Genomic DNA, 83,769 nt, shown 5'->3' on the forward strand with positions numbered 1-83,769 from the left:
TGGCATTCCCTTCACAGCACTAAAGCGGCGACCTCCGCTTTAGTGTGACCGTAAGCCCCATGCTCGCTAAGGCGCAACTCTCTGCTTTAGGGTGGAGGGGTGAACGCAGGCGCATCGACGAAGCGGCCCGGCGGCCGTAGCACCCGCGTGCGTGCCGCCGTGCACAGCGCCGCGGTCGCGCTGGTGGGTGAGCGCGGCGCCGACCAGGTAACCCTCCCCGCTGTGGCTGAGCGCGCGGGGGTCAACTCCAGCACTCTCTACCGGCGTTGGGGGACGGTCGCCGCGCTCCTGGCCGACGTCGCCAAGCACCGCGGCGACGCCGGCGCGCCCCCGCTCGTCGGTGACCTGCGCACCGACCTGGAGAATCAGGCGGTCTGGACGCTGGCGGAGCTCTCCCGGCCCGGTGGCATCGCGTTCTTCCGCGCCGAGGTCGCGCCCGACGTCGACGAGCGGCACGACGGACTGCGTGAATGCCTGCGCAGGGTCAGCGAGCGCTTCCGCCCCGTCCTCGACGCGGCGCGCGAGCGCGGCGACGCGCCCCCATCCATGGAGCGGGTTTTGGATCGGATCGTTGCGCCGCTCTACTTCCGGGTGGTCTTCTCGATCCCCGGTACGGATGAGGCGTACGTCCGCGGCCTTGTCGCGGAGCTGCTCGGGAAGCTCCAACGCGCGTCGTGAACTTCGCTCGGCTCTTCACTCCAGCGGAACCCGCCCGGAGCCGCACACATCTCGGACCCCGGAGGAAGAGGTTACAGAACACCGGCAGGACAGCCCGATGACCCCATGCCGTTTCAGAACCTCTCGTCATCCGCCTGAGCCGGGCGGAACCGGCAGAGCACACCACGGAGACGGGACCGGTAAGCCGGCCCAAGGTTAAAACTCAAGCTCAGGGCAGCGACCACCAGTTGACCCACAGGTCGGAGTCATCGGTGATGACGAACGCGTAGGGCCGCTGTGTGGCGTTCGGATTGTCCTGCATGGTGAGGGCCTCGCCGGGGCGCTCGATGACGCGTCCGGGTGGGGTGTTCTGGGCGGCCCAGTGCCACGCCTTGCCGTCCCACCAGTTGACGTACAGCTTCGAGTCGTCGGCGATGACGAAGGCATAGGGACGGGTGAAGGCGTTCGGGTCGTCCTTCATCGTGACCACGCCGACGGCGTCGAGGATGAGCCGCCCGCTGGGCGCGCCTTGGTCGCTCCAGTTCCACTTGGAGCCGTCCCACCAGTTGACGTACAGCTTGGAGTCGTAGCCCTGGACGAAGGCATAGGGCCGTTCCGCTGCGTTCGGGTCGTTCTGGGCGCTGATGACGCCCGCGCCCTTCTTGACCGGCTGCCCGGCGGGTGCGCCCTGGTCGCTCCAGTTCCACTTGGAGCCGTCCCACCAGTTGACCCAGACGTTGGAGTCGTCGGTGATGACGAAGGCGTAGGGGCGAGTGAAGGAGCTGGGGTCGTTCTTCATCGTGGTGACGCCGATGGGCCGGGAGATGGTGTGGTTGGGCGGGGCGCCTTGGTCGCTCCAGTTCCACTTGGAGCCGTCCCACCAGTTGACCCACAGGCGGAAGTCGTCGGTGATGACGAAGGCGTACGGGCGCTGTGCCGCGCTCGGATTGTCCCGGGCCGAGATGACGCCGACGCCCTCACGGATCAGGCGCCCGGCGGGTGCGCCCTGGTCGCTCCAGTTCCACTTGGAGCCGTCCCACCAGTTGACGTGCAGCTTCGAGTCGTCGGTGATGACGAAGACGTACGGCCGCTGCTGCGCGTCGGCGTCGTTTTGCATGGTGACGGCGCCGACCTTCTCGATGACCGTGCGCCCGGTCGGCGTGCCCTGGTCGCTCCAGTGCCACGCCTTGCCGTCCCACCAGTTGACGTGCAGACGCGAGTCATAGCCACGCACGAAGACGTACGGCCGCTGCATGGCCTGCGGGTCGTCCTTCATGGTGACGGCGCCCATCGTGGCCCGGACACCGACTGTGGTGGTGGGCTTTTCCTGGTCGTTCCACTTCCATGAACCCATCGCGTTCCCTCTCCGGCCCCGCCCCGGAATCACGGGCAGGGGCATGCTGAAGTGAGACGTGCTCTCGAGGCCCTGGCGCCACAGGAGGCGGGCACCAGGGTGCGGGGACGGGGCCGGCCGGAGTCCCACGACGTACCGTGCGCGCACACTCTGGCACCGTCTGGCCGTCCTGTCATCGCCACAGAAGCGAAGAAAGCGATCCACTGGCCTGTTTCGGACATGTCGGCTGACAGCGCCGTATTACCGGCAGCAGGCTTCATGTGCCGGTCAGCCTGCAATCCGAGGATGGAAGGACGCCGGCGATCAAGTGACGGGGGCGGAGGCCCTGAAGGTCGAATGGCCAAGTATCAACGCGCCTGACCTCCCGCCATTGCTATGGCGCAGGGCGTCGCCCCCGAGTACCTGGACGCTGACCGCATCTCTGGCGTAGCCGTCACGGAAGCGCGGCCAGAACCAACAGAACTGCTCAGTCACAGCTGGGCCACCCCACGCTTGCGTCTGACTCGCACCACAAATCGAACACATGGTGCGCCACGAACATTGAGCCTTTTCCAACCTGCCCAGGGTGACGGGGAGTTGTATGGGCCTGCGGAAGGGCGAAGCTCCTGGTAGACGAATTGTCGACCAAGATCAACCGTCGTTCCAGGAGCTCCGCGTGCTTGTCTACCGGTCGGCCATCGACCTGTCCACCGCGCACCTGCGCCATCTGAGCCGGGTGCTGGCCACGCGGCGCCGGGAGATCGGCAGTCGGTGGCGGCGGCTGAGGCGTAGCCGGAGCGGACGGTGGCGTCCACCACCTCGGGCGCTCGCGATGTTCGGCTGCTCGGTGGTCCTCGTCGCGACTCCCCGGAGCCAGGCCCTGCTCTCCCTGGCCCATCTGCGGTGTGGCGATACGTATGCGCAGCTCGTGGCCGGATTCGGCATCGGGGTCGCCACCGTGTACCGCTACATACGCGAAGCGATCGACGTCCTGGCCGCGCTCGCGCCCACGCTCAACGACGCCATGGTGACGGCCCGTTCGAAGGCATACGTGTTCCTCGACGGCACCGTGCTGCCGATCGACCGGATCGCCGCCGATCGGCCCTACTACTCCGGCAAGAAGCGGCACCACGGCATGAACGTCCAGGTGCTGACCGATCCGTCCGGCCGACTGCTGTGGGCTTCGCCCGCACTGCCCGGCGCGACAACATGACCTGACAGCGGCACGCGACCACGGCATCATCGACGCCCTGACCGACGCCGGCCTCAAGTGCTGGGCCGATTAGGCATATCAGGGCGCGGCCCGCAACGTCCGCGTTCCGTTCAAGGGGCACCGTCTCAAGCGGTGGCAACGACGCCACAACACCACCCACGCCAAGATCCGCCGCGTCGGCGAGCAGGCCATGGCCACGCTCAAGAACTGGCGGCTCCTGCGCAAGCTGCGCTGCAGCACCCATCGCATCACCGCGATCGTCAAGGCCGTGCTCGCTCTTCATCTCACGGCCGCGTCAGGATGAAAACACCTCACCCTATGCCGTTCAGGCAATTGCCTGAACGGTGACGGAACATCGCCTCCGGTCGGGCTCGCGGCCCTGATTGCCCTCGCTGCCACCGCCACGCAGTCGTCTTCAGCACAAACCCGCGTGTAGAAGGCTCCCCGAACCGGCATCCACCGGTCAGGTTCCCGCCCAAGCACCCGCAAGAATCGGCGAACCCGCGCTCTTCCGTCTTCGACCTACTCCAGCTCGGCGACGAGGTACTGGTCAAGCGCCCTATGAGGGGCGGCGGCGGGCGAAATGCCGAGCTCGTGGGTGAAGTACTCGCAGAACCGCTTGGAGTTCCTCGGCGAGAGTTGCTGCGCGGTGGTGAGTGCACCTGTACGGAAAGGGCCGACACGCCCTCGATCAGGTGGTTATTCGGTTCTTGCTCATGGTCACTCGTTCTGACTGGCAACTCTGATGTGACCAGCGTCTAGTCCAGGAGAAACGTTGAGAAGAAGTATCGCCGCCGCCGCTGCTCTTGTCGCTCTCGGCTTTGCCGCCGTCCCGTCCGCCGCGGACTCGCGAGAGCTCTGGAACACCCACGAGAAGTGTGTGCAGAAGGACTGGGACGGTCGTCGCATCCCCACGCGTACCGGCAACTCGGACCTGGGTTGGATCCATCTCTCCAGACCGCACAACATCACGTCGTGCAGGCTCATCAATGTCGCCCTCGACGGCAGACCTGACAAGAAGTCCGATCAGCAGCGCAACCTCGAGTATTGGGGCTCGGCCCTTCATAATGGGCGCCAGGTCGACTTCGTGGTCAAAGTGCGCTACGCCAAGAAGACCGACGACGGCCGCTACACCGCCCCCGGCGCGAAGGGGAAGATCGGTGTGATCACCGCCTACTGCAGAGGGGTGCAGAAGTGCCCGTCATGGGTCAACCGCTAGCAGCTGTCTCCCCAGACTCGCTGTTCCGTACGCAGTGCGCCGTCGCGGATGCGCTGTGGCACTACACCACCACCCCGGTCGCCAAGCCGTACTACGTGCGCGGGTGCATCCCCGACCTGGACGAGCCCCGGGTGACAGTTGCGCTGTGGACCGGTCCCGCTGCGCGCGAGAAGAAGAACCTCTTCCTATCCATCCCGCTGGTGTCCGACGGTGTGCCCCTCTCGGCGACGCACGTCACCTTGGGGCTGCTGCGGCTGGGCCGGGGAACGCATATGTTCGGCTTCACCGGCCACCGGTTCGACGGCAAGCGCGTCCTAAACGGCAGCGCGCTGGTCAAGGGGGTCGCGGCGGGCCCACCCTTTGGCGAGAGCAGTGAACGTCAGGGGCCCAGGGGCTTCTACTTCGAGCGGCCCGGACGGTTGACGAAATACTGAGTACTGAGCCGACCCGGAGCCCGTGTCCGCCGTGCGGCGCTGCTTTGCGATGCTCGCCACGGGAAGGACCACCGCGTTGGAGGCCGACGCCCGCTGACAACGGCGATGACCGGTGACACGGTCATCGCTGGCAGGCCCGGTGGGTGGGTGGCGGGAGCGTCACGCCACCCACCGGACACGACCCTAGCCGCGGCCGGCATGGTCCACGGCAACCTCACCCTCCTCCAAGCCACCGCCGTCATCGACCGCTGGGGCGCCACCCACTACGGCACCCTCTCGGGTCTGTCGGCCCCGCCCGCCACCGTCGCGGCAGCGATCGCCCCGTGGGCCGGGGCCAGCCTGGCCCAGACGCTTGGCGGATACCGCACTTGTTCGTCGCGCTATCCGTAGCCCCGTGCGCCCCCGCGATGCTGGCGACCTCGGATCGGCGGGCACAGCTCGACCGAATCTGGCAACCCACCGGGCGGCGCCGCAGTTGGCGCGAGACGATAGGTCGGTGCTGTCCCGGGGTCGGGGGCTGACTCATGACTCGAGTGACCAAAGTGTCTGACTGTCACGCTGTCGACTCCTGGCCAGGGATGGTGCGTTGTCGGTGCCGGACCGGCGGAGCGTGTCCCCATAGGGGCCTGCCGGTTTTCGCGGCTTCCTCACGATCCTGACCGCTCGACGCAGTCCGGTACCGGCAACGCGATATGCCATATGCCAGCGGACCGGGAGAGGAGCAGACAGCTTCAGACTGAACACGGCCAGCACGCTGATTATGTCGAATGCGTCGCGGCACACCTTCCCCTTGCTGCCCTACAGAACCGCGGATCGGCCGCTGAGCCGGATACGTGCGTTCTGCTGCAGTGCCCCGCAGTTAGGGAGCCGTGGAGTGTACCGAGGTGCCTTCCACCTGCTCAGACGCCGATGGGTAAGACCCCGCGTATAGGGGTCGTCGTGACTCTCGAAGAGCCGTTCGGTGGTGACCGCCTTGATGGCGGCGCGGGTCGCGGAAGCAAGGTGCTCGGCGGAGGCGGCGTGGGCGTCGGGCCCGGACGGCGAACCGGCCCGCAGGAGTCGGTCGAGTGTGTCGTTGTGCTGCACGTACTGGTCTGCGAGCAGCAGCAGCCGTTCAACCGGCGTGGGTGGGGCGGCCACATCGAACAGCAGGTCATCGCTGGACGGTGTAGTCATGCACGGCGCCGGGCGGCCGGGGCACGCAGCGGTGCCGGAACGGGTGTGCTCGCAGCAGCGGGATGCCGCGGTACCTCCAGCGCGGTGCGGGCGGCGACCAGGGCTCGGCCGGCGTCATCGAGGTGGACTCGCAGACGGCTGTGATGGTCGAGCGAGTCGAGTTTTTGCTGGAGCGTGTCCTGCGCTGTGGTGGTGAGGGTGATGAGCGGGGCGAGGGCCTGGGTGTAGTGGGCGATGGCCTGCCCGAGGTGGCCGGCGCTCGCACCGAGGGTCTTGGCGGGCGGTAGGCCGGTGACGTTGTGGGCGAGCTGGTACTCGGCGTCGGCGGCCAGGCTGGCAGTCAGGTGGCACAGCAGGCCGATGTGCCGTGTCGTGTTGAACAGTCCGGTGCCGTCCACGGTGATGTGGTGGTCGCGGATGTCCGCTGTTACGGCGTTCACGGCTTGGCGCGGGGACATGTCGTCGAGGTCGGCGGATTCGTAGGTGTGCAGGTCGTCTCCAGGCATGCGGTTCAAGGGGCTTGCCACAGGAAGCGGGCGACGTGGTCGTTGCCGTGGCCGACGCGGGGGCGGGAGGGGGTGTGCCATCCGGCCCGGGGCGGGCGGCTGGCGATCAGGTGCCAGCCCGCGCCGCGCAGGGACGCGCCGCTCTCGCCGTCCTGGGTGAAGGTGATCAGGCGCCGGTATCCGAGGGCTTTGGCCGCACGCCACGACGCGCCGTACAACAGGGAGTTGGCGTTGCGCGTGCCGTCGCTGGCTGTGCGGGTGACTTCGAGAGTGGCTCCGTCGTCGAGGTGGCGGGCCACGGGCCGGCCGACGATGGCCACGGCCCGCAGCGTGCCCATATCGTCGGCGGCGCCGACGGCGAAGATCTGCCCTGCGGGCGGCGGGTGGTGGCGGTGCCAGGCGCGCACGAAGTCCTTCGCCTGGCGGGAGCGGACCGGCACCAGGTGCAGATGGGCCTCGCTCACACGGCTTTCCCGAAGTCGGACTGTGTCGGCGCGTGCTTGGCCACGGCGCGGGCGGTGATCGCCTTCGACGCGCGGGCGGATGCCGCGGGCAACTCCTGCGCCCCTGGCTCTCGGTACCATGGCCGCAGGTCGAGCATGGCGGCGCGCATGCCGGTGGCGAAGCAGAGCGCGGTGCCCTTGGGCAGGGCGCGGATCGCGTCGGCGGGCAGGATCCGCTCCTGGCGCATGCTGACCGAGGTCGACTTCCCGGACTCCGAGTGCGAGGTGGACGTGGTTTCCACGTCGTGGTCGCCGATCAGGCGGCTGAGCTTGTCGGCGAAGTCGGGGTCGTCGATGCCGGAGCCGATGACCTTGACGGTCGAGGCGGACCACATGGCATCCATGCCCGCGTCCCCCAGACCTTCTGACCCTGCCGGTAGGACTGCAGGTGACCGCCCGAGGACCGAGCTGCCTCTGACCTGCGCAAAGCAGCGAAACACCGGCTATGTGGTGGAACTTCGTCGGCCGCAGGCACCAGGACATCGTCGACGCCAGAGAAGCATGGCAGAGCGCCTCCGACCGGTTCGGCCGAGTCGACGGCTATGACGGAGAGCGCATCCCCGCGCCCGCCCTTCCCAACGCCACCATCGCCCCGCGCTCCAATCCGGCCCGTCCGAAAGGCACACGATGACCCAGCAAGCTCCCGCTCCGACCGTCCGGCGAGTGGACCCCCGGCACCGTTACGAAATCCTGGTCGACGGTACGACCGCGGGCCTCACGGCTTACCGCGACCGTGACGGCCAACGCGTCTTCTTCCACACCGAGGTCGACGACGCCTTCGCAGGGCAGGGCCTGGCCTCGGTCCTCGTACAGCAGGCACTGACCGACGTTCGAGCGTCGGGCCTGCGGATCGTGCCGGTCTGCCCGTACGTGGCCAAGTTCCTGAAGAAGCATGAGGAGTTCGCCGACATCACCGACCCGGTCACTCCCGAGATCCAGCAGTGGCTGAAGACCGTGCTGTCGCGCTGAGCCACCGCCCGCCGGAGTGACGCTCCGGCGGGCGCATCGCTCACCGTCACTCCTCGAAAGGCGCGGCGAGCAGCAGATCCTCCACGGTGGGCACCGGGAAATCGGGGATGTGGCGGCGGCCGACCTCGGCGAAGGGATGCATGAGTACCGACATGGGCTTGGTGCGGCACAGCGCCATCATGTTGGCGAGCGCGTCCTGCTTGAAGCCCTCCCTGGGGAAGGCGGTGAGTATTTCCTCGAGAATGTCGGACGGGATTTCCTGAAGATCGTTCCCGGCGAAATCCAGTCCGGATCCGACGGAGATCATGGCGATCTCCGGCCTCTTCCGATTCGCGATGCCGACATTGGTGTGCAGGGCGATCGCATCCCAGACGACCGCCACTCGATCGGCGGACATGTCCTGTTCCCGCAGGAACCGCTGTGCGGCGTCGGCGCCGTCGACTTCGAAGCGTTCAGTTGGGGTCTGGTACGCCTTGACCAGCCCGAGGTCATGCAGGGCCGCGGCGACGAAGGCGAGTTCGGAGTCGTATTGAACGCCGCGTCGATCGAACAGCAGTGAGCTGAAGACGTACGTCCGCATGACATGGTTGAAGAGCGTCTCGGAGGACACGCTTCGAACGAACGCAGCCGATTTCTGGGACAGTTCGCTGTTGGGGATACGAACTCCGGCCACGGTTGTGGGCAGGGTGATGTCTTCTGCCCTAATGCCGTTGATCTCGTCGAACATGTGAATAGCCTTCTCGTCGGCGGCTGATGCCACGAGCTTATGGATGGCACCGTCGAGCCAACAGCGGCGAAAATGCCGATAAGCCCCGGATTCTCGCCAGCGGGGATTTCACCGCCTGACCGCCCCCGTCCGTCCGGCCGCCCCAGCCCGGCGTGTGGGTGGACGGTGTCGCCGCGGGGAAGACCACCGGCTTCGCCGGGGAGGCGGACGCGGCGGATGCCCCGGAGCTGCGGGACCGCGTCCCCGTCAAACGCATCGCGCTGGTGGCAGCCTGACGCACAAGACCTCCGACCGCCGTGACCTCAGTCGTCAATGATCTCTAGCGGCGTACCTTGAACCTCAGGTGCAGCACCCTGTCGCCCTGGATGACCACGTGCGGATCCTCCAGCAGATGCTGCCCGTCGATGCCGCCGAAGTAGCGTCGGCCCGATCCGAACACCACCGGGACCACGTCCATCGCTACCTCGTCCACGAGACCGGCCGCGAGGATTTGGGCGCCCGCGTCGCCGGCGTTCACAGCGACGATCCGGTCCCCGGCGAGTTCCTTGGCCCTGCCGATCGCGGCCGTCGCGCCTTCGACGAAATGGTAGGAAGCCTCGGGGTGCCATCCCTCGGGCTTGGGCCGGTGGGACACCACGACCACGTGATCGCCCGCGGGTGGTCTGCCCTCCCAGCCGTTCACCTGGTCGAAGAGGTTGCGGCCCATCACGATCGTGCCGATCGACTCCCACGTCGACCGGACGTAGTCCGCCGACGCCCGCGAGACCTTGATGCCGCCTCCGGTTCCGGAATGGTCGTACTCCTTGTCCCCGCCTGTAATGATCGGGACGTCCCCGCTGAAGTACCACTCGTGCAGGGGCCCGACCTCGCCCTTTTCGTCGGCGATGAAGCCGTCCACCGACACCACGCTGTGCAGGATCACAGTGCCCACGTGCCCTCCTCGGACTCTCTTTGCGGGTTCGCCGTAATCCTTTCGCACCGAGAGGATCCGGGCATGTAAGAAATCAATCGGCGGGCATCGGGCCGCTGTCCTGCGGGCCTCGCCGCTCGGTGGGAAATCGACGCAGCAGGGCCAGGTACTCCGTCGGGGTGTGGCCGGTGAAGTCCTTGAACTCCCTGCTGAAGTGGGCATGGTCGAAGTAGCCCGCCGTCTGGGCGAGCGCCGACCAGTCGACCGGGCCCAGGGCGTCCACGGACACGATCAGCCGCGCAAAGCGGTAGATCCGCCCCATCCGTTTGGGGGTGACGCCGACATGAGCCTTGAAGAGGTTGGCCAGATGATTGCCACTGACCCGGGCGGCATCGGCCAGCGCACCGACCGGGATCGTGCCGTGCGAGGTCTCCAGGCGCCCGCCTGTGTGCTGGACCAGGCCGAGGCCGCGCGCCGGGGCCTCGGCGAGTCTCGACCGCAGCTCCTCCTCCAGTACCCGCAACGTCTCGGCGGCCGACGCCGCGCCGCCGACCCGGTTTCGGATCCGGTCCGCGGAGCGTGGCCAGACGGCATCCACCGGCGCCCACCGGTCACGCAGCTCGGCCGCCGGCATGCCGATGAACGGCGACATCCCCCAGGGTTTGAAGTGCACCCCGACGAGCCGCACACGCGTGGGGTACTCGAAGGCAAAGCGCCTGGTCCATACGCCCATGAACCACCCGTCCGTGAACACCACCGGTGGCACCGAACGGTCGGAGTCCCACAGCCGGACCGGTCCGTCCAGGTGCAGGAACAGATGGGCCGACGGCATCGGCGGAACGTTCATCAGCCGATGTCGCGGCACCCCGGTCAGACAGTAGATGTCGTCGATGAAACGGTCGAGCGGCGGAGCGGGCACCCGGCCGACGTATTGCATGGTCCCAGTGTGGCCGCCCGAGCGTTCAGTTCGCCAGGGTGGTGTCGCTGGCCCCGCCAAGCGATCGAGCCCGCCGTGCCGCGGCTCACCGGGCGCATGGACCGCGAAGGCATCGCCACCGGCGCGCCGACCCCTGCCACCTGGCTCCCGGTGCCAAGACGCTGCTCAGTCTGTTCGACGCGGAGCACGGACTCGGCGGGATCAGCGGGTACGACGTCGCCGTGCCGACGGACGAGAACCCCGAGCGGGCCGCCGCGCTCGCGCGGCTCGCGTCGGCCTGCCTCCGCACCCGGTTCGGCCTGGGCGCCAATGAGCCATCTCGTGGCCGGCCGACCGGCTCTCCGGCAAGCCGGCCACCTCCAACGGCTGGAAGATGCCGATCCAGCCCTGATCCCCGTCGCTACTGGCGGGAGGCGCGGCCGAGCTGGTGGAGGTCTTCCAGCGCGTCGCGCAGGACGGTGTGCTGGTGCCATTTGATCCAGGTGCCGAGGGCGCGGCCGGTGGTGTGCAGGGCCTGGAGCTGCCTCTGGGTGAAGCCGTTCAGCGGGCGGGCGTGATGGGAGGAGATGACGCCGTGGACGGTGTTCTGGTCGTCGACCAGCGGGACGCTGTGGCAGGCGCGGCTACCGGCCGTGAGGATCACCCGCCGCGTGTCGTCGTCGAAGCCGGCCGACGAGGCCACCTCCTTGACGGTGACCTGGTGACTGGCGGAGGCGGCCCGGGCGCATGAGGTGTTCCCGTCGACGAACGCGAAGTAGTCGGTGAACTGCCGGGAAAGACCGGCGTGTTTCGTCATGCGCAGGACACCGCCCTCGACCAACTGCACGTTTCCCATGTCCGTGCCGGTGACGGACAGGACGCGTCGCAGGGCGGCGCCGAGTACCTCGCCCTGGTTGGCCGCGTCGAGCGTGCCGGACTCGAGCGCGGCCAGGTCGGGTATCGGATGCTGGGCCCGGCCGCTGAACCACCTCTGGGCTCCCGGTGCCGGTCCTGGTGTGCTGGCCACCGCGGCGGCCAGCTGGTGCAGTTTGATGTTGGCCCGCTGGGACGCCTGGCGCAGCAGCGTGAACGCCGCCTCGGCGTTCGCCAGTCGATACCGTTCGACCAGGACACCCTCGGCCAGGGCGATCCGCGTGCGCGCACGCGCCTGGACCTCCAGCTCGGACACCTGCTCGCGCAGCGCGTCGGCGGTGGCCCTCAGCTGTTCCGACTCGTCACCGGGGGAGGGGAACCGCTGGGACGAGGACCGATCGTCGAATGATGGCGCAGATGGCATATTCGCCATGTGTCCCACCGCGGTGACCTTAACCCGGCGTGTTCGCGGTGTGATGACCGTCATGAAGCTCGCGCCCGGTGAGAACCTGTTCGTCAGCTCACGTGACACTTGAGCGAGAGGTGGCGCTTGAGCGGGTAGGCGGGGGGAGAAGGCGAAGGACGAGGACGGCTCCGGGTCACCTCGTGACGCGACACATGGAGGGCACATGGCGAGGTACGAGTTCACGAGGGAAGCGGGCCATCAACTCGAGGTCCCCCTGGCGAGCGAGCCGGGCAAGGCGGCGGCCCAGCTCAAGGGGCGTCTTGAGGGCATGGGCCTGACACACGATCATTTCCGGGTCAGCGTCGAGGGATTCAGGGTCGTCGTCGCCGGAGACGCCGTCCTGCAGGAGCAGAAGGAGAAGATCCTGCTCGCTCTGGGGAACGTCGCGGGCATCGCGGAGGTGGAGGACCGGGTGGCGGCCGGGCAGGAAGGGCTTCTTCCGCGTTTCGTCACCGTCCAGGAAGGCGACACACTCAGCGACGTGGCCCTGAGGGCCTACAACGACCCCACCGCGGGCAAGCGGATCCTGAACGCGAACCAGCCCGTCCTGACCGACGAGAACGCGCTGTATCCCGGTCTGGTCCTACGTGCCCCGGAGTAGGACCGGACCGGGCTGCGGCTGTCCCCGGCTGCCCGGCGTCAGGACCCTGCCGTCCCGAATCCCTCACTCGGGCCGCCGATGGGCAGCCTGGCAAGCAGCGCACGTCGACTGGCCCTGACGTGCTCGCGCATCACTTGCCCGACGCTGTCGCCGTCCTGCGAGGAAGTCATGCCGGCTTTCCAGTGAGGGCGCCCGCCACCACGCGGGCCGTCTCTCGCCCGAGGTCCGACACGGAGGGCTCGGTCGACGGCAGACACCGCCCCGCGCCGGGATCGTAGACACAGCCCAGTACCCCGGCGTGGTCCGTGGCGGGCTCGGACAGTTCGGAGTCCCAGCCGTGTGAGAGCAGGGCTTCGTGCAGTTCACGCGAGGAATCGCCGGGCACGATCGTGTCCGCGGTGCCGTGCACGAGCCGTACGGGCACCGGTGCCGCCGCCGGGCCGATCGCGTGGAGGGGAACGGTGCCCGTGGTGCGTGCCGGGAAGCGGTAGCCGCCCGCGATGCCGATCACCGCGGTCGGCCTCCAGCCCTCGAAGAGCTCCGGCTGGAGGGCTGCGACCATCGCTGCGCCTGCCCCCGCCGACCACCCGGCGAGGATCAACTGCCCGTCTTCGCCGCTGAGGTCCCGGACGTAGTCGCGCCCGAACCGCAAGGAGTCGGTGAGATGCGCCCGGCCCTCGTCGGCCTGGTCCGAACGCCAGTCGGGGACAAGGACGGTGAGGCCCAACCGGGCGATCTCTTGAGCGAGCGGCGCCATCACGTCCCGCTCGTCGGGCCCCATGCCGTGCCACAGCAGCACACACCGACCGTCCTGCTGCTCCGAGGCGTAGATATCGACGAGTTTGCTGTCGCTGCCGGTGGCGTACCGCGCCGTCCGGGTCGTGATCCTCAAGTCTGTTCTCCAGTTCACGCGGGGTGAGTCGGCTCAGACATGCAGGGTAGGCCGGTAGACGAGTTCTTGGATGTGGCCGTCGAGCGTCCGGCGCTCGATCAGCTCGAGGTCGAAGTCGGCCGCACCCTGGAAGATCGGGTCGAGGCCTGTCCGCCCGGTGATCACAGGGAAGAGCGTGACCTGGACGCGGTCGACCAGACCGGCGGCCATCAGTGCCCGGTTCATCGACAGGCTGCCGTGCGAGCGCAACGGCACCTCGGACTCCTTCTTGAGCAGAGCGACTACGTCGACGGCATCGCCGTTCGCGATGTTCGCGTCCGGCCAGTCCAGGGCCCCTTCCAGCGTGGTCGACACTACTGTCGCGGGCAGGCTCCTCATCCGTGTGACCCATGGGTCGAGCACCTCGAACTCCTTGGTGCCCGAGGCCAGCATCCGCGCGAACGCCCGATAGGTGTTGGCCCCGAAGACCATCCGCTGCTCCTCGCCGTAGAGGGCGAGGCGGTGGTCGAGGAGCTCGGGGCCCTGCTTGCCCCAGTAGCCGGTCCAGTCGCCGCCGGCGGCGCCGAAGCCGTCGAGGCTGGAGAAGACGTCGAAGGTGTAGGTGGCGGTCATGGTGCTCTCCTCGAGTGCGGTTGACGGTGTGCTGTCGTGAATAGAGACCGGCGAACACGGCGAGACTCATCGCACCCGCTGTCAGCGGCCGGTGGAGCCGTCGATCTGTTCGCGGATGATGTCCGCGGGGCCCGCGTGCCGGCCGGTCTCCTCGATCATGTGCACCAGGGCCCAGCGCATCGACGGTGCCGGACCCCGGCGCGGGGGTCGCGGGGGCCTTGTCCCCGATCGAGTTCCGCAGGCAGTCGAGGAAGCCCCGCAGGGTGGCCTTCTCGTCGGCACCGCTCGACGGAGGGCCGGTGTCCCGCACCCGAGCGCGGGGTCGCTCCGCTTCGGCCGCTCGTTGGACGAGCGGGATCGGCGGCGCCGACAGCCAACCGGCGGAGCTGCTCGCCCTGTTCGGCGCGCAGGGCGAGCACGCGCACCTGGGACCGTCCGGGCAGTGACGGGCTCGGTCGCTGCCACCGCGCGGGCCGACGATCCCCCTCGGGAGCGCGACAGCGTCCCTTGTGGGTTCGACCACCGAGGGCGGCTAGGGGAGGGGTGCCTGACCGGTGGGCGGCCGGTTGCTGCCGCTGGGCGCACGGCTCAGGTCGACCACACAGAAGAGGTTGCCGTCCGGGTCGGCGAGAACGACGAAGTCGGGGTCCGGGGGATACAGGTCCCATTCGACGGCTCGTGCACCCAGTGCGACCAGCCGCCGGACCTCGGTGTGTTGTTCCTCCGTGGTGTCGGTGAACAGGTCCAGGTGGAGCCGCGGCCGGGGCTCCACCCGCGACGTGCTGTGCTGCAGGCCGAGGGCCCGGCCGGAGCCGTCGGCGTGGTCGAGCGTTCGCCAGGCCTCGCTCTTCCACTCCTCGGTGGCGACCAGGTCCAGCGCTTGCGTCCAGAAGGCGACCGCGCGCGGCATGTCGCTTACGCCGATGACGGGAACTCCGAGTCTGAGCATGTGCGGGAGCCTAGGCCCCCGCCAGGCCAGTCGGCGCGCCAAGCCGTGCAGACGCGGCGCGAGTTGGATGCCCAGGGCCCGGTCCGCACCGCGCCAGACCTCGCCGAGCAGGTCGTAGGCCCGGTTGAGGCGTTGACAGCGTGTGTTGGGGCGGGTTTTGCCCTCCGTGATGAGCGCGAGGCGCAGTGAGTCGATCTCGTCGGGCGATGGGGCCTCGGACAGCAGCCGCAGCCAGCCGTTCTCGGTCGTGTGCGCCCCTCATGATGCAATGGGGCCCAGGAGCTCACTGTGGACGATCTCTCCGTGGCAGGGGCCGGAGAGATGGTGATTGCCTCCGTACGGATCGCCGCGCCCACATGTTTCGATCGACATCAGCAGCACCGCGCCGACCTGGCGGTACTGCGCCGAGGGGACGGATACAGGTATGCATGCCACCGGAACGCCCGCCCCGGGGCGGGCCCACCGAGAGGACACACGATGAGCGCCACGGTCGTTCGAGCGATCCTCGAGCACATCCCGGCCGACCGGGTACTCACCGACCCGGACAGCGTCGAGGCCTTCCGCGGTGACCAAGCTGCATGGGCGCCCAGCGGCCGCCCCGCGGCCGTCGTCCGCGCGAGGTGCACCCAAGACGTCGCCGACACGGTGCGCGCCTGTATCCGTCACCGCACCCCGGTCGTCGCCCGCGGAGCGGGCACCGGCCTTTCCGGGGGCGCCAACTCGGGCGAGGGACACGTGGTCGTGGCGCTCGACGGTATGGACGAGATCGTCGAGGTGAACCCTCTGGAGCGTCTCGCGGTCGTGCAGCCCGGGGTCGTCAACGACCATCTGCGGGCGGCGGTGGCCGAGCACGGGCTCTGGTATCCGCCCGACCCGGCGAGCTCACCCTGGTCGACCATCGGCGGCAACGTGGCCACCAACGCAGGCGGGGTCTGCTGCGTCAAGTACGGCGTCACCGGTGACTACGTCCTCGCCCTGGAGATGGTCAACGGACTCGGTGAAATAGTGCGGCTCGGCAGGCGCACCGCGAAAGGCGTCGCGGGCTACGACCTGACGGGACTCGTCGTCGGCTCGGAAGGGACGCTCGGCATCGTCACGGAGGTGACCGTCCGCCTGCGGCCCATGCCGCCGGCCTCGGTCACGGTCGCAGGCCACTTCGGCTCCGTCGTCGACGCCGGAGCCGCCGTACGCGCCGTGGCCGACGCGGGGCTGACCCCGTCGGCGCTGGAGCTGATCGACCGGCACTGCCTGCGTGCCGTCGACGCCTGGAAGAACATGGGCCTCTCGCTCGACGCCGATGTGGTGCTCCTCGGCCGGATCGACGAGCCGGGCGAGACCGGCGAGACCCAGGCCGAGCGCATGGTCGATTGTTTCCGCGGGGCCGGTGCCTCCTGGGCCGAGCGGTCCACGGACGAGCACGAGGCCGACGCCCTGTTCGCGGCCCGGCGGCTCGCCTATCCCGCCCTCGAACGTCTGGGTCCGGTCCTGACCGAGGATATCTGTGTGCCCAAGGAGCACATCCCGGAGATGCTCGGCCGCATCGAGAAGACCGCTTCCCGGCACGACATCCTCATCGCCAACATCGCGCACGCGGGCGACGGCAACCTGCACCCGCTGCTGATCACCCAGCCCGGCGACGACGCCGCACGCACCAGGGCCCAGGCGGCCTTCGCCGAGATCATCGCCGACGCCATCGCGCTGGGCGGCACGGTCTCCGGCGAGCACGGGGTGGGCCTGCTCAAACGCCCGGGCCTCGCCGCGGAGATCACGCCGGAGGCCATGGCCATGCAGCGCGCCGTGAAGCAGGCTCTGGACCCGCACGGCGTGCTGAACCCCGGCAAGGTGCTGTCCTGAGCGTTGACGGTGCGGTGGAATGAGGGTTCTCTCTCGCTGCGGATGAGGTGCGGGGGAGTCCTGCACCAGGAGGGGAGAGATCACACTCATGCCAAGTGAGCGAGGACTCGGTGTGGCCGTCGTCGGCACCGGGAAGATGGGCGCCGACCATGTACGCCGTCTCCATGACGTCATCAGCGGAGCGCGGGTGACAGCCGTCGTCGACATCGAGGCGGACCGGGCGAAGTCCCTCGCCGCCACGATCGACGGGTGCACGGCCTACACCGAAACGGCGTCCGCCCTCGCGTCGCAAGAGGTGGATGCCGTACTCATCGCCTCGCCCGGTCCCGCGCACGAGTCGGCCCTGATCGAAGTCCTCGGCCGAGACCTGCCGGTGCTGTGCGAGAAGCCGATGACTCCGGACACGGCGTCCGCCCTGCGGATCCTGGAGGCGGAGCAGCGGCTCGGGCGTCGGCGCATCCAAGTGGGCTTCATGCGGCGCTACGACGCCGAGTACGTCAAGCTCAAAAGGCTCATCGAGAGCGGTGGGCTGGGCGCGGCCCTGATGCTGCACCAACGGCATCGCAACCTGGCGATGCCGCCGGCCTTCACCGACGAGATGCTCATCACCAGTTCGGTCTCCCACGAGGTGGACGCGACGCGCTGGCTGCTCGATCAGGAGATCACGGCTGTCACCGTGCACAGACCGACGGCGTCGTCGCTCGCCCCGACCGGCATGAACGACCCGCAGTTCGTCCTCTTCGAGACCACGTCGGGGGCGCTCGTCGACGTGGAGATCTTCGGGCACTGCGGTTACGGCTACCAGGTGCAGGCCGAGGCGGTCTGCGAGCGTGGCACCGTACGCATCGGGGACGAACAAGGGCTCCGGATCAGTGCCGACGGCCGCTGGGGAGGCGACGTCCCCCCGGACTACGTCGAGCGTTTCGAGGACGCCTACGACCGCGAGGTGCAGGCCTGGGTGGATGCCACCCGCAGGGGTGAGATCACCGGACCGAGCGCCTGGGACGGCTACGCGGCGGCGGCCGTGTGCGAGGCGGGCGTGGTGTCCCAACGGGAAGGCGGGCGCACCGAGGTCGAGATGGTCGAGCGACCCGCGTTCTACGCGTAGGGCGCATGGGGTGGGGGAAGCGGGCGCCACCCGCTTCCCCCACCCCATGCGCTCTGCCGTCCCTACGGGCGGACCGTGAGCACCAGCTTCCCCGTGACGCGCCCCGTCTCGCCCTCCGCGTGCGCCTTGGCGGCCTCGGCGAGCGCGTACGTGCCCGAGACGTGGACCCGGAGTTGTCCGGACTCCACGAGCTCCGCGATTGCGGCCATGCCCGCCTGGTCGTGCTCCACCAGCATGTCGGTGGCCCGAACGTTCAACTCGGCCGCGCGCGCGGTCACTTCATCGAAGTCGCCCGGCAGGATCGACACCAGGATGCCGCCAGGACGCAGCACCTCCAGGGAACGCAGCCGGTCGTCGCCGCCCAGCGGGTCGAGGACCACGTCGATGTCGCCGGCCTCCCGCACGAAGTCGGCGGTGCGGTAGTCGATGACCTCGTCAGCGCCGAGTCCGCGTACGAAGTCGTGCTTGGCGGCGGAGGCCGTGCCGATGACGTACGCTCCGCGCGCCTTGGCGATCTGCACCGCGACATGGCCCACGCCACCGGCCGCCGCGTGCACCAGCACCCGCTGACCGGCCTCGACCTCGGCGTTGTCGACGAGGGCCTGCCAGGCGGTCAGCGCCACCAGCGGAAGCGCGCCCGCCTCGACGTGGTTCAGCCCGGCGGGCCTGGGCACGAAGGCGCGGGTGGGACCGGTCACGTACTCGGCGTGCGAACCGGCCCCGTAGGGGTAGGGCAGCATCCCGAACACCACGTCGCCCGGCTTGAACAGCGAGACGCCGATACCGACCGCCTCGACGACGCCCGACACGTCCCACCCGAGCGTGAACGGCGGCTTGCCGAGGAAGGCGCCGAACCTGCGGTGCTTCCAGTCGGTCGGGTTCACGCCCGCCGCGTGCACGGCGACGAGGATCTGGCCGACGCCGGGCTTCGGGCGCGCGACCTCGACCTCCTCCAGTACGTCGGGGTCGCCCAGGGTGTCCTGGCTGATCGCCTTCATGGTCGGCTCGGTCGGCTCGGTCGGCTCGGTCGGCTCGGTCGGTTCTGCGGGCTGAGAAGCGGTGTCGGTGGTCATGGACCCAGCCTGCGGTAAGGGCCTGACCTCGGCAATGGCAAGATTGCCATTAAGCGATAGGATCGTGCCATGGCCTCGATGGAATTCCTGCCCGGCCGCCCGCACCGCGTGGTCGTCCTCGCGCTCGACGGCGTGTACCCCTTCGAACTCGGCATCCCGAACCGCGTCTTCCCGTTGGTCCCAGAGGCGTACGAGGTGGTGACCTGCTCGGCGACCGACGACCGCACGGTGGCCACCGACGCCGACTTCACCATCACGGTCGGGCATGGCCCCGAGGCGCTGGAGAGCGCGGACACGGTGGTCCTGCCGCCTTACGACCTGCGACACGTCACCGCCGATCTTTCGGAGCCGGTGCGCGCCGCGCTCGCCCGGATCAGACCCGGCACGCGACTCGTCTCCATCTGCACGGGGGCCTTCACGCTCGCCGCCGCCGGTCTGCTGGACGGGCGGCCCGCGACGACGCACTGGGCGCTCGCGGACCACTTCCGGCGGATGTTTCCGCACGTCCCCCTGGACCCCGGCGTGCTGTTCGTCGACGACGGTGACGTGCTGACCTCCGCGGGCGCCGCCTCCGGGGTCGACGTGTGCCTGCACGTGGTGCGCTCCGACCACGGCAGCGCGGTCGCCAACCGGGTCGCCCGGCACTGTGTCGTGCCGCCGTGGCGGGAGGGTGGCCAGGCCCAGTACATCGAGCAGCCGATCCCGGACGAGGGTGTCACCGGCACCGCCGCCACCCGCGCCTGGGCCCTGGAGCGCCTAGACCGGCCGCTCGCCCTGCGGGAGTTGGCCGCGCACGCCCGGATGAGCCCACGTACCTTCGCGCGCCGCTTCCAGGAGGAGACGGGTGTGAGCCCCGGCCGGTGGCTGATCCAGCAGCGGGTGCACCGGGCGCGGCATCTGCTGGAGTCCAGTGATCTGTCGGTCGACCGGGTCGCGGCGGAGGTCGGATTCGCCACCGGGACGTCACTGCGGCAGCACTTGCAGGCGGCTATCGGGGTGTCGCCGCAGATGTATCGGAGGACGTTCCAGGCGGGGGCGGCGGTCGGCGGTACCTAGGGGTCACTGTCGAGGGTCGGGAGGGGTCCGGCAGTACATGTATCGGCCAGCTTTCCCGAGTGGGGGTGCACTGGAATGGTTACCGCACGCAAAGGTGCGTGCACAAAGAGTAAGGATCGATCATGGGTAACCGTCAGTCCCCCCAGGACAAGAGCCGCGCCCGCCGCGAGCAGGAGCGCAACAAGCAGAAGCCCCAGCGGCCGGACGAGCAGGCGGACGTCGAGAGGGGCGAGCGGAACCAGCGCCCCGAGCCCGGTGCCAAGCCGGCCGGTGACATGGACTTCTAGGCCTGACGGGCCTGACGGCGGCGCCTCACCACCTCTGACGGGGCGGTGGGGCGCCGCAGTCGTTCCCAGCGACGTACGAGACGCATGAAAGAAGACGCACGCATGAAGCGGAGCGGGCCAAGGGCCGTTCGCTCAGTCCATGATTCCGACGTCGTGGAAGAACCGGTAGCGGTCCGGGTCGTCGGGCAGGAACCAGTGGAAGCCCTCCAGGAGGAAGACGGCGATCAGGTTCACCGCGACCACCAGGGCGATGAAGCCGAGGACGATCCTGCCCGCAGCCCCGTACACCCCCGATGTGGGCACCGTGGTGTCGGCCGTCGCGTGGGCGAAGGCCATCACGATGCCGATCGCCACCACCGAGGCCATGAAGAGAATCCAGGCCCACACATACATGTGCAGGCCGAGCACCGGCGCCCCGTAGCCCTCGTCACCCGGCAGGATGTGCAGCATGGTCTGCCGCCAGGAGGCGAACGCTCCGCACATCACCGCGACCAGGGCAAGACCCCAGCCCATCATGTAGTCGCGGCCCGTGACCGTGCCGGTCATGCCCTGGCGCACGATGTACGCCGCCCCGATCGCGGCCAGCAGCATGAACATGCGCTGCACCATGCACAGCGGGCAGGGATAGTCCCAGTCGATGAACTGCACGCCGAGCCCGCCGCAGACCACACCGGTCCAGCCCACGGCGAAGAGACAGGCGAACCAGTACTGGACCCTGCCGAGCGCGGGGGAGCGCTCGCTACCCGGAAGCGGGGCCGTCAGCGTGCTCATCAGTAGCTCAGCCCCAGCTTGAGGCTGCTGGTGATGTGGTGGGCGAGAAGGAGGATCGTGAGTACGAGCATGATCCACCAGCCGCCGAGAAGCACGGCCCATGACCGTTGCCGCAGGAGCGCGTACACAGTGGCCAGGAGGCCGCCGAAGATGAGGGTGTCCATGGCCGCGGAAGCTATCCGGCGCGATGGCCTCACAGCGGCAGGGCGGTCGGGACGCGCCACCGATTCCACGGGAAGGGACCAACTCGGGTGATCTCATGGGAAGGGACCACCGCGGGTGGCCCACCCGCGCCCCTGTGTCGCTCAGGCCGTCGCTCAGGCCGGGTGCGCCGCTGTATCGCTCAGGCCGGGTGCGCCGCGCGCCGGGTCGCCATCGCCCGGTTCCACTCGTCGCCGTCGAGTGCGGTGGGCCAGGCCGGAAGGAGGCCGTCCTCCTCCTTGGCGATGTGCCGATGCGGCTCGTCGACGTCTTCGACCAGGGCGCGTACGTCTCCAGGGTCCGACAGATCGAGAGCGGGCAACAGGGCGGCGAGTTCGCGGTGTTCGCTCGCCACGTCCGCGATGTAGTCCGCGTACTCGGGATCTCCGTGCGTCACCGAGAGCAGACCGCTCTCCTCGCCCCGCTCCAGGGCCCGGACGAGGGCGTGTGAGGGGCAGGCGGGTGAGTCCGGGTGCGCCCACGGGGACACGGTCGCGCGGGCGCCCGTGTCCCCGCTGGTGCGAGCGGAGTCAGGTCCGGTCGATATGTACGTTGGTCGACTTCACACGGGCGGTGGCCTCCATGCCGACTTCAAGGCCCAGTTCCTCCACGGCCTCCCGGGTCAGGAGCGAGACGAGCCGGTGCGGTCCCGCCTGGATCTCGACCTGGGCCGCGATGTCGCCGAGCTTCACGGCGGTCACGATGCCGGGGAAGGCGTTGCGGACGGAGGTGTAGGAACTGTCGTCCTCGCCGTCGTTCTTGGCGAGCTCGACCGAGAAGGCGGCCAGATCCCGCCCGTCGATAAGTCGACGTCCGCCTTCATCGCGATGGGTGGCCACGCGCCCGGCGTCGGCCCACCGCCGCGCGGTGTCCGGACTCACGCCGAGGAGGCGGGCCGCCTGGCCGATTGTGTAACGCTGCATACGCACAAGAGTAGAGGCGTTTTCCTTGCATATGCAAGGCTATTCAGCCACTTTGCTTCGCAGATGCCAGGATTGATAGTGGAGGAAATCCTCGCGGCGGGGCGCGGCATCGCTGTCGGAGCCTATCGAACGACCGCTCAACTCCCCGGCCGCTGGGGCGCGCGGCCGGTGCGGTCGTCGAACGGTGGCGGCCCCGCCGCCGCCAAGGCGAAGGTCCCGAACAACTCGTGACATTCGGGTCCGTCCGATCTGCCAGGTGTTCCGGGCCGACGGCCTTGCGGATGCGACGCCCTTCGCCGCAGGTCCGTTTCGGGGCATTAACGTGTGAATCGCCGCAGGCGCACAGCCTGACGAATCAGCACCAAATCTCCCTGTGAGGCATTTCTTCATGAGCCTGAGCATCCGCAATCAGATCGCCGGAACCGTCACCGCCGTCACCTCGGGCGAGGTCATGGCGACCGTCAAGGTCCGTCTCGACGGCGGTCAGGACGTCACCGCCGCGATCACCCTTGAGGCCGTCAAGGAGCTCGGTCTCGCTGAGGGCTCCGCGGTCAAGGCCCTCGTGAAGTCCACCGAGGTCTCGCTGGCGACGGGTCCGGTCGCGGGCCTGTCCATCCGTAACCAGATCCCCGGCACCATCACCGAGGTCGCCACCGGTGGTGCCATGGCTGCCGTGAAGGTCTCCGTTCAGGGCGGCGAACTGACCGCTGCCATCACCAAGGACGCCGTCGCCGACCTGAAGCTGGCCTCCGGCTCCTCCGTCGTCGCCCTGATCAAGTCGACCGAGATCTCCCTCGCTGTCTGATTCCGGTTCCGGCCGACTGTCTACAGATCGGCGAGGAGGCCGTCGAGAGCCTTGTTGAGGGCCTCGGAGTTGGCCGGTCCGAACCACGTGGTGCGGATGCGTTCGTTGTTTCCGTTCGGGGTCTCGTGGTTGGCGGCGAGTTGGTGCAGCGAGCGGGTCTCGTCGCTCAATGCGCGGCCGACAGCCTGGAAGAGGCTGCGAACGTAACTGTCCGCGTCGGCGGGGGCCACGCCGTGGCCGATGGCCCACGACGTGAGCGTGGCAAGGTACGAGTAGTGCGTGGTCAGCGTCCCCGTCAGCGCGGAAAAGACGTTGAAGGCCGCCTCGTCCGCCACTGGCTGGGCCCCGCCGAGACGTTCGAAGAGGGCGTCCACCACCGGGTGGGAGGGGAACGTCACCGTGACGGAGCGGCGTTCACGTACGGAGGGAAGCGGGATGGCCCGCACCAACGCCGCTTCGGTGGCGAGCAGTTGGCGCAGGTCGTCGTTGGCGACACCTGCCATCACGTTGACCACTGTCTTGTCGTCGGCCACCCTCAGGCCGGCCAGCGCTTCGTGCCGGTCCGGTGCGCGTACGGCGATGATCACCACCTCGGAGCGGTCCACCACCTCCTGATTGTCGGCGCACACCTGTACGCCCTCGTGGCGCGAGGACAGTCCGGCGGCCGAGCGGGCTCCCCGGGGCGAGAGGAACACCTCTGGCGACTCGCCGCCGCCCCCGTCGCACAGCCCCGTCACGATGGCCCTGCCGATCTCGCCCACTCCGATGACACCGATGCGCTGCACTGCGTCTCCTCCATGATTTGTGCCGGTCGCGGTCGATTCCACAGCAGTGTCACCGCTGTGAGGGCCAGTAGGCGCTGCGAGGTCCAGTAGGCAGGGTGTCGTCCCGTCCCGGCCCATCCCGGCGTCGGCGGACGGCCGGTGTCGCGTCGTCCAGAGCCAGGCGGTGCCGCGGTGACGCCGGGCGCTCCGATGACGGACAATCCCGCGGTCAACCCTTCGTGACGCGTCGTCCGCTCATGGCGCCTCTTCGCCATCGGAGTGCTTGGCCTTCGAGTCGCGAGTTGCGCGTCGGGTCACTCGGTGAGGGAGGCCCGGAGGAACTCCAGGATCTCCGCCCGCGCGGGCTCGGCCTGCTGTTCCATGCCCGGCACGCTGAGGAACGCGTGTCCCGCTCCCGGGTATTCGGAGAGCCGCGCTTGTGTCCCGGCTGCTTGCAGTTGTTCGGCGTAGCGGCGGCCGTGATCGGCTATCGGGTCGCATGTCGGCACCACTACGAGTGCCGGTGCCAGCCCGTTCAGATTGTCGGCGTACAGCGGCGAGAGCGTGCGAGGGTCGGTCTCCGGTGCGACGGCGAGCCGCTGGAACAGTCGCAGCTGCGGCACGGCGAGGGTCGGGGTGCGGGCGTACTCGGTGACCGAGGCGTGGTCGAGCATCGTCTCGGTCACGTCTACAGCGGGGTTGACCAGTACCTGTGCCCGGAGGCGCAGGCCGGCCTCCCTGGCGCGGATGGCGGCCAGGGCATTGATCAACCCGCCGCAGCTCTCACCGAACACGGCGGTCCGCACCGGGTCGATGCCCCACTGCGCGGCATGCCGCACCACGTGCTGGAGCACGTCCCAGCCGTCGTCGACGGCCGCCGACAGCGGAGTCTCCTGGTCGAGGAGGCGGTGTTCGACCGAGACGACGACCGCGGGCAGTTGAGCGGCCAGGTGACTGTTCACCCAGTCGCTCTGCACCGCCGTGCCCGCGAACCCCCCTCCGTGGATGTGCAGCACGAGGGGCAGGCCGGCGTGGTCGGCGCCCCGGCCGTCGAGTCCGGGTGACGGCCGGTACACCCGGACCGGGAGCTCACGGTCGGGCAGCGCCACCTTCCGCCACTCGATCGCGGCGCCGGGATCCGGATCCCCGAGGATCGCCCGCGCCGCGGTGGACGCCCGGAAGCGGTTCTCCGCGTCGCGGTAGGTGCGCAGCTCTTCGAGCGTTATCGCCGACCAGTTCGGCTCCGGCGGCCGCTCCATAGCAGTGACCTCACTCATGGCTTCTCCTTGGTCCAGTTGCCCAGATAGTTTCGCGACCTCAAGTATCGATACTCAAGGTAGCGGAAACAGGTATCGTAGGGATATGGCTTCGACCACATCCGCCAGACCGCCCGGTCGTCCGCGAGCCGGCGTCAACACCAAGGTCTTCACCGCCACGTTGAGCACGGTCGACGATCTCGGCTACGCACGCGCGACCGTCGAGCGCATCGCTGCCGCGGCCGGCGTCGCGAAGTCGACGGTCTATCGGCGCTGGCCCTCGAAGGGGGCGCTGATCGTGGACTGCCTCCTGGACGCGTTCGGCCCGGCGCCGTTGACGGGCACCAGCCGAGCGGAACTCATGTCGTCAACGATCCGCTGGGTCGCGGCGACGATCGCCGAGCCCGGGGTGGGCGACGCGTTCGCCGGCGTGTTCAGCGACGCGGTGAGCGACCCGGCCCTGCGCGAGATCCTGTCCTCGCGGTTGCAGGACCCGTACCGGCTCGCGCTCCAGGACGCGCTCGGAGAGCCGGAGCACCGGGTTCTGTTCTTCATAGACGTCGTGGTCGGCGTTTTGCTCCACCGGATGGGCATGACCGGCGAGCCGATGGTCGATGCCGACGTCGACGCACTGGTCGAGATGGTCCTGCCGCAGTTCGCCGACGGTCCCAACGAGGCGTAGTTCCGGATCAGGCCATGGTTGCCCGCGCCTGCAGTGCCGACATGGGTGGTCGGGGCGGGGCAGGAGCGTCGGCAGGGCGCGGCCGTGCGGCTGGTGCGGGGTGCCGGTCGAGCGGACAGGCCATTGGCGCGGGCGTCGTCACCGTCGCCGGAGCCATCGTCGTAAGGCGAGCGTGTTGTCCTGGGTGTGGGATCTTCTCGACAGGCTGACGGGCTGACGGGCTGACGGGCTGACGGGCTGACGGGCTGGCGGGGAGGCAGTACAGCCAGCCCGCCTCGATGCACTGGGACGGCACGTCCTGGAAGGCGGTGGACACTCCGCAGGCCCGGTTCAAGGAGCCGATCCCACCGGAGCCAAGCGCCGGTCTCGGCAAGGTCTTCGCGCTCGAAAGCGGCGAGGTGCGCGCGTACGGCCCCAACTCCTTCAACCACGGCGAGGTCGAGGACGAACCCGCGGACGAGTTCATCCGGCTGCGCTGGGACGGCTCGAAGTGGGTCGAGCAGGAGGGCGCGCCCGGCGGATGCGCCCTGCGGACCCCGGTGGATCAGGACGACAAGGGCCTCTTCCTCGACGGCAACTGGTACCTGACCGACGACGGCCGGTGCGTGAAGATCAAACGCCACCGCCGGTCGGCATCCCGCCTACGCGCCGCCCCCGTACGTCCCATACTCCGGACGCCCCGTCGACTCGTAGACCTGGATGGCCAGTCCGCCCGGTGTCGTCTCGTTGCTCAGGAGCCGCAGGCCGACGGGTGCTCCGCCGTCCGGAAGCAGCCGACGGCCCTCGCCGACGATCACGGGGGCGATCGCGAGGCGCAGTTCGTCGATCAGGCCGGCCGCCAGCAGGGACTGGGCCAGTCGGCCGCTGCCGTGGATCTGCACCTCTCGGCCGGGTTGCCGCTTCAGCTCGGCGACCTGTGCGGGGATGTCGCCGGACAGGATCGTGGTCGGGTCCCACTCGGCCGTGGTCAGGCTGTGGGACGCCACGTACTTGGGCAGGCCGTTCAAGATCTCGGCGGACGGGTGCTCGGTCATCTTCGGCCAGTCCCGCGCGAAGTTCAGATACGTACGGCGTCCGAACAGGAACGCGTCGGCCCGGCCGAGCCAGGTACCGGCCAGCCGTTCGAACTCCTCGTCCAGGTGAGGCACGAACCAGCCGCCCCGGGTGAATCCGTCACTGGTGTCCTCGTCCGGCGCGCCCGGGCCTTGGTAGACGCCGTCCAGTGACAGGAACTCCTGCAGTACCAACCTCATCGCGCACCACTCTCCTGGCCGGGGGACGTGTTCGTCCCACCCTGTCTTCAGACAGTCTTCAGACATCGTGTCGGACGAAAACTCATCGGTCCGTGCGCCGCCGGTCGTGCGCCGCCGATTCGGCGTTACCGGCGTCCGGAAGGCGAGACCGGCCCGTTTGGCCTGTGATGGTGGTGTAGGAGTGACTTGCTGCTTCTGCATGCTTTCCGTCCAGCAATGGTGGAACCGTGGGCGGGGTACCGCTTCCATTGCCAGGTCCACGGTCCATACTGGTCGGGCCCTGACCACTCACAGAACGACTTTATGGCCAAGAAAAGCACCTCACCGACCACCGTCCCCGACACCGCGTGGCTGGGGCGCGGGCGCCACCTCGGGCCCGAGCCCGAACAGGACGTCCGACGCAACCTGATCGCCCTCAAGGCGGCCGGGGTGCTCGACGACTTCCTGGACCTCGATCCCGTCGAGGCGGCCCGCTCCACCGTCCTGCACCCGCGGGACGAGTCCGCCGCCCCCGGTCCGTCGGCCCGCCGCCTCTTCGAGGCCCGCTGGCGCGTGGCCGACGACGTCACGGTGCGCGCGCAGCTGACGCTGTACGACGCCGAGGCCCGCCGCAAGGAGAGCGAAGGTGTCACCTGGGTCCTCGCCGCCGAGGCGGAGCGGGCGTGGGACGCGCGCTGGGCTTCTCCCGCCCTCATGTTCTGGCCCGACAGTGACCGGGTCCCCTGGGACCACGACACGGTGCCGGGCGTGCGCCTGCGGACGACGAACTACCTGCCGAAGGCCGACGACGAGCTGCGCCACCGGCTGCGGGACGTCACCCGGCAGAGCTGGTTCATCCATATCGTGGTGCACGAGGCGATGACGCCGGACGCGATAGGCCAGAAGCCGATCTCGAGCTTCCTGCCGCCGAGCCTGAGGCACAGGGTGGTCGAGCACCGGGGCACGCCGGAGCAGGCGCAGATCGCCGACTTCGCGATGAAGCGGGAGCTGAGCGTGCGGATGCCGCGCGGCGGCGGTGTCATCCTGCCCACGGCGCCGCAGAGTCCGGATTACGACGTGGAGCGCTCCACGGTTCGCAGTGTCTTCCTGGACGGCTCCGAACCGACCGAATTCCTCGACAGGATCAAGGAGTTCGCCGCGCTGCCACGGCCGCTGCCGACGGAGGCCGAGCGGGCCCTGACACAGCTGCGCCAGGGCTGGCACCTGCTGACGCCGGACGAGGAGCTGACCCACGCCCAGTCCATGGTCACCAGATACGCCGAGGCTCTCGAGGCCATGACGAACTCCCGCGATCTGTACCAGCAGGCGGCCGAGGCGGCACAGGCCGCGCTGGCCGAGGTGACCGGTGGTGACGGTGTGCCCAGGCCGGGCACGGCGGGGGCGGCCAAGGCGGAGGGTTCGCCGCTGAGCGCCTTCACCAAGGCGTTCGGTCGCTTCCGGGACCCGAACAAGTAGGGCGGCCGACGTCCTGCCTCCCTTGGCGAGACGTCGGCGTCCGGTCTCCCCGACCTGCCGGACTCCACGAACCTGTGCGGTCAGTCCGTCGTCGCCCGGGACGGGGTGAGGTCGGCGCGGTGCTGATCGACGATCCCCTCGACGATCTTCAGTAGCCGATCACCCACCTGATCGATGCTCCCGTTGTGCGTGCTGACCTGTGCGCCTTCGAGTACGAAGGTGATCCCGGCCGCGGCCTGCTCGGGGTCCGCAAGACCGGCCGCGGTGCACATGCCGACCAGCCTGCGGGTCTGGAGCGCCTTGTGCGCCTCGATCACCTGCCGTGCCGGGTGGGAACGGTCGGGCAGCTCGGCGATGGAGTTGATGAACGGGCACCCCCGGTGCGAGACCGCGGGCAGTCCCTCGGCGATGAAGCGGGCCAGGCCCAGGATCTGCTCTCTGGGGCGGCCGGGGTACTCGGCCTCGACCCGGTCGAACGCCGCCTGATAATCGGCGGCGACGATGCGCAGCCACTCCGCGACGAGCGCGTCCTTGGTCTCGAAGTGCCGGTAGATCGCCATTTTGGTGGTCTCGGCCTTCTCGGCGATCGCCTGGACGCCCACCCGCCGGATCCCCTCGCTCTGAAAGAGCTCTTCCGCCGCGTCGAGAATGCGCTCACGAGGTGGCAGTTTCGCCACCCTGCTCGGCCTGCTTGCGGTCGATGTCATGTCTGCTCCGTGGCGTCCGGTTCGAATGTGGGTCTCTCACCACCTGCTACACCTGCTACGGTACCAGTCCGTCCCACGCGATACCGATCGGTATCGTCTGGGACTCAAAGGTATCTTTCCTTCCTTCGGGAGTGACAGTGAGAATTGCCGAATACGTGAGCTTCGACGCGGTCGGGCTCGCGGATCTTGTGGCCAGAGGCGAAGTGACCGCCGCCGAACTGGAAGCAGCCGCACGCGAGGCCGCGCAGGTGGTCAACCCGCGGATCAACGCCATCGTGGAGACATGGCCGGCCGATGATGAGCCCCGCCCCGGCAGTGCACCGCTGGCCGGTGTCCCTTTCCTGATCAAGGACATCGCGGTCGCCATGGCGGGGAAGCGGATGGAGCTGGGCAGCCGCCTCGCGGTCGGCAACGTCTCCGGCGCCGACTCTTCGCTCATGGTGCGTTTCCGTCGCGCCGGGCTCGTGACGTTCGGGCGTACGACGACACCGGAGATGGCCTACAGCAACACGACCGAACCGGTGCTGTACGGCGCGACCCGCAACCCGTGGGACCTGACACGCAGCGCGGGCGGATCCAGTGGAGGCGCGGGCGCGGCCGTCGCCGCCGGGGTGGTCCCGATCGCGCATGCCACCGACGCGGCGGGCTCGATCCGCATACCCGCCGCATACAACGGCCTGTTCGGGTTGAAGCCCACCCGCGGCCGGGTCTCCGTGGGCCCCTACTTCGACGAGGTCTTCAACGGCCTGGCCGTGCACGGCAGCGTCAGCCGCACGGTCCGCGACAGTGCGGCGCTGCTCGACCAGATCCGCGGCCCGGAACCGGGGGACCCCTACTTCGCCCAGGAGCCGTCCCGGTCGTATGCGGAGGAAGTCACCCGCCACCCGGGTTCGCTGCGGATCGGTGTCCTCACCCACGCGTGGGGCGGACACCGCACCACCGCACCGGTTGCCGACGCGGTCTCCCGCACCATGCGGCTACTCGAATCCCTCGGCCATCACGTGGAGGAGGTCACGGTCGATCTCGGAGCCGACTGGGAGGAGTTCGTGCTGGCCAACGCCCGCCAGTGGACGGCGAATCTCACGGCCTCGGTCGACGAACTGGCAGCCGCGTTCGGCCGGCCCGTCGACTCCTCGACCCTCGAGCCGCCCGTCCTTGCCGGCTACCACTACGGACAGCGGGTCAGCGGTGCTCAGTTCGTCGACGCGCTAGCGATCCGGAACCGGGTGGCTCGAAGCCTGGCACGGTACTTCGACGCTCACGACATGCTGCTCACCCCGACCTTGCCGGAGCTGCCCGTACCCCTGGGCACACACGCGGAGGGTGTGGAGACACTGGACGGTCTCGGCTGGCTCCGTCGCCTCTTCGACATCTCGCCGTTCACCGCGGTGTTCAACGTGTCGGGCACGCCCGCCATGTCCGTGCCGGTGACGGCCGACACCGAGACGGGGCTTCCGATCGGTATGCAGTTCGCCGCCGGATACGGGCTCGAAGACCGCCTCTTCCGCCTCGCCGGGCAACTCGAACAAGCACGCCCCTGGTCGGGCCGAACGCCTGCCGTGTGGGCAGGAAATCACCTGGACCGCCAGGAGTGAGCCCCTGAGCTCCTTGGTCACCCTACGGTGCCCCAGTCACCGCAAAGTGCGTTCTTCCACGTCAGCGGCCACTCTCCTAGGGTTTCCCAGTAACTCCCGGAGACCACGCGTGGCTTGGCCGGGTGGACGCGAGCCCGTGGGCTTTCAGGACGACGCGAGCTCTCATGACAAGGAGACAGGCAGCATGGCCATCACCCTGGTGAATCCCGACGGGTTGCCGAAAATCGATGCCTACCGGCAGGTGTCCATCGCGACGGGGTCGAAGCTGGTGTTCATCGCCGGGCAGGTCGCCTGGGACGCCGAGGGGGCCACGGTCGGCGAAGGCGACCTCGCCGCTCAGGTCGAGCAGTGCTACCTCAATGTCGCCACCGCCCTCGCGGGGGCCGGGGGTTCCTTCGACGACGTGGCGAAGCTGACCGTGTACGTCGTCGACTGGACCCCCGACAAGATGGCCCTCTTCGGAGAGGGAGCAGCCCGGGCGGCCGCGAAGCTGGGGGTCACTCCGGTACCGCCGGGCACGCTGGTGGGCGTGGCGGCATTGGACGTGCCCGACCATCTGGTGGAGATCGAGGCCACCGCGGTCATCGACTGAACAAGCGTCCTCCACCTGGAGACCTGGAGACCTGGAGACCTGGAGACTTAGAGACTTGGAGACTTAGGTACCTGAAGACCCCCCGAGCTTGTCGGCGGCCTCCCGTCCGCGTGGGCATAACGGAGTGATCTCGGGACTTGGAACCGGGCGAGCACATCAGATCTAGTTGCACCATGAAGTACGGGTCGGCAGGCGAACGTAGTAAGGGATTCCGGCGGCGAGGGGGCTTCGGCGTCCTCGCCGCCGTAGTGGTGATGGGCACCGCCACGGGCGCACGGAACCATGAGGTCCGCCCGCCGATCCCGGACAGCGCCTGTCACCCGTCGAAGGAGGCGCCCGCGGGCACGTCCGGCCCCACGGGCCGACTGGGTACACCTGCTCCCGACTTCGATGGCGATGGCCACCCCGATGCGGCACTCGACGTGCCGGCCGGCAACGGCGACGTCTACGAGACCGGCGAAGTCGCTCTGGTGCGGGGCTCGGCGCACGGCCTGCGGACCGCACAGCGGAAGGTGTTCACACCCAAGGACTTCCGGCTGCCCGAACACGACGGCATGACCGGCGGCCTGTCCGTGCCGACCGTCGCCGATCTGGACGGCGACGGCCACCCCGACCTCGTCGCGGGTGCCAGCGCCCATGTGCAGTGGGGCGGCCCCGGAGGACCGGACCCCGACAACCGGCCCGCCCGCGTCAGGCTGCCGCATGTCGGCGAAGGCCGGTCCGCGATCAACGGCAAGGGTGAGGGCTTCTATACGGACCCGCCGGTGGCCGGGGACTTCGACGGCGACGGGCACGCCGATCTGGCCACCTACTACACCGTTCAGGAGAAGCGGCGGCTGGTAGTGCTGCACGGCCCGTTCACGCGCACGGGAGAGCCCGCGCGGACCAGCGAGCGCGCCGACCCGGACCCGCGGGGGTTCGGTGCGGTGGTCGACCTTCAACTGATCGCGGCGGAGGTCACCGGTGACCGCGCCACCGACCTGATCGTCCACGAGTCGGGAGAGTCGGGCACGCCTCTGCTCCTCACCGGCGGCGCCGACACCGCGACCGGCCTCAGCAGGAAGCCTGAGCGGCTGCCGACGGGCGAGAACATCGCCGTCGGCGACTTCGACGGCGACCACCGGACCGACATGGCCGTCGGTGACAGCGGCGTTCCTTCCGACGAGGAACTGGAACCGGCCGACCGCAAGGGCAGGGTGACCATCCGCTACGGCAAGGCGCCGGAGGCTCCCGTCGTCATCGAGGGCGGCACCCGCAAGGGCGGCTTCGGCATCGGCCTGATCGCCGGAGACCTGAACGGTGACGGCTGCGACGACCTCGCCGTCCAACGCGCGGGCGACCGCGAGGGCGAGAGCGACAGGGTCGACATCCTGCGCGGCGGCTCCTCACCCGGCCTCGGCTCCAACCCGTGGCGTCACCTGCATCGCTCCCGCCACGTGCCCGACCCCAACCCCGTGAATCCACAGCACTGGTCGGGCCTGCCCATAGGCGCAGCCGATTTCGACGGCGACAAGCGCGACGAACTCGTCCTGTCCACCGCCTACCAGCCCGACCACGGCCGGGACTGGTGGATCACCGATGGTGCGGGAAAGAACGTGACATCCTTCGACGCCGCAGATCTGGCGCGCTAGGCCTTGGCCCACCGCGGCCGGGGAGGAGGGCTGTTGATGACATTCCGACTGCACATGAGGAAGGCGGCGCTTCGAACCCTCGCCGAGTTCCCCGAAGAGCTGACCTGCGAGATCTACGCGGTCACGTTCCGGATCGACAGCGTCGACCAGGACCCGAGGTTCCCCTACCTGGCGATCGGCTACAACACCGAGACCGAGGTGGCCCGGGTGCTCGCGCAGGAGAGCGGTTCGCAGCCGTGGGAGGCACGCTGGAACTACGCCTACTTCCCGCCGTCAGGGCTGGAAGGCGTCCGCGCCGTCGGCCACGATCCCGTACGCGATCCGGTCGGCACCGATCTGCACCGGCGGGAAGCGGTGGCCCAAGGCCTCTGGTACGAGGACGAGGACGGCCTCTCCGAGCAGGAGCAGGACGAGCGCGGCGAACAGCTGGCGGAACGGTTCCACGAGCTCTGCGTCGACCTGGCGCGCCAACTCCACACGGACGGCTGGCTCGTCAGCGCCCTCGGGCGGCCTCTGCCGGTGATCCTCTACGACATGTTCGACCCCGACGAGATGTTCGCCCTGACCCGCGCCGCCAACCCGCCCGAACTGGTCACGGAGTTCCTGAGCGAGGAGCCCACGTGACAGCGGCTCCAACCGAGCCCCTCACGCGGCGAATCCGGACGACGGCACTGACAGCGGGACCTCGTCCGTGGGCAGGCGCCCGGCCGCCGCCCCGCGGTGCGGGAGCGCTGGCCTGGGCGCTCAGTGCTGCACGTGACCCATGCCGGTGAACCACCGGGCCGACACGGCGGCGACCTCGTCCAGTGCTCCCGGGTCCTCGAAGAGATGCGTGGCCTCGGGGATCACGCGCAGACGGCTCAGGGCACGCAGCCGGTTGGCCGCTTCCCGGTTGAGCCGCAGTGCCGCGATGTCGCGCCCTCCCGCGAGCAGCAGGACCGGCGCGCACACCTGGCCGAGCACCTCGTCACCGGCCAGGTCGAGGCGGCCGTCGGGGCAGACGACCGTGTCCACGAGGCCGGGCCTGGCGGCCGCGGCGCCGAGCGCGGCCGCCGCTCCCGTGCTCGCGCCGAACAGGCCGAGCGGCAGATCGGCGGCGCGGGCGGCGAGCCAGTCCACGGACGCGATCATCCGGTGCGTCAGCAGGTCGATGTCGCAGCGGTCCCGGCCGTTCTCCCTGTCCGCTGCGGCTTCGTCGGCGGTGAGCAGGTCGATGAGCAGTGTCCCTAGGTCGGCGTCGTGCAGGACGTCGGCGACGGCATGACTGCGGGGGCTGTGCCGTGAACTGTCGCTGCCGTGGGCCAGGACCGCGACGCCGAACGCCGTGTCCGGCACGGTCAGTTCGCCGGTGAGTGAGGTGAGTGACCCCTCGCCGTCGGGCACGGTGATGGTTTCGAACAGCATGGGACCTCCGGATTCCGGGGACGGGCGCGCCGGGTACCCCGGGTGGCCCGCGCTACGCGGTGGTGTCATGGAGCGTGCTGACGGGGAGGCAGGAGAGTCTTCCCGCCCCACGGCCGACCTGGTGTCCCGGTGCCCGCGTCGGGGGCGCGCCGGGCCCGCCGTCCAAGGGCCCGGCCCCCGGCCGCGTACCACTGGTGCCCCAGCAGCACGGCCATGGCGATGCCGATCACATCCCCGCCGTAGTACATGACGTACGACGCGAGGTGCAGGTCGGCGGTGGTGCTGGAGGTGCCGGGCGGCCCCGTGGCGTACAGGGACTTGGCCAGAACGCCGTGCGCGGCCGACGCGGCAAGAAGGGCGCCGCCCCGCAGCGCGTACCCGGCACGGTGGCGCAGCGGGTCCAGGGCGAGGACGGCGAAGGCGAACAGCGCGCCGGAGGCCAGAAGATGCACGCTGATCAGTGTGTGCAGCCACGGCCGGTGGTGCCCGGCGGCAAGGAGCGGCGTGCGGTACACCGCCCACAGGCCCGCGATGTGCACGAGCGCGGCCAGCGGTGGCCAGACGAGCAGGGCCGCAGGCCGGGAACGTACACAGGAGAGAAGCCGCCGCCGTGGACCCACCGGCAGTGCGCGAAGCGCCAGCGTCACGGGTCGGCCGAGCACGAACAGGAGAGGGGCGATCATGCCCGTGCCGAGATGGGCGGCCATGTGCCCGGTGAACGGCGGCCACCCGCCCCACGGAGCGGCGAGCGAGGTGACGAGCACGGCGCCGCCCACGCAGAACGCCGCGTCACGCCGGTGCGGCCACCGATCGCCGCGCCGGCGCAGCCGCCGGGCCGCCATCACATAGCCGAGGCAGCCTGTGGCCAGGATCAGCACCACAGGCGTCATCGGCGGGCCCGCACGAAGAGGAGCGCGCCGGCGAGCAGGAACAGCACGGCGATCACGTTCCAGGTCCAGTCGTACGGTGCGAGATCCACGCCGTAGCGGATCTGGTGCAGCTCGAGCGCCTTGTGCTGGAACGTGCCGTCGTACAGCTGAAAGCCGCCGAGCCCCAGACACAGGCCCGACCACCAGGCGGTGAGCCGCCGGGCACCCCGGCGCCACAGATCCGCGTACAGGAACAGGCCCGCCACCATCGCCAGCCAGCCGAAAGCGTGGAAGATCCCGTCGGAGACCAGGCCGGCGTCGCTCGATGCCTTGTCGTAGAAGTGGTGCCAGTGCAGCAGCTGGTGGAACACCATCTCGTCGACGAACGCGGCAAGCCCTACGCCGACCAGCGCACCGGAGAGCAGGGACGGCCCCCTCACCGGCCCTGTCCCCGCGTCAGAGGGAAACGTCGCTGTTCAGGGGGGTGGAACGTCATCCGAGCCTCCTCGGCATCCAGCGGAAAGCGGGAGAGCGAGGCGCCGGGTACCCGCGAAGCGGAATGTCAGTCCGCGGCGTCGCGCGATTGCGCCACACGGCACACGGTGAAGGCTGGGTCAGACTTTCCAGGACCTGAGCTGGTCGGCGACGGAGTAGACATTGATGCGGCTGTCGCGGATCTTCCGGATGAGGTCGGAGAGCGCTCCGTAGGGCGGATCGATGCCCTCGCCGGACTGGTCCATGTACTGGGCGGCCACGAACGCCGCGTACAGGCTGTTGCGGTAGGGCAGTGGCTCCAGGCGCACGATGGTGTGCAGCAGGGCCGCTGCGCGCCAGGCGGCGTCAGGGTCGGCGGACTCCAGGGTCGGCAGCTTCGTCTTGTGACGTGCGACGGCGGCGACCAGCGCGGAGTAGTCCGAAACTGTCATGTCCTCGGGGGCGACGGCGAACTCCTGGACGTCCAGGAGCCAGGAGACGTCTACGTACAGAACCATCAGGCGGCCGCGGACCCCTCGTGACGCGCGGAGGGCGGAATCTCCTCGGGGTTGGCCGCGTCGAACTCGGCCCGTAGCCGGTCGGCCCACGAGGAGGCGCCCGCGACGAACTTCTGGCGCTCCATTTCACGGACCCCGAGGTCGTGCAGGTACTGCTTGAGGCTCTTGCCCTCGGCTGCCGCGGCCGCGCGGACACCCTTGAGCTCCTCGTCGGTGAAAGTCACGTTCAGAGACGGCATGCCTCAACGGTACCAACTAGGTACCTGATGGGGGAGTGCCTTCCGAGTGCCTTCCCGGTGTCGGCGGCGTATCGGTGGCTGTCGGTCCGGTGTCGCTGAGGTCCGGCACCTTTCAGGAGGTCCGAGTTCAAGTCCTCACCCGAGTTCGAGGAGCGCACATGACGATCACCGTTCGGCAGGGAAGCACCGTGATGTTCACCGGCGATTCGATCACCGACTGCCAACGGCTGGCGAGCGAGGACGGTCTCGGCTTCGGCTTCCCGCTGCGTGTCGCGGGAGCATGGGGACTCCGGCACCCGGACCGCCCTGTGACCTGGCTGAACACCGGGATCGGCGGCCACAAGGTGATGGACCTCGAAGCCCGCTGGCAGACAGACGTACTCGACGCGCGCCCGGACGTGGTGACGATCCTCGTCGGGGTCAACGACATGGGCTGGCACACGCTGGACCCACAGGGGTACGTGATCCCCGTGGAGGAGTTCGAAGCGGGCTATGACCGACTCCTCGCGCCCCTCGCCGAGGCGGGCACGGAGCTGATCCTCATAGAGCCGTTCCTCCTGCCGGTCCACGGCGTCATCGAGGCCGGTGCCGCACTCATCGCAGAGAAGGAGCGAAAGGAGTGGCGCACCGGCCTGGACCCGAAGATCCAGGCCGTGCGCGAGCTCGCCCGCGAGTACGGCGCGCACCTGATCGCCGCGGACGACATGTTCGCCGAACTCGCCGCGAAGACCGGGCCGGAGTACTGGGCCGCGGACGGTGTACACCCGACCCCGGCCGGTCACGCCGCACTCGCGCAGGCCTGGCTGCGCCTGGTCGCGTGACCCGATGTCCCGACCGGCGGCCGAGCGGAGGGCTGATTTTCCCTGCGCCGTAGGAGAGCTGGAGCGGTGTAGCCCACTCTCATCGCGTGGCGCGAAGGCACTGCGGTGAGCCTGTGTCTCAGAGCGCGGCGCAGGCTTCGCCGATCGCCTGGTCAAGAATCGTCAGGCCGAGCGAAAGCTCATCCTCGGTGGCGGTCAGTGGGGGCGCCATCCGCAGGACACCGCCCATGCCGGGGAGTTGGACGATGTTCATGTGCAGGCCGAGTTCGAGGCAGCGCCCGGTGACCTGCGCACCCAGCTCGGCCGAGCTCTGCTTCGTCTCGCGGTCGACGACGAGTTCGAGCCCGGCCAGCAGGCCCCGGCCACGGATGTCGCCGACGACCGCGTGCCGCGTGGCGATGTCCGTCAGGCCGTGGTGGAGGAACGCGCCGAGCGAGCGCGCGCGCTCGTCGAGCCTGTCGCCGATCAGGACGTCGAGGACGGTGTTGCCGACCGCGGCCACCAGCGGGTCGGCGACGTGCGTGGTGAAGAACAGGAACCCGCGCTCGTACGCCTCCTGCTCGATCTCGGCGCTGGTCACCACCGCCGCAAGGGGAAGGCCCGCGCCCAGCGTCTTCGACAGTGTGAGGATGTCGGGAACGACACCGTCGCGCTCGAACGCGTACCAGGTCCCGGTGCGGCACAGGCCGGTCTGGGCCTCGTCGAGGATCAACAGCATGCCGCGCTCCCGGCACTTGGCTTGCAGGGCCGCGAAATATCCGACGGGAGGCTCGATGATTCCGCCGGAGCTGAGGATCGGCTCGACGAGGCACGCGGCGAGACTGCCGGTCGACTGGGCGTCGATCAGGTCGAAGGCGAAGTCCAGCTGACGGCGCCAGTCCAGCGAGCCGTCGTCAGTGGTGAAGTCGGGCCGGTACGTGTTCGGCACGGGGATGGCGAAGTTGCCCGGCGCGCCAGGACCGTAGCCCTTGCGTCCCGCGCTGTAGGTGGCGGACGCGGCGGCCTGCGTCATGCCGTGCCAGGACCGCGCGAACGAGACGATCTCGTGCTTGCCGGTGACGAGCTTGGCCATCCGGATCGCGGCCTCGTTGGACTCGGCGCCGGTCGTCAGGAGCAGCGCCTTCTCCAGCGGCGCGGGCAACGTGGCGGACAGTCGCCGGGCGAGGTCGACCACCGGGCGGCTGAGCATGCCGCTGAAGAGGTGGTCGAGGGTCGCCACCTGCCGCTGGACGGTCGCGACGATCTCCGGGTGCGAATGGCCGAGGATCGCGCTCATCTGGCCCGAGGTGAAGTCGAGGATCTTGCGGCCGTCCGCGGTGAACAGGAAACTCCCGGCGGCACGGTCGATGATCTCGCGGGTGAACTCGCCTCCGTAGCGCACGAGATGCTTCTCGCTGTCGGACCAGAAGGTTTCGGCGGACGGAAGGGCGCTGGTCGAAGTGGTCATGTCGCCGACGGTAGGCGGCGGTTGAGCGACACGTCCATCTCACTAATCCGGCTTTCCTGTTCGGGAGAACCGCACAACAATGGGGGGCATGATGAACCCTTGGAGGCTCCGGCTGCTGAGTCGGCTCGACACGCTGGGCACCGTGCGGGCGGTCGCCCAGGCCGCTAATCTGAGCCCGTCGAGCGTGTCTCAGCAGCTCGCCGTCCTCGAGGCGGAGACGCGCACACAACTGCTCGAACGAACGGGACGCCGCGTGCGGCTGACCCCGGCCGGACTGATCCTGGCCCGTCGGGCGCGGGCGATCCTCGACCATATGAACAGCGTGGAGGCGGAGCTGCGCGGGTTCGGCGAGGAACCGGCCGGACTGGTGCGCCTCGGGGCGTTCCAGAGCGCGATCCACACGATGGCCGTGCCCGCGGTGAGCCGCCTCGCACGCGAGCATCCGCATCTCGACGTCGAACTCCTCGAGCTGGAACCGCACGCGAGCATGCCCGCGCTGCGGGGCGGCGACGCGGACATCATCATCACGACCACGGACTTCGACGAGCTGCCGCTGGGACCGGACCTCGACCTCGTGCCACTGGCCACGGACCCGGTCCTCCTTGTGGTCCCGCCCGGACATCCCGCGGTCGGACGCGGCGCCGTGGACCTCGCGGCCTACGCGGACGAGCCATGGGCGTTCGACATACCGCAGTCGTACATGGCCAATCTCGCGCTACGACTCTGCCGTCAATCGAGCTTCGAGCCGCGGGTGGTCTGCCGGTTCAGCAACTACATGATGACCCTGCAACACGTCGAGGCCGGACTGTCGATCGCGCTCCTTCCCGGCCTCGCGATCGACCGCCGCTATCACGTCGCCACCAGGGAACTCGCCACTCCGGTGACGCGCACGATCACGGCAGCGATCCGCCGTGGCTCACCGCCTCGCGCGGCGGTGAGCGCCGTTCTGGAGGCGCTGCGTCACCATCCCGAGCTGCCGTTGCCGCTGCCGGGCGGTGAGTGACCTCCTCCCGCCGCGAGCCCGAGCAGGACCGGATTGTCAGTGGTGGCTGCGAGTGTGGGACGCATGGACAGGGATGAGGAGTTGCTGCGCGGCCGGGTCTACGGCCAGGACCATGACGACCCCCGGCAGGGCCCACAGCCGGGACGGGACTATGCCGAGCTGGTCGGCGGGCCACTGGACGGGCTGTTGCTCGACGTCACCGGCTGGACGAAGGGCGAGATCGACACGGGCGTCGCCCTGCCCACCGAGCTCGGGCATTTCGGCGCAGGCGGACGGGCGATGTACGACCCGCGCCCCGGCGACCGGCGGCGCCTGGACTGGTCCGGAGACACTCCCTGATCGCCCTCGGCCTTCTGCCGCCGCCGCGTCGAGGAGACGCCGATCTCGTGGTCCACGGCCCATGTCCAGTACTCGCTGAGCTCCCGTCCGGCCACGGCGGCGGCCGGGGCGGTCGGCGCCTTGGCTAATCTGCACGGGTGACCACCGACCTGACCCTGCTGCCGCGTGTCGCCTATCGCGGGCAGGAGGTCACAGCGCCCCTTCTCCGAGGCCTCCTCGCGCTGCTCGCGGGCGACGTGGGCACGGGCTGCGGCACCGAACGGCTGGTGGCGGGGCTGTGGCCGGACGTGTTGCCGGAGCGGCCGGGAAAGGCGTTGCAGGTCCTCGTGTCCCGGGCGCGGGCGCAGCTGGGCGCCGACGTCATCGCGAGCACGCCGACCGGCTACCGGCTCACCCTCGCCGAGGACCGGATCGACAGCTCCGCCCTGCTGCGGTATGCCGCAGTGAGCGCGGAGCGGGCCAGGGCCGGGGACCACGCGGGGGCGCTGGCGGCGGCCGATGCCGGGCTCGCGCTGTGGGAAGGCGCCCCTGCCGGGGCAGTCGGCCCCGACGATCCCGTAACCGCGTTGCGCACCGAACGCGCCCCCGTCCGCGGCGCGCTCGTCCGCGCGCGAGCGCTCGCGCTGGCCCGCCTAGGGCGGCACGCCGAGGCGGCCGGGCCGCTGGCCATGGTCGCCTCGGAGCATCCGCGAGACGAGGAAGTCCTGGCCGAGTCGCTGCGCGGCGAGGCGGCGACGGCGGGCCCGTCCTCCGCCCTGACGCGGTACGAGGCGTACCGCCGCGAGCTGCGCGAAGCGCTCGGCACGGAACCGGGCGCCGGACTCAAGGCCGTACAGGAGGAGTTGCTGCGCGGCGAGGCACCCGTGGTCAGGCACGGTGTGCCGCACGAGCCGAACGCGCTCATCGGCCGTGACGAGGACATCGCGGCGGTGGAGCGGCTGCTGCACGCCTCCCGCGCCGTCACCGTCGTCGGACCCGGCGGCCTCGGCAAGACCCGGCTCGCGCACGCCGTCAGCCGCCGGGCCGAGCAGCGCGTGGTGTACCTCGTGCCGCTCGCCGGAGTCACCGCGGACGAGGACGTGGCCACGGAGGTGGCCGCCGCGCTCGGCGCGGGCGAGGGGCGCCACGGCGTCGTGAGCGGCCACACCGTGGCCGACCCGGTGTCCGGCATCCTCGGCGCGCTCGGCTCCGGGTCCGCTCTGCTGGTCCTCGACAACTGCGAGCAGGTCATCCGGGGCGCCGCCGACCTCGTACAGGCCCTTGTCTCGTCCTCGAAGGAGCTGCGGGTGCTCGCCACGAGCCGGGCCCCGCTGGACCTCACGTCGGAGGCGGTGTACGCGCTGCCGGAGCTCGGCCCCGACACTTCGGTCGAGCTGTTCACGCAGCGCGCCCGGGCCGCCAGGAGCGGCGTGCACCTGCCGCCGGACGCGGTGGCCGAGCTGTGCCGTCACCTCGACGGGCTGCCGCTGGCCGTGGAGTTGGCCGCGGCGCGGGTGCGGGTCCTTTCGGTACCGGACATCGCCCGCCGCCTCGGCGACCGGTTCGCACTCCTGCGCGGCGGGGCACGGGACGTCCCGGAGCGGCACCGCACGCTGCACGCGGTCGTGGAGTGGAGCTGGAACCTGCTCGGGCAGGACGCCAGAGCGGCGCTGCGCACGCTGTCCGTCTTCCCCGGCGGGTTCTGCGGCGAAGCGGCGGAGCAGGTCCTCGGCGAGGACGCGCTGTTTCTGCTGGAGCAACTGGCCGGTCAGTCGCTGCTCGCCGTCGTCGACACCCCGGTCGGCGTGCGGTTCCGGATGCTGGAGACCGTACGGGAGTTCAGTGCGGCCCGCCGCGCGGAAGCGGGGGAGGACCACGAGGCCATCGGCAGGTTCCTCACCTGGGCGCGGGACTTCGGAGTCGCGTACCACGACGCGCTCTTCGGCTCACGGCCACTGGCCGCCCGGGAACGGATCAGGGCCGAGCAGGACAACCTCGTACCGGCGCTGCGGCACGCCCTGGCGCGCGCGGACGGCCCGGCCATCTCCGCCCTCACCGCCGTCCTCGCGGCCCTGTGGTCCACCGACTCCAACTACCCGCGCCTCGCGACCCTCGCGGCGGACACCGGCCCGCCGCTGTCGCACTTCCGCCCAGGACCCGAGTACGTCGAAGTCGCCCGCGCCGCCGCGGTGTTGTGCACGGCGGGCCTGTTCATGAACCACGGCCCTCGTGCCGTACGCCAGCTCATCACCCTCCGGCGGCTTCCCGCGGCCCCGCCGGACACGCTGCCGCGTGCCGTCGCGGCGGTGCTGAGCGCGATCCCCGAGATGCGGCCCCCCGACTACGACGTGCTGCACACGCTCTGCGCGAGCACGCAGCCGCTGGTCGCCGCTGTCGCCGAGTGCGTGGCCACCTACGTCTGGGAGTACGAGCACGACATCGACCGCGCCCTCGCATCGGCCCACCGGATGATCGCCGCGCTGGCTCCGGTCGACAACCCGTCGATGCGGCTCATGGGCCACTCCCGGCTGAGCGAGCTGAGCTTGCGGACGGGGCAGGGCACGGCCGCGTACGAGCACCTCAAGGCGGCGCTGGCGGAACTGCCGCGGCTCGGCGACGAGCACGACTACATCGGCATCCGCTCGGGCCTCGTCCTCGCCTGTCTGCAGTGCGAAGACCCTGAGGAGGCCGAGTACTGGCTGCGGCAGACGGAGGGTGACAACCTCCCGCAGGAGGACGCCTTCTACAGCCCGGACCTCGGGGCCCGCGCCGAGATCGCGCTCGCCCGCGGACTTACGGATGTCGGGCTCGGCCTGTGGCGCAGGGCCCTGGAGCGGATGCCCGAGGCCGGTTCGTTGCACGGCGGCGACCCCTGGCTCGACCCGTGGGCGCTGCAGATCCAGTCGGCGGCGGTGACGGCGCACGCACACGCCGGTCGCCTCGAACTCGTGGCGCAGCCGGTCGACCGGCTGCGCGGGCGGCTGGAGACACTCCTCGTCGGCCCGCCCCGCTCGCCCATGGAGCTCCCCGTGGTCGGGACGGTGCTGCACGCGCTCGGTATGGCGGGCCTCGTGTCCGGGGAGATCTCCGGCGTACGGATGATCGCGCTGGCCGAGCGGCTGCGGGTGCCGCGCGAGTTCCAGCCGACGATGTCGGCGGCCCGCGCCCGGCAGGCGGCCGAGGGTACCGATCGGGCGGCGTACGTCGACGCGGTGTCGCGGTACGCCGCCCTGGAGCGGGACGAGCTGTGGGAGGCGGCCCGCGCGCTTACTTCGGGGCGCGGTTGAACAACGACGTCGACCAGCGGTAGCCGAGCGCGGCCAGTCCCAGGCACCAGGCGATGGTGATCCAGCCGTTGTCGCCGATCTCGCTGCCGAGGAGCAGGCCGCGCAGGGTCTCGATGGCCGGGGTGAACGGCTGGTGCTCGGCGAGGGGCCGGAACCAGCCCGGCATGGCGTCGACGGGGACGAAGGCGCTGGAGATGAGCGGAAGGATCATCAGCGGCAGCGCGTTGTTGCTGGCCGCCTCCGGATTCGGGCTGGCCATCCCCATCCCGACCGCGATCCAGGTGAACGCCGTGGCGACCAGGACGAGCAACCCGAAAGCCGCCAGCCACTCCAGGGCCGTGGCGTCGGTCGACCGGAACCCGACGGCCACGGCGACGGCGCCGACGAGGGTCACGCTGATGACCGCCTGCAGCACGCTTCCGACGACGTGCCCGATGAGTACGGAGCCGCGGTGGATGGCCATCGTACGGAAGCGGGCGATGATGCCCTCGGTCATGTCCATGGAGACGGATACCGCGGTCCCGGCCGGGGTGGCGCCGATGGTCATCAGCAGGATGCCGGGGACTAGGTAGGCGACGTAGTCGGAGCGGTCCGCACCGCCACCGTTGATGCCCGCGCTCATCACGTCGCCGAAGACGTAGACGAAGAGCAGCAGCAGGACGATCGGCGTCAGCAGAATGTTCAGGGTGAGGGACGGGTAGCGCCGCGTGTGCAGGAGGTTGCGGCGCAGCATCGTGGACGAGTCGCGTACGGCTGGGGGGAGGGAGCTCATCGGACGGCCTCCTTGGGCTGGCCGGTGGGCCGATCGGTGCCGCTGGTCAGGGCGAAGAACACGTCGTCGAGGTCGGGGGTGTGCACGGTGAGCTCGTCGGCCTCGATGCCAGCGGAGTCCAGCCGGTCGAGGATGGAGCGCAGCTCGCGCTGACTGCCGTCGCTGGGGATCCGCAGCGACAGTGCTTCGTCGTCCCGGGTGACTTCGGGCAGGGCCAGGGCCAGGGCCGCGGACCGGTACGCGACCGGGTCGGTGAAGCGGAGCCGGACGTGCCCGCCCGGGATCAGCCGCTTCAGTTCGTCGGCACTTCCCTCGGCGGCGATCTTGCCGTCGCTCAACACGGCGATGCGGTCGGCGAGTTGGTCGGCCTCCTCCAGATACTGGGTGGTGAGGAAGACGGTCACCCCGCCGGCGACGAGCTCGCGGATGATGGCCCACATGTTGTGGCGGCTGCGGGGGTCGAGGCCCGTGGTGGGCTCGTCGAGGAAGATGATCCGCGGGTTGCCGACCAGCGTCATGGCGAGGTCGAGACGGCGTTTCATGCCGCCGGAGTAGGCGGAGGCGGGCTTCTTCGCGGCCTCCGCCAGATCGAAGCGTTCCAGCGACTCGGCGGCGACCCGGCGGCCTTCACGGCGCGGGAGATGGTGCAGGTCGGCCATCAGGAGCATGTTCTCCTCGCCGGTGATCAGGCCGTCGACGGCGGAGAACTGCCCGGTGACGCCGATCCCGGCTCGCACGGCTTGCGGGTCGACGGTCAGGTCGTGGCCGCCGACGTGCAGGTCGCCCGTATCGGCGGTGATGAGCGTGGAGAGGATCTTGACGGCGGTGGTCTTGCCCGCCCCGTTCGGGCCGAGCAGGGCGAAGATCGTGCCTTCCGGGACGGCCAGGTCGATGCCGTCCAGGACGGTCTTGTCGCCGTAAGCCTTGCGCAGCCCCGTGGCCGCGATGGCGAGCGAGCGAGATGTGGTGGTGGTCATGCCGCAGAGGCTGCGGCAGGGCGCGTTCAGCGGGGTTTCACGACGGTTTCAGCGCACTGGAACCGGGGCGGGAGGAGTGGGCCGGGTCAGATCACGCGGAAGAGGTCGGCGGCGGCGTGGACGTCGGTGAGGTCCTCGATGGAGCGGAGGTTGTCGCACAGGGCCTCCAGGACCGAACCGGCGTCTGCGGCGCGCGGGGCGCCGATGGCCACGCCGAAGACACGGAAGCCCAGCAGGTGCTTGGCGTCGTTCCAGCCGCGCGTCCATTCCTCGGTGACGTCGCATTCGTCGTCGGTGAGCATCACGATGTCGCCGCGCGTGCGGGCGGCGTCGTCGAACTCCTCCTCCAGCAGCTCGGCGGCCGCGGTCAGTGGCCTCTGGTAGCTGGTGCCGCCGCCGAGGAAGGTCTCCGCGAAGTCGAGCACCTGGCCGATGTCGGCGCTCTTGTCGGCCGGGAAGCGGAAGACCTGAAGCTTGTCGGCGGCGGAGAACAGGATGCCGACGAAGTCACGCTTGGCGTGGCGGGCCTGGTCAAGGAGCGCCAGTGCGCACGCCTTGGCCCACGCCTCCCGGGTGATTCCGCCGGGCCCCGCCACGTACATGGAGTGCGAGGTGTCCACGCACGCGATGATGGCGCCCTTGCCGGTGGTCTGCTCTCCCTGGAAGTCGTAGAGCATCAGCTCACCGGCGGCGTACCGCGCGGCGAACACGGCACGCAGTTCGGGCAGGCCGAGGTTGGCCAGTTCGGAGGGGATGACGCGGGAGAGGTCGTTGCCGAGTGTGACGCCGACCAGTTCCCCGGTGGCGTTCTCCACTTTGCGGGCGCGCTCGCCGTCGGCCATCTGCCGGAAACGGCCGATCAGTTCGGCCCACTGCGCGAGGCGGCCGGTGCGCAGCCGCTCGGCGAGCCGGGCACGCTCGTCGAACGGCATCCGCTCAAGCTCGCCGGGGCCGACGCCCCACGCCCGCATCAGCGCGGCCTCCTCCCGTACGGCGTCGGCGGCTTTGGCCGCCGCGTTCCCCGCCCCGGCACGGATGCCGGGGGCCGCCGCCGCGAGGACCCGCGCGGCGTGCCGGGCGGCCTGGCGTGCGGCGGACGCGGTGGACTCGGCGGCCTCGACCGCCTGTTGGACGGCGTCGGCTGCCGGGTCCGGCACGGTGCCGTCCTCGTCCGCTCCAGCGGCCGCCTGCTGGAGAGCCTCGCCCACGGCGGTCGCCGCGCCGTCGGCGTCCGCCTGGGCCCTGTTCGCCTGCTCGGCCTGCTCCTGGGCATCACGGGAGAGCTCAAGGATCCGGCGCAGGGCGGCGGCCTGGGCGAGGACGGCCATGGCGGCGGCGTAGGGGTCGCCGGCCGTCTCGCGGCGCAGCCCGGTGAACTCGGGTGACTCCACCAGGGAAGTGATGACCTGGTGGTTGAGCAGTCGCGAGTGGGCCATCTGCGCGCGCTCGCGCAACCGCGGGCCGACCTTGTAGGCGGCCAGGAACACGTCGGTCAGGAGGTCGGTGGTGTGGTCGAAGCGCGCGCTCAGCTCCGTGGCGAGGTCGCGCAGCCCGGCCGACTGAGTGAAGGTGTCGCGCCACGCGAGCTGCTCGAACCGGTCCGCGACCACAGCAGCGGTGTGCCGCACCGGAGCGGCGGCGGACAGGCCCAGCCACTTCCCGCCCCGGCTCGCGAGATCGTCGACCTTGCTCGGTGTCTCGGCCATGGTCCTGATCCCTCGGTGTTCAGTCAGAGCTGGGCCTGCACCATGCTCGCGTCGAGGCCGAGGGCCTCGGTGAGAACGCGGGCGCGGACGGCGCGCTGGCGGCCGGTGACCCGGTCGATGGCGGCGGTGGAGCGCCCGGCGCCCGCCGCCTCCTCGCGCAGCTTCTCCAGCCGCTTGCCCGCCATGGCGAGCTTGTTGTGGGCCTTCTTGATGACCCAGTCGCTCAGCGCCTCGCGGGACTGTCCTGCCATGGCGTCGAGTTGGGCCTCCAGCTCCTCGATGGTGTCGGCCAGGTCGAGTGCCTCCTTGGCGTCGGGGTTGACGAGCTGCAGCACCTCGCGCTCGACGGTCGGACGCTCGGCGGGGGAGTCCCACAGTACGTGGGTCAGCACCGCCAGGTCGGTCTCGGCGACCGCCGGGCGGCCGTCGAGGTACGCGGAGGCCTGGAGCAGGTTCACCGCCTGGCGCCAGCGCCGGTCGGAGGCGATGAGTTCCTTGCGGCGCAGGGCCGCCCGCAGCGTGCACACCGCGTCCACGATCACGTCGGGGACGTCCACGGCCGGGACGGACGCGGTCACGGCGTGCTGCAGCGCGTCCAGTTCGACGGTGGTCCGCTTCGGTGCCGCAGGGCGGCCGACGGCGGAGCGGACCAGCGCCGCGAAGTTCGAGGGGTCTTCCAGGTAGCCGACCTCGATCCGTACGAGGAGCCGGTCGTAGATCGCGGCCGAATCCTCTCCGCCGGGCAGTTCGTTGCTCGCCGTGATGGCCCCGATCAGGGGGCAGCGGATCGGCTCGCCGCCGCTCTCGGGGTGGTAGATCCGCTCGTTGAGGTAGCCCAGCGTCTCGTTCAGTGCCGCCGTGGAGCACTTGAATATCTCGTCGATGAACGCGACATGCGCGGTCGTGGCGCGGCCGTCGTAGACCTGGCGGTACTCACCCCGGGCCAGCGCGGCGACGTCGATGGGGCCGAACATCCTCGTCGGCGCGGTGAACTTCGACAGGAGGATCTCCCAGTAGGACGCCCCCTCGACCCGGCCCGTGAGTTCCCGGGCCATCTCGGACTTCGCGGTTCCGGGCGGCCCGAGCACCAGCGAATGCTGCCCGGCCAGCAACGTCACCACCAGCGTCCGCACCACGTCGGCCCGTTCATAGAAACGGTCCGACAACTCACCACTGATCGCCCGCAGCCGCTTGGCCGTGTCCTGCGCGTCTTGTGCGTCCATCTTCAACTCCCTTGCCCTCGCCCGAGCAAGATAACTTGGAGACCGGAAGCGGACAGATGGTGGCACGTGTCCACGAGAGGAGACGGCGTGGCGTCGGACGAGGATCCGACGGACCTGTCACCCAGCAGACTCGCGGGGAACGACCGAGGCCCGGTCAGCATCCGTGAAGGGAGTGATGGAAGGGAGCGATGAGGTTCGGCGCGGACGCCTCGCCGAACCCCGTCACGTACCGCAGCGGCGAGCAGCGGACCGTCAGCGCGCCGCGAGGGCCCCGAGCAACTTGGCCGCGGGCTTCGGGTGGACGAGCCAGCTCAGGTGGCTCGACTGGAGGGTGCCGACATCGAAGGGGTTGTCGGGCGTGAGCGCGTCGGCCTCGCGGATCATGCGGTCCTGCACGGCGGGCGGCACGCTGGTGTCATCGGCCAGACGCACATAGGTCCTGGGAATGCGCCCCCACGTCGACGCCTGGGCCCGGTCGGCCGACGTGCCGGCATCGAGGTTCTCATCGGGCTGGAAGGTGTTCAGGAGCGTACGGAACTCATCATCGGTGAGGTCGGCGGCGAAGGCTTGCTTCATCGCGGCGAGCGTCTCGGGTGCGGCGGTCCGGAAGTTGAACCGGAGCAGACCGAGCTCGGCCGGGTTACCGACCAGTGCCGCAGCGAAGGCACCCGGGTCGACGTCCGCCATCTCCGGCTCGGTGTAGTAGCCGCCCACGTCCAGATCGACGGGGCACCAGGCGGAGACGTAGACGATCCGGTCGATCAGGTCGGGCCGGGCGTTCCCGGCCGCCGTGATCGCGGCGCCACCCCTGCTGTGTCCGACGAGGATGACCGGCCCGTTCTGCTTCGCCCGCTCCAGGACCTCGATCACGTGGGCGGCGTTGTCGGCAAGGGTGACCCCCTTGATGCCGCCCGGTTCGGCGGCGAGCGCATCGAGATCCTGAGGCGCCTGGTAGGCCGCGGCGAAGGTCGCCCCGAAGCCGTGCCCCGGAAGGTCGAGCGCAACCGAACGGTGTCCGAGCAAGGCGAGCTCGGCCTGCAACGGCGCGAAAGAGAACGAGTTCGCGAAGGCGCCATGAACGAATACGAATGTCGGCTGATTCTGCATGCCCGTAGCGTCCAATGGAACGATCTTCGGGACAAGTGAAAATCGGATACAGGCATGCCGACGAGTGCCGCCGCATGCCAACGCGCCGCCCACGGAGTGCCCTTGGCTCGCGGGCGTTCGCGTACGTCACGGACCCGGTGAGGCGGTGGCTGCGCCGATCCGCGCGCGGGCAGCGGCGTGCTTAGCATGGCGTCATGACCGTAGACGCCATGACCGTAGACCTGTTCGCGGGCATTCCTGTCCGTGACTACACCGTGGCGGTGGCCTGGTACGAGCGACTGCTGGGCTCGCCGCCGTCCTTCCTGCCCAACGACACGGAGGCGGTGTGGGAGCTCGCCGAGCACCGGTACGTGTTCATCGAGGTGCGGCCCGACCACGCCGGGCACGCCCTGCACACCGTCTTCGTCGAGGACTTCGATGCCCGCGTCTCACGGATCGCCGAGCGCGGCCTGAAACCGGACGTGCGCGAGACCTACGCCAACGGCGTCCGCAAGGCCACTTTCCGCGACCCGGACGGCAACGAGATCGGACTCGGCGGCGGCCCGGCGGACTGACCGCGTGATCAGCGTCAGGTCTGCGGACTCGCCGTCGGCACCTTGGCGCAGAGGTACGGACACGCGAGGAGCAGGCCGGTGGTGGTCAGAGCGATGCCGATATAGACCGGCGCGAGGTGGATGAGGTCGGTGTAGTGGATCGAGCCGTGCACCATGACGGCCGGCAGAAAACCCGCTGCGGCCGCCGCGGCCAGGGTCCAGAACACCCAGGCTTCACCGCGCCGCCAGCCCCATGCGCTGAGCAGCACGATCGCCACCGCGGCGGACATCAGGGCGCCGCCGAACCCCGCGCGGTCGTGGGAGAGGAACGGCACGAGCCGGGGATTCAAGGCGTCCAGCGTCTGCGCGTCGGTGCCGAGGAAGGTCAGGTCGGTCGGGACGAAGACATCGGTCAGACCGACCACTGAGATCACCGCTCCGCCGACGAAGAGCCCCACTCCCGTGAGAATCATCAGGAGCTGGCCGACCAGCGCCCGTCGGCGCTCGGGCTCCGGCCCCTCGGGCGCCAGGCGCCACCGCGGGCCGTGCGGAGAACGGCGGACCCCCATCACGAACATCGGGAACAGCACGAGAGCGGTCGCCGTGTGCAGGGGTTCCACGAAGCCGGTGGCCAGGAAGTAGAACAAGGTGGGGAAGCCGAGCGTCCCCGAGAGCAGATACACCTCGCGGGCCCATGGCCAGCCGCGTCTGATGCCGCCCACGGCAAGGCCGGTGTAGAGGGCGCCGATCGACACCATCGTGCCGGCCATGGTGATCCGGTCGTGCTGGAGGAAGTGCACGAGGTGGTGGTTGGCGGCGTGCAGTTCCTCCAGCGTCATGCCGAGGTAGTCGCGGTCGTACCAGAGCAGCACGGGGCCCAGCGTGATCGCCGCGGCGCCGAGCCCGGCGCCCGTCATACCGAGCCCGACGAGCAGCGCCCACCACCAGGCGGGCCAGCGGCGGGGATCGCGGCCGACGTCCCGCGGGCCCGGAGGCGGCGCGGTGGGCGTGGCGGCCTCAGTGACTCGCGCGAACCAGCCGGGTCCGGCCGCCACGAGTACCTCCGGCCGGGCGAGGACGACGGCGCCCGGCTCTTCGAGCGCTGCCGCAGCGGTGCTGACCGACGGCTCCGAGAGGTGAATGACGTGCGGGTCGTCGCTCCTTGTGAACCCGTCGACATGGAGCGCGAGGGCGGCTTCGGCCTCCGGGTCGCAGGTGCGTACGACCATCGGGATCGAGCGGCCGACGGCAGCCTCGCGCACGGTCTGCGCGTCAGCCGCCGAGACGGGCGCCACCTCGACGACGCCCGCGCCCAGCGGGGCCATGGCGCGGACGGTATCGCGAGCGAGCGAGGGCGGGACGGAGATGCCCAGGCGGACGGTCACGGGCACCCCGGCGATCTCACCGGCGAGCCGTTCCGGAGGATGCCGGTGGCCGAACCCCCGGGCTATCAAGCGCGCGCCCGCGGGACGGGAACCGATCGAAGCCAGCAGCCTCAGGGCGGTTCGTTGTGAACGGCGCAGGCCGAACACGGCGGCGGCCGCACCGCGCAGCGGGTGATACGTCCAGTCCGGCATCAGCGGTTCTCGTTCTCGTTCTCGGTCGCGGTCACCCGGTCACCTGGTGGGGTCCAGGCCAGCACCGGAGTCATGGAACGCAGCGTCGCCCGCGCGGGCACCAGCCGGGCGGCTGTGTCACGCAGCAGAACAGCGGGCGGCCACGACAGCTGGCCGACTGCGCCGAGCCGGGCGGAACGGCGCGTGATCAGCTGGGTCCGGGGGCGGCGCAGCAGGTCGTACGAGCGCAGGGCGGTGGGCACGTCCGTGGTGCCGTCCAGGCAGTGGGCCAGGGTGACCGCGTCCTCCAGTGCCTGGCACGCGCCCTGGCCCAGGTTCGGGGTCATGGCATGGGCGGCGTCGCCGAGGAGCGCGACCCGGCCGAGGACGAAGGAGGGCAGCGGAGGCAGGTCGTACAGGTCGTGCCGGAGCACCGCGTCCTCGGGGACGGCGGCCAGCAGGGCCGGGATGGGATCCGGCCAGGCCCCGAACCGGCGCAGCAGTCCGGTGTATTCGCAAGAGCTGGCGGCCGTCGTGTCGGCGCCCGTGGTGTGGGCCGTCGATCCCGCGGGCAGGGAGGCGGTCGCGAAGCAGTACATGCGCCCGCCGGGCAGCGCCGTATAACCGAATCGCTCCCCGCGACCCCAGGTCGCCGCACCTTCGGACGGCGGCTCGGGGAGGGGTTCGGTGACCATGCGCCAGGCGGAGTACCCGGCGTACCGGGGGCCGTCCGCATCGGGCCACAGCGCCCGGCGGACCACGCTGCGCAGCCCGTCCGCGCCGACCACGAGGTCGGGCCGGGACTCGCCTCCGGCGTGCTCGACGACCAGCGAGCGGCCATCGTCTCGTACCGCCGAGACCTCACTGCCCGAGCGCGGAATGTCGGCGGGCAGTGCCTCGGTGAGCACCCGCAACAAGTCAGCCCGGTGCAGGACGACCAGGGGATGACCGAATCGGCGGGCCAGTTCCGCGTTGTCCGTACGGGAAAGCCAGCGGCCCCGGCGATCGCGTACGCCGCCGGTGGCCTCGACGGCGCCGAGCGACCGGACGGTATCGGCCAGACCGAGCGCCTCCAGCGCGCGCAGCGCGTTCGGCCACAGGGAGATGCCGGCGCCGATCTCGGTGAACTTAGGGGCGCGCTCGAGCACTTCGACGCGCCAGCCCCGACGGTGCAGGGCGATGGCCGCCGCGAGGCCGCCGATCCCGCCGCCGACGACGGTCGCGGCGCGCTGCGGCATGTTTCCTCGCTCTGGTTCGGGGGCGCCACCCCCGGTCAAGTGGCTGTCGATCCGGCGCCCGAGCGGCATGCGACGTGCACAAGTCCGGCTGAGCTGGGCCTTATAGCAGCATGTCGACAGAAACATGTCAACGTGGATGAGACGCCGACGGTCGGCACTTCAGGGCTTGATCAGAACCCCTGGTCTTGCGGAATGGGAGTGGGCATCGAAGTTCTGGTCGTCGACTGGATCCGGCCTTCGGCAGCGGACTCCCACAGGTCGGCAACGGACCGCGACCGGTGGGGCGGATACGCCTTCCGCCCGACCGGTGGGGCGGATACGCCTTCCGCCGCACGACATCCCGGCGGTCAGGGGCTACTGGATTCCGGCAGCCCCTGACCCTGGACACCCTGCGAGAGCCGTTCGCGCGGCACGCGGCAGCACCGCCCGGCTGGATACCCGACTTCGAGGTCGTTCGCCGAGTTCCTCAAGGGGCGAAGCGAGGTGGTCGCGGGAGCCGACCGCCGAGGCCGGGGCATCGTCGGGCTTCGCTGCCAGGGAGCCCGCGGAACGGGACGAGCGTGTGGTCAGCCGATGGGCTGGGGGAGAGGTACCACCTCGTAGGCGAGGCGGATGGTGTTGCCGGTGGCGGGGTCGCCCAGCTCCACGCGCCAGCCGTCGGCGAACTGGTCCACGCCGTCGGCCATGGGGATGGTGCCCGAGATCAGGACGGTGCCGGGCGTCAGGCCGCCGCGTTCGCGCAGTACGTCCGTCCAGTAGCCCGGGGTGAGGAGTTCGGCGAGCGTGCCGTGCTGGATCTCGGTCTCCCTGCCGTCGTCGTAGGTGACCCAGGCGCGCAGCGTCAGTTCGTCGACGCGCCCCTCGACGTCGGTCAGGAGCCAGGCCTGCCGGGCCAGGACGTCGGGGGCCGCGTTCTTGCTCCAGGCCACGCCGTGGACCTCGAGGTCGCGGTCGGTGTGATCGCACGCGGCCGTCAGGAGCAGCTCGCCGTCGTCCGCGACGACCAGGGCCCATTCCGCCTCACCCGATGTACGGGCGTGCGGGGCGGCGACCCGGTCGGTCTGCTGGGCCAGGTAGGGGGAGACGGGGTAGAGCGCCGGGGTCACCGACGGTGCGGGCACCCCGAGCAGGGCGAGTTCGGCGACGTGCGCGGCCACGTCGGCCTGCTGACGCCCCGCGTATCCGGCGTTGAGCAGCTGCACGACGTCGACATCACGGGTGGAGCCGTCGGGGAGTTCGAAGGTCAGCACGGTCATGGGCACTCCAAAGGGGGGCGGGTTTCGACACGGTTAACTTCCGGCGCGGGGGTTGCGCATACGACCTGTATACAAGAAGTATGCCGGAAGGTCGATGTCCAGGTCGATGTCCCCTCGACGCAAGGATCGGGAAGCATGCAGCACACCCCTCAGGGCCCGCCGGCGGTTTCGCCGGGCCGCTCCGGCATCCGCCGGGCCTTCTTCGCCAGCCTCACCGGGACCGCTCTGGAGTGGTACGACTTCGCGGTCTACTCCGCCGCAGCGGCACTCGTCTTCGGAGATCTCTTCTTCCCCTCGGAGGACCCTCTCACCGGCACCCTCCTGGCGTTCTCCACCTATGCCGTCGGTTACGTCTCACGCCCGCTTGGCGGCTTCGTCTTCGGCCGGCTCGGCGACGTGATCGGCCGCAAGAAGGTCCTCATCGCCACCCTGGTCCTCATCGGCGCGGCCACCTTCCTCATCGGGATCCTGCCCACGTACGGCACCGCGGGCGTCACCGCCCCCATCGCCCTGGTCCTCCTCCGGTTCGCGCAGGGCGTCGGCGTCGGCGGCGAATGGGGCGGCGCGGTCCTGCTGTCCAGCGAGTTCGGCGACCCGCGCCGCCGAGGCTTCTACGCCTCCGCCGCGCAGATCGGACCGCCCGCGGGAAACCTCCTGGCCAACGGCGTCCTCGCGGCTCTGGGCGTGCTCCTGACCGAGGAACAGTTCCTGTCCTGGGGCTGGCGCGTGGCCTTCCTGCTGTCCGGTGTCCTGGTCGCCTTCGGCCTGTGGATCAGGGCGAAGCTGGAGGAGACCCCGGTCTTCAAGGCCATGGAAGCCGAGGAATCCCGGCCCGAGGCGCCGATCCGCGAGGTCTTCACCACCCAGCCCCGCGCCCTGTGCGCCGCGATCCTCAGCCGGGTCGCCCCCGACGTCCTGTACGCCATGTTCACCGTGTTCGTCCTCACCTATGCCACCGACGAACTGGGCATGAGCCGCGGCTCCGCACTGACGGCCGTCCTGCTCGGCTCCTCCCTGCAGATCTTCCTCATCCCCCTGGCAGGCGCCCTGTCGGACCGGGTCAACCGCCGCCTGCTGTACGGTTGTTCCGCCCTCGCCGCGGGAGTGTGGCCCTTCGTGTTCTTCCTCGTGGTCGACGGCGACAGCTGGATCCTGCTCGTGTGCGGCGTCGTGGTGGCCCTGGCCATCCACTCGTTCATGTACGGCCCACAGGCGGCCTTCGTCGCCGAGCAGTTCTCACCCCGCCTGCGCTACACCGGCTCCTCGCTCGCCTACACCCTCGCGGGCCTCATCGGCGGAGCGATCGCCCCGCTGCTCTTCACGGCCCTGCTCAGTTCCTACGACAGCTGGGTCCCGCTGGCGCTGTACCTCGCCGCCGCGGCGGCCGTGACCCTCGTCGGGCTCGGTCTGGGCAGGGATTCCGCCCACGCCGAGAAGGAGGACGAGCTGCTCGCCGGTGCCGCTCCGGAGACCGCGCCCGTCAGCCGTGTCCCGTGACCACTGCCCCCACCCACCCCCTGCCGACGACGAAAGGCGGACCACCGTGCGCATCGCACTGAGCCAGCTCACCACCGGACCCGAGCCCGGCAAGAACCTCGCCCTCATCGAGGAATGGACCGCGCGTGCGGCCGAAGCCGGCGCGGACATCGTCGTGTTCCCCGAAGCGTCGATGGCCTGCTTCGGTACGCCCCTGACCCCGCTCGCCGAACCCCTGGACGGCCCCTGGGCCACTGGAGTCCGCGCCATCGCCGAGGCGGCGGGCATCACCGTCGTGGCGGGCATGTTCACCCCGGCTCCCGGCGGCCGGGTGGCCAACACGCTGCTGGCCACGGGACGCGGCGTCGAAGCGTCGTACGACAAGATCCATCTCTACGACGCGTTCGGCTACGCCGAGTCCGACACCGTCGCCGCCGGATCGAGGGTCGTCACCATCGACGTGGACGGCGTACGGCTCGGCCTGGCCACGTGCTACGACGTGCGCTTCCCGGAGCTGTTCCGGGCGCATGCCGACGCCGGGGCCGCCGCGACCCTCCTTGCTGCCTCCTGGGGCGCGGGTCCCGGCAAGGTCGATCAGTGGGATCTACTGGTGCGCGCCCGCGCCCTGGACGCCACGCTGTGGGTCGCGGCCGTCGACCAGGCCGACCCGGCCGCCGGGGGAGTCGAGGCCCGGGGCGCGGCGCCCACCGGAGTGGGGCACAGCATGCTCGTCGGTCCCGACGGGGCCGTACGCCACCGCCTGGAGGCCGGTCCCGAGTTGATGGTGACGGAGGTGGACGCCGACGAGGTCGCGGCGGTCCGCGAGAAGATCCCGGTCCTTGCCAATCGCCGTCTGGGGGAGCCGCGCTGAGCTGACCGGAGCCGCGACTCCCTCTCCACGCCGGGCCGGAGGGCTCGCGCCCGGGCCTGGTGTCCCGGACTCACGCGCGAGCCCTCCGGCCCGACACGAATCCCAGGCCGTGCGCCCGCCTATCCGGCCAGCAGAACCTTGAGCGTCGACTCCAGATGGCTGTCGATCGCGGCGCACGCGGCCTGCGCGTCACCGGCCGCGAGGGCCTCCACGATCGCCCGGTGCTCGTCGAGCACCGCGTCCTGGCGGCCTTGCTGGTTGTAGAGGGCCACGACACCGGCCCGCACCTGACGGCTGCGCAGCCCCTCGTAATGCCGGTCGAGGAGGGTGTTGCCCACGGCCGCCACGAGCGACGAGTGGAAGAGGTGGTCCACGTCGATGAATTCCTTGGCCTGGTCGGGGCCGCTCAGCGTGCGCTGCCGCTCGAGGAACCCGCCCAACTCCCGCACCGGAGCCTGGCCCGTGCCGATGACGTGCTGCGCCGCGTACCGCTCGACGATCCCGCGCAGCTGCATCAGCTCGGTGATCTCACGCCCCGACAGCGGTGCCACCCGCGCACCGCGCTTGGGCACCAACTCGACCAGATCCTCGGCGGCCAGAAGAAGCAGCGCCTCGCGGATCGGGGTGCGCGAGACACCGATCCGATCGGCGATCTCCTGCTCCGAGAGGAACTCGCCCTGCATCGCCGGGTCCGTCAGCACCGTGTCCTTGAGGTACGCGTACGCCTTCTCCCGACCCGACGCCACCGCTACCCCCAGAGATCGCATACACCTTGTATACGGAAGTTACCACGTGGCTCCGTATCCCGGCCTTGCCCGGACATGAAGTGCGTAACACGGCGGGTGTCGGGTGCTCTCGCGGTCAGCCCTCCGAGTGGTCAGTCCTCCGAGCGGTCAGCCCTGGGGGCGCTCGGCGTCGGCCCCGCCGCCCAGGACGTACAGCTCCGGCAGGTTCACCACGATCGCCTCCTGCGTGCTGCGGGCGATGACCACGACGGCCTCGTCGTCGGGACTGGGGTTCTCCTCGCGGTGCGGGACGTAGGGAGGCACGAAGATGTAGTCGCCCGGAGCCGTGCGGATCCGGATCTCCTCGGGTGTCCCGCTCGAGTCGTCCAGGAAGACGAACTCCGGGTGCCCCTTGATGACATGGATGGCTGTCTCGGACGCCCCGTGGTGGTGGTTGGAGGAGGCGGTGTCCGGGGCTACGTGGGTCTGGCCCATCCAGATGCGCTCCGAGCCGACACTCCCGCCGCTGATCGCGGCGAAGCGCCGCATGCCGCCCGTCTGCGCGGTGTCGCCGTCGAGGGCGTCGGCGCGGATGTGGTGAAGGCGGGCGCTCAGGGGCAGCGAGCCGCTGTCGTGGCCGGGAAGGTCAGGGTGGAACGCGTCGCGATGGGCGCCGGCCGACTCGTCGTCGGGAGAGGCCGGAGAGGTGGGCGCGGTGTGCGGGGCCATGGGAATCCTGCTCGTCGGGGCGGGCCGTGACGGCCGGGCCGGAATGGGGCGGGCGCACGTCGGTGTTGGTCATCGGCAACGGCCGCGGTGAGCCGTGGCGGGTGCTCGGCCGACGGGCGGCGTATCCAAGATCCTTGGGCGACCGTAGAGAGCCGGGGGAATGGATGTCAAGATGTGTCCATTGTCGTCGGGGCGGCCTTCAAGCGGCCCGCGCAGGGCGGTTGGCACGTACGAATGCTTCGGGAAGACGGTGCACATGCAGATCTCTGCCAAGGCGGACTACGCGGTGCGGGCGCTGGTCGAGCTGGCCGCCGACAGCGCGCGGCCGCTGACGTGCGAGGCCATCGCCTCGGCGCAGGACATTCCGTTCCGCTTCCTCAAGTCGGTGTTCAGGGACCTGCGGTCGGCCGGCCTTGTGCGCAGCCAGCGCGGTTGTGAGGGCGGTTACTGGATCGCGCGCGACGCGCGGCTGATCACGGTCGGCGAGGTGATGACCGCCGTCGACGGCGAGTTCTTCACCGTGCGGGGCGAGCGTCCCGAAGTGCTCGGTTACCCGGCTGCCGCCAGTGCGCTTCCGGACCTGTGGCGCGCCGCCGAGGCGTCGGCGCGGGCGGTCCTGGACGGCACGAGCATCGCCGCGCTCGCCGAGCGCGGCACAGAGCCCGCGAAAGGCGGGGGCGGCGAGAGCGCGCACGAGCTCTCCGCGGTCGGACCGGCATGAGCGCGCCGCCACCGGACACGAGCACCCCCGCGCCGGGCTCCGCGGCTCAACCTCTCGTCCAGGTGACCGAGTTCACCGATGCGGCCTGCCCGTGGGCCTGGGGCTCCGACCCCGTCTTCCGGCTGCTGCGGCACGGTCTGCGAGGGCAGATGCGGTGGCGCCGGGTGTTCGGGATCCTCTTCGACGAGGACGACGACCCGGCGCCGGATCCCGATGCCGAGGCGCGTTGGTACGAGGGCTTCATCAAGGACGTGACCGCACACACCCGTGCCCCCTATGCCGCCCGGCTGCGATGGCTGACCCGCACGAGCTGGCCGGCGTCCCTTGCCGCCAAGGCCGCCGAGGCGCAGGGCGAACAGATCGCGGAACGGGTGCTGCGCAGGCTGCGCGAGACGACCTTTGTGCTGGGAGCGCCCGCCGACACCCCTCAGGCTGTGGCAAGCGCCGTGCGTGGCGTCCCCGGAGTCGACCCGGACAGGCTGCTCGCCGACCTGGCACACGCCGACGTCCTCTCCGCGGTCCGCGCGGACTGGGCGGAGACCCGAAGGCCGCTGCCGGAGGTACGAGACCTGCGGGAGCCGGGACCGCATCCCGGGCGGGCCAAGGAGGTGGGCGAGGAGCGGTATCGCTTCGCCCTGCCGACCCTGTTGTTCGACGGTCCAGGGGGACGCTTCTGCGTACCGGGATGGCGGCCGCTGGAGAAGTACCTCGCGGCGGCGACCGCCGCTGCCGGGGAGTCGGTGCCGCTTGCCACACCCGTACTCGCACCCGTGTCGGCGGACGAGGCGTTGGCGCTCTGGCGCAGTCTCACCTCGCGCGAGCTTGAACTGCTCGCCGGTACGTCCGCCGCCCCGCGCGACGCGGTACGCGTCGAGACGGGCAACGGTCCGCTGTGGCTGCACCCCGACGAGGCGGCCACGCACCCGGCGACGCGGGCGCGCGGCTGACTTCGAACACCCCTTTGCGGCTCTGGGATTGAGGGAAGACGCAGGTCGTCGAGGTCTCGGACAATGAGACACCTGAAGGTGTCCATTGACATGACGGTGCCGCGGCCGTGAAGATTCGGGGCATGCCTTCGACGCACCCCGGCGTGGTCTGCCGCTACGTGGACTATCTGCGCACCTCCAGCGCACTCTGTCGCTGACCCGGCCGACGACCGGCCGCTCTTCGCGAAGCTCCGGTCCCGGTGTCCCCGTCCTCCGGCGGATGGCTGTGTCGCGGCACGGCTTCCCTGAGGTGCAGGCGCGGGGACTCTCGACCTCCCGCTGAGCCGGCTCCCACGGAACGCCTCAGGACACGGCTCACGGCGCGAGTGCGCCGCACCGCCGGCACTGCCCCGCGTCGACCACTCGCGTTCCATCGCTGCGATCGCCTCACTCACCGACGGCCCACGCCTGATCCGGCGCGACGGTCCGTTCCCCGGTGCGAGTGGCGCCGCTGACCCGATGCGCGAGGCCACTCTCTCCTGCCCTCCCCGCCTCCCTCGCCCGTGCCCCGCACACCGGGCGTCCCACGGTTTCGCCCGATCGCCCGAGCGGCATCGGCGCGGCCGAGAAAGGTGCGCACGCATGCCGAAGTCCGGCACACCCTCCCTCTTCGGAGCATCGGCCGACACCGACGATGCGCCGCTCGCCCGGCTGCCCGCCCCCGGACGCAGAGCCTTCCTCGGGATGTCGCTCGGCGCCGGTGCGGCCCTCACTCTCGCCGCCTGCGGGGGTGAGTCCACGGCGGGTGGCACCGGCGGGGGAGGAGTCCTCAAGTGGGGCTGGGACCTGCCGACTTCATGGGATCCGGTCACCTCGTCGGCCGGCTGGGACGTGCACTCGCTCTCCCTCGTCTACGCGGGTCTCACCAAGCTCGACGAGAAGGGCGAAGCCGTCCCGGCTCTCGCCCGCTCCTGGACGTACGACGACGAGGGCACGGTCGTCTCCTTCGCTCTCCGCGAGGGGCTGAAGTTCAGCGACGGGAGTCCGGTCGACGCCACCGCGGTGAAGAAGAGCATCGAGCGGGGCCGCGACTACAAGAAATCGCTGATCGCCGCTCAGCTCATCGGGGTCAAGAAGGTGACCGCAGTGGACGAGCACACCGTCGAACTGCGCCTGAGTGAACCGGACTTCCAGATCCCTGCCCTCCTCGCCGGCAAGACCGGCATGGTCGTCAACCCGAAGGCCTTCGAGCAGAACGCGGCGAGCCTCGCCACCAAGCCCGCGGGCGCAGGACCGTACACGCTCGCCTCCTACGTCGAGAACTCCAAGGCCGTTCTGCGCGCCAACCCCCGCTACTGGGACGCCGGGCACATCAGGACGCAGAACTTCGAGCTCTATCCGCTCCCCGAGGCCTCGACAGTCGTCGCCTCGCTCAAGTCGGGGCAGTACAACGTCGCGCAGATACCCGGCAGCCAGGTCGAGGCCGCCAAGGCCGCGGGGCTCAAGGTCCAGGTCATCCCGTCCATGGTGGTGGCCGTACTCGACGTGCACATCGGCAGGGAGCCCTTCACCGACCCCGATGTGGCGCTCGCGCTGAAGTACGCCATCGACCGCGACGAACTCCTGAAGACAGCGTCGTTCGGCTACGGCCAGGCCACCCGGCAGCCATTCCCGCACGGTTACGCCGGCCACGACGAGGCACTCGACAAGCTCTTCCCCTACGACCCCAAGAAGGCCAGGGAACTCCTCGCCAAGGCGGGTCACGCCGACGGGCTCAAGATCACGCTCGCCGCCCAGAACGGCGAGGGCGTACCGGAGTTGATCCAGGCGCAGCTGAAGAAGGTCGGGATCACCGCCAAGATCGAGACGATCCCCGCGGACCAGTCGACACAGATCGTGTACATCCAGCGGGCCAAGGCCCTGTACGTCGACCAGTTCGCCGGGCGGGACTCCGCCGTCCAGGGATTCCAGGTCCTCTTCGGCAAGGAAGGCCTGATGAACCCGGGCCGGACCGTCTCACCCGAGCTGGAGAAGGCCCTCGACGCCGTGCGCCGCACCCCGCTCGACGACCCGAAGTACCCCGATGTCCTGCAGAAGGCCACGGGCATCGCCGTACGGACCATGCCCAACGTGTTCCTGTACACCGTGCCGCGCATCCTCGCCCGCAGCCCCAAGGTGTCCGAGATCCCCGCCTACACGGTCGTCCAGCGATTCGAGGGGGTCACCGTCTCATGAGCGCCCCCGCACTCTCCGGCACGAAGACACCTCCCTCCGCCCCGGGCCGCCTTGAGGCCCGCCGCACGTGGGCGCCGCTCACCCGGCGACTGGCGGCGGCGCCCCGTCCACTGGGGCGGGTGCTCGTCACCACGGCCACGGTGTTCTTCCTTGCCTCGCTCCTGACATTCGCGCTCGGAGCCCTGTCCGACGCCAATCCAGCGGCAGCTGTCCTCGGAGACACGGCCACCCCGGCCGACATCGCCCGCATGGAGGCCGAGTTCGGGCTCGACCGCCCGTTGTACGCGCAGTACTTCACCTGGCTCGGCAGCGCGTTCACCGGCGACCTGGGCGTCTCGTGGTTCACCAGCGTCCCCGTGGCCGACAGCATCGGGCAGGCTCTCCCGGTGGACTTGTCCATCGCCGGGCTCGCCCTGCTGCTCGCCGTGGTGCTCGGGGGCGGCGCGGGCATCGCCGCCGCGCTCGACAACGGTGGTCGTATCGACCGCGCCGTGACGCTCGTCTGCTCCGCGCTCGCCACGCTGCCGCCGTTCCTGATCGGCATCGTGCTCATCGTCGTCTTCGCGGTCCAGTTCGGCGCGCTGCCCACCGGGGGATACGAGCCGCTCGGCTCCGGGATCGGACCCTGGCTGCGCTACGCGATCCTGCCCGCCTTCGCGCTGAGCCTGGACGCCGCCGCCTCCATCGCCCGGCAGCTGCGCACCTCCCTCGTCGGGGCGCTGCGGGAGAACTACGTGACCGGCGCCGAGATGCGCGGATTCTCCGCCCGGCGCGTCCTGTTCGGGCACGTGCTGCGCAACGCGGCGGGTCCCGCGCTGACCGTCCTGGGCGTGAGCGTGCCGGTCATCCTCGGCGGCGCGGTAGTCACCGAGAAGATCTTCAACCTGCCCGGGATCGCCCAACTGTCCCTGCAGTCGGCGGAGCGCCACGACATCCCCGTCATCCAGGGCACCCTCCTGGTCACCGTTGCCGTGGTGCTCGTCGCGAACGTCGCGGTCAACGCGGCGCTCGCCGCCCTGAATCCGGCCGCCCGCAGGAGCGCCACCGGCCGTCGCGACGGGGGCACTTCGGGGACCGCGGGAGGTACGGAATGAGGGTTCTTCGCCGTACGTCGCGTCGGCGCTCGGCCCGCGTCGCGCTCGCCGTCCTCGGCCTGGTCGCGCTGCTGGCCGTGGCGGGAGGCGCGCTCGCCCCGCACGACCCCCTGGGCCAGAACCCGACGGACATGCTGCAAGGACCCAGCGGCGGCCACCTCCTTGGCACCGACTACCTCGGGCGCGATGTGCTCAGCCGGCTTCTGGACGGCACCGGGCTCTCCCTGATCGGGGCGCTGGAGGCCGTCGCCACAGCGATGCTGCTCGGGATCGTTCCCGGGGTCGCGTCCGTATGGCTCGGCCGGACCTTCGAATGGACCGCGCAGCGCGCCGCCGACACATTGATGATCATGCCGTTCACGGTCTTCGCGATCGCCGTGGTCGGCGCCCTGGGCAACGGCATGCACCAGGCGATGGTCGCGCTCGGCGTGCTGTTCGCGCCTCTCTACTTCCGGGTCACCCGCGCCGCCGCGCTCGGTCTGAAGCAGGCGCAGTACGTGGAGGCGGCCGAACTGATGGGCTCCTCGCGGTGGTGGATCCTGCGCACCCACGTCTGGGGCAAGATCCTGCCGACGGTCGCGGTGACCACGGCCCAGATGGTCGGCCAGGCGCTGCTCGTCGTCTCCTCGCTGACCTTCCTCGGACTCGGCGTCCAGCCGCCCGCACCCACCTGGGGCGGAATGCTCGCCTCTGACCTGGGCTATCTCGCCCAGCAGCCGTGGGCGCCGCTCATCCCCGGCGCCGCGATCATGATCACTGTCGGGTCGCTCAACCTCCTGGCCGACGCGATCCGCGACAGCGGCGCACCGGCCGCGGCGGACCTCGGGGCGCCCGCGCCCGCCGCACCGGCCACCGTCCCGCAAGCGTCCGCGCCCGTTCCCGCCGAACCGTCCAACGCGCTCAATGTGTACGGGAGCGCGCACGTCACCCAGGATCCGAAGGAGGCCGATCGCCATGTCACAGCCGGTTGAAGCCGCCGACGAGACCGTCCGCGCGGACGGCACACCCGTCCTCACCGTCGAAGGCCTCGACGTCACCATCGGCGGCGCCGCACGCGCCGTTCGCGACGTGTCGTTGAGCCTCGGGCGCGGAGAATCCGTCGGCCTTGTGGGGGAGTCCGGCAGCGGCAAGAGTCTGACCTGCCGCGCCGTCCTCGGCGTCCTGCCTCCCGGATGCGAGGTGGGCCAGGGGAGCATCACCCTCACCGTCCGGGACGGTGAAACCGACGCGCCGACGGAACTGACCGCCTTGTCCCGCAAAGGCTGGAACGGCGTACGGGGACGACGCGTCGGAGCGGTCTTCCAGGACCCCGCCTCCTACCTCAACCCCTCACTCACCGTCGGACGGCAGCTCACCGAGCAACTGCGCGTGGGCCGTGGCCTGTCCCGCTCCGCCGCGCACGCCCGTGCCGTGGAGCTCTTCGCGGCCGTGGGACTGCACCGCCCCGATGAGCTCTGCCACCAGTACCCGCACGAGCTCTCGGGCGGCATGCTGCAACGGGTCCTCATCGCGATCGCCGTCTCCTGCGAGCCGGAACTCCTCATCGCCGACGAGGCGACGACAGCACTCGACGTCGTCGTCCAGGCGGAGATCCTCGATCTGCTGGGGACCCTCCGCCAGGAGCGGGGACTCGCGCTGCTGCTTGTCACACACGATCTCGCGGTGGTCGCCGAGAGCTGCGACCGAGTCGTCGTGATGTACGCGGGCGAGATCGTCGAGGACGGCCCGACCGCACAGGTCCTGGCCGCGCCCGCGCACCCGTACACACAAGCACTGCTGCGCGTCGCCTCCATCGGCGACTGGGGACGGCGCGAGCTCGACATCATTCCGGGCCGACCGCCGGAGACCGGCGAGAACCTTCCCGGATGCCGCTTCGCCGAGCGTTGCGCGTACGCCGAACCGGAGTGCACGGCAGGCCCGGTCGCGCTGCGCACGCTCGGCGACGGACGGCGGGCGCGCTGCCCGCTACCGACCAGGCCACCCGGCCTGCGGGAACCGGCGGATGCGGATGCCCTGCCGGCGGCAGGCCGGACCGTGGCAGCGCAAGGAGCCGCCCTGTGAGCACCGCACTGGCATCGCGGGGGAGCGAGCAGCCCGACGCGTCCACCTCCGGGGCATCGCTCCTGGAGGTCCGAGGGCTCGCGGTCTCCTACGGCCGCCGCGCCGGACGAGGGCCCGCGCGGCGCACGCGCGTGCTCAGTGATGTCCAACTCGCCGTGCGCCCCGGGGAGATCGTCGGCATCATCGGCGAGACCGGCTCCGGAAAGACCACCCTGGCCCGCACCGCCGTCGGCCTGGTGCGCCCCGACGCGGGCAGCATCACGTTCGACGGCCGCGACCTCACCTCGCTGAGCAGGGGCGAACTGCGGGACTTCCGCCGCTCGGGGCGCGTCCAGTACATGTTCCAGGATCCGTTGCGCTCCCAGGACCCGGAACTGACCGTCCGCCGGATCGTCGCCGAACCGCTCGCGGCCGTCGGCGCGCTGGACCGGCAGGAGCGCGCGGCGCGCGCCGACGAGGCCCTGACGCTGGTCGGCCTCGACCCGGAAGTCTTCGGCTCTCGCACCCCCGGTCAGATCTCCGGCGGCCAGCGCCAGCGGGTCTCGCTGGCCCGCGCGATCGTCACCCGCCCCCGACTGCTCCTGACCGACGAGCCGGTCAGCGCCCTGGACGCCTCCAACCGCAACCTCGTCCTGAGGCTGCTCGACCGGCTGTGCCGTGAACTGGGCCTGGCCATCGTGGTCATCTCCCACGACCTCAGTTCCCTGGCGGGTATCGCCGACCGTGTGGCCGTCCTCTACCGGGGCAGACTCGTCGAACAGGGGCCCATCAGCGAGGTCCTGGAACACCCCGGGCACCCGTACACGGCGCTGCTCACCGCGTCGGCGCCCAGTGTGCGCCGTGAACACCGTCCGCTGCCCGCCCAGTTGCGGGCGCCCGCCGACCGCGAGCCGTGGCCCGACGACGAGGGCTGCGTCTTCGCACCACGGTGCCGGTTCGCAGGACCGGACTGCCGCGAGGAGCCTGTTCCGGTGAGGGTCGCAGAGCGTGCCGCGGCCGAGACGGGTGACGGCGGAGTGTCGGCCCCTTCGGCTGAGGCACCGCCGTCAGCCGACACGTCGCTCACCGTCGCCTGTCACCACGCCGGCACCTGGCGCGACCACCTCGACTGACTGCCCCGCCCCCTTCCAGCGCCCCACCGGGGGACACCCCCGGCATCCGCCACCATCCACGCCCCAACTCCCGCCCCCAGCGACCGGAAAGCGGACCCAGCCCGCACCCCCCACCCCCCAACGGCCGGAGAACCCGTGACCCGCACCAGCAAGGCCCGCGCTCACCCCGGGGCCGCCGCCGACAGTCCAGCCCCCGCCCTGCCGCCCCTCGACCTCGACCGCCTGCCCGAGCTCACCCGCGCCCTCGCCGCCCGCGCAGCGGAGCACGACCGTGACGCCTCCTTCCCCGACGAGGGATTCGCCCTCGTCCACCAAGCCGGGCTGCTCACCGCGACCGTCGCGCCCCGGCACGGCGGCCCAGGGGTCGGGCTCGCCGACACCGTGCGCATCCTGCGCGCCCTCGGCACCGGTGACCCGGCCGTCGCCCTGGTCACCGCGATGACGCTGTTCGTCCACGCGGCCGAGGCCCGTATCCCCGCCTGGCCGGCCGGGGCGTACGAGGACCTTCTCGCCGACAGCGCCACACGGCCCGCCCTCGTCAACACCCTGCGCGTCGAACCCGAGCTGGGCAGCCCCGTGCGTGGCGGGCTGCCCGCCACGACCGCCCGCCGCGACGGCACCCAGTGGGTACTGAGCGGACGCAAGATCTACTCGACCGGCGCGGTCGGACTGAGCCGGATGCTCGTCTTCGCCCGCACCGATGAGGACCCCGTCCGCGTCGGCTCGTTCATCGTCCGCGCACCGAGCCCCGGCTTGAGCATCGAGCCCACCTGGGACCACGTGGGACTGCGCGCGAGCCGCAGCGACGACGTCCTGCTCGACGCCGTACGCGTCGAGCGGGCCGACGTCATCGCTCTGGCCGAACCCGGCGCGATCCCAGGGGCCCGCCCCGACCTCACCACCGGAGCCTGGAACGCGCTCGGCCTCACCGCGCTCTACCTCGGTGTCGCCGAGGCCGCTCGTGACTGGCTCATCGGCTTCCTCCACGAACGCGTACCCACCGCACTGGGCGCGCCCCTGGCCACGCTGCCGCGCTTCCAGACGGCAGTCGGCGAGATCGACACCGCACTCACCGGGGCCACCACGCTGGTCGACACCCTCGCGGCCCGCACCGACGCGGGCGACGAGAGCGCCGTCGGCCAGGCGGGCATGGCCAAGGTGCTCGGCACCCGCGCCGCCATCAACGCCGTGGAGCAGGCCCTCGCGCTGACCGGCAACCACGGACTGACCCGCGCCAACCCGCTCCAGCGCCACTACCGCGACGTGCTCTGCAGCCGCGTCCACACCCCGCAGGACGACTCCGTCCTCACCGCCGTCGGCCGCGCCGCACTCGACCGCCACACCGCACCGAAAGGCAAGTGACCATGACCAGCCCGTCGCCCGTCGAGTTCATCGGCATGATCGGCACCCAGCACGCATCCGAAACGCGGCCCGCCCAGGGCCCGTTGATCGACGCCGCTTACACCACCCGGTTCGCGCGCGCCCATGAGGACGCCGGATTCGACCGCGTACTCATCGGCTACAGCTCATCGCGGCCGGACGGGCTCCAGGTGGCCGCCCACGTCGCGGCCCGCACCGACCGTCTCGGCCTGCTCATCGCCCATCGGCCCGGCTTCATCGCCCCGACCCTGGCCGCCCGCAGCTTCGCCAGCCTCGACCACTTCACCCAGGGCCGCGTCGCCGTCCACACCATCACCGGCGGCAACGACACAGAACAGCGCCGCGACGGCGACTACTTGGACAAGGACGAGCGCTACGACCGGACCGACGAGTACCTGGGCATCCTGCGGCGCTCCTGGTCCGCCACCGACTCCTTCAGCCACGAGGGCCGCCACTACCGCTTCGAGGACTACACACCCGGAGTGCTGCCCTACCGCCCCGAAGGCATTCCGCTGTACTTCGGCGGCTCCTCCGAAGCGGCCTACCGTGTGGGCGGCAAGCACGCCGACACCTTCGCGCTGTGGGGCGAGCCGCTGGCCGAGACCGCCGCGCAGATCGCCTCCGTGCGCGACGCCGCCCAGGCCGCGGGCCGCGCCGAACCGCCCGGCATCAGCGTCTCCTTCCGCCCCGTGCTCGCGCCGACCGAGGAACTCGCCTGGGACCGCGCCCATCGCATCCTTGACACCATCAAATCCGGCGCCGGACGCCCCTTCTTCGACCAGGCCCGTCACCACACGGGCGCCACCTCACCCCAGAACGCCGGGTCCCAGCGGCTCCTCGCCGCCGCCGCCAAGCAGGACCTCCACGATCGCGCCCTGTGGACCCCCACTGCCACGGCAACCGGCGCGGGCGGCAACACCACCGCCCTCGTCGGCACGCCGGAGACGGTCGCTCAGGCACTCCTCGACTACATCGACATCGGCGTGAGCACGATCCTCATCCGCGGCTTCGACCCGCTCGACGACGCGATCGACTACGGCCGCCAGCTGCTGCCCCTCGTCCGCCAGGAACTGGCCCACCGCGCGGCCACGGCCACGCCCCTCACTCCGGCAGGAAACACCCGATGACCGACCTCGCCACCACCACTGCCGCCGCCCACACCTGGCGGCCACCCACCCCGATCGCACCGCGCGGCACGCTCGTCGTCCTGCCCGGGCGCGGCGAACACGGCCTCGTCTACGAGCGGCTGGGCCGCCGCCTGGCGGTCGACGGGTATGTCGTACATGCCCTGGACACCACCGTCGGCGACGCCCTGGAGGACGTACTGGCAGCCGCGGTGACAGCGGTGGGGCCCGACGCGACCACGCCCGTCGTCCTTGTGGGCAGCGACACGGGCGCCCTGCAGGCACTGCACCTGGCAGCCGGAGCCGATCCGCGGCTGCCGCTGGCGGGAATCATCGCGGCCGGGACCGCCACCACGTCTCCCGCGTCCCCCGGCCCCTCCGACTGGGACGCCGAACTCGGCGCGCGCACCGCCTGCCCCACGCACCGTCAAAGGCTCACCGACGACACACACTTCGAGCGTGGGCAGCTCTCCGCACCCGTGCCGGAACACCTCCTGCCCGACGCCCACCCCGATGACCTGCCCGCTCTGATCCTGCACGGTGCGGCAGACCCACTGACACCGCTCGCACAGGCCCGCGCCCTCGCCGAACGCCTGCCGCGGGCCGCCTTGGGCGTCCTGCACGAGGGACTGCACGACGTCCTCAACGACGCCTCGCACCGCACGACCGCCGCCCACGTCATCCTGTGGCTCGAGCGGCTGCGCACCGACGCGGACCTGCGCCCGATCCTGACGTTGGACCCGGAGCCCAAGGCCTGACGCGCCCCGCTCCGGGCCCGCACGACCCAGCTACCACGAGCCACCGCCCCGCTGCCGAGGCAGCGGGGCCGGCCCGGGGTGCCCCACCAGTTGAGAGGGAACCGCCATGACCACCTCCACCGACCGCCCGGCGGAGACGTCCGCGACACCCGCCACCGACGAGATGCTCCGCCGCACGCTGCGACGCCACGCCGCGGGGGTCACGGTGATCACCGTCCCGGGTCCCGCCGGTTTCACGGCCACCTCCTTCACCTCCGTGTCTCTCCGACCGGCGCTGGTCTCCTTCTACCTGGGGCTCAGCGCCTCCACCGCTCCGGCGGTGAGCGACGCCGACCGGTTCGCCGTTCATGTGCTCGGCACACACAACGCCGCGCTGGCGGGGCAGTTCGCGCGCAGTGGCGTCGACCGCTTCCAGGGCGTGGCATGGACCGCGTACGACGACGGCCTTCCCGTACTCGATGAGGCCCCCGCCTATCTGACGGCCAGGGTGACGCTGCGCCAGCGGGTCGGCGACCATCTTCTGGTCGTCGGCGAGGTCGAATCGGGGTCCGTTCGCCGGGATGCCGCGGCGCTGGTGCACCACGACGGGGCGTTCGGTTCAGTGACCGGAATCGACGACGTGCCGGGCCCACAGCGCTGATGCTGGTGGACCCGGCACAGTGTGGCCGCTCGTCCGATGGCGGCCTGGTCCGTCCGCCGGCGCGACGTGGCAACCTCCATCCAGGCACGGGCAGGGGCCCGCCGACGCACTCCGCACAGAGGTGGCACCCCTTGCGGCAGGAGTGCCGTCGCACGCCGAGAGCCGACTCCGGGCCCCGTGCGACACCGGGTCCCGACCGGCCGTCGCACCAACTGACGGGTCAGTGAAGCCGGTTACCGTGGAGGAGGTCCACGACCAAAACCGATGCCCCGTATAGGTCGCGCCTACGCGTGCTCGGCCCCGGCGGCGGAGTGATTCGGCGGGCTTGGGCCAGAGGTGAGGTTGCCCGAAGGCGCGGCGGCGCACTGTTCCTGCGGCCGTACCGCAACGGCCACGGACACTACTGGCTTGGCCTCGGCAGCAGCGCGACGATCACTGCCACGCCGCTCATCACTGGGATGATGAGGCAGGGGCGCCGGTGTAGGTAGGGGGCCTGTGATGCCGCGGTGAGCGAGTCCTCCAGCCGGGAGCGCAGGCCGTGGACGGTCTTCGGTCCGGGCTGCTTCGCCCACTGCTCCATGGCGGGACCGGGCCTGACACCTGGCAGGATCGCCTCCCATGAGTTCTGACCGGTGGAGCACCCACACGATCGAGATGGGTCCCGACAGCGTGACCAAGCGCTTCCGCGACGTGGATCGCGAGCGGTGCGAGCGCGAGTGGCGTGCCCTGAGGCTGCTCGACACATACGTCCCTGGGCTCGCACCACGGCCCGAGTCCGCCGATCCCGGAGCCGCAACGCCCACCGTGGTGATGTCCCGGCTGAGCGGCAGACCTCTGCGCGGGCACCCCGTCGACGAGCGGCAGATCGAGGCTCTGGCGGAGGCCGTCACCGCGCTGCACAGCGCGGTGCCCCCGTCAGCACTTGACGAAATCCCCCTCAGACCTGGACGCCAGGGCGAACTCATCGCCCACATCGACGCCTGGTCCGCGCACATCCCCGCGAGCACCTACGCTCGCCCCGGCAGCCCGGTGACCCGGGCCATGTCCGTGGGCCTTGCGTGGCTGGCCGAGTCGGGCCTCGACCCTTTGGACGAGCCATCGGTGCCCCCGGTCTTCGGCCCTGGCGACGGAAATCTCGCCAACTACCTCTGGGATGGCTCGCAAGTCCGGGTCGTCGACTTCGAGGACTCCGGCCGCAGCGATCGCGCCTTCGAGCTGGCGGAGATCACTGAACACGTGTCGAGCTGGGTGGACCACTCTCTTGATGTCCCGGCGTTCCTGGGGCACTTCGATCTGACGCCCGCTGAGGCTTCCCGGCTCCGAGAGTGCCGACGGCTCCTCGCCCTGGTCTGGCTCTTCCTGCTCTCTTTCGACGATCCGGACCATCCCAGGAACCCACCCGGCACCGCGGAACGGCAAGCCGGCCGTCTGCTGGAACTCCTTGACCGCACGGACACCCCTGCCACCACCCCGACCGTTTCAGGGTGAGTCTCCGTAGCGGGTGGCAAGCGCGGCGGCGCGGTTGCGCAGGGAGGCGCGCAACGACTCCGGGGCAAGGGCTTCCGCGTCCGTACTGAACTGCCAGAGCGCCCATTCGGCGTGTCGGGAGTCTTGGAACGTCACCTCCAGCCGCAGCCAGCCGTCGGGGTCGGGTTCTTCCGCGCGGACGGCCAGCGCGGTGTCCAGCAGGTCCTCCCGCCGCACCGGGTTCACCCGTACCAGCACGGTGATGTGGTCGCCACCGGAGAGGAACCGCGCGGAGCGGTCCCGCCAGATCCGGTCCAGATCAACCCGGTTCGGCCGCTGGGCCGTCTCGGGGAGCTCCTCGGCGGCCAGCACCCGCGACAGCCGGTAAGTGCGGTCCGCGCCGGATCTCGTGGCCAGCAAGTAGCCCCGGTCGCGTACGGTGACCAGGCCGATCGGGTCCACCGTGCGCCACTGAGGCGCCTGGTCCGTGGCCGCGTAGTGGATGCGCAGCTTGTGTCCGGCGAGCACCGCGCGCCTGACCTCGATCATTGCGGTGCCGCGTACCTCCTCAGTGACCAGGCGGCGTGAGAGCAGGTCGGTCTTCGGGTCGACGAGAAATCGCTGGGTCGCGTCGCTCGCGGCGGCCCGGTGGTTTTCGGGCAGCGCGTCGACCACCTTCCGCATGGCTGAAGCGAGCGCCGAGCCGAGGCCGAACACCCGCTCGCCGCGCCCTGATCCGGCGGTCAGTAAGGCGAGGGCCTCGTCGTGGTTCAGTCCGGTGAGCTCGGTCTGGAAACCGGGCAACAGCGCGAAACCGCCGTGCCTGCCGCGTTCGGCGTAGACCGGGACGCCCGCCGTGGACAGCGCCTCGATGTCGCGCAGCACGGTACGGGTGGAGACCTCCAGCTCGCGGGCCAGCGCGTCCGCTGTCAGGCGACCGTGTCGGCGTAGCAGTAGCACCAGTGAGACCAGTCGGTCGGCACGCATCCGCGAAGGCTAACGGAATACATGACTGAAGGTGTCGTGATTTGTTGGGAGGCTCGTTGACGCGACGTCAGAGCTGGTGGCTACCGAGCCGATGGACGTTCGTACTCGCGACGGATCGAATGGAGCTGAAGTGGCAGTGGAACGAACGTCGGTCAACCCGGTGACGTGGTCGGTGGAGATGGGCTTCAATCAGGGTGAGATCGTCTCCGGGCACACTCGGACCCTGTACATCTCCGGGCAGACCGCGATGGACGGTGACGGCAAGCCCCAGCATGAGGGCGATATGGCGGCGCAGTTGGCGCTGAGCATCAGCAACCTGGAGGCCGTGCTCGGCGAGGCCGGAATGTCTCTCCCCAACCTCGTCCGGCTCAACGTCTACACGACCGACGTCGATCAGCTCTTCCCGCACTACGGGGTGCTGGCGGCACGGTTGGGCGCGGCCGGGGTCGCGCCGACCACCACGATGCTCGGGGTGACCAGACTCGCGATCCCCGGCCAGCTGGTCGAGCTCGAGGGCACCGCCGTCGCGTGACGCGGCCTAGCCGCCCCTGCTGCTCATGCCGGTTCAACCGGCATGAGCGGCAGGCGTTGAGCCGTAAGATGTCGGCGCTTCGGCCCGTAGGGGGGAGCGACGTGGCCCAGACGATTGGCGGCGTCGACCGTCGGGCGGCCGACCGGGGCTACTGGCCGCGCTACGCGCGACCGACCCGTCGTCCGCACGCTGATCCGGAGAAGATCGCGGTGGATGCCGATGCCCATGGGCCGGGCATCGGTCGGACATTCGGCAAAGAGAGGGCGGAGGCCCTCACGGCCGCGCCTGCTCGGACAGAGTGAGGATTTCAGCTCCGTCGTCGGTGATGGCGATGGTGTGCTCACTGTGTGCGGTCCGGCAGCCTGTCGCGCTGCGCAGCGTCCAGCCGTCGGCATCGGTGACGAGCGTGGCGGTATCGGCCATCACCCAGGGCTCAAGGGCCAGCAGCAGTCCAGGGCGCAGCTTGTATCCACGCCCGGGCCGTCCGGTGTTCGCGACGTGCGGGTCCTGGTGCATGGTCGAGCCGATGCCGTGACCGCCGAACTCGGTGTTGATGGGGTAGCCCGCTTCGCCGAGGACCGTGCCGATGGCGTGGGAGAGGTCGCCGATGCGCGCCCCCGGTTTGGCGGCAGCGATCCCCGCGGCGAGCGCGCGTTCGGTTGTCTCGATCATCGCGACGCTCTCCGCGGGCCTGGCCTTGCCCACCAGGAAGCTGATGGCGGCGTCTGCGGCCACTCCGCCCCTGGAGACGGCCAGGTCGAGTGTCAGCAGGTCACCGTCGGCCAGCGTGTAGTTGTGGGGCCGTCCGTGAAGCACGGCGTCGTTGACGGCTGTGCAGATGTAATGACCGAACGGGCCGCGCCCGAAGGAGGGGGCATAGTCGACGTAGCAGGACTGCGCTTCCGCCTCCGTGATCATTTCCTTGGCCCACTGGTCGATGTCCAGGAGGTTCGCGCCGACCGTGCTGCGGCTCTTCAGTGTCTGCAGGATGTCGCCGACCAGCGCGCCGGTATCTTTCGCCCGGTCGAGCAGGGGGCGGCTCAGGATCTCAATCATGGGGGGCCTCTCGCGTGTGTCCAATAACTATACCGGTCTAACTGTACCGGTATTAGAATGGGCTCATGGTCAGGTTGTCGCTCACCCCCGCCGAGGTGGAACGCGGAGAACGCCTCGGTGTCCTGCTGCGACGGGCGCGGGGCTGCCGCTCCATGCTCGACGTCGCGCTCGCCGCGCGCATTTCGCCCGAGACTCTCCGGAAGATCGAATCCGGCCGCGTGGCCACCCCGGCTTTTCCGACCATTGCGGCACTTGCCGACGCTCTGGGGCTGTCCCTCGACGCGGTCTGGGCTGACATCAGCCGACCGGAGCGCACGGGTGAGGGGCGGTCGGCCTTGCCTGTCGCACGGCATGCGTCCTTGACTTCGTAACGCGTCGACTTCGTAACGCGTCGCGCTGTCCTCGGGGCAGGGCTGCATCGCTCCGTGTTCGAGATGCCCTTGAGCGCAGGCGGGCGGCGACGAGCGCGGCCCTCCGGCTGCTCCCGTCCGGACCAGGTGGTCCGGGCGGGAGCAGGGCAGTGGGGCCGGGCGGGTGGTCTGAACCCGGCCCGACCCTCGCCACCCTCGCCACCCTCGCCCTGGAGTGGAGGCCTGTCGTCGGGGCAGTGTCACTCCGCGTCGTGCCTGGTCGATTTCGGTGATGACGAGGAACGCCCCGGAGTTCTGGGTTATCGGACGGGCCCATGCCGTTCAGCTTGTCACCGAGGCGAGATCGTGTCGGAAAGAGAGCCAGGGTCAGCTGGACCGGCTCAGCCGGATACGGGGATGGCTTGCGGGTCGACCTCGCAGTGATCGACCGAGTCGACCAGGCCTTCGCCGCCGATGTTCACCCGTGCGGTGGCCTTGCCCTTCCCGGACACCTTGACCTTCGCGCTCTCCTCGATGATGGTGACGCCGTCTGCGTCCACGAAGGTGACCGACGCCCAGAAGCGGCCTTTCTTCCTGTTGTCGTTGGTCACCCTGACCGTCGCGTACGGCGCCTTCTTGGTCGCGCAGCTCACCAACTCGGCCTTCGCGTCCTCCAATTGCTCGCCGCCGGGGGAGCTGGAGGAGCTGGAGGAGGTGGAGTGGTGGGTCGGTCGCCGGTTGTAGGTGCCACCGCCGGTGCTGCTGCTTCCGTCGCCGCCGCTGCCGCCGCTGCCGTACGAATCGTCATGGTCATCGTCGTCGTAGCTCGAACCGGATGTCGTCGATCCAGATGATCCGGAGCTGCTCGACGACGAGCTGTCGTGGTCCTGGTTCGAGCTGCTGCAGCCGCCTCCGCCGCCACTACCGCTGCTGTGGCGACCACCACCGCCGTGACCCCGCCCCGTCGTGAAGCCGGTCAGCGCGAGTGCCGACAGCACCAGTGCCGCTGTGATCCTGAGTGTGCGCCCCCGAGTTGTCATTCGATCACCCTATCCACAGCCACCGACGGAGAGTGGCCCTGTAGGTGCACAGGCTCGCGTGCCGGGACCGCACCCTCGTCAACGAAGTACTCCGCGCCCGGTACGGCGCGCGGTTCACTCCCGGGCTTCGGTTCGACTAACTGCGGCGTCTGCTGGACCGGCGTGGAGTCCCTCTGCTGGAGATCCCCGAACTCCCGGCGAGCGCCCCGTACTTCCGAACCTTCTGGCAGCCCCACTCCCGCGTGGCCGTCTCCGGTATCGGCATGTACGGCGAGTACGGCACGCCGGACAGTCTGCGGAGCGGCGACGTGTAGAGCATCCAGACCCCTGTGACCCCTGTGGCCGCTGAGGAAGTGGAGCGGAGAGTGTCCCTCAGCCGGCGGAGCCGTTCACCGCGTTGAGCCACGTACCGATGGTCGGCAGAGCCTCCGGCCCGCTGTTCCGCTCCACCGTGCCGACCAGATCGGCGATGGAGACCGCCTGCAACGACGCCCGCCAGGCGGCGTCGGCGGCGGTCATCACGCGGGCGATGGGGCACGGCTCGGTGCAGTCGTCGGGAGGTGTCCCGAAGGGGCCTCGCTGGCGGATCTCTGTGCACACGAACGCCGGGCTCGCCCCGTCGACGGCGTGCACCACATCCAGGACCGCGATGTCGGCGGCGTCCCTGGTCAGTACGTATCCGCCCGTCTTGCCCTGGACGGACTTCACGAGGTCCGCCCGGGACAGGGCCTGCATCTGCTTGGCCAGATAGCTGGGCGAGACATCGTGCAGCTGCGCGAGGCGGGCAGCCGGGACCGGCTCGGTCGCAGCGGTCAGCACCACGCAGCAGTGCAGTGCCCACTCCACGCCGCCGGACAGTTTCATGCGCCCTCCCAGTTGACTCGGATACAGGTTATCCGAGTATTATCTCGGACAATAGATATCCGAGTTTGCTACGACAGCGGCACTCGGTTCACAGAAGGGTACGATCATGAACATCACGGTCATCGGCGGCACCGGACTGATCGGCTCCCAACTCGTCTCACGGCTGCGCGAGTCAGGCCACGAGGTGGTCGCCTCATCCCTGTCGACCGGAGTCGACCTGCTCACCGGCGTGGGCCTCGACCAGGCACTCAAGGGCGCGGACACGGTCGTCAACGTGTCGAACTCGCCCACGTTCGACGAAGCGTCCCCCGACTTCTTCCGCACCACCACGGGACAGTTGCTCGCCGCGGGGGAGCGCGCGGGCGTCCGCCACCAGGTCATCCTCTCGATCGTCGGAGTCGACCAGGTGCCGCAGCTCGACTACTACCGTGCGAAGACCCTTCAGGAGGACCTGCTGCGGCAGGGGCCCACCCCGTACTCGATCGTGCGCGCCACCCAGTTCTTCGAGTTCATGGACGCGGTCATGTCCTGGGAGGCCGACGAACAGACCGTCCGCCTTCCTGCCACGCGCATCCAGCCCATCTCGACGGCCGAAGTGGTCCAGGCCCTCGCCGACGTCGCCACCGCCGCGCCGCTCAACGGCACGCTCGACGTAGCCGGCCCCGACGTCTTCCGGCTCGACGAGCTCGGCAGCCTCACGCTGGCGGCCCGTAAGGACCCCCGCACCGTCGTCACCGATGAGAAGGCGGGCATGTTCGGCGCCGTCGAAGGTGATGTCCTTGTCGCGGGACCTGACGCGCGCGTTGCCTCCACCCACTACGAGGACTGGCTCGGCACCTCTCGCTAGTCGAGGTGCCCTGCCGCGGACAGGGCCCCTGCCACGCTCCGGTCTCGGTCGAACCGGTGAAGTGGCCCGTCAGGCCAAGAGCAGCATCGCGACCGTCACCATGCCGAGCAGTGCGACGTAGGCCCAGGCGTGGGCGCGGTCGGGGATTCGCGGCGGGCGCCGACGCAGCACAGCGATGACCGGCAGAGCCCCGAGGAGCAGCGCCGACGCGGCGCGCAGGTCGATCAGGCCCACCAGATGCACCTGCGCGTTCGCGGCGGCGGGCACCGCTGCCACCCCCAGGGACACCACGGTGGCGGGGAGCGCGATCGCGAGGGTGAGCGGGTTGGCCAGCGCGGTCGCCACCCGCATCGTGTGGCCGGCCCGCCGCATCGCGGGAACGGTCATGACGCTGCCGCCCACGCCGAGGAAGGCGGCCACCGCGCCGATCGGTGCGCCGAAGGCGGACGGCAGCGGTCGCGGATCCACGGATTCCCTCTCCACCGGGGCGTGCGGGCGCAGGAAACCGGGGCGCAGGAGCAAGTCGGCGATGGTGAGCGCGACGTACGCGATGAAGGCCCAGTGGGCGAGATCGTCCGAGGCCAGGCGCGTGGCCAGCGCACCGGCCGACGCGCCGAACGCCAGCAGGAGCAGCAGCCTGCCGCTGCCGCGGAGCGCGAATAGCACGCGCCGAGGTGTGACGACCGTCGCGAACCCCGCGTTCACCACCATCACCAGGGCAGAGGTGGCCGTCGCCACCCGCATCGCGTCCGCACCGAGTGCGGCGTCCGCCCAGACCACGACCGGCACCGCGACGAACCCGCCACCGAAACCGAACAACACGGTCGTGACTCCGGTGAGGAGCCCGACCCCGACCAACGTCACGAAGTCCATGGGTCCCACCCCACCAGCCGCGACGATCTACTCGCATGCGATGGTCGGCACAGTTCTATCGCGTGTCGGCCAGGAAGGCCCATAGGGTGGGCGGGTGAAGAACGTCCCGCTGGCCGATGTCGACCACGTCGACCGGGCCGTCCTGCCGATCGGTACCGACTACCCGCCCGGCCACGTCCTTGACTGGCACGAACACCGGCGCGCGCAGTTCCTCCACGGCGCCACCGGAGTCATGGTCGTCGACACCGCCGAGGGGACCTGGACGGTTCCGCCAGAGCGGGCCGTGCTCATCCCGCCCGCCACACGGCACCGGGTCCGCATGCTGGAGGTCAGCACCCGCAGCCTGTACATCGAGCCGCACGCCGTCCCCTGGTGGCCCGCCACCTGCACGGTCGTGGACGTTCCGCCGCTGCTGCGCGAGCTGCTCCTGGCCGCCGCGGAGTTCGAGGCCGACTACAGCCTCTCCGGGCGCGAGGGAAACATCGCCACGCTCCTCCTGTACGAGATCGCCGAGCGCGCCCCGCTCCCTTTCCACGTCGGGATCCCCGCCTCCGCCGACCTCGCGCGCCTCTGCCGCGAGTACCTGGCCGCGCCGGACGCCGACACCACCAACGCCGTATGGGCAGCCAGGGCGGCCATGAGCGAACGGGCATTCACGCGGCGCTTCCGCACCGAGACCGGCGAGAGCCCAGCCGTCTGGCGGGGGCGCGCCCGCCTGCTCGCCGCCGTACCCCTGCTGCGCACGGCGTCGGTCAGCGAAGTCGGCGCCCGCATCGGCTACGCCTCTCCCGCGGCGTTCACCGCCGCCTTCACCCGCGCCTTCGGCTTGCCCCCGTCCCGCTTCACCGCGAGCCGCCGAGGCGGCAGTCAGCTCTGACGCTGTGCGCGGACGGCGCGGTGAGGCGTCGACGGCGACCTGACCTGCGTGTTCGTGGAGAGCCCCCCGGCCGCCACCTGCGCAGCGGCATCGAGCCGCACTGATTACCCCCTGGACCCCGTTTTCAATCCCCGAGGACGCGCCAAACACCGCCGAAGCTGTGAGCCCACCCATAGGAGCCACGTCACATGCTAACGACGGTAGTAGACACCTCAAGGCCCCCGCGGACGGCCGTGAGTCTCCTGTGTGGCCCCTGACCAGGGCGTCCTGCGTACCGGGGTAGTACGTCACATCGTTGCGTCCCGCTCCGGCCACCGCTAACCCTTGCTGAAGTTCCGGAGGGGAATCGGGACCGAACCGAGCGAACCAGCTCGATTCGACCGAGCCCCCCCCACGCACTTCGCATTGGAGAGTTCCCCCGCATGGCCACGACCCAGACGCAGACCAGCACCGGCCGCACCACCCGCACCGCCCGACTGCGCAAGATCTCCGTCGCCGGCATCGCCACCGCCGGTGCCGCGGCCGCAGCCCTCACGCTGGTCCCCTCGCCCGCCCAGGCCGCCGAGCCGACCGCGGCGAGCACGAAGGCCACCCAGGCCGCCGCGGCCAAGAAGCCCCAGGCCGACAACCTCGACGGCTGGATCCGCGAGTCCCTGGACATCATGAAGTCCAAGGGCATCCCCGGCTCCTACGAGGGCCTGCACCGCAACATCATGCGCGAGTCCGCCGGTGACCCGAACGCCCAGAACGGCTGGGACGTCAACGCGCAGGCAGGCACCCCGTCCAAGGGACTGCTCCAGGTCATCCAGCCCACCTTCGACGCGTACCACGTCTCGGGCACCCCCAATAACCTGACCGACCCGGTCGCCAACATCACCGCGGCCGCGAACTACGCCGCCGACAAGTACGGCTCGATCGACAACGTCGACTCCGCGTACTGAGCCACCGGCCGACGCACCAACTGAGCCACCGGTCAACGAAAAGGGGCAGCGCATGCCGCACGAGAGCGACAACGAGCAGCAGGCGCACATGGCCGCAGGCCCCGCGGTGCCCGACTACGGGCCCGCGCGGGTACGAGGCTCCCGGCGCAAGCCGCGGAAGAAGACCCTGCGATACGTCGCATGGGGCGCCCTGGGAGCAGTCCTGATCGGCGGAGGAGGCGCCGCCTATGCCTGGCAGCACCTCAACGGCAACATCCATGGCACCGACATGAACGCCGTCCTCGGGCACGACCGGCCCAGCCAGCAGAAGGACGGCTCGATGAACATCCTCCTGCTCGGGTCCGACTCCCGGGCGGGAACCCACGGCCAGTACGGCAGTGGCGTCAGCGGAGCCCGCGCCGACACGGCGATGGTCCTGCACGTCGACAAGACCCACAAGAAGGCTTCGGTCGTCAGCATTCCGCGCGACACGATGGTCGAGCGGCCCCAGTGCGCGAAGCCGCAGGGCGGCAAGGCCGCCGGCGCGCAGCAGGCCATGTTCAACTCGTCGTACCAAGTGGGCGGACCGTCGTGCACCGTGAAGACGGTCGAGAAGATGTCGAACCTCCGCATGGACCACTACCTCGAAGTCGACTTCAAGGGATTCCAGAAGCTCATCGACGAGCTCGGCGGCGTGAACATCACCACCCACAAGGCGATCAAGGACCCCAACAGCGGCCTCGCCCTGAACGCGGGCAAGCACACGCTGGGGGGCAAGCAGTCACTGGAGCTCGTGCGCACCCGGCACGGCGTGGGTGACGGCAGCGACCTGGGCCGCATCCAGCTCCAGCAGGCGTTCATCAAGGCGCTGATCCACCGCGCCGACACCGTCGACCCGCTGGGCAGCCCGGCCAAGTCCTACGACCTGGCGGACACCGCCACCAAGAGCATCAGCGCGGACTCCGGCCTGGCATCGGCGGACAAGCTCCTCGGTCTGGCCAAGGAGCTCAAGGGCATCAGCCCCGACCACACCAACATGGTCACGATGCCGGTCACCTACGACTCCCAGGACTCGGGCCGGGTCCTGCCGCTGGACAAGGCGTCGCAGCGGGTGTGGACCGCGCTGCGCCAGGACCAGCCCATACCGAAGTCCGCGACGCGGGACTCCGTGGGCGACAAGACCGATTCGCCGGTTTCGGCGGGCGCCTGACCCGTACCCGGCCCGGGTCGCCGCGCCTGGCTGTGCCTAGTCGCCTCCCGTACGGCTGAGGGCTCCCGGCCACCACGCTTTCGGACCGATGTCGCGGACGAGAGCCGGTACCAGGAGCGACCGTACGACCAGGGTGTCCAGCAGGACTCCGAAGGCGACGATGAACGCGATCTGGACGAGGAAGGCCAGCGGGATGATGCCGAGCGCCGCGAAGGTCGCCGCGAGCACGACCCCGGCCGAGGTGATGACGCCACCGGTCGCGGTCAGGCCGCGCAGCACCCCTTCGCGCGCCCCGTGGCGCAGTGATTCCTCGCGGACCCGTGACATCAGGAAGATGTTGTAGTCCACGCCGAGGGCCACCAGGAAGACGAAGCCGTAGAGCGGTACGGAAGAGTCTGTCCCGCTGAAGCCCAGACGTGCTGGAAGACGAGGGCGGAGACTCCCAGAGTGGCCACCGTCGGCGCCGTGCACCGTGTGGACGGCGTCGCGCAGCCGGGCCACGGTGTCCTTCGCCGCGTCGCTGCCCCAGCCAGGGCAGCGACGCGGGTGTCCGATACCGCCGCGTGATCATTCTCAGGCGGCTCGGCTGACGTCCAGCCGTTCGGACGACGGCTCGTATCCAGCTGCCCTGTAGGTGGCGACGGCGGCAGCGTTCGAGCTCGGGGTGCTGACGAGTGCGCTTGACGCACCCAGTTCACGCAGCGCCGCCGCAGCGGCGACGCTGATCGCCGTCCCGTAGCCGCGACCGCGATGGTCGGCGTGCACGCCCACGGGCTCCAGCAGGCCGGGCTTGCCGGGTCCGGCCGACCAGACCGTCGCGGCGGCCACCGCGTTGCCCTGGTCGTCGTAGCCGATCAGGCAGCGGGCGTCGGCGTAGACCGGCCCGGCCGCGAGGACGTGCCAGATCTCCTCGGTGAAGCTCGGGCTGCCGAATGCCGAGCGGTGCACTGCGGTCCGCACCCCGGCAGTCTCCGGACCGGCTACCTCGATCCGCAGGCCGGAGTCCTTCACCGGCTCGGCGAGGTCGTGGCGCAGCGGCGTCCACGGCTCGTCCAGATTCCAGCCCGCCTCCAAGAGGACCTCGCGGAGCAGGGCGCCGTTGGGGATTTCGAGGCCGACCTTCCCAGGCGGCAGGACCCCGCGCTCCGGATCATTGAGGTCCGCCAGCAGTTGGCGCGCCAGATCACCGTCCTGCCGCAGGTCCGGCGCGGTCGTCAGGCGCAGCACATCAGGGGCGTCCAGGTATCCGACGGCAATGATCCGTCCGTCCACGCTCCAGGTGCGGACGGCCGCGGCCAGCCTCTCCGCGCCCAGCGCCCAGGCCCAGCCGAGGTCTCCCGGATGGAGTTGCAGCGGCGTGCGGTCGTCCTGCCATACGCCCAGGGCATCCACGACCCCGGTCAGACCGTCGACGCCGGGCTCGTTCAGAACAATCGTCATGTCCCGCACCTCACACCATCGCGGCGACCGGCCGCACCTGGATTTACTCAGCCAGTCAGATCGACAGGACACGCCCTGGCCGAGCCCTAGCCGCTCTCACCGCGCTGCGGCTCAGGAGTGAGGAGGGGAGCAGGGGGCGTATAGCTCACCCCGTACACACGGGCGAAGCGGTTGGCGGATGCCGCCGACCCACCGAGCCGCTCGAGAAAGAACGCCCGCGCCATCGACTCCATCTGCTCACCGCTCACATACACGACCCATCTGTTGGACGCGGCGTTGAACCGCGCCCCGTCCACCGCCGACTCCAGACCCGACGCCGGCCCACGACGCAGTCGCCCTCGCAAAGCGAGGAATCGCCTCAGCGTGTCCAGATCCGAGCGGCGCAGGCCCACCTGCTGCAACCCGGGTGAGGGAGCCTCGATACTCGGCGGAGCCGCCCGGGCCCGTGCGTACAGAAGCGCGTCCCATCCGTCGTCCGTCAGCTGCACCGCCCACGAGACCGTCCGGCCGGCCTTCGCCGAGAGCTCCGCCTGCTCCTCGCGGGGAGCCACCCGGGCCAGCCCGAGTCTCACCAGGGGGTCCATGGCGCGTTCATCGAGTCCGGGTCCTGCCGTGGCCCATCCATCGGTTGTGCGCTGCATGACAGCCACGCGTTGCAGCAGCGTGTAATGCTCAGCCGAGCGCCGCATCCTTGCCCCTCCCGCCGAACAGTGCGTTGCCGCGACGCTAGCGTGCGCCCCGGCCCGAAGGGGCGTTGTTTGAGATGGTCTACGCCCCGAAAACGCGGTCGATGCCGATGCGCGGCGCCGGTTTCAGAGCGACGTAGCTGGCTACCCGAGCAAAGCGATAGCACAGCGCTGTGCGACGTAGGCGCCGGTCGGTTGGGACAGACAGCCACCGGCGCCGCCCCATGCACGGAGTCAGCAAACTATGGCCATGGATATGGGGAATCTGCGATGCTCACCTCATCGGCCGGGCTGTCGGCCCGACAGGTTCTGCGTACGTAGATGAGAGGTAGAGCAGGTGGCTTCCTCGTCGGAATCTCTCAACACATCGGCACTGAATCCTCATCGGAATACCGATCAGCAAACCTCCGGCGATGACTGTGCGGATGAGGCCGCCGAGATCAAGGCGCTGCGCACCGAGGTCAATGAACTGCATCGCGCCATGGAGTCTCATCCGTCCATAGATCAGGCGCGGGGCATGCTGATGTCGCTGGGGCCGTGTACCGCCGAAGAGGCTTGGGAGATTCTGGTCGAGGTGTCGCAACTCTCCAACACCAAACTGCGCGCGGTGGCGGAGGAGCTGATCGCCACGACGGAGGGCGAGCCGCTGCCCGGCCCGGTCCGCGCGGCTCTGAGCAAGGCGCTGGCCAGACGGTAGACAGCGGAGGCTGAATCCAGCCCTCCAAGGAGCCCCAGGGCCCTCGTTGGAGGGTCCTCTACGGTGTGGCGATGCCACGCGCCTCCCTGCTCCTCGTCATCGACATGCAGAACACCCCGGTCGCCATCGCCTACCGGGCTGCCGAGACCGTCGCGGTGATCGCCGGGCTGCGCGAACGCGCGCATCCGGGTGCTGCCCGCGGCTGAAGTGGACTTCGCCGCGTCCTGGAAGTCGCACGTCGCGCCGCGCGACTTCCAGGGCGCGGGCCGCACGGGGCGAGGGCCCGGGGGTGGCCCTGGCGGGAGCCCGGCGGCCCCCGAACGGGGTGCGCTACGAGGAAGGGGAGGCCCTAAA

90 protein-coding genes and 7 pseudogenes are annotated in these 83,769 nt (G+C 70.2%); 50 read left to right on the top strand and 47 right to left on the bottom strand.

Going from position 1 to position 83,769, the window contains the following annotated elements; translation table 11 throughout:
* Positions 1–99: 99 nt before the first annotated feature.
* Entirely contained in the window at positions 100–678 is a 579-nt protein-coding gene (locus tag ACFVXC_RS21750) for a TetR/AcrR family transcriptional regulator (RefSeq protein ID WP_389907490.1), read from the top strand.
* A gap of 208 nt (positions 679–886) precedes the next feature.
* On the opposite strand, the gene ACFVXC_RS21755 is transcribed toward ACFVXC_RS21750, so the two are convergent.
* Entirely contained in the window at positions 887–2,011 is a 1,125-nt protein-coding gene (locus ACFVXC_RS21755; protein WP_389907492.1) for a hypothetical protein, read from the bottom strand.
* Positions 2,012–2,666: 655 nt separating this feature from the next.
* On the opposite strand from ACFVXC_RS21755, the pseudogene ACFVXC_RS21760 reads away from it, so the two are divergent.
* The 4 genes and pseudogenes from ACFVXC_RS21760 (at position 2,667) to ACFVXC_RS21775 (ending at position 5,246) form a co-directional block, all read left to right on the top strand.
* Positions 2,667–3,507: pseudogene (locus ACFVXC_RS21760) on the top strand (transposase family protein).
* 471 nt (positions 3,508–3,978) lie between these two features.
* Positions 3,979–4,422 carry a hypothetical protein gene (locus ACFVXC_RS21765; RefSeq protein ID WP_389907494.1) on the top strand — a complete coding sequence of 148 codons (444 nt, stop codon included), beginning with the start codon at positions 3,979–3,981 and terminating at the stop codon, positions 4,420–4,422.
* Positions 4,407–4,856 carry a hypothetical protein gene (locus tag ACFVXC_RS21770; RefSeq protein ID WP_389908047.1) on the top strand — a complete coding sequence of 150 codons (450 nt, stop codon included), beginning with the start codon at positions 4,407–4,409 and terminating at the stop codon, positions 4,854–4,856. Before ACFVXC_RS21765 ends, ACFVXC_RS21770 begins: the two co-directional genes overlap by 16 nt.
* Before the next feature lie 198 nt (positions 4,857–5,054).
* Positions 5,055–5,246: a hypothetical protein gene (locus ACFVXC_RS21775; protein WP_389907496.1), complete on the top strand. Its 192-nt coding sequence runs from the start codon at positions 5,055–5,057 to the stop codon at positions 5,244–5,246.
* Between the two features lie 408 nt (positions 5,247–5,654).
* Here the strand turns inward: ACFVXC_RS21775 and ACFVXC_RS21780 are convergent, their stop codons facing one another.
* The 4 genes and pseudogenes from ACFVXC_RS21780 to ACFVXC_RS21795 all read right to left on the bottom strand — a co-directional run.
* Positions 5,655–6,032 (bottom strand): hypothetical protein, encoded by a 378-nt coding sequence (locus ACFVXC_RS21780; RefSeq protein ID WP_389907498.1) that lies wholly within the window; start codon positions 6,030–6,032, stop codon positions 5,655–5,657.
* Positions 6,029–6,538 carry a hypothetical protein gene (locus ACFVXC_RS21785; RefSeq protein ID WP_389907500.1) on the bottom strand — a complete coding sequence of 170 codons (510 nt, stop codon included), beginning with the start codon at positions 6,536–6,538 and terminating at the stop codon, positions 6,029–6,031. The genes ACFVXC_RS21780 and ACFVXC_RS21785 overlap by 4 nt, the downstream gene beginning before the upstream one ends.
* Positions 6,539–6,543: 5 nt before the next feature.
* On the bottom strand, positions 6,544–7,002 hold the full coding sequence (locus ACFVXC_RS21790; RefSeq protein ID WP_389907502.1) for an XF1762 family protein: 459 nt from the start codon (positions 7,000–7,002) through the stop codon (positions 6,544–6,546).
* Positions 6,999–7,429, bottom strand: a pseudogene (locus tag ACFVXC_RS21795) (TraM recognition domain-containing protein); the annotation flags it as partial. The pseudogene ACFVXC_RS21795 and the gene ACFVXC_RS21790, both read right to left, overlap by 4 nt.
* 45 nt (positions 7,430–7,474) lie before the next feature.
* On the opposite strand from ACFVXC_RS21795, the pseudogene ACFVXC_RS21800 reads away from it, so the two are divergent.
* Both ACFVXC_RS21800 and ACFVXC_RS21805 read left to right on the top strand, forming a co-directional pair.
* Positions 7,475–7,672 (top strand): annotated as a pseudogene (locus ACFVXC_RS21800) (pirin family protein); the annotation flags it as partial.
* Positions 7,669–8,010 (top strand): GNAT family N-acetyltransferase, encoded by a 342-nt coding sequence (locus tag ACFVXC_RS21805; protein WP_389907504.1) that lies wholly within the window; start codon positions 7,669–7,671, stop codon positions 8,008–8,010. The pseudogene ACFVXC_RS21800 and the gene ACFVXC_RS21805, both read left to right, overlap by 4 nt.
* Before the next feature lie 46 nt (positions 8,011–8,056).
* Here the strand turns inward: ACFVXC_RS21805 and ACFVXC_RS21810 are convergent, their stop codons facing one another.
* The 3 genes from ACFVXC_RS21810 to ACFVXC_RS21820 form a co-directional block, all read right to left on the bottom strand.
* Positions 8,057–8,737 (bottom strand): HD domain-containing protein, encoded by a 681-nt coding sequence (locus ACFVXC_RS21810; RefSeq protein WP_389907506.1) that lies wholly within the window; start codon positions 8,735–8,737, stop codon positions 8,057–8,059.
* Positions 8,738–9,056: 319 nt separating this feature from the next.
* Positions 9,057–9,668 (bottom strand): dihydrofolate reductase family protein, encoded by a 612-nt coding sequence (locus tag ACFVXC_RS21815; RefSeq protein ID WP_389907508.1) that lies wholly within the window; start codon positions 9,666–9,668, stop codon positions 9,057–9,059.
* Between the two features lie 73 nt (positions 9,669–9,741).
* Positions 9,742–10,584, bottom strand: a complete 843-nt coding sequence (locus tag ACFVXC_RS21820; RefSeq protein WP_389907509.1) for a helix-turn-helix domain-containing protein — start codon at positions 10,582–10,584, stop codon at positions 9,742–9,744.
* A gap of 98 nt (positions 10,585–10,682) precedes the next feature.
* Between ACFVXC_RS21820 and ACFVXC_RS21825 the strand changes: the two are divergent.
* Positions 10,683–10,880: pseudogene (locus ACFVXC_RS21825) on the top strand (chlorophyllase); the annotation flags it as partial.
* Between the two features lie 104 nt (positions 10,881–10,984).
* Here ACFVXC_RS21825 and ACFVXC_RS21830 read toward each other — a convergent pair.
* Positions 10,985–11,860 carry an ANTAR domain-containing protein gene (locus tag ACFVXC_RS21830; protein ID WP_389907511.1) on the bottom strand — a complete coding sequence of 292 codons (876 nt, stop codon included), beginning with the start codon at positions 11,858–11,860 and terminating at the stop codon, positions 10,985–10,987.
* A 205-nt stretch (positions 11,861–12,065) separates the two neighbouring features.
* Between ACFVXC_RS21830 and ACFVXC_RS21835 the strand changes: the two genes are divergently transcribed.
* Complete coding sequence (locus ACFVXC_RS21835) at positions 12,066–12,503, top strand: BON domain-containing protein (RefSeq protein WP_389907513.1); 438 nt, start codon at positions 12,066–12,068, stop codon at positions 12,501–12,503.
* 166 nt (positions 12,504–12,669) lie between these two features.
* Here the strand turns inward: ACFVXC_RS21835 and ACFVXC_RS21840 are convergent, their stop codons facing one another.
* The 3 genes and pseudogenes from ACFVXC_RS21840 to ACFVXC_RS21850 all read right to left on the bottom strand — a co-directional run.
* Positions 12,670–13,395, bottom strand: coding sequence for an alpha/beta hydrolase (locus ACFVXC_RS21840; RefSeq protein ID WP_389907515.1), 726 nt, complete (start codon positions 13,393–13,395; stop codon positions 12,670–12,672).
* Positions 13,396–13,428: 33 nt separating this feature from the next.
* Positions 13,429–14,007, bottom strand: a complete 579-nt coding sequence (locus tag ACFVXC_RS21845; RefSeq protein ID WP_389907517.1) for a dihydrofolate reductase family protein — start codon at positions 14,005–14,007, stop codon at positions 13,429–13,431.
* Between the two features lie 81 nt (positions 14,008–14,088).
* Positions 14,089–14,226: pseudogene (locus ACFVXC_RS21850) on the bottom strand (DUF664 domain-containing protein); the annotation flags it as partial.
* A gap of 80 nt (positions 14,227–14,306) precedes the next feature.
* Between ACFVXC_RS21850 and ACFVXC_RS21855 the strand changes: the two are divergent.
* On the top strand, positions 14,307–14,453 hold the full coding sequence (locus ACFVXC_RS21855; protein ID WP_389907519.1) for a hypothetical protein: 147 nt from the start codon (positions 14,307–14,309) through the stop codon (positions 14,451–14,453).
* 86 nt (positions 14,454–14,539) lie between these two features.
* Here the strand turns inward: ACFVXC_RS21855 and ACFVXC_RS21860 are convergent, their stop codons facing one another.
* A complete protein-coding gene (locus ACFVXC_RS21860) occupies positions 14,540–14,956 on the bottom strand; it encodes a VOC family protein (protein ID WP_389907521.1) in 417 nt (138 codons plus the stop codon).
* 477 nt (positions 14,957–15,433) lie between these two features.
* On the opposite strand from ACFVXC_RS21860, the gene ACFVXC_RS21865 reads away from it, so the two are divergent.
* A complete protein-coding gene (locus ACFVXC_RS21865) occupies positions 15,434–16,810 on the top strand; it encodes an FAD-binding oxidoreductase (protein ID WP_389907522.1) in 1,377 nt (458 codons plus the stop codon).
* Positions 16,811–16,898: 88 nt separating this feature from the next.
* Entirely contained in the window at positions 16,899–17,918 is a 1,020-nt protein-coding gene (locus tag ACFVXC_RS21870) for a Gfo/Idh/MocA family protein (RefSeq protein WP_389907524.1), read from the top strand.
* Between the two features lie 62 nt (positions 17,919–17,980).
* Here ACFVXC_RS21870 and ACFVXC_RS21875 read toward each other — a convergent pair whose 3' ends face one another.
* Complete coding sequence (locus ACFVXC_RS21875) at positions 17,981–18,991, bottom strand: NADP-dependent oxidoreductase (protein ID WP_389907526.1); 1,011 nt, start codon at positions 18,989–18,991, stop codon at positions 17,981–17,983.
* 69 nt (positions 18,992–19,060) lie between these two features.
* Between ACFVXC_RS21875 and ACFVXC_RS21880 the strand changes: the two genes are divergently transcribed.
* Together ACFVXC_RS21880 and ACFVXC_RS21885 are read left to right on the top strand one after the other, a co-directional pair.
* Complete coding sequence (locus ACFVXC_RS21880; protein ID WP_389907528.1) at positions 19,061–20,047, top strand: GlxA family transcriptional regulator; 987 nt, start codon at positions 19,061–19,063, stop codon at positions 20,045–20,047.
* A 122-nt stretch (positions 20,048–20,169) separates the two neighbouring features.
* Positions 20,170–20,334, top strand: a complete 165-nt coding sequence (locus ACFVXC_RS21885; protein ID WP_389907530.1) for a hypothetical protein — start codon at positions 20,170–20,172, stop codon at positions 20,332–20,334.
* 132 nt (positions 20,335–20,466) lie between these two features.
* On the opposite strand, the gene ACFVXC_RS21890 is transcribed toward ACFVXC_RS21885, so the two are convergent.
* From ACFVXC_RS21890 to ACFVXC_RS21905, 4 genes are all read right to left on the bottom strand, one after another.
* Positions 20,467–21,105 carry a disulfide bond formation protein B gene (locus ACFVXC_RS21890; protein ID WP_389907531.1) on the bottom strand — a complete coding sequence of 213 codons (639 nt, stop codon included), beginning with the start codon at positions 21,103–21,105 and terminating at the stop codon, positions 20,467–20,469.
* Positions 21,105–21,269 (bottom strand): DUF5993 family protein, encoded by a 165-nt coding sequence (locus ACFVXC_RS21895; protein WP_389907532.1) that lies wholly within the window; start codon positions 21,267–21,269, stop codon positions 21,105–21,107. The genes ACFVXC_RS21890 and ACFVXC_RS21895 overlap by 1 nt, the downstream gene beginning before the upstream one ends.
* Before the next feature lie 179 nt (positions 21,270–21,448).
* Entirely contained in the window at positions 21,449–21,796 is a 348-nt protein-coding gene (locus ACFVXC_RS21900; RefSeq protein ID WP_389907533.1) for a hemerythrin domain-containing protein, read from the bottom strand.
* 40 nt (positions 21,797–21,836) lie between these two features.
* Positions 21,837–22,229 (bottom strand): molybdopterin-binding protein, encoded by a 393-nt coding sequence (locus ACFVXC_RS21905; RefSeq protein ID WP_389907534.1) that lies wholly within the window; start codon positions 22,227–22,229, stop codon positions 21,837–21,839.
* Positions 22,230–22,292: 63 nt separating this feature from the next.
* Between ACFVXC_RS21905 and ACFVXC_RS21910 the strand changes: the two genes are divergently transcribed.
* Together ACFVXC_RS21910 and ACFVXC_RS21915 are read left to right on the top strand one after the other, a co-directional pair.
* Entirely contained in the window at positions 22,293–22,460 is a 168-nt protein-coding gene (locus tag ACFVXC_RS21910) for a hypothetical protein (RefSeq protein ID WP_389907535.1), read from the top strand.
* A gap of 157 nt (positions 22,461–22,617) precedes the next feature.
* Positions 22,618–23,034: a molybdopterin-binding protein gene (locus tag ACFVXC_RS21915; RefSeq protein WP_389907536.1), complete on the top strand. Its 417-nt coding sequence runs from the start codon at positions 22,618–22,620 to the stop codon at positions 23,032–23,034.
* A gap of 20 nt (positions 23,035–23,054) precedes the next feature.
* Here ACFVXC_RS21915 and ACFVXC_RS21920 read toward each other — a convergent pair whose 3' ends face one another.
* Both ACFVXC_RS21920 and ACFVXC_RS21925 read right to left on the bottom strand, forming a co-directional pair.
* Positions 23,055–23,819 (bottom strand): NAD(P)-binding domain-containing protein, encoded by a 765-nt coding sequence (locus ACFVXC_RS21920; protein ID WP_389907537.1) that lies wholly within the window; start codon positions 23,817–23,819, stop codon positions 23,055–23,057.
* Between the two features lie 293 nt (positions 23,820–24,112).
* The gene (locus tag ACFVXC_RS21925; RefSeq protein ID WP_389907539.1) at positions 24,113–25,075 is read right to left on the bottom strand and encodes an alpha/beta hydrolase; all 963 of its coding nucleotides are present in this window, start codon (positions 25,073–25,075) and stop codon (positions 24,113–24,115) included.
* An 85-nt stretch (positions 25,076–25,160) separates the two neighbouring features.
* Between ACFVXC_RS21925 and ACFVXC_RS21930 the strand changes: the two genes are divergently transcribed.
* The gene (locus tag ACFVXC_RS21930; RefSeq protein WP_389907541.1) at positions 25,161–25,736 is read left to right on the top strand and encodes a TetR/AcrR family transcriptional regulator; all 576 of its coding nucleotides are present in this window, start codon (positions 25,161–25,163) and stop codon (positions 25,734–25,736) included.
* Between the two features lie 641 nt (positions 25,737–26,377).
* Here ACFVXC_RS21930 and ACFVXC_RS21935 read toward each other — a convergent pair.
* Positions 26,378–26,989: a dihydrofolate reductase family protein gene (locus tag ACFVXC_RS21935; protein ID WP_389907543.1), complete on the bottom strand. Its 612-nt coding sequence runs from the start codon at positions 26,987–26,989 to the stop codon at positions 26,378–26,380.
* A gap of 303 nt (positions 26,990–27,292) precedes the next feature.
* Here ACFVXC_RS21935 and ACFVXC_RS21940 point away from each other — a divergent pair, with 303 nt between their 5' ends.
* The gene (locus ACFVXC_RS21940) at positions 27,293–28,444 is read left to right on the top strand and encodes a hypothetical protein (RefSeq protein WP_389907545.1); all 1,152 of its coding nucleotides are present in this window, start codon (positions 27,293–27,295) and stop codon (positions 28,442–28,444) included.
* 80 nt (positions 28,445–28,524) lie between these two features.
* Here ACFVXC_RS21940 and ACFVXC_RS21945 read toward each other — a convergent pair whose 3' ends face one another.
* Positions 28,525–29,151, bottom strand: coding sequence for a TetR/AcrR family transcriptional regulator (locus tag ACFVXC_RS21945; RefSeq protein ID WP_389907547.1), 627 nt, complete (start codon positions 29,149–29,151; stop codon positions 28,525–28,527).
* Between the two features lie 137 nt (positions 29,152–29,288).
* On the opposite strand from ACFVXC_RS21945, the gene ACFVXC_RS21950 reads away from it, so the two are divergent.
* From ACFVXC_RS21950 to ACFVXC_RS21965, 4 genes are all read left to right on the top strand, one after another.
* Positions 29,289–30,746, top strand: a complete 1,458-nt coding sequence (locus tag ACFVXC_RS21950) for an amidase (protein WP_389907549.1) — start codon at positions 29,289–29,291, stop codon at positions 30,744–30,746.
* 184 nt (positions 30,747–30,930) lie between these two features.
* Positions 30,931–31,338 carry a RidA family protein gene (locus ACFVXC_RS21955; RefSeq protein ID WP_389907551.1) on the top strand — a complete coding sequence of 136 codons (408 nt, stop codon included), beginning with the start codon at positions 30,931–30,933 and terminating at the stop codon, positions 31,336–31,338.
* Positions 31,339–31,511: 173 nt separating this feature from the next.
* Complete coding sequence (locus ACFVXC_RS21960) at positions 31,512–32,969, top strand: FG-GAP repeat domain-containing protein (RefSeq protein WP_389907553.1); 1,458 nt, start codon at positions 31,512–31,514, stop codon at positions 32,967–32,969.
* Between the two features lie 36 nt (positions 32,970–33,005).
* On the top strand, positions 33,006–33,593 hold the full coding sequence (locus tag ACFVXC_RS21965; RefSeq protein WP_389907555.1) for a hypothetical protein: 588 nt from the start codon (positions 33,006–33,008) through the stop codon (positions 33,591–33,593).
* Between the two features lie 120 nt (positions 33,594–33,713).
* Here the strand turns inward: ACFVXC_RS21965 and ACFVXC_RS21970 are convergent, their stop codons facing one another.
* From ACFVXC_RS21970 to ACFVXC_RS21990, 5 genes are all read right to left on the bottom strand, one after another.
* Positions 33,714–34,373 (bottom strand): dienelactone hydrolase family protein, encoded by a 660-nt coding sequence (locus ACFVXC_RS21970; RefSeq protein ID WP_389907557.1) that lies wholly within the window; start codon positions 34,371–34,373, stop codon positions 33,714–33,716.
* A gap of 65 nt (positions 34,374–34,438) precedes the next feature.
* Positions 34,439–35,263: a cytochrome c oxidase assembly protein gene (locus ACFVXC_RS21975; RefSeq protein ID WP_389907559.1), complete on the bottom strand. Its 825-nt coding sequence runs from the start codon at positions 35,261–35,263 to the stop codon at positions 34,439–34,441.
* Complete coding sequence (locus tag ACFVXC_RS21980; protein WP_389907561.1) at positions 35,260–35,682, bottom strand: DUF2243 domain-containing protein; 423 nt, start codon at positions 35,680–35,682, stop codon at positions 35,260–35,262. Before ACFVXC_RS21980 ends, ACFVXC_RS21975 begins: the two co-directional genes overlap by 4 nt.
* A 174-nt stretch (positions 35,683–35,856) precedes the next feature.
* Entirely contained in the window at positions 35,857–36,234 is a 378-nt protein-coding gene (locus ACFVXC_RS21985; RefSeq protein WP_389907563.1) for a toxin Doc, read from the bottom strand.
* Positions 36,234–36,473, bottom strand: a complete 240-nt coding sequence (locus ACFVXC_RS21990; RefSeq protein ID WP_389907565.1) for a hypothetical protein — start codon at positions 36,471–36,473, stop codon at positions 36,234–36,236. The genes ACFVXC_RS21985 and ACFVXC_RS21990 overlap by 1 nt, the downstream gene beginning before the upstream one ends.
* 158 nt (positions 36,474–36,631) lie before the next feature.
* Between ACFVXC_RS21990 and ACFVXC_RS21995 the strand changes: the two genes are divergently transcribed.
* Positions 36,632–37,294, top strand: coding sequence for an SGNH/GDSL hydrolase family protein (locus ACFVXC_RS21995; RefSeq protein ID WP_389907567.1), 663 nt, complete (start codon positions 36,632–36,634; stop codon positions 37,292–37,294).
* A 118-nt stretch (positions 37,295–37,412) separates the two neighbouring features.
* Here the strand turns inward: ACFVXC_RS21995 and ACFVXC_RS22000 are convergent, their stop codons facing one another.
* Entirely contained in the window at positions 37,413–38,741 is a 1,329-nt protein-coding gene (locus ACFVXC_RS22000; protein WP_389907569.1) for an aspartate aminotransferase family protein, read from the bottom strand.
* Between the two features lie 88 nt (positions 38,742–38,829).
* On the opposite strand from ACFVXC_RS22000, the gene ACFVXC_RS22005 reads away from it, so the two are divergent.
* The 3 genes from ACFVXC_RS22005 (at position 38,830) to ACFVXC_RS22015 (ending at position 43,349) form a co-directional block, all read left to right on the top strand.
* Positions 38,830–39,744 (top strand): LysR family transcriptional regulator, encoded by a 915-nt coding sequence (locus ACFVXC_RS22005; RefSeq protein WP_389907571.1) that lies wholly within the window; start codon positions 38,830–38,832, stop codon positions 39,742–39,744.
* A 63-nt stretch (positions 39,745–39,807) separates the two neighbouring features.
* Positions 39,808–40,083, top strand: a complete 276-nt coding sequence (locus tag ACFVXC_RS22010; RefSeq protein WP_389907573.1) for a hypothetical protein — start codon at positions 39,808–39,810, stop codon at positions 40,081–40,083.
* Between the two features lie 137 nt (positions 40,084–40,220).
* Positions 40,221–43,349, top strand: coding sequence for an ATP-binding protein (locus ACFVXC_RS22015; RefSeq protein WP_389907575.1), 3,129 nt, complete (start codon positions 40,221–40,223; stop codon positions 43,347–43,349).
* Here ACFVXC_RS22015 and ACFVXC_RS22020 read toward each other — a convergent pair.
* The 5 genes from ACFVXC_RS22020 to ACFVXC_RS22040 all read right to left on the bottom strand — a co-directional run bounded on the left by ACFVXC_RS22020 (position 43,330) and on the right by ACFVXC_RS22040 (position 49,134).
* A complete protein-coding gene (locus ACFVXC_RS22020; protein ID WP_389907577.1) occupies positions 43,330–44,121 on the bottom strand; it encodes an ABC transporter permease in 792 nt (263 codons plus the stop codon). The two genes, ACFVXC_RS22015 and ACFVXC_RS22020, sit on opposite strands and share 20 nt — an antisense overlap.
* Positions 44,118–45,098, bottom strand: coding sequence for an ATP-binding cassette domain-containing protein (locus ACFVXC_RS22025; RefSeq protein ID WP_389907579.1), 981 nt, complete (start codon positions 45,096–45,098; stop codon positions 44,118–44,120). Before ACFVXC_RS22025 ends, ACFVXC_RS22020 begins: the two co-directional genes overlap by 4 nt.
* Positions 45,099–45,184: 86 nt before the next feature.
* Positions 45,185–46,804 (bottom strand): VWA domain-containing protein, encoded by a 1,620-nt coding sequence (locus ACFVXC_RS22030; protein ID WP_389907581.1) that lies wholly within the window; start codon positions 46,802–46,804, stop codon positions 45,185–45,187.
* Positions 46,805–46,827: 23 nt separating this feature from the next.
* A complete protein-coding gene (locus ACFVXC_RS22035; protein ID WP_389907583.1) occupies positions 46,828–48,027 on the bottom strand; it encodes an AAA family ATPase in 1,200 nt (399 codons plus the stop codon).
* Between the two features lie 252 nt (positions 48,028–48,279).
* Positions 48,280–49,134: an alpha/beta fold hydrolase gene (locus ACFVXC_RS22040; protein ID WP_389907585.1), complete on the bottom strand. Its 855-nt coding sequence runs from the start codon at positions 49,132–49,134 to the stop codon at positions 48,280–48,282.
* Positions 49,135–49,328: 194 nt separating this feature from the next.
* Here ACFVXC_RS22040 and ACFVXC_RS22045 point away from each other — a divergent pair, with 194 nt between their 5' ends.
* Positions 49,329–49,688, top strand: a complete 360-nt coding sequence (locus ACFVXC_RS22045; RefSeq protein WP_389907587.1) for a VOC family protein — start codon at positions 49,329–49,331, stop codon at positions 49,686–49,688.
* A gap of 14 nt (positions 49,689–49,702) precedes the next feature.
* Here the strand turns inward: ACFVXC_RS22045 and ACFVXC_RS22050 are convergent, their stop codons facing one another.
* From ACFVXC_RS22050 to ACFVXC_RS22060, 3 genes are all read right to left on the bottom strand, one after another.
* Entirely contained in the window at positions 49,703–51,244 is a 1,542-nt protein-coding gene (locus ACFVXC_RS22050; protein ID WP_389907589.1) for a hypothetical protein, read from the bottom strand.
* Complete coding sequence (locus tag ACFVXC_RS22055) at positions 51,244–52,461, bottom strand: FAD-dependent monooxygenase (RefSeq protein ID WP_389907591.1); 1,218 nt, start codon at positions 52,459–52,461, stop codon at positions 51,244–51,246. The genes ACFVXC_RS22050 and ACFVXC_RS22055 overlap by 1 nt, the downstream gene beginning before the upstream one ends.
* Positions 52,462–53,027: 566 nt before the next feature.
* Positions 53,028–53,717, bottom strand: a complete 690-nt coding sequence (locus ACFVXC_RS22060; protein ID WP_389907593.1) for a DUF2848 domain-containing protein — start codon at positions 53,715–53,717, stop codon at positions 53,028–53,030.
* A 135-nt stretch (positions 53,718–53,852) separates the two neighbouring features.
* On the opposite strand from ACFVXC_RS22060, the gene ACFVXC_RS22065 reads away from it, so the two are divergent.
* Positions 53,853–55,214 carry an MFS transporter gene (locus ACFVXC_RS22065; protein WP_389907595.1) on the top strand — a complete coding sequence of 454 codons (1,362 nt, stop codon included), beginning with the start codon at positions 53,853–53,855 and terminating at the stop codon, positions 55,212–55,214.
* A 46-nt stretch (positions 55,215–55,260) separates the two neighbouring features.
* On the top strand, positions 55,261–56,064 hold the full coding sequence (locus tag ACFVXC_RS22070; RefSeq protein ID WP_389907597.1) for a carbon-nitrogen hydrolase family protein: 804 nt from the start codon (positions 55,261–55,263) through the stop codon (positions 56,062–56,064).
* A gap of 119 nt (positions 56,065–56,183) precedes the next feature.
* On the opposite strand, the gene ACFVXC_RS22075 is transcribed toward ACFVXC_RS22070, so the two are convergent.
* Positions 56,184–56,810: a GntR family transcriptional regulator gene (locus ACFVXC_RS22075; RefSeq protein WP_389908049.1), complete on the bottom strand. Its 627-nt coding sequence runs from the start codon at positions 56,808–56,810 to the stop codon at positions 56,184–56,186.
* Positions 56,811–56,957: 147 nt separating this feature from the next.
* Positions 56,958–57,518 (bottom strand): cupin domain-containing protein, encoded by a 561-nt coding sequence (locus tag ACFVXC_RS22080; RefSeq protein ID WP_389907599.1) that lies wholly within the window; start codon positions 57,516–57,518, stop codon positions 56,958–56,960.
* 256 nt (positions 57,519–57,774) lie between these two features.
* Between ACFVXC_RS22080 and ACFVXC_RS22085 the strand changes: the two genes are divergently transcribed.
* The 11 genes from ACFVXC_RS22085 (at position 57,775) to ACFVXC_RS22135 (ending at position 69,569) form a co-directional block, all read left to right on the top strand.
* Positions 57,775–58,239, top strand: coding sequence for an RrF2 family transcriptional regulator (locus ACFVXC_RS22085; protein ID WP_389907601.1), 465 nt, complete (start codon positions 57,775–57,777; stop codon positions 58,237–58,239).
* Positions 58,236–59,186, top strand: coding sequence for a DsbA family protein (locus ACFVXC_RS22090; RefSeq protein ID WP_389907603.1), 951 nt, complete (start codon positions 58,236–58,238; stop codon positions 59,184–59,186). The genes ACFVXC_RS22085 and ACFVXC_RS22090 overlap by 4 nt, the downstream gene beginning before the upstream one ends.
* 621 nt (positions 59,187–59,807) lie before the next feature.
* Complete coding sequence (locus ACFVXC_RS22095) at positions 59,808–61,400, top strand: ABC transporter substrate-binding protein (RefSeq protein WP_389907604.1); 1,593 nt, start codon at positions 59,808–59,810, stop codon at positions 61,398–61,400.
* Positions 61,397–62,494 (top strand): ABC transporter permease, encoded by a 1,098-nt coding sequence (locus tag ACFVXC_RS22100; RefSeq protein WP_389907606.1) that lies wholly within the window; start codon positions 61,397–61,399, stop codon positions 62,492–62,494. Before ACFVXC_RS22095 ends, ACFVXC_RS22100 begins: the two co-directional genes overlap by 4 nt.
* A complete protein-coding gene (locus ACFVXC_RS22105) occupies positions 62,491–63,465 on the top strand; it encodes an ABC transporter permease (protein WP_389907608.1) in 975 nt (324 codons plus the stop codon). Before ACFVXC_RS22100 ends, ACFVXC_RS22105 begins: the two co-directional genes overlap by 4 nt.
* A complete protein-coding gene (locus tag ACFVXC_RS22110; RefSeq protein ID WP_389907610.1) occupies positions 63,449–64,555 on the top strand; it encodes an ABC transporter ATP-binding protein in 1,107 nt (368 codons plus the stop codon). Before ACFVXC_RS22105 ends, ACFVXC_RS22110 begins: the two co-directional genes overlap by 17 nt.
* Positions 64,552–65,667 (top strand): ABC transporter ATP-binding protein, encoded by a 1,116-nt coding sequence (locus ACFVXC_RS22115; protein ID WP_389907612.1) that lies wholly within the window; start codon positions 64,552–64,554, stop codon positions 65,665–65,667. Before ACFVXC_RS22110 ends, ACFVXC_RS22115 begins: the two co-directional genes overlap by 4 nt.
* Positions 65,668–65,802: 135 nt before the next feature.
* The gene (locus ACFVXC_RS22120; RefSeq protein ID WP_389907614.1) at positions 65,803–67,029 is read left to right on the top strand and encodes an acyl-CoA dehydrogenase family protein; all 1,227 of its coding nucleotides are present in this window, start codon (positions 65,803–65,805) and stop codon (positions 67,027–67,029) included.
* 2 nt (positions 67,030–67,031) lie between these two features.
* A complete protein-coding gene (locus ACFVXC_RS22125; RefSeq protein ID WP_389907616.1) occupies positions 67,032–68,174 on the top strand; it encodes an LLM class flavin-dependent oxidoreductase in 1,143 nt (380 codons plus the stop codon).
* Entirely contained in the window at positions 68,171–68,929 is a 759-nt protein-coding gene (locus tag ACFVXC_RS22130; protein WP_389907618.1) for an alpha/beta hydrolase, read from the top strand. Before ACFVXC_RS22125 ends, ACFVXC_RS22130 begins: the two co-directional genes overlap by 4 nt.
* A 106-nt stretch (positions 68,930–69,035) precedes the next feature.
* On the top strand, positions 69,036–69,569 hold the full coding sequence (locus tag ACFVXC_RS22135; RefSeq protein ID WP_389907620.1) for a flavin reductase family protein: 534 nt from the start codon (positions 69,036–69,038) through the stop codon (positions 69,567–69,569).
* 400 nt (positions 69,570–69,969) lie between these two features.
* On the opposite strand, the gene ACFVXC_RS22140 is transcribed toward ACFVXC_RS22135, so the two are convergent.
* Positions 69,970–70,149, bottom strand: coding sequence for a hypothetical protein (locus ACFVXC_RS22140; RefSeq protein WP_389907622.1), 180 nt, complete (start codon positions 70,147–70,149; stop codon positions 69,970–69,972).
* 38 nt (positions 70,150–70,187) lie between these two features.
* Between ACFVXC_RS22140 and ACFVXC_RS22145 the strand changes: the two genes are divergently transcribed.
* Positions 70,188–71,057 (top strand): phosphotransferase family protein, encoded by an 870-nt coding sequence (locus ACFVXC_RS22145; RefSeq protein ID WP_389907623.1) that lies wholly within the window; start codon positions 70,188–70,190, stop codon positions 71,055–71,057.
* Here the strand turns inward: ACFVXC_RS22145 and ACFVXC_RS22150 are convergent.
* Positions 71,049–72,023 (bottom strand): helix-turn-helix transcriptional regulator, encoded by a 975-nt coding sequence (locus ACFVXC_RS22150; RefSeq protein WP_389907625.1) that lies wholly within the window; start codon positions 72,021–72,023, stop codon positions 71,049–71,051. The two genes, ACFVXC_RS22145 and ACFVXC_RS22150, sit on opposite strands and share 9 nt — an antisense overlap.
* Positions 72,024–72,159: 136 nt before the next feature.
* Here ACFVXC_RS22150 and ACFVXC_RS22155 point away from each other — a divergent pair, with 136 nt between their 5' ends.
* Both ACFVXC_RS22155 and ACFVXC_RS22160 read left to right on the top strand, forming a co-directional pair.
* Positions 72,160–72,555 carry a RidA family protein gene (locus tag ACFVXC_RS22155; RefSeq protein ID WP_389908051.1) on the top strand — a complete coding sequence of 132 codons (396 nt, stop codon included), beginning with the start codon at positions 72,160–72,162 and terminating at the stop codon, positions 72,553–72,555.
* Between the two features lie 98 nt (positions 72,556–72,653).
* Positions 72,654–72,839: pseudogene (locus ACFVXC_RS22160) on the top strand (hypothetical protein); the annotation flags it as partial.
* On the opposite strand, the gene map reads toward ACFVXC_RS22160, so the two are convergent.
* Positions 72,829–73,611, bottom strand: coding sequence for a type I methionyl aminopeptidase (gene map / locus ACFVXC_RS22165; protein WP_389907627.1), 783 nt, complete (start codon positions 73,609–73,611; stop codon positions 72,829–72,831). The pseudogene ACFVXC_RS22160 and the gene map sit on opposite strands and share 11 nt — an antisense overlap.
* A gap of 65 nt (positions 73,612–73,676) precedes the next feature.
* Between map and ACFVXC_RS22170 the strand changes: the two genes are divergently transcribed.
* Positions 73,677–73,982: a helix-turn-helix domain-containing protein gene (locus ACFVXC_RS22170; protein WP_389907629.1), complete on the top strand. Its 306-nt coding sequence runs from the start codon at positions 73,677–73,679 to the stop codon at positions 73,980–73,982.
* Between the two features lie 380 nt (positions 73,983–74,362).
* Here ACFVXC_RS22170 and ACFVXC_RS22175 read toward each other — a convergent pair whose 3' ends face one another.
* A complete protein-coding gene (locus tag ACFVXC_RS22175) occupies positions 74,363–75,001 on the bottom strand; it encodes a hypothetical protein (RefSeq protein ID WP_389907631.1) in 639 nt (212 codons plus the stop codon).
* Between the two features lie 372 nt (positions 75,002–75,373).
* Positions 75,374–75,865, bottom strand: coding sequence for an RrF2 family transcriptional regulator (locus ACFVXC_RS22180; protein WP_389907633.1), 492 nt, complete (start codon positions 75,863–75,865; stop codon positions 75,374–75,376).
* 106 nt (positions 75,866–75,971) lie between these two features.
* Between ACFVXC_RS22180 and ACFVXC_RS22185 the strand changes: the two genes are divergently transcribed.
* On the top strand, positions 75,972–76,712 hold the full coding sequence (locus ACFVXC_RS22185; RefSeq protein ID WP_389907635.1) for an SDR family oxidoreductase: 741 nt from the start codon (positions 75,972–75,974) through the stop codon (positions 76,710–76,712).
* Between the two features lie 69 nt (positions 76,713–76,781).
* Here the strand turns inward: ACFVXC_RS22185 and ACFVXC_RS22190 are convergent, their stop codons facing one another.
* Positions 76,782–77,585, bottom strand: coding sequence for a sulfite exporter TauE/SafE family protein (locus ACFVXC_RS22190; RefSeq protein WP_389907637.1), 804 nt, complete (start codon positions 77,583–77,585; stop codon positions 76,782–76,784).
* 94 nt (positions 77,586–77,679) lie between these two features.
* Between ACFVXC_RS22190 and ACFVXC_RS22195 the strand changes: the two genes are divergently transcribed.
* The 3 genes from ACFVXC_RS22195 to ACFVXC_RS22205 all read left to right on the top strand — a co-directional run bounded on the left by ACFVXC_RS22195 (position 77,680) and on the right by ACFVXC_RS22205 (position 80,592).
* Entirely contained in the window at positions 77,680–78,462 is a 783-nt protein-coding gene (locus ACFVXC_RS22195) for a helix-turn-helix domain-containing protein (protein WP_389907639.1), read from the top strand.
* A 422-nt stretch (positions 78,463–78,884) separates the two neighbouring features.
* Positions 78,885–79,403 carry a transglycosylase SLT domain-containing protein gene (locus tag ACFVXC_RS22200; RefSeq protein WP_389907641.1) on the top strand — a complete coding sequence of 173 codons (519 nt, stop codon included), beginning with the start codon at positions 78,885–78,887 and terminating at the stop codon, positions 79,401–79,403.
* 52 nt (positions 79,404–79,455) lie between these two features.
* Positions 79,456–80,592, top strand: coding sequence for an LCP family protein (locus ACFVXC_RS22205; RefSeq protein WP_389907643.1), 1,137 nt, complete (start codon positions 79,456–79,458; stop codon positions 80,590–80,592).
* A gap of 36 nt (positions 80,593–80,628) precedes the next feature.
* Here ACFVXC_RS22205 and ACFVXC_RS22210 read toward each other — a convergent pair.
* The 3 genes and pseudogenes from ACFVXC_RS22210 to ACFVXC_RS22220 form a co-directional block, all read right to left on the bottom strand.
* A pseudogene (locus ACFVXC_RS22210) lies at positions 80,629–81,047 on the bottom strand (MMPL family transporter); the annotation flags it as partial.
* A gap of 118 nt (positions 81,048–81,165) precedes the next feature.
* Entirely contained in the window at positions 81,166–82,032 is an 867-nt protein-coding gene (locus ACFVXC_RS22215) for a GNAT family N-acetyltransferase (protein ID WP_389907645.1), read from the bottom strand.
* 86 nt (positions 82,033–82,118) lie between these two features.
* Positions 82,119–82,673: a DUF6417 family protein gene (locus ACFVXC_RS22220; protein ID WP_389907647.1), complete on the bottom strand. Its 555-nt coding sequence runs from the start codon at positions 82,671–82,673 to the stop codon at positions 82,119–82,121.
* A gap of 382 nt (positions 82,674–83,055) precedes the next feature.
* Between ACFVXC_RS22220 and ACFVXC_RS22225 the strand changes: the two genes are divergently transcribed.
* Together ACFVXC_RS22225 and ACFVXC_RS22230 are read left to right on the top strand one after the other, a co-directional pair.
* A complete protein-coding gene (locus ACFVXC_RS22225; RefSeq protein ID WP_389907649.1) occupies positions 83,056–83,415 on the top strand; it encodes an ANTAR domain-containing protein in 360 nt (119 codons plus the stop codon).
* 71 nt (positions 83,416–83,486) lie between these two features.
* Entirely contained in the window at positions 83,487–83,621 is a 135-nt protein-coding gene (locus tag ACFVXC_RS22230; RefSeq protein ID WP_389907651.1) for a hypothetical protein, read from the top strand.
* The last annotated feature ends 148 nt before the right edge of the window (positions 83,622–83,769 follow it).

Source organism: Streptomyces sp. NPDC058257 (assembly GCF_042881845.1).
Classification (GTDB): Bacteria; Actinomycetota; Actinomycetes; order Streptomycetales; family Streptomycetaceae; genus Streptomyces.

Excerpts from the sequence above, each read along its gene's own strand:
- ACFVXC_RS21755 (WP_389907492.1), bottom strand. The coding sequence starts at position 2,011 with ATGGGTTCATGGAAGTGGAACGACCAGGAAAAGCCCACCACCACAGTC.
- ACFVXC_RS21770 (WP_389908047.1), top strand. The coding sequence starts at position 4,407 with ATGGGTCAACCGCTAGCAGCTGTCTCCCCAGACTCGCTGTTCCGTACG.
- ACFVXC_RS21775 (WP_389907496.1), top strand. The coding sequence starts at position 5,055 with ATGGTCCACGGCAACCTCACCCTCCTCCAAGCCACCGCCGTCATCGAC.
- ACFVXC_RS21780 (WP_389907498.1), bottom strand. The coding sequence starts at position 6,032 with ATGACTACACCGTCCAGCGATGACCTGCTGTTCGATGTGGCCGCCCCA.
- ACFVXC_RS21785 (WP_389907500.1), bottom strand. The coding sequence starts at position 6,538 with ATGCCTGGAGACGACCTGCACACCTACGAATCCGCCGACCTCGACGAC.
- ACFVXC_RS21805 (WP_389907504.1), top strand. The coding sequence starts at position 7,669 with ATGACCCAGCAAGCTCCCGCTCCGACCGTCCGGCGAGTGGACCCCCGG.
- ACFVXC_RS21810 (WP_389907506.1), bottom strand. The coding sequence starts at position 8,737 with ATGTTCGACGAGATCAACGGCATTAGGGCAGAAGACATCACCCTGCCC.
- ACFVXC_RS21820 (WP_389907509.1), bottom strand. The coding sequence starts at position 10,584 with ATGCAATACGTCGGCCGGGTGCCCGCTCCGCCGCTCGACCGTTTCATC.
- ACFVXC_RS21830 (WP_389907511.1), bottom strand. The coding sequence starts at position 11,860 with ATGCCATCTGCGCCATCATTCGACGATCGGTCCTCGTCCCAGCGGTTC.
- ACFVXC_RS21835 (WP_389907513.1), top strand. The coding sequence starts at position 12,066 with ATGGCGAGGTACGAGTTCACGAGGGAAGCGGGCCATCAACTCGAGGTC.
- ACFVXC_RS21845 (WP_389907517.1), bottom strand. The coding sequence starts at position 14,007 with ATGACCGCCACCTACACCTTCGACGTCTTCTCCAGCCTCGACGGCTTC.
- ACFVXC_RS21860 (WP_389907521.1), bottom strand. The coding sequence starts at position 14,956 with ATGCTCAGACTCGGAGTTCCCGTCATCGGCGTAAGCGACATGCCGCGC.
- ACFVXC_RS21865 (WP_389907522.1), top strand. The coding sequence starts at position 15,434 with ATGAGCGCCACGGTCGTTCGAGCGATCCTCGAGCACATCCCGGCCGAC.
- ACFVXC_RS21870 (WP_389907524.1), top strand. The coding sequence starts at position 16,899 with ATGCCAAGTGAGCGAGGACTCGGTGTGGCCGTCGTCGGCACCGGGAAG.
- ACFVXC_RS21875 (WP_389907526.1), bottom strand. The coding sequence starts at position 18,991 with ATGACCACCGACACCGCTTCTCAGCCCGCAGAACCGACCGAGCCGACC.
- ACFVXC_RS21880 (WP_389907528.1), top strand. The coding sequence starts at position 19,061 with ATGGCCTCGATGGAATTCCTGCCCGGCCGCCCGCACCGCGTGGTCGTC.
- ACFVXC_RS21885 (WP_389907530.1), top strand. The coding sequence starts at position 20,170 with ATGGGTAACCGTCAGTCCCCCCAGGACAAGAGCCGCGCCCGCCGCGAG.
- ACFVXC_RS21890 (WP_389907531.1), bottom strand. The coding sequence starts at position 21,105 with ATGAGCACGCTGACGGCCCCGCTTCCGGGTAGCGAGCGCTCCCCCGCG.
- ACFVXC_RS21895 (WP_389907532.1), bottom strand. The coding sequence starts at position 21,269 with ATGGACACCCTCATCTTCGGCGGCCTCCTGGCCACTGTGTACGCGCTC.
- ACFVXC_RS21905 (WP_389907534.1), bottom strand. The coding sequence starts at position 22,229 with ATGCAGCGTTACACAATCGGCCAGGCGGCCCGCCTCCTCGGCGTGAGT.
- ACFVXC_RS21910 (WP_389907535.1), top strand. The coding sequence starts at position 22,293 with ATGCCAGGATTGATAGTGGAGGAAATCCTCGCGGCGGGGCGCGGCATC.
- ACFVXC_RS21915 (WP_389907536.1), top strand. The coding sequence starts at position 22,618 with ATGAGCCTGAGCATCCGCAATCAGATCGCCGGAACCGTCACCGCCGTC.
- ACFVXC_RS21925 (WP_389907539.1), bottom strand. The coding sequence starts at position 25,075 with ATGAGTGAGGTCACTGCTATGGAGCGGCCGCCGGAGCCGAACTGGTCG.
- ACFVXC_RS21930 (WP_389907541.1), top strand. The coding sequence starts at position 25,161 with ATGGCTTCGACCACATCCGCCAGACCGCCCGGTCGTCCGCGAGCCGGC.
- ACFVXC_RS21935 (WP_389907543.1), bottom strand. The coding sequence starts at position 26,989 with ATGAGGTTGGTACTGCAGGAGTTCCTGTCACTGGACGGCGTCTACCAA.
- ACFVXC_RS21940 (WP_389907545.1), top strand. The coding sequence starts at position 27,293 with ATGGCCAAGAAAAGCACCTCACCGACCACCGTCCCCGACACCGCGTGG.
- ACFVXC_RS21945 (WP_389907547.1), bottom strand. The coding sequence starts at position 29,151 with ATGACATCGACCGCAAGCAGGCCGAGCAGGGTGGCGAAACTGCCACCT.
- ACFVXC_RS21955 (WP_389907551.1), top strand. The coding sequence starts at position 30,931 with ATGGCCATCACCCTGGTGAATCCCGACGGGTTGCCGAAAATCGATGCC.
- ACFVXC_RS21960 (WP_389907553.1), top strand. The coding sequence starts at position 31,512 with ATGAAGTACGGGTCGGCAGGCGAACGTAGTAAGGGATTCCGGCGGCGA.
- ACFVXC_RS21965 (WP_389907555.1), top strand. The coding sequence starts at position 33,006 with ATGACATTCCGACTGCACATGAGGAAGGCGGCGCTTCGAACCCTCGCC.
- ACFVXC_RS21970 (WP_389907557.1), bottom strand. The coding sequence starts at position 34,373 with ATGCTGTTCGAAACCATCACCGTGCCCGACGGCGAGGGGTCACTCACC.
- ACFVXC_RS21975 (WP_389907559.1), bottom strand. The coding sequence starts at position 35,263 with ATGACGCCTGTGGTGCTGATCCTGGCCACAGGCTGCCTCGGCTATGTG.
- ACFVXC_RS21985 (WP_389907563.1), bottom strand. The coding sequence starts at position 36,234 with ATGGTTCTGTACGTAGACGTCTCCTGGCTCCTGGACGTCCAGGAGTTC.
- ACFVXC_RS21990 (WP_389907565.1), bottom strand. The coding sequence starts at position 36,473 with ATGCCGTCTCTGAACGTGACTTTCACCGACGAGGAGCTCAAGGGTGTC.
- ACFVXC_RS21995 (WP_389907567.1), top strand. The coding sequence starts at position 36,632 with ATGACGATCACCGTTCGGCAGGGAAGCACCGTGATGTTCACCGGCGAT.
- ACFVXC_RS22000 (WP_389907569.1), bottom strand. The coding sequence starts at position 38,741 with ATGACCACTTCGACCAGCGCCCTTCCGTCCGCCGAAACCTTCTGGTCC.
- ACFVXC_RS22005 (WP_389907571.1), top strand. The coding sequence starts at position 38,830 with ATGATGAACCCTTGGAGGCTCCGGCTGCTGAGTCGGCTCGACACGCTG.
- ACFVXC_RS22010 (WP_389907573.1), top strand. The coding sequence starts at position 39,808 with ATGGACAGGGATGAGGAGTTGCTGCGCGGCCGGGTCTACGGCCAGGAC.
- ACFVXC_RS22020 (WP_389907577.1), bottom strand. The coding sequence starts at position 44,121 with ATGAGCTCCCTCCCCCCAGCCGTACGCGACTCGTCCACGATGCTGCGC.
- ACFVXC_RS22025 (WP_389907579.1), bottom strand. The coding sequence starts at position 45,098 with ATGACCACCACCACATCTCGCTCGCTCGCCATCGCGGCCACGGGGCTG.
- ACFVXC_RS22030 (WP_389907581.1), bottom strand. The coding sequence starts at position 46,804 with ATGGCCGAGACACCGAGCAAGGTCGACGATCTCGCGAGCCGGGGCGGG.
- ACFVXC_RS22035 (WP_389907583.1), bottom strand. The coding sequence starts at position 48,027 with ATGGACGCACAAGACGCGCAGGACACGGCCAAGCGGCTGCGGGCGATC.
- ACFVXC_RS22040 (WP_389907585.1), bottom strand. The coding sequence starts at position 49,134 with ATGCAGAATCAGCCGACATTCGTATTCGTTCATGGCGCCTTCGCGAAC.
- ACFVXC_RS22045 (WP_389907587.1), top strand. The coding sequence starts at position 49,329 with ATGACCGTAGACGCCATGACCGTAGACCTGTTCGCGGGCATTCCTGTC.
- ACFVXC_RS22050 (WP_389907589.1), bottom strand. The coding sequence starts at position 51,244 with ATGCCGGACTGGACGTATCACCCGCTGCGCGGTGCGGCCGCCGCCGTG.
- ACFVXC_RS22055 (WP_389907591.1), bottom strand. The coding sequence starts at position 52,461 with ATGCCGCAGCGCGCCGCGACCGTCGTCGGCGGCGGGATCGGCGGCCTC.
- ACFVXC_RS22060 (WP_389907593.1), bottom strand. The coding sequence starts at position 53,717 with ATGACCGTGCTGACCTTCGAACTCCCCGACGGCTCCACCCGTGATGTC.
- ACFVXC_RS22065 (WP_389907595.1), top strand. The coding sequence starts at position 53,853 with ATGCAGCACACCCCTCAGGGCCCGCCGGCGGTTTCGCCGGGCCGCTCC.
- ACFVXC_RS22080 (WP_389907599.1), bottom strand. The coding sequence starts at position 57,518 with ATGGCCCCGCACACCGCGCCCACCTCTCCGGCCTCTCCCGACGACGAG.
- ACFVXC_RS22085 (WP_389907601.1), top strand. The coding sequence starts at position 57,775 with ATGCAGATCTCTGCCAAGGCGGACTACGCGGTGCGGGCGCTGGTCGAG.
- ACFVXC_RS22090 (WP_389907603.1), top strand. The coding sequence starts at position 58,236 with ATGAGCGCGCCGCCACCGGACACGAGCACCCCCGCGCCGGGCTCCGCG.
- ACFVXC_RS22095 (WP_389907604.1), top strand. The coding sequence starts at position 59,808 with ATGCCGAAGTCCGGCACACCCTCCCTCTTCGGAGCATCGGCCGACACC.
- ACFVXC_RS22100 (WP_389907606.1), top strand. The coding sequence starts at position 61,397 with ATGAGCGCCCCCGCACTCTCCGGCACGAAGACACCTCCCTCCGCCCCG.
- ACFVXC_RS22105 (WP_389907608.1), top strand. The coding sequence starts at position 62,491 with ATGAGGGTTCTTCGCCGTACGTCGCGTCGGCGCTCGGCCCGCGTCGCG.
- ACFVXC_RS22110 (WP_389907610.1), top strand. The coding sequence starts at position 63,449 with ATGTCACAGCCGGTTGAAGCCGCCGACGAGACCGTCCGCGCGGACGGC.
- ACFVXC_RS22125 (WP_389907616.1), top strand. The coding sequence starts at position 67,032 with ATGACCAGCCCGTCGCCCGTCGAGTTCATCGGCATGATCGGCACCCAG.
- ACFVXC_RS22130 (WP_389907618.1), top strand. The coding sequence starts at position 68,171 with ATGACCGACCTCGCCACCACCACTGCCGCCGCCCACACCTGGCGGCCA.
- ACFVXC_RS22135 (WP_389907620.1), top strand. The coding sequence starts at position 69,036 with ATGACCACCTCCACCGACCGCCCGGCGGAGACGTCCGCGACACCCGCC.
- ACFVXC_RS22140 (WP_389907622.1), bottom strand. The coding sequence starts at position 70,149 with ATGGAGCAGTGGGCGAAGCAGCCCGGACCGAAGACCGTCCACGGCCTG.
- ACFVXC_RS22145 (WP_389907623.1), top strand. The coding sequence starts at position 70,188 with ATGAGTTCTGACCGGTGGAGCACCCACACGATCGAGATGGGTCCCGAC.
- ACFVXC_RS22150 (WP_389907625.1), bottom strand. The coding sequence starts at position 72,023 with ATGCGTGCCGACCGACTGGTCTCACTGGTGCTACTGCTACGCCGACAC.
- map (WP_389907627.1), bottom strand. The coding sequence starts at position 73,611 with ATGATTGAGATCCTGAGCCGCCCCCTGCTCGACCGGGCGAAAGATACC.
- ACFVXC_RS22170 (WP_389907629.1), top strand. The coding sequence starts at position 73,677 with ATGGTCAGGTTGTCGCTCACCCCCGCCGAGGTGGAACGCGGAGAACGC.
- ACFVXC_RS22175 (WP_389907631.1), bottom strand. The coding sequence starts at position 75,001 with ATGACAACTCGGGGGCGCACACTCAGGATCACAGCGGCACTGGTGCTG.
- ACFVXC_RS22180 (WP_389907633.1), bottom strand. The coding sequence starts at position 75,865 with ATGAAACTGTCCGGCGGCGTGGAGTGGGCACTGCACTGCTGCGTGGTG.
- ACFVXC_RS22185 (WP_389907635.1), top strand. The coding sequence starts at position 75,972 with ATGAACATCACGGTCATCGGCGGCACCGGACTGATCGGCTCCCAACTC.
- ACFVXC_RS22190 (WP_389907637.1), bottom strand. The coding sequence starts at position 77,585 with ATGGACTTCGTGACGTTGGTCGGGGTCGGGCTCCTCACCGGAGTCACG.
- ACFVXC_RS22200 (WP_389907641.1), top strand. The coding sequence starts at position 78,885 with ATGGCCACGACCCAGACGCAGACCAGCACCGGCCGCACCACCCGCACC.
- ACFVXC_RS22205 (WP_389907643.1), top strand. The coding sequence starts at position 79,456 with ATGCCGCACGAGAGCGACAACGAGCAGCAGGCGCACATGGCCGCAGGC.
- ACFVXC_RS22215 (WP_389907645.1), bottom strand. The coding sequence starts at position 82,032 with ATGACGATTGTTCTGAACGAGCCCGGCGTCGACGGTCTGACCGGGGTC.
- ACFVXC_RS22220 (WP_389907647.1), bottom strand. The coding sequence starts at position 82,673 with ATGCAGCGCACAACCGATGGATGGGCCACGGCAGGACCCGGACTCGAT.
- ACFVXC_RS22230 (WP_389907651.1), top strand. The coding sequence starts at position 83,487 with ATGCCACGCGCCTCCCTGCTCCTCGTCATCGACATGCAGAACACCCCG.